Raw genomic sequence first — 115343 nt, forward strand, 5'->3', positions numbered from 1 at the left:
AATGCTGGCCTTTATTCTTACAATTTTGGGGTTGTGGGGGCTGTTATTGCCATTGGGGTTATTTGGATTAAGTAGTTATTTTATAACTGCTTTCCCTTTAAGTGGCAATCAGTTTACCTGGTTGACAATTAACCGATATTGGATAGTGGGCAGCTTGGGGATACTTTATATTGCTCTATTAACCATTGCACTGGTTATGAGACGATTTTTCTATTATTGGTTTCAAAATCTCGACCAACGACTGCTTCAAGTGCTAAAAAGGGCATGGCGGGCTTCATCATTAAAGGATTTATTAATAAGTTACACGCTAATTTTTACTCAAATCGCTTTAATTGCTGGCCTTGTTGGCGGACTAATGTTGATCAACGCCTTGATTAACCAAAGGCTTTTTTTCATTTTAAGTCTTGGCATCATTAATTTATTGATTCCACTAATTGAGCTTGACCTTCTTTTTAAGCTGCTCACATTCCCAGTAGAAGAGTCAATCAAGAGGTTGAAATTCTCTTTAAGACCAGCTTTAGGAGTTGGCTCTTTGCTACTAATTACGTTAATGAGTAACTCTTGGTATCCTGGATCGACAGCACTTTCTCAACAGACGATTATTGTGCATCGGGGTGTGATTAATGGCAATAGTATTCCTAACACAATTGGCTCTCTGAAGAAAAATAGCCGATACCATTTTCCTTATATTGAAATGGATGTACAGGAAACAAAAGATCACCATTTTATCTGTGCTCATGATGATACTATCAAGACGCTTCATCATCGTCGCCAAGAAATTGATCATTTAAAACTGGCAACTATCAAAAAGTTACATCGTACTGAATTATTTGGAAAGTATTTAAAACTTGCTAACCGGTTTAAGCAACCCTTAATTGTTGAACTAAAAGTTACCAACGATTCTGATAAAGAGATGGGGACCAGGTTTGCTAACCAATTTGGGAAACAACTATTAAAGCAACCTAGTATGGTGCATTCCGTTGGTTATAATTTTTTGCGTCAAATCAAAACCCGTTTTCCAAAAATTAGAATTGGTTTGGTCACGATGCTTAACTTTTCAAGGATTGCCAATTATCGGGTTGATTTTTATACATTGCAGCATACGACGCTGACACCATTTTTATTACGATCAATTCAGCCCAAACGGCCTGTTTACGCATGGACTGATGATCATATCTGGTCCATGAAACAACTAAGTCTGATGGGAGTTGGTGGCCAAGTAACTGATCGGGCATTCGCCTTAAAAAAGTTGCAATTTCTACCACAAAGAAATAATTGGTTATTATTGCTAAATTTGTTAACCACATATTTATAATTTTGCGTATATAACTAGTAGAGGTGATGGAAAATGACTACTAGATGCTCATGGGCAACTAAAAGCCCAGAATTAATGGTTTATCATGATACGCAGTGGGGAAAGCCAACTCGCGAAGTTCAGACACTATTTCGAGCATTGTGTTTGGAAATTCTGCAAGCTGGACTGGCATTTCAGGTGATTTTAAAGCATGAAGATGGTATGGACCAGTTGCTTCATCGATTTTCTATTAATTACTTGGCAAAATTAGACTTGGACGAATTGAATTTTCTGTGCCGGGACAAACGAATGATCAGAAATCGGCGAAAAATTCAAGCGATTATTGATAATGCCAAAATTGTTTCCCAAAACCCCGGTTATTTTGTTGATTTAACTTGGGCACCCGTCCATTACGTTCAGTTAGACCACGTTTTGGTGAAATCACTGAGAAGTGAAGACTACCAAGAATTTGTTAAGCCGTTTGTGTCGGCGTTTAAAGAGTTTGGGTTAAAAAGAATCGGGCCGGTGACTGTTTATAGTTATTTACAAGCTGTTGGGGTAATCAATGATCATTTAGTAACGTGTGATTTTCGATAGTCTTTAAAGTCATTGATTGTGACAGAATTTGTTAACTTAAGTGGAGTTAAAATGGATTTCAAAATTTAGAAAGGAGCATCTTTAATGCCAATTAAAATTACTGGTTCGGCCATTCGGCGGATTCGGAAAAAGAAAAAAATGTCTCAAAAACAACTGGCAGAAGGAATTTGTACACAGGCAACCATTAGCATGATTGAAAGAAAAAACGTTTGTCCAAAAGTTGATATTCTTAACCAACTTTGTCAGCGTTTAGCAATTAATTTAACGGATATTTCATATAATCCTCGTTATGGTGAGAAAACTTTTTCTTACATCGAAAGTGATATGCGTCGGCATTGTTATTTGCAAGCGCATGAACGAATGGACAAGGTGAGCTTTGATAAATTGGAATCCAAGCTTTCGGAAGGCAAATATTATTGCTACCAAGGATTCGCAGAGCTTTATATTGATGATCGAATCGAAGAAGCTATCTATCACTTTAATTGGATGTTGACAAAGTATACCAGCAATAAATTAATTTTTTATCGTGCCTGGTCAAATTTGGGATTGGGCCTTGCCTATCATAAGCTCAACAAAACGGATCGGGCAACCAAATTTATTGAGGAGAGTATTCGAATTCTCGAAGAGATTCAGTTACATCAGGGATTGTATCGTGGCGTTGATATTTACGCAATTACTGATTTATATATTGACATCATCGCAACTTATATTGAACTTGAAAAGTATGATCGGGCATTGAATTTATGTACCAAATTTTTAAAACGTTTAACCTCAGATAATTCAATGTATAAAGTTGATGTATTGGAAGAATTAGCTTCTAAGTGCTTATATGCAAACGGCCAGCCACTCGAAGCAACGATGCGTCAATTTGCAGCGATGTTTATTGCTGATTTGCGCGGGAATCAGCCGCTTTATGAAAAGATTATGACTAAAAACCAAAAATATCTGGTTGATTTGGTTAAAAGTGAAGTGAATAAAACCAAAGGTCATCACACGTCTATTATGTAAATTTCAAATCGGACTTAAAGAAGCGTATCAAACAAATTTGTACTTGTTTGATACGCTTCTTTAAAATTAATTAGTCGCAACGTTCACATAAATTGGAATTGATGCAATTCAATGAAATTAGCCTACTCGCTTACTAGGATTTTTAGCAGGTTGATTATTTAAATCAGTTCTAACAACCAACACATCACAGATTGCGGTTCGCGTTACATATTCTGTGACTGAGCCGATTAATAATCGTTCAACGGCATTGAGCCCCGTTGCACCAATCATAATCAAATCAATATTTAAATTTCTTGGAATATCGCGCGCAATAACCGTTTTTGGTGCGCCATACTCAATTGAATAGTCGACATCGTCTAAACCGGCTTTTTTGGCTTCATCAATATATTTATCCAAGGTTTGCTTGGCTGTATCAGTTACTTGCTCAACCATCGAAGTATCAAAACTTGAAATGTTTTGAAATGCTCGGGTATCGACGACATGTAATAAATGGAGAGATGCGTGGTTTCGAATTGCGACAGCAACGCCTTTTTTAAAAGCCAGTTCAGCTTCGTATGAACCGTCAACTGGAACCAAAATTTGATTATATTGTTGTATCATTTTGCCCACCTTCATTTCATCTTTATACCTTAATTGTACGTTATTTTGTTTCAAATACAAAGAAATAAATAAGCGTCTTGCAAGACGAAGGCGGGTTGCAAAGAAAGATGAGTTATAGAGTATGACATAATCAAGCAACAACTCATCAAACTAAATTGTGATAATTAAAGATGAATAAACCGATTTTAGATTGCCGAGTTACTTTTTGCCATCGTCAAATTTTCAATAGCGGCTACCTTTTGGGATGATTGATAATGTTCATCATCACCATTTCAAGAATGGTTCCAGCAAAAGTTGTCACTAACAAAACAATTAAAATAAAGATGTCATTTTGGATAATAATTGATAGGATTCCAAGAATTCCCAAAATAATAGAGGTAATCCCGCCGGATTTTGCGACTCTTGTCAATCTTGGATTTTTTGAAACTTCGATTTCAAACATTGTTTTGTTTAAATGGGAAAGTAGGTAATAACCGATGAAAAAAGTGATGAGAACGGCAAGGCCTACAAGAATATTAATGATCATTTTTTTCTCCAGTTGTTTTATTGATTAAAAGAACGTCGTAACCTCAAATATTGTTCTTTTAGCGCTTTTTCAATTTTACCATTATCTTTGGGATGGTAATATTGAGCGTTTTTTATTTTATCGGGAAGGTATTGTTGCTTGACCCAATCATTTGGAAAATCGTGCGGATACTTGTATTCAACACCGTGCCCAAGTTTTTTGGCACCCTTGTAATGGGCATCTTTTAGCCAAAGTGGGATCTCACCGTAATGGCCGGCTTTAACATCGCTAAGCGCATTGTCAATTGCCGTCATTGCAGAATTAGACTTTGGACTTAAACATAGTTCAATAATTGCATTTGCCAAAGGAATTCGGGCTTCGGGTAAGCCAAGCTGTTTGGCAGCCGAGACGGCACTTACTGCTCTTTCACAAGCAGCCGGGTTGGCCAGCCCAACATCTTCATAAGCAATCACCAACAAGCGTCTGATTAAAGAAATCAAGTCGCCGGCCTCTATTAAACGACTGGCATAGTGAAGGGCAGCGTCTACGTCTGAACCACGGATCGACTTTTGAAATGCAGAAATAACATCATAATGAGCATCACCATTTTTATCAGCGCTTAATGATTGACGCTGCAAACACTCCTCAATGACTGATAAATCAACTTGAATGATGCCGTGACGATCTTTGGGGGTTGACTTGACGGCCAGTTCCAGCCCATTTAAAGCACTTCTTAAATCGCCATTAGTGGCCGTTGACAGGAAGTCCATTGCGTCATCAGTTAGATGAACCTGGAATTGGCCCAGACCCCTTTTTTTATCTTTCAACGCCCTTTGAACTGCTAGTTGGATGTCTTGGGGTGAAAGTGGGTGGACCTGAAAGATTTGAGTTCGACTTCTAACAGCTGGATTAATACTGATGTAAGGATTTTCAGTAGTTGCGCCGATTAAAATAATTGTTCCCTTTTCTAAAAGCGGCAATAAAAAATCCTGTTTTGTTTTATCTAAGCGATGAATCTCATCCAATAATAACACGACGGTACCGCTCATTTTAGCTTCTTCAGCAACAATTTGAAGATCTTTTTTCGTATCGGTTGCGGCATTTAAAACGCGAAATGCGTATTTGGTGGAACCGGCAATGGCACTGGCAATGCTTGTTTTACCAGTTCCTGGTGGTCCATACAAAATCATTGAAGACAACATTTTAGCCTTAACCATCCGGTTAATAATTTTACCAGGGCCTACCAAATCTTGTTGGCCAACGATGTCTTCAATTTTTGTGGGACGCATTCGATAGGCAAGCGGTTGTTGCATGATAACAACCCTCCTTTTGATAATACAAAAAGACGTTCCGCTTTCGCAAAACGTCTTTTAGTTACCGTAACAACGAATTAACCTAATTTGTTGTAGTATTCAACAATTAGTGATTCATCGATGTCAGCATCAAGTTCTTCACGTTGTGGAAGGCGAACCAATGAGCCTTCAAGTTTATCAGCATCGAAGCTAACATATTGTGGACGGCCCACAACTGCTTCAACTGCATCTTTAATGACTTGGAGATCCTTGGATTTCTCGCGTACAGAAACCACTTGACCGGGTTTAACTTCGTAAGAAGGAATGTCAACACGTTTACCATCAACTGTGATGTGACCATGGTTGACTAACTGACGAGCTTGTCGACGAGTAGTTGCCAAGCCTAAACGATAAACGATGTTATCTAATCGTCTTTCAAGTAAGATCATAAAGTTAACACCATGCTTACCTTCACGAATCTTACCGGCACGAACGAATAAATTAGCAAATTGACGTTCAGTTAACCCGTACATATAACGAAGTTTTTGCTTTTCTTTAAGTTGTAAGCCATATTCAGAAAGCTTTTGGCGACGTCCCTGACCATGATCACCTGGGGCGTAAGGGCGACGGGAAAGTTCTTTACCGGTACCTGAAAGAGAGATACCTAAACGACGTGAAATTCTCCAGCTTGGACCTGTATATCTAGACATAAAAAAATCCTCCAATTATTTTTTGGAGTAAAATAAGCCATTGTAGGTTTAGTATTCGTGCATATCGCTTTGCTCTTTCGCTCAAGCAGCCGAATTGAGTTACTTGCAGAACCTATAAAGATAGGCAACGGTATGTTGACGAGCTTACCACCCACTGCTGCATTATTTTACACGAAGTACATTGTATCGAGAATTCGTCAATTAGTCAATGTGTTGGCAAAAGATCTTAACAAATTCGGTTAGCAATGTTTCATCTTTTTTAGAAAAACGGTCTAAAATCGGTGAGTCAATATCCAAAACACCCAATGGCTGACCATTTTTAAAAATTGGGATCACTATCTCTGAATTAGAGTCGCTATCGCAGGCAATGTGTCCGGCAAATTGATGAACGTCGGCCACCCTTAGCGGCTCTCCTTTCGACAGAGCAGTGCCACAGACGCCTTGACCGTTTTTAATATGCATACAAGCTACTTTGCCTTGAAATGGTCCTAATACTAGTTCGTCCTTCTCTGGTACATATCGGTAAAAACCAACCCAGTTAATTTGATCCAAACTTTGGTTTAAAAGGGCGGCAGCGTTAGCCATATTGGCAATGACATCGGATTCTTCATATAACAATGCATCGAGTTGTTGATTGACCAAATCTGTTACGTTTTGCATAAATTTTTTCCTCACTTAAAAATAATCTGTTGAAACCTACCTACTATGATATAATTCAACTTAGGGCACTTTTGCTATTTATTACTACATAATAGATTGTTTTGGCATTTTTTTCTACAATAATGTGTTTTTATATGGGCTTTATTATTTTTATTATCTGAAGGATGGGATCGAATGTTTATTTTGCTGATAGTAATTGTTGTGGTAGTCGGAGCTTGTTATCTAGGCTTTGTATTTTACCAACGGCGAACAATTAAGATGGCGACAAGCGTTTATGAAAGTAAAAAGGATTTGAATAAAATTCCGCTGGACGATGAATTTGCCCTTGCCAAGAAAATGAATTTAACGGGTGAGTCAAAGAAAAAATATGGCCAGTTGCATAATAAATACCAACATTATCGTAATCAGATTTTGCCGGAAATCGATGAACAAATAAAAACCGTTAAGGAAGACGGCAAGGGGATTAATTTTATTAAAACCCGCAGTGACTGGCAAGTAGCCAATCAAACAATTCAAGAGGCCGATGCAGCACTAAAGGAAATTCAAGCAGGTTTGGCACAACTTTATGATCTAAATAAGCAGCATCAGCAAGCAGTGTCGGAGCTTGAGAAAAAGTATCGTCATCTTCGCGAAGATATTTTAAATCAGAATGCCTCGTTTGGTCCAAGTATTGATGGCCTTGAAAAAATGTTGGCCGATATTGAAGGAACTTTTGATGAATTCACTAAATTGACCAAAAGTGGTGATCCAAGTAGTGCCGATGAAGTTTTACGCGATTTAAATACAGCGACTGATAAACTGGAAGATTATATGAAACGGATTCCCAAGTTATTTCTTTCTTTAGATAAAGAATTTAAGGTTCAATTAGATGAAATTCATGACGGTTACTCAGAGCTTCGATCAAAAGGGTATCAATTTCCTAATGATCAGTTTGAAATGGCACTCAATCGGCTTCATGATCAGATCCAAAAGAATTTAACACAATTGGCTAAACTTAAGGTTGAGGATGTTTCGGCATCTAATGAAAAAATTGAGACATCTATTGATCACTTGTATAGTGCAATTGATAAAGAATTTAAGGCTCGACCACATGTTGAAAAGGCAACAAAGATGATTGGGGAGTATATCCAACATGTTCGACGTCAAAATGAAGATTTGACTAATCGTTTGCAGGTTTTAAATCAGAGCTATGTTCTCACCCATCAAGAAATTGAAGATAATCATCAATATGATCGCCAAATTACCGGATTGGAAAGAACTTATCAACGTGAAATTGAAGATATGAATGCTGGGAATGCGATTTATTCAGAAATTGATGAAACCCAAAAAAAGATGTTGGCAAGTTTAAAAGAATTAGAAAATTCGCAAAAGGAACTATTTGAATCGATTGTTGATTTACCTGAAAAAGAGCAAAAAGCCCGAGACGCGTTAGCTCACTTTGATTTAGAAATGCGACATAAGAAGAGACGAATTGATAATCAGAATCTTCCTGGTCTTCCGGATACCTATCAAAATAATTTTGCAGCAGTTATTCGTGAAATTAAGCAATTAAATGAAGACCTTAATAAGGCGCATGTCAATATAGATGATGTCAGTAAACAGGTGATTATTATTCAGTCCGACATGGATACTTTAGAAGATCGGACCACTCGGATGTTGGACGATGCCAATCTGGCAGAACAAACAATTCAGTATGCTAATCGTTACATTAGTTCAAATCCTGAAATTGCCTCTGCAAGCGTTAAAGCTCAAAATTATTTTGATAAACAATTTGACTACGCCAAGAGTCTTAAAACAATTTCTGAAGCGTTGGAAAATCAATCGAGTGGCGTTTTTTCAAAGATTAAAAAAGATTATTTTGATACAAAAGTGGTATTGAAAAAGCGTAACGGTCAAGCAGATCAAGATGAATCCGAAGAACATTAAGCAATTGTGAGTTAATTAAAGCGTCAAGCGAGATTCCTAAAAATTTCGCTTGACGCTTTAAAGTTAAATGGTCTTTTCGTTATTGACTGAAGTGATAACGACGTTGACCAGCGATTTGATAGATTCACAGTGTCTGACTTGTTAGTACGACTGTTTGGGTGTATTATCGTGGAAGTTATATTTGTTGGAGTCGAACCAATAAATAAAGAGAAGAAGGTTTCAAATGATTTATTTTGATAATAGTGCAACGACACAAGCATTGCCGGAAGTTGTTGACACGTACGACAAGGTAAGCAAAAGTGTTTGGGGAAATCCCTCAAGCCTCCATAATTTTGGAGAGCAAGCCTTTAATTTACTGGAACAATCCAGAAAGCAAATTGCCGATTTACTGCACGTTCATCCTGATGAGATTTACTTCACCAGCGGTGGCACAGAAGGCGATAACTGGGTGGTTAAAGGAACGGCACTTCAAAAACGGGAGTATGGTAAACACCTAATCACAACTTCAGTTGAACATCCTGCTATCCATAATTCGATGGAACAGCTTAAACAACTGGGCTATGACGTGACTTATCTACCGGTAGATGATGAAGGCCGAATTTCAATTAAAGATTTGAAAGCTGCAATTCGTCCTGATACGACGTTGGTTTCAATTATGGCTGTCAATAATGAAATTGGCACGATTCAACCCATTAAAGAGGCTGCTGAATTATTAAAGCAGTACCCTAAAATTCATTTTCATATTGATGCCGTCCAAGGAATTGGTAAGGGAATTCAAGACCAGATTTTTAACGATCGTGTTGATTTTGTTACAATTTCAGGGCATAAATTTCATGCGCCAAGGGGAATTGGCTTTATTTATGGTCGCCGTGGTCGCCGCATTGCACAATTAATGAGTGGTGGTGGTCAAGAAAAAAATCAACGTTCTGGAACTGAAAATCTACCAGCAATTGCGGCAATGGCAAAGGCACTTCGGCTGTTGCTCACAAAGGAACCGCAAGCTAATCAAACTGAACGGCAAATTAAACAGCTTATCAGTGATCACATTCGTAAGTTCGATAAGGTAACCATTTTCTCAAAAAGTACGGATCGGTTTGCACCACATATCCTGTGCTTTGCGATTAAGGGTGTTCGGGGAGAAACGGTCGTTCATGCGTTTGAAAAGGAAGGTATTTACATTTCGACTACCAGTGCCTGCTCTTCCAAGAAGCATTTGGCATCGAGTACCCTGACTGCAATGCATGTGCCAGAAGAGATTTCAACAAGTGCTGTTAGAATCTCATTAGGTGATCAGAATACGCTTGATGAGGCTAAAACGTTTATTAAGGTATTTGATCGATTGTATAAAGAGTTTGATAAATTAAGTTAGGAGAAACTATGCATTATACTGAAATTATGGTTCGTTATGGCGAACTTTCTACTAAGGGTAAAAACCGAAAAGATTTTATCCGTCAGTTGGGAAGAAATGTTCGCGCAGTGTTGCACCGTTTTCCGGCCGTTGAAGTCAAGGCTCAACGCGATCGGCTTCACGTTACTTTGAATGGTGAAGATGATCAAAAAGTGATCGCAACTTTACAAGGTGTCTTTGGCATTGAGACCTTGTATCCTTCAATTAAAGTGGCAAAAGACATGGATGCTATCAAGAAGACAGCGCTACAAATGGCTGAAAAACAATATCAGCCAGGCCAAACTTTTAAGATTAATACCCGCCGACAAGACAAACATTTTGAGTATCATACGAACCAAATTAACAACATGTTGGGTGACTATATTTTAGAAAATATCGATGGCATTTCGGTTAACGTCAAACATCCTGACATTGCAATTCGGGTTGAAGTTCGAATGAACGGCGCGTTTTTGTCTTCAGAAACACTTCATGGCGCTGGCGGTCTTCCAGTGGGAACCGGCGGTCGAGCAACGATGATGTTATCAGGTGGGATTGATTCACCGGTTGCGACTTATATGGCCATGAAGCGTGGGGTGAAAATTGATATGATTCATTTTTATAGTCCGCCATACACCAGCGAGCAGGCTCTAAACAAAGCCAAGCAACTGACATCCGTATTAGCTAAATATTCCGGCAATATTCAATTTATTCAGGTACCCTTCACTGAAATTCAGGAAACCATCAAAGAGAAGGTGCCGGAAGGTTATTTGATGACAATTCAAAGACGAATGATGTTGCGAATTGCGGCCGAGATAACGAGGAATCGACATTGTGGTGGTGTCTTTACTGGTGAGGCTTTAGGCCAAGTGGCATCGCAGACACTTGAGAGCATGATGGCGATTAACGACGTTACCAATCTGCCCGTATTGCGGCCATTGGTTTCAATGGATAAAACTGAGATTATTAAAATCTCTAAACAGATCGGAACTTACGATCTTTCCATCTTGCCTTATGAAGACTGTTGTACAATTTTTACGCCGCCGGCACCAAAGACTCGTCCTAACCTCCAACGATCGCGAGAATTTGAAAATTATATTGATGTTGAAGGCTTGATTAAAAAAGCGATTGACCATATCCAAATTACTGATATTAAACCCGGTGACGAGTTTTTAAACCAAAATGCTGATGTTTTTGCGGAATTGCTTTAAATGATCACTATTAACTTACTTGCGTAAACGTCCAGAATGGGCTACATTATTTGTAAACCTAAACTTATTCATAACACACCAAGGGAGTGTTTGTATTGCAAGTCACAATCAACGGTAAAGATGAAAAATTGTTTGGTAATCCACCAGAAGTCGGCGAGCAACTACCCAAATTCAAGTTGGAAAGTGCAGAAGGCCATAAGGTTAAAACAGCTGATATTATTGGTCGAATTACGTTGATTTCTACTGTGCCGGATATTGATACACCGGTTTGTTCAATTGAAACCAGAAAGTTTAATCAGGAAGCTGATAATTATCCGGATGCCCGGTTTTTAACAATTTCCAATAATACACTTGAACAGCAGAAAGATTGGTGTGCTGCCCAAGGCGTTCGCAATTTGCAATTACTATCGGACGAGAGTTTATCGTTTGGATATGCAATGAAATTGTATATGCCAAACTTCGGTGCATTGGCTCGAACAATCTTTATTGTCGATAAAACCGGCAAAATTGTTTATCGACAAATTGTACCGGAAATCACTGATGAGCCTGATTATCAAGACGCATTATCAGCATTGGAAAAATTAGCAAAGCGTGTTGACGATTAGCTGATTGTTGAGTAAGATTAGAATTAATTATTATTAAAGCATTGAGCAAGAGAGTAGCTAAAGGGCATGTTTCAGAAAGAGAATGGGTAATGGAAAATTCTTACATGCGATTAGATGAAAGTAACTTGTGAGCTGTCTGTTCGAAAAGTTTGAGAGCAGATCGGTGTTATCTGACCGTTATCAAGATACTGAGTGGGGTGTCATAACCCAATTTAGGTGGTACCGCGAAAACATTTCGTCCTAATAATTTTATTTTAAGACGAAGTGTTTTTATTTTTGTTTGAATAAGGAGGAGAACCGTTATGTCAGAATCAGACACTAATTCGTCAACTGAAAGTAACGAAATGTCAACCAAATATGATCCGACGGCTGTCGAAAAAGGTCGATATCATGAATGGCTTGAGGAAGGCGTCTTTAAGCCTAGTGGGGATAAAAAAGCAAAACCATTTTCGATTGTTTTGCCGCCACCAAATGTCACAGGCAAGCTTCATTTAGGGCATGCCTGGGATACGACGCTTCAAGATATGATTATCCGAAAGAAACGAATGGAGGGCTATGATACGCTTTGGCTTCCTGGAATGGATCATGCGGGGATTGCAACCCAAGCCAAAGTTGAAGCCAAACTTCGTGAACAGGGAATTTCCCGTTATGATTTGGGCCGTGAAAAGTTTATCCAAAAGGTCTGGGAATGGAAGGACACGTTTGCTGCAACTATTAAAGAACAGTGGGCAAAACTCGGCCTTTCACTTGATTATGAACGCGAACGGTTTACTTTGGATAAGGGCTTATCAAAAGCAGTTCGGCGGGTTTTTGTTGACCTATATAATAAAGGGTTGATTTATCGGGGTGAGTACATTATTAATTGGGATCCTCAAGCTCGAACCGCACTTTCAGATATTGAAGTGATTCATAAAGATGATAAAGGTGCCTTTTATCACGTTAAATATCCGTTTACGGATGGAACCAAATTTAATGGCAAAGATTATATCGAAATTGCAACGACCCGTCCGGAAACAATGATGGGTGATACGGCTGTTGCGGTTAATCCAAGTGATGAGCGATACAAGGATATTGTCGGCAAAAAAGTGCTGGTCCCCCTTGTTAATCGTGAAGTACCAATTATCGCTGACCAGTACGTTGATCCTGAAGAAGGAACTGGAATGGTAAAGATTACGCCTGCTCACGACCCCAACGATTTCAAAGTCGGTAATCGGCATAATTTGGAACGAATTAATACCATGAATCCGGATGCCACTATGAATGAAAAAGCCGGAAAATACCAAGGAATGGATCGCTTTGAAGCTCGAAAAGCAATGGTTAAGGACTTACAAGATCAAAATTTGATTTTAAGTATTGAACCAATTGTGCACTCGGTTGGTCATTCGGAAAGAACCGGGGTCCAAGTAGAAGCTCGATTGTCCACTCAATGGTTTGTCAAAATGAAGCCTTTAGCCGAACAAGCCATTAAAAATCAAGCGACGGATGATAAGGTTAACTTTTTTCCGCCCCGCTTTGAAGAAACGTTTACCCAATGGATGAATAATGTTCATGACTGGGTAATTTCCCGTCAACTGTGGTGGGGACATCAAATTCCAGCATGGTATAACAAGCAAACGGGTGAAACATATGTCGGAATGGAAGCTCCTAAAGATGCTGAGAACTGGGAACAGGATCCCGACGTTTTGGATACTTGGTTCTCATCAGCTTTGTGGCCTTTTTCAACGATGGGTTGGCCGGATGATACCGATGATATGGCACGTTATTTTCCAACTGATACGCTGGTCACCGGTTATGATATTATTTTTTTCTGGGTTTCCAGAATGATTTTTCAGAGTTTGGAATTCACACATCGTCGGCCATTTAAAGACGTTTTGCTTCATGGATTAATTCGCGATTCACAAGGGCGAAAAATGTCCAAGTCTTTGGGAAATGGTATCGATCCAATGGATGTGATTGACAAGTATGGTGCGGATGCCCTTCGCTGGTTCTTGTCGGTTGGTGGTACTCCGGGTCAGGATCTTAAGTTTAGTTATGACAAAATGGATTCTGCTTGGAATTTCATTAATAAGATTTGGAATGCCAGTCGTTATGTCATTATGAATTTGGATGAGACAACAAAGCCGGAATTGCCAGTTGAATCGGAATGGCAATTATCTGATAAATGGATCCTTAGTCGGCTAAATTCGACCATTAGAGAAGTTTCTCAACTGTTTGATAAGTACAACTTTGGTGAAGCTGATCGAAAACTCTATGATTTTATTTGGAATGACTTTTGTGATTGGTATATTGAAATGAGTAAGGAAGCTTTAACGGGTCACGACGAAAAGTTGAAGCAAAACACTCAAAGCATTTTGGCGTACGTTCTGGATAAAACATTGAAATTGTTACATCCGATCATGCCGTTTGTAACGGAATATATTTGGCAAAAAATGCCTCATAATGGTCGATCACTTGTGACGGCGACATACCCTGTTGCTAATGAGTCCTTGGCTAATCCAACTGCTGAACATGAGATGCAGTCTCTGATTGATCTAATCAAAGCGGTTAGAAATATTCGTAATGAAGCTAATGCCCCGTTATCATCACCAATTGATATGTTAGTTCAGACTGAAAACGCCACTCTAAAACAAATTTTTGAAACCAACCGAGACTATATTGATCGATTCTGTCACACTCAGGAGTTAACGATCGACAGCCAAATTGATGCACCTAAGTTGTCAATGTCAGCTGTTATCACGGACGCAACTATCTACGTTCCGTTGGCTGAATTGGTTGATTTGCATGAAGAAAGGGATCGAGTAAAAAAAGATGTAGACAAGTTTACGTCTGAAGTTGCTCGTGCCACTAAGAAGTTGGCTAACACAAGATTTGTTGAAAATGCACCTGAAGCTGTAGTAGATGAAGAACGACAAAAGCAGTCGGATTATCAATCTAAACTTGATGCTGCTAAAGAACGGTTACAGCAGATTAACAGTGAACTATAGTTAAGTTTGAGGGGACCAGAGCGAAGTTATTGCTCACGGTGCCCCTCGTTTTTTTGAGGAGAATCGATCGTGATTGAAACATATGATCAAGCATTATCATTTATTCATGGGCGAACCAAATTTAAGAAGATTCCAACGTTGAAACGGATGCGTCGCTTTTTGGATGAACTTGGTGCACCTGATAAAAAAATTAAAGCAATTCACATTGCCGGCACGAATGGTAAAGGTTCAACGTTAGCCTTTTTGCGAAATATTTTACAGAATGATGGCTTAAAGGTTGGCAGTTTCACGTCACCTTTCCTAATTAAATTTAATGAGCGAATTAGTGTCAACGGTGTCCCAATTTCTGATGAAACGATTGTCCGCTTGACTAAGCAGGTGTATCCGATTGTTAAAGAACTGGATCGAATCCTTCCGGAAGGTGGTCCAACAGAATTCGAGATTATTACAGCGATGATGTTTCAGTATTTTTCAGAAGGTCATGCAGACATTGTTTTAATCGAAGTTGGGCTCGGTGGCTTACTGGATTCAACAAATGTTGTGATGCCTGAACTCTCTGTTATTACAACGATTGGCTGGGATCATATGCACATTTTGGGAGATACATTGCCCAAAATCGCCTATCAAAAAGCCGGAATTATTAAACCAGCTGTTCCGGTGATTGTTGGGAAGATCCCTGAAGCCCCATTGCAGGTTATTGAACATGTTGCTCAAAAGCATGATAGCCCATTGATGGTTTTGGGGAAACAGTTTCTGGTTCGTGATCTTGGCTTTAAGAATTGGCAGCAACGTTTTTCATTTAGCTCAGGTTCCCAGACTTTTGAGCAGTTAACAACCCAATTAATTGGTGATTATCAAACAAATAATGCCGCATTGGCAATTCAAAGTTACCTCGAATATTGCCGGTTAAACAAGCGACCGGTCAATCAAGCCAGCATTATTTCAGGAATTCGGCAAACTAAATGGGCTGGACGATTTGAAAAAATCAGTAATTCCCCTACAATTGTTATTGATGGTGCGCATAATATCTCAGCCGTAAATGAAATTGTGACGTTGTTGGCAACTGATTTTACTAAGGGACACATTTACGTCTTAATGGGTGTGCTGGCTGATAAACAAGCCGATAAAATGGTTGAAAAAATGGCAACTGTTAAGAATGTGTCCGTTGTCTTGACGAAATTTAAAGGACCTGGTAAACGACAGGCAGCTAACCCGGAAGCACTTGAAAAAAAGGTTGAGTCACAAAAGGGCCAAACCGTAACAGATGTTATTGAAAACTGGCAGGAGGCACTTCAGGTTATTCAACAAAAATTGACGGCTGATGATATGTTATTGATTACGGGATCGCTATATTTTATTTCGGATGTGCGGAAGTATTTACTTGCGCCACAAAACTAAATTTCAAATAATATCTTAAATCATTCTTTCATTCCTGTGATTTAGTTCATTTTTACGTCCGTTATGATATACTTATTTCGTTAAACAATAATTAATTTATAAAATAACACCAAAAGCGAAATCAACATGATAAAGCAATGAAGGGATGGATAACGTGTTCGGACTTGGGGAAAAAAACATAGGAATTGACCTTGGAACAGCTAATACGATTGTTTACGTTGAAGGAAAAGGCATTGTCCTTCGTGAACCATCAGTTGTTGCCAAAAGTACCAAGAACGGTGACATTATTGCCGTTGGTGAAGAGGCTCGGGCAATGATTGGACGAACGCCCGCTAGTATTAGTGCGGTAAGACCAATGAAAGATGGTGTTATTGCAGATTATGATACAACCGTTGCGATGATGAAGTACTTTATTCAAAAGGCGTTGGGACATTCTTCCGGGAAACCGTATGTTATGGTTTGCGTTCCAACCGGTATCACAGCAGTCGAAAAACGTGCGGTTATCGATGCAACCCGTGTTGCAGGTGCACGTGACGCTTATGTTATTGAGGAACCATTTGCTGCAGCAATCGGTGCCGGGTTACCAGTTATGGATCCTACTGGTAGTATGGTCGTTGATATTGGTGGTGGAACGACTGACGTTGCCACAATTTCGCTGGGTGGCATTGTTTCAAGCCGTTCGGTTCGCATGGCCGGTGATAAGCTTAATGAATCAATTGCACAATATGTTCGCCAAAAGTATAATTTGCTGATTGGTGAACGAACAGCAGAACAGTTAAAGATTGATATTGGTTCAGCATCGCCTAAGGCAGCCAAAGAAATTGAAGCCGTTCCAGTAAGAGGACGTGATTTGGTTACCGGGTTGCCAACAACTGTTCAAGTAACCGGAAGTGATGTTAACGAAGCAATTAATGAATCAGTAGCGGAGATCATTGCAACCATTAAGGAAACGCTGGAGGAGACATCACCTGAAATTGCAGCCGATGTGATTGATCATGGGATTGTTTTAACCGGCGGCGGGGCTTTACTACGTAATATTACTGATGTGATTGCCGACGCGACTCAAGTGCCGGTTACAATTGCGGCTGATCCACTTGATTGTGTGGCAATCGGCACCGGTGAATCACTTAAAAGTATTAACGTTATGAAGAAAAAACAATAAACAAACAACATTTACCCAAACTTTAAAGCCAGCAATGGCTTCATTTTTGGGTAAATTATGAAACGGATGGAGGCAATTATGCAAAAATTTTTCTCCAGTCGAAAACTTGTCATTGTTATTGTGTGTCTGATCATTAGTTTTGGTTTAATGTCAGTTTCAGTGGCGTTTAGAAATAATCGCAATACACCACCATTAATCCAACAATTTGGTAATGATATCGTTGGATTTGCTGATCGAGTCGTAGCGGTCCCAATGAATGGTGTTCACCATGGCTTTTCTTCGATCAGTAACTTGTTGAACACATATCAAGAGAATCAGAAGTTAAAGTCTAAAGTGGACCAACTTGCTCAGACACAGGTAAAAGATCAAGTTTTAGAACGAGAAAACAAACAGCTTAAACGTCAGCTGAACGTTGGAAATACCCTAACCGGTTATGAAAAAATCAATGCGGCTGTGATTACTCGAACACCTTCTTCGTGGGCGAGTCAAATTATTATTAATAAAGGTCAAGCAGCTGGTGTAAAGAAAAATATGCCGGTCATTGCTGGGCCGGGATTAATTGGAACCGTTGCGGAAGTTAACAAGACAAACAGTAAAGTTGTTTTGATTTCAAACACAGCAGAAAACTCCAACCGTTTTGCCATTCAAATTATTGGTGACAATTCAAAAGTTGTTAACGGCATTATTACGTCATATGATTCTCAAAACAACCGAATTATTATGGGAAATATTACTTCAAAAGCAAAGCTCTCTAAGGGAGATCGGGTAACCACCAGTGGATTGGGTGGCATTATTCCCAAAGGGATTTATGTCGGTCAAGTTTCAAAAATTGCTGAAGATGATTATGGATTGGCTAAAAAGGTTTACATTAAACCAGCAGCTAATTTAAATGATATTGAAGTAGTTTCGGTTGCCGTTCGCAATTGATAGGAGGTTATTCAAATTGAGACGAAGAATTCCTATCACGACTATTTTTGTAGTTGGCCAGTTTATTGCTTTCTTTTTAGATGGTTCAATTAGTCAGGTCTTGTCGGGGACACTTTATAAATACCCTAATTCTTTAGTACCGGCGTTAACATTATTGTGGCTAGTGCTTGCAGTATTTTTTGGTGATCGTCAGAAATTGCATTTAGCCATTTGGGCTGCAATAATTGGATTTATTTTTGACATGTATTATACAGGCTTGTTGGGAGTTTATGTTTTTATCTTTCCGCTAGTTGTTTATCTCTGTCAAACCGTTTATCAAATGCTACCGCCGAATTTTATGAGTGGCTTTTTGGTTTATTTTTTGGGGATCACAGTGTGGATGAGTCTGGGCTTTATGGCAAATGAATTTATTGGGCAAACTTCATCCTCGGTTGCGCAATTCTTGGTAAACACATTGGCACCAACGCTCGCAATTAACCTCGTGTTTATGGCGCTGGCTTATTTTCCGGTGGCATCGTTATACAGGAGTCACAGGCGGTAAAAAGGGGAGTCTTATATGCAGGATGCAGCTGTTTTGAAGGGTACAAATGATGGATATGAAATTATTTTGGATGATGAAGCGGATTTAGGTGACATTTACGCATCGCTTAAAGAACTGCTTGAAAACTTAAGAGATCAAACCACCGCTACTCATCCGCAACCGATTTCTTTTGATATTCAGACTGGTATGCGGCTTTGGTCGGCCGGTAATCGGTCTGAAATTGAAAAGATTTTTTCGAATTTTCAGCTTTTTTCCGTTCATAAAATTATTTCAGATGTGATTACTAAAGAGGAATCAACTCGAATTTTAGAGCAGGAATCAGTTCACATCATTGATCGAATAATTCGAAATGGGCAGGAAGTTCATGTTCAAGGGGATGTTTTATTCCTTGGCAATATTCACGAAGGCGGCAAACTTTTTGTCGGTGGCAATATTTATGTCCTTGGTAATGTTCACGGCGTTATTCAAGCAGGGTATCCTGACTTGGAGGATAAAATGATCATTGGGGATGTACATAACGCACAGCAAGTTCGAATTGGTGAACAATACGAAATTCTTGATGATACTAATCAAAAAATCACTGAAAATTCAGTAATTTATGTCAATGATTTACACGTTTTGGATTACGGAAAAGTTGAAGATCTTAAACAAATTAATCCCAAATTTTTCAATCGGATAGGAGGCGTCATGAATGGGTAATGCATACGTAATCACTTCCGGAAAGGGAGGGGTTGGCAAAACAACCTCTTCAGCTAATATCGGAACAGCACTCGCAATGCTTGGAAAAAAAGTATGTTTAATGGATTTAGATATTGGTTTAAGAAACTTGGATGTTGTTCTTGGGTTGGATAATCGGATTATGTACGATATCGTTGACGTGGCATCAGGCCGTGCCAGCCTGGGACAAGCGTTGGTAAAGGATAAGCGATTTGATGATTTGCTATACTTATTGCCAGCGGCTCAAAATACAGATAAAACAGCCTTAACCCAAGATCAGGTTGTTCAAATTGTTAACGAGATTAAACCCGATTTTGACTATGTTTTAATTGATTGTCCGGCTGGTATCGAGCAGGGCTTTATGAATGCGATTGCCGGTGCCGATAGTGCAATTATTGTTACAACGCCTGAGATATCGGCTGTTCGAGATGCGGATCGAGTAGTTGGACTACTTGAACAACATCCCTTAAAAGAGGAACCTCATCTGATTATTAATCGGATTCGAACGCATATGATGAAGGACGGTTCGGTAATGGATGTCGATGAAATAACCCATCACTTGGGGGTCGAATTATTGGGCATTGTTTTTGATGATGATGCAGTGATCACGACTTCCAATCAAGGTGAACCGGTTGTCCTTCAGGCAGACAATCCGGCAGGCCAAGGGTATCGTGATATTGCTAGGCGTCTTGAAGGTGAATCAGTGCCGCTTATGCAGATGAAGGATGAGATCCACCCGTCATTTTGGAAGAAAATCGGGAACTGGTTTAAGAAGGGGTAATCTATTGCTTGACGAATGGCCAATTTCCGATTATGATTATTAGCATAAATTAAAGAATTTTAAAGACAATGATCAGAACGATAGGCTTTATCAAATTTCAGAAAGCTCACGATGATGGAAAGTGGGTATTTGATTAGTTTATCTCACGTCTGGGAGTCATTTTCCTGAAAAAAGTAGGGAAAAGCGGTGAGCGCGTTATTGCTGAAGTTTAGTTTTCTAAACTCGTTGAGGCTTTTCATTTGAGTGAAAAGTAAAACTGAGGTGGAACCGCGATAATTATCGTCCTCTTAAGCTGTAATAGCTTAAGAGGTTTTTTAGTTAGGTTGGAAACTAAACTTCTTGAGGCAGTAAATGTGAGTTTACTGCGAATTGAGGTGGAACCGCGAACAAACTGTCATCGTCCTCTTGAGTGAATAATGTGATAACTCAAGAGGACTTTTTTAATGGAGGGAAAGCAAAATGATTCAATACATTGAACAGATTTTACCAGCTTTATTGTCGGGAACTAAAATGACTTTATCAATTTTCTTTTGGACGTTAATTTGTTCAATTCCGTTAGGCGCTATTTTGGCCTTGGGACTAGTTAGTAATTTTAAACCATTAGTTTGGCTTTTAAACATCTATGATTGGTTAATGCGGGGAACACCGTTGTTGCTTCAACTAATTTTTGTCTTTTACGGATTACCGATCATGGGCATTATCTTTGAGCGATATGATGCCGCTCTGTTTGCTTTTATTTTGAATTACACAGCCTATTTTGCAGAAATTTTTAGAGGTGGTTTTCAATCGGTGCCAAGAGGCCAATTTGAAAGTGCTCGTGTCTTACGCTTGTCTTACAGTCAGACGATTCGAAAGATTATTATTCCACAGGTTTTTAAAATTGTGTTGCCTTCAATTGGTAATGAGGTAATCAATCTGGTTAAGGATTCATCTTTAGTTTATGTCATTGGGCTAGGTGATCTTCTGAGAGCCGGAAATGTTGCCACTGCACGAGATGTCACGTTATTGCCACTCGTACTGGTTGGTATTATTTACCTGGCGCTGACAGCGATTTGCACGGTTGTTCTAAAAATGATTGAGAAACGTTCAAGCGTGTGGAGATAGAGAGGAGCTTTAGATATGTTGGAAATTAAGGGATTAACCAAAAAATTTGGTAATAAAACGGTTATTAATAATTTATCAATGACGGTTAAGGACGATGAGATTATGGCCATAGTTGGGCCGTCAGGGGCAGGTAAGACAACGTTGTTAAGGTGTATCACCGGATTGGAAAAAGTTAACAGCGGGACGTTTTACTGGGATGGTAAACGGTTTGATCCTGCCAATCCTGGAAAAGAAGATACGATTATTGGTGTTGTCTTTCAAGATTATCAGTTATTTCCAAATTTAACTGTGATGGGTAATATAACGTTGGCACCAACAATGGTAAAGAAAGAGTCCAAGGACCAGGTAACACAGCGGGCAACAGAACTTTTAAAGCGTTTGGGTCTTCAAGACAAAGAAACATTGTATCCTTATCAACTTTCAGGAGGTCAAAAACAACGGGTGGCGATTGTTCGTGCGCTTGCAATGAATCCTAAAATTTTGTGCTATGACGAGCCGACTTCGGCGCTTGATCCCGCATTGCGTGATGAGGTTGCTCAAATTATTTTAGATTTAAAAAAACAAAAAATGACTCAAATTGTTGTAACGCATGATATGGAATTTGCTCAAACCGTTGCCGATGAGATTAAGCGGGTTGAACAAATCCAATAGAGGGGGATAATCATATGGCAAAGAAATTTAAGAAATTCCCGCTTATCATCGTTGGACTGCTAGTGCTGACGTTGTTATCTGGCTGTCGATTTGAATCGCGACAAAAAATGGCTACGAATCCGGATACTTGGTCGGTCGTTTCCAAGCAAAAAAAGATTGTCATTGGGTTGGATGACAGTTTTGTGCCGATGGGGTTTCAGACCAAGAGCGGCCGGATTGTTGGTTATGATGTCGACTTAGCAAAGGCCGTTTTTAAAGAATATGGCATCAAAGTTGACTTTCAGCCAATTGATTGGTCTATGAATGTGACTGAGTTAAGAAACGGGACGATTGACTTGATATGGAACGGCTTTTCAATTAATCCACAACGAGCCAAAAAAGTCACTTTTAGCAAACCATATTTGGTTAATAAACAAGTATTGGTTTCTAAAAAGAAAAATCACATTAACAATTTTGCGGATATGAAAGGACGCGTTGCAGGTGTCCAGGCGGGTTCTGCCGGAGCGATGGATATTGATGACAAACCTAAACTATTAAAGGATCTTATTAAAAATCATAGCCCAATTCTTTACGATTCTTTTACTGAGGCGTTCATTGATTTAAATTCTAATCGAATTCAAGGTCTATTGATCGATAGCATTTATGCAGGGTATTATATTAAACATCAAAAGAATCGGGCTTCTTATCGAAGTGTGCCAAGTCAATTTCCTAAAGAATATTATGGGGTTGGTATGAGAAAACATGACAAAAAGCTTAAACAGAAAATTGATGCTGGTCTGGATCGACTCGCCAAGAATGGCCAGTTGGCTAAGATCAACAAGAAGTGGTTTGGAACAAATCAATACAGTCCTTTAATGAAACATCACTAATTTAGATTTACTCACGATGAAGTTTGAATGAACCGATGGGTTGTTCAAACTTTTTATTATGTATTGAGATTTTTGGGATTTTACTTTAAGATGAAAGTTGTGACAATTAAGGAGGATGAAACATTTGACTATAGAAGTTGCAAGAGGCATCGATTTGAAAATTATTCAAACCGATCAGTTTAAAAATAATATGATCGTCTTTAATTTCACTATTCCATCTAATTACCAGAATTTTGCCAAATTGGCATTATTAGCTGAACTATTAGAGAATGCATCAACCGTTTATCCAAGTGAGATGCTGGTCTCTAGGAAACTTTCAGAGATGTTTGGCGCTGGTTACGGTGTTACGGTTTTACGTTATGGAAATCAGCATACTTTAAGAATTCGGCTAACATTTCCACAAAATCAATATTTACCAAACCACACCGACTTATTGGCCGAGGCGTTTTCTTTTTTAAGAGAAATGATTGAACATCCCTATGCTAATGGTAATCAATTCGAATCCAGTTATTTTAATGTTCATCAAACCAATTTAGTAAATTATTTGCAAGCTCTTCCAGACAATCGTGAATTTTATTCAACCTTACAATTACAAAAATTGTATTATGCAAGCGATTTGGATCAAGGACATTATTTGCTTGGAACTGCTAATGAGGTTCGAAATCAGGATGCTGATCACTTATATACGTTTTATAAAGAATTTCTAAAAAAAGCACAAATTTCAGTGATTGTTGCCGGTCAAATTGATTCTGAAGTGGTGAGAAATCAACTCACTTATTTTGCTACCTTCAGTGAGCGAAATGCGGATGACCTAAGCTTATATATTCGGCCTCAGTTACCAATGAAAACGCGTGAGAAAACAGAAGTGGTCCCTGGATCACAGTCAATATTAAACCTTGGTTATCGATTGCCGGTTTATTTTAACGATCGGTTATATTTAGCCGCAACAATTTTTAATCAAATTTTTGGTGCGTCAACACGTTCATTGTTATTTACAAATGTTCGCGAAAAAGCTAGTTTAGCCTACGACATTCATAGTTCATATAATTCATTTGCGGGGATGTTGAGTGTCCAGGCAGGGATTGACTTTGAAAAAATGCCGCAAGTGATTCAAACGATTAATCTTCAGCTAACTGCTGTTGTCAATGGTGATTATCCAGATGATTTGTTAATTGGTGTTAAAAATTCAATGATTAATCAACACCGTTCACAGTCAGATTATTTGACTACTTTGGTTGAGAGACAGTATTTGCGTCAAATTTCCGGTATTTCTTATGAGGATAAACAGTGGGAGTCGGCGGTTATGGCTGTTACAAAGCGTGACATTGCAGAAGTTGCCAAGCAGGTCCATTATGAAGCCCGATATGTACTTCAGAGTCAGGGAGGTCAGAATGAAACTAATTGATTATCCGACATTTAATGAACAATTATTTACTACAAAATTGGAAAATGGGTTAGCCGTTTTTCTGCAGCCCAAAAAAGGATTTCAAAAAACGTTTGCGACATTGGGGGTTAATTACGGTTCAATTGATACTGATTTTACTGTCAACGGACAACTAATTCATCAACCAGCAGGGATTGCCCACTTTATTGAGCATAAAATGTTTGATAAAAAAGGTTACGATGTCTTTGAACTGTTTAATAAAACGGGAGCAGCTGCTAATGCTTACACAAGCTTCACTAAAACCAATTATTTATTTGCAACAACTGAAGATTTAAAGTCGAATTTGAATATTTTACTCGATTTTGTTCAACAACCATACTTCACAACACCAAAAATTGAGCGCGAAAAGGGTATCATTGATCAAGAAATCAATATGTATCAAAATGATGCTGACAACCGACTGTATTTTCAAACGGTTCATGACCTCTATCCACGGTCACCACTAGCCGAAGACATTGCCGGGACAACGGCTAGCGTTGACAAAATTTCATTGGCAGACGCTCAACAAGCATACAAGACGTTTTATCGGCCAGAAAACATGGCTTTATTTGTGACTGGGAAAGTTAATCCACAAGAAACGCTTTCTTGGATTAAAGAAAATCAACTGAAAAAGCAATGGCCGCCTGCACCCCATGTCAATCGTCAATTAGTATTGCCAAAGGCCGACCAGACTCAACGTCATTATCACCAGATGGCGATTTCACGCCCCAAAGCGGCAATTGGCATTCGAGGTACCAACGTGATTCCCCGTAATCGAAAAGGCGTCACGAATGAACTAGCGATTTCACTTGTAATGGATTTGTTTTTTAGTGAAACTTCCGAAACTTACACACGGTTATATCAAGATGGTATTTTAGATGATTCATTTTCTTGGGAATTTGAAAATGAGCGCGGTTTCCATTTTACATTACTAAACGGTAATACGGATCACCCTGAGCAATTCGTAAATCAGATATCAGCAATTTTCAAAAAAATTCCGGATCAGTTGGTAGGGATGAATCGTGAATTTGATTTGCAAAAGAAAGAATTATTGGGAAATTATATTGAAATGATGGATTCTGAAGAAGCCATCAGTGGTCAATTTGACGGTTTTTTGGATGAACCAGTAACGATTTATGATGAAGTTGAAATTTTGAATTCGCTAACACTTGGACAAGCGATCACTTTTGTCACGCAATATTTGAACTCAGCATCTATTCAGGCTGAAATTATTGAAGCAGATCGTTAACTTATACTTTCCTTAAAATAACTAAGGGGTTTCGTATGATATACTAAAAACGGATGAGTAATTAACTTTAATGGAGAAATGAGTATGAACGACGAAAAAGATAATTTAACAATTGGCAAAAAGCTTCATGATGCCCGAGTTGCCAAGGGTTATACACTCGATGATTTACAAAAAAATACTAAGATTCAGAAGCGTTATTTGATTGCAATTGAGGATAATGATTTTGATTCGCTGCCCGGTGAGTTTTATGTTCGAGCGTTCGTAAAGCAGTATGCAGACTCTGTTGGCTTAAACGGCAGTGAGCTTTTGGCACAGTTTGATACTAAACTTCCAGACACAGAAGCTCCTGAATACGTTAATCGGGTCAACAGCGACAACCCTAAAACTCGCTCAGCACAACGTCAGGTAGATCAGCGAAATGAAAAAATCAGAAAGTATATCCCGGTCATTTCGGTTTCGGTGGTTGTCCTGATTATTCTTATCGCAATTTGGGTTGCAGCTGCCCATAGTACGCGAGACACAGCCAAAACGCAAATTGATACTAGTAAAGTTTCAGTTTCTAGTGGTCAAAAATCGAAAAAGAATTCAACTAGTTCTAGTGCCAAATCTAATCGCTCCGCTGGTAAAAAAACTGCTTCAAAAAAATTAGCTTTTAAAAAAGTAACAGAATCTGGTAGCAATGTTACCTATCGAGTTACTGGTGCATCAAGTAAGCCAAAAATTCGCATTGCAACTACCGGCTCTGGCAGTGCTTGGAGTTCTGTTAGTGCCAATGGATCAACTTTATGGCAAGGCTCACAAGCGGGTGGTAAATCACATACTGTCACGCTCCCAAGCAATGCGTCGTCAGTAACAATCAACACAGGTAATGCACCACAGACGGCGATTTATGTTGCTGGTAAGCGATTGAAGCTCTCTGATCCAAGTGATGGTAGTTCAAATCAGGTACGTGTCATTACACTTCAGTTTGGTAAGTCTGGTACCAGTACAACTGGGGCATCCAGTTCATCAGCAACTGGTACGACGGGCACCGGGTCCACGACCAGTTCAACGACGACGGGTAACACGACAACCGGCACTTCTTCTACAACAAACGGAACAACTGGTACAACTGGAACAACTGGGCAAAGTACGACAACTGGTTCTAATACCGGATCATATTAATCGTTTCTGAGTTGTTGGAGGAAATTTAATGAATTTACCTAATAAATTAACAATGTTTAGAATTATCTTAATTCCGTTTTTTATTGTGGTTTTAGCTATTCCAAACTTTGCCGGCAATGTAGTGGTTACAGGTACATCAATTACTGGTGTTCGTTGGTTAGCCGCGTTAATTTTTATTGTGGCATCAATAACTGACTTTTTGGATGGCCAAATTGCCAGAAGACGCCATTTGGTAACAAATTTTGGAAAGTTTGCTGATCCAATGGCTGATAAGATGTTGGTGATGACAGCCTTTATCTTTTTAGTTGCCCTAAATGAAGCGCCAGCGTGGGTCATCACGATCATTGTTTGTCGGGAGTTGGCAGTAACCGGGTTGAGATTAATTGTTGTCGAAAATGATGGTAAAGTAGTGGCAGCAGCTTGGCCGGGAAAAATTAAAACGACAACGCAGATGCTGGCAATCATCTTCTTGTTGCTCAATAATGTCTTTTTTGCTGCCATTCATTTTCCATTTGCGCAGATTATGTTATACATTTGCTTATTTTTTACGATTTATTCTGGAATTGATTATTTTGTTCAGAATAGATCGGTTTTCTCAGACTCGTTTTAAAACATATTAATGACCATTAACTGACCGGGTGATCTCTTTTCATGTATCCCCGGTTTTTGTGTTAAACATAAAGAATTTAAAAAGTTACAGTTGGTTTTATCGTATCTTATTCTTGAAGGGAGACATTAATGAATGTCATTAGAACAGAAATTGGTTAAACAGTTATTAGCGCAACATTTAACAATTACCGCTGCAGAAAGTTTGACAGCCGGGATGTTTCAAAGCACCTTAGGTAACGTAGCTGGGGTTTCGGAAGTGTTTGAAGGAGGCTTTGTCACATACTCTGATAAAGTTAAGGAACAACTGCTGCATATTCCGCACGACGTCATTGCTCAAAATAGTGTTGTCAGTGAGCCGACCGCCATTTGGATGGCAGATCAAACACGACAGATTATGAAGAAAGATTTGGCTGTTTCATTTACCGGAGTGGCCGGTCCGGATGCACTTGAAGGAAACCCAGTGGGAACAGTTTGGATCGGGATTTCGCATGGCTCACAAATTAATTATGCAAAGAAATTTCAATTTAAGGGCGCCCGTAACGAAATTCGCAAAGCTGCCGTGCAAGCCGGTCTTCAAATGGCGTTAACTGAAGTGACCAATTAAAATTAATTTCGAACCTTCGTTCGTTTTTGTTGCTTTTTCGACCAGATGTTTGTATAGTAAATGAGTGATCTTTTCAGTTAAAAAATGGGAGGAATTTCATGGCTGATCAAAGGAAAGTCGCCTTGGATAAGGCATTAAAAAGTATTGAAAAAGAATTTGGCAAGGGCTCGATTATGAGAATGGGTGATAAAGCCGATACTCAGATTTCAACGGTGCCAACCGGTTCTTTGGCGTTGGATGAAGCGCTGGGAGTTGGTGGCTATCCACGTGGTCGAATTGTTGAAGTATATGGCCCGGAAAGTTCAGGGAAAACAACCGTTGCGCTGCATGCTGTTGCTGAAGTTCAAAAGCGCGGAGGTACAGCAGCCTATATTGATGCAGAAAATGCATTGGATCCAGTCTACGCAACTCATTTAGGCGTTAATATCGACGATCTTTTATTATCTCAACCGGATACTGGTGAGCAGGGACTTCAAATTACCGATGCTCTGGTAACTAGTGGGGCAATTGACATTGTCGTAATTGATTCGGTCGCAGCTTTGGTACCGCGGGCTGAAATTGAGGGTGAAATGGGCGATACTCACGTTGGCCTTCAAGCAAGATTAATGTCTCAAGCATTGAGAAAGCTGTCTGGGACAATTAGTAAAACAAAAACCATCGCGATTTTTATTAATCAAATTCGTGAAAAAGTCGGGGTCATGTTTGGTAGTCCGGAAACAACACCTGGTGGCCGAGCCCTTAAGTTTTATGCAACGATTCGACTTGAAATTCGTCGAGCAGAACAGATTAAAGACGGCACCAATATCATTGGTAACCGAGTTCGAATCAAAGTTGTTAAGAATAAAGTGGCTCCGCCATTTAAACGGGCAGAAGTTGATATTATGTATGGCAAGGGGATCTCACAGTCTGGCGAATTAGTGGATATGGCTGTCGATAAGGACATCATTAATAAGGCAGGCTCGTGGTATTCTTATGGCGAAGAACGAATCGGTCAAGGCCGTGAAAATGCTAAGTCATATTTGGAAGAACATCAAGAAATGTATCAAGAGGTCTTAAAAAAGGTTCGTGATGCATATGGGATTCCTGATGATGCGGATAAGCCATCAACCGATAGTTCAGACAGTGAAAAGACATCAAGTAAGAAATCAACTACCAAAAAGACAGACAAGACTGGTAAAACAGAATCTGATTCTTCAAAAACGGTTGATAATATCGATTTAAACATTGGCAAGTAAGCAAGTTTAATTCTAAGAAAGCTAACATTTTCCATGTAATATTGGATAATGTTAGCTTTTTTGGCATAAATTCCAATAAGATTGGCGTTATTATGTAGCAAACAATTAATTTACTGATTTTTAAATTCCAAGACGGCTTCCTAAAAATTCTTTGTTATATACAATTAATTGTAACGATGCAATAAGATGATTGACACCACGCACAACAAACATTAAAATTAAGGTTGTGTCAATAATCAAATAACATCTTATAATTGGTTTAGAAAATAATCATTTTTTATGATGATTTGGAGGTGAAGCCATGAGTGTGGCTGGAATAATCCTCGCAATCATCGCTATTATTGTTGTTGGTTTTGTTGGAGTTTTAAGTTTTTTAATCGGTAAGTCTGCGCAGAAAAAGGTCCAGGAAACAAAGCTTGAGGGCGCTAAGGGATCGGCAAAGTCTATTTTAGCTGATGCAAAAAAACAGGCTGAAACAGTTGTTAAAGAGGCCACTTTATCTGCCCAAGAGAAGAATCACCGCTATCGTTCAAAGATTGAAAAAGAACTCAAACAACGACGTGCGGAAATTCAAAAACAAGAGGACCGGCTGTTGCAACGAGAGGAAGCACTTGATCGAAAAGACAGTGCTTTTGAACGCCGCGAAAATGGTTTAAATCGCAAAGAGCAAAAAATTAATCACGAACAACAGAATTTGGTGACACAACAAGAAAAAGCAAACTCACTAATTGAAGCACGCCAGGCAGAAGTTCAAAAAGTTGCCGGAATGACTCAGGAAGAAGCTCGTAACGTTATCTTAAAGGAGACCAGTGACCAGTTAGCTGAAGAGAAGGCCAGAATGGTTAAAGAAAGTTACTATCAGGCACAGGCAGAAGCTGATAAAAACGCTAAAAACTTGATTGTTGAAGCGATTCAACAAAGTTCGGCCGATGTTGTTTCTGAAACGACTGTCTCGGTTGTTAATTTGCCGAATGACGATATGAAGGGTCGAATTATTGGTCGTGAAGGGCGAAATATTCGAACCTTTGAGACTTTGACAGGTATCGATCTAATTATTGATGATACGCCAGAGGCTGTCGTATTAAGTGGCTTTGATCCAATTCGTCGCGAAATTGCTAAAATGACGCTTGAGAAGTTGATCAAGGATGGCCGAATTCATCCAGCTCGGATTGAAGAAATGGTTGAAAAAAGTCGAAAAGAACTTGATGAACGAATTCAAGAAATTGGTGAAGAAGCGTTGTTTGATTTGGGCATCCATTCGATGAGTCCTGAAATGATTAAGATGGTCGGACGGATGAACTTTAAGATTTATCAGGGTCAAAATTTACTGGCTCATTCAACAGAAGTTGCTAAGCTGGCTGGTGCCTTTGCTTCTGAATTAGGTGAGGATGTTACTTTAGCTAAACGCGCAGGATTATTACACGATATCGGAAAAGCTGTCAATAACGGCGTTATTCAGGGCTCACATGTACAAGTTGGCGTTGACCTTGCCAAAAAATATCATGAAAGTCCGGTTGTAATTGACACAATTCAAGGCTACGAAGATGGTCATCAGCCTAAATATATTATTTCGGAGTTAGTTGCAGTAGCCGAAAAGATTGCTATCTCTCGTCCAGGTGCACATAGCGAATCACTTGAAAGCTTTGTTCATCGCTTGGATAGCCTTGAAAAAATTACAGACAGTTTTGAAGATGTACAGAAGAGTTATGCAATTCAGGCTGGAAGAGAGATCCGTGTCATTGCAAAACCCGATAACATTACTGACACGCAGGCGATTGTGCTTGCTAGAAGGATTAAACAAAAGATTGAAGCTGAAATGAAATATCCTGGTCATATTAAAGTTACTGTGATTAGAGAAGTTCGTTCAGTTGAATACGCAAAGTAAAAGATCAGGCTATCTGGTCTTTTTTCTTTTATAATAGATAATGTTAGAATTATTTGAATACAATATTAGAAAGTGTAGGATAGTTTGATGCGAATTCTTTTTATTGGAGATGTAGTCGGAGATAAGGGTGTTTCAATGATTAAGACATACTTGCCTAAAATTAAGCAGGATGTAAAACCACAAGTTACAATTGTGAATGGTGAGAATGCGACTTCAATGGGTCGGGGCATTAGTTTAGCCATTTACAAGCAATTAATGGGGGCCGGTGTTGATGTCGTTACTTTGGGGAATCATGCTTGGAGTAACAACGAAATTTTGGAGTTTATTGACAAAACTAACCGGTTAATTCGGCCCTACAATTTTCCCAAGGATGTAACGCCGGGAAGGGGATATACGCTGGTTAACGTTAATGGCAAGCAGTTAGCAGTCTTGAATTTTCAAGGACGAGTATTCATGGATAATCTGGATGATCCCTTTTCATTAGCAGATGAGTTAATTAGTCGTCTTCATTCAACGACTAACTGTATTTTTATGGACTTTCACGCAGAAGCAACCAGTGAAAAGTTGGCAATGGCAAAGTATCTTGATGGTAAAATTTCTGCAGTTGTGGGAACCCATACGCACGTTCAAACAAATGATGCCCGGCTTCTTCCACAAAAAACGGCTTTTCTAACGGATGCCGGCATGACCGGTCCTGCTGATGGGATGCTTGGAATGAAACCGGATAGTGTAATCTCCAGATTTTTAAATCAACGGCCGGCACGCTTTCAAGTTTTAGAAACTGGACGTGGCATTCTCTCCGGCTGCGTGGTTGATATTGATAATCAAAGTGGCCATGCAACAGCTATCAAGACGATTCTTTATACAGATGATCAGTCCTTTGATTAACCCTCATTCAGTAAATTAAAAACAGTAACTTAAAAAACTAAAAAACGACAAAAAAGACGATCTTTAAGGAGCGTTAGAATTGGCAAAAAAAGAAGCAACACCAATGATGGTGCAGTATCAAAAAATTAAAGATCAATATCCGGATGCCTTTTTATTTTATCGATTGGGAGATTTTTACGAATTATTTAATGAAGATGCAATTAAAGGTTCCCAATTACTGGAATTGACACTCACTAACCGATCAAGAAATGCCGCTCACCCGGTTCCGATGTGTGGCGTTCCTCACAAAGCTGCTCAAAACTACATTGACATTTTGGTCGACCAAGGTTATAAAGTGGCAATTTGTGAGCAAATGGAAGATCCAAGATTAACGAAAGGGATGGTTAAACGAGAAGTCATTCAATTAGTCACACCAGGCACTCAAGTTGATGTTGGTAGTCAAAATGCGAAAACAAATAATTATCTGACGGCTGTTGTTTATGAAGCTGATCAACGGGCATTTGGATTTGCTTATGCAGATCTTTCCACTGGTGAACTAAAAGTTGCTAAACTGACTGATCAGGCTGAATTAGTTAATGAGTTAGTGTCATTACAAACAAAGGAAACAGTGGTTGACGGCCAACTGCCAGCTACCTATCAGGAAGTTATTAAAAAGTTGGGGATTTTAATTTCCCACCAGTCAGCATTACCGGTTAATGCGTCCGTTAGCTACCTTAGCCAGGACGTCGACAATGAGCTTCTCAAGCGCGTTGTTAAATTATTGCTGGATTATATTCAGACAACTCAAAAACGCAGCCTGCAGCATCTTAAGCGCGCTGTCGTGTACGAACCGTCCGATTTTCTGGAACTAGATCACAATTCACAGTATAATCTTGAATTAACCCGAAATATTCGGACTGGTAAAAAAAGCGGGACACTTCTATGGCTCTTGGATCAAACTAAAACAGCCATGGGTGGTCGAAAATTAAAACAGTGGATCGAGCGGCCATTGGTTAATCGTTCAAAAATTTTATCTCGTCATGATGCAGTGGAGGTTCTACTTGATCATTATTATGAACGTAGTCAATTGCAGGATGAGTTAATCAAGGTTTATGATTTGGAACGGTTAGCCGGAAGAATTGCATTTGGCAGTGTTAATGGGCGTGACTTAATTCAGTTAAAGACGTCCTTGCAACAAGTGCCAAAAGTTAAATACATTTTGGAACAAATTGCTGATGACAGCTTTGAAAAAATGTTAAAGAATCTGGTCCCACTGGATGATATTGTTGATGAAATTCAGCGTTCAATTGTTGACCAGCCACCGATTTCAGTAACCGATGGGGGCGTAATTAAGGATGGCTTTAACAAACAGCTTGATCAATATCGTGACGCTTCTAATAATGGCCAAAAATGGTTGACAGAATTGGAGGCTAAGGAGCGACGGGTAACCGGTATTAACAATTTAAAGGTTGGCTTTAACCACGTTTTCGGGTATTATATCGAGGTCACCAAGGTTAATTTAGATAAGGTGCCTGACAATCGATATCAACGAAAACAGACATTGGCGAATGCTGAACGTTTTTCAACCCCTGAATTGAAGGAAAAAGAAGCCTTGATTCTTGAAGCCCAAGAGCAAAGTAAAACGCTGGAATATAAATTATTTGTCCAAATTCGTGATCAAATCAAGAAATCAATCAAGCGGATTCAGGCGTTGGCTGACGCCATTGCAACGATTGATGTTCTTCAAAGCTTTGCCAGTGTTAGTGAAGAGTACCGATTTGTTCGACCTAAACTGGCAAAAGATCATCAAGTCGACGTTGTTGAAGGCCGCCATCCGGTCGTCGAAAAAGTACTTGGTCACCAGCAATACGTTCCCAATGACGTTAAAATGGGAAATGACACCAGCATTTTGTTGATTACAGGGCCCAACATGTCAGGTAAGAGTACTTACATGCGACAAATGGCGCTGAGTGTCATTATGAATCAAATGGGGTGTTTTATTCCTGCTAAGAAAGCCCAATTACCGATTTTCGATAAAATTTTTACCCGAATCGGAGCAGCTGATGATTTGATTTCCGGTCAGAGTACATTCATGGTGGAAATGAAGGAAGCAAATGATGCAATTGAAAACGCCACCCCAAACAGCTTAATTTTATTTGATGAAATTGGCAGAGGAACGGCGACTTATGACGGCATGGCTTTAGCACAGGCAATCATTGAATACGTGCATAATAACATTGGGGCAAAAACTTTATTTTCAACCCATTACCATGAGTTAACCAGTTTGGATAACTCATTAAAGCATTTGCAAAATGTTCATGTGGGAGCAACGGAGTCCAATGGCGAATTGGTATTTCTTCACAAGATTCAACCCGGTCCTGCTGATAAATCTTATGGAATTCACGTTGCCAAGCTGGCAGGATTACCAAATGGCGTGTTGAGTCGAGCGGCCCATATACTGTCCGGATTGGAAAAGAAGGCTAACCAAATGGCTGAAAAGCCGACATCAACATCCGAGCAGCCGGTCACCAAACACCATAGACCTAATCAGGAAGAACAAATTTCACTATTCCCACTAGAGCAGGTGGATGACAATCAAGCCGAAGTGGTTTCTCAATTAAGAAATCTGGATTTAATGTCTAAGACCCCGATGCAGATTATGAATCAGGTCTATAAATGGCAGCAGAAGATCAATAGGGAGTAAGGTGATCTAATTGGAGCAAATTCATAAACTACCAACCATTCTTGCAAATCAAATTTCAGCGGGCGAAGTTGTTGAACGACCGGCATCCGTTGTCAAGGAGCTGGTGGAAAATTCATTAGATGCACACAGTACAGAAATTGATGTGACAATTGAAAATTCAGGGTTGAAACTTATTAAGGTTGTTGATGATGGTGATGGTATCGAAAGCTCACAGGTGCAAACCGCTTTTTTGCGGCATGCAACCAGCAAAATTACCGAACAACGTGATCTTTTTCGAGTCCGAACACTAGGTTTTCGTGGTGAAGCATTACCGAGCATTAGTTCAGTTGCTAATGTGCTTTTAAAAACTTCAACCGGCTCAGTTGGCACGCAAGTTGAGTATAAGGGTGGTAAACTGGTTGCCCAAAAGGCGGCTGAGTCAAGAAAAGGGACGACGGTGATAGTCAGTTCACTATTTTACAATACGCCGGCCAGACTCAAGTATTTGAGCTCACCTAATACAGAGCTTTCTAAAATTTCCGATATTGTGAATCGATTGGCGCTTAGCCACCCAGAAGTTTCCTTTTCACTTGTCAGCAATGACCGTGAGTTGCTGAGGACTTCCGGAAGGGGTGACATGCTCCAAGTTTTGGGCGCAATTTACGGCGTTAAAACAGTTTCAAAAATGAAGCCAATCAAAGCCAAAACACCTGATATTTCAGTTAGTGGCTATGTCAGTTTACCGGAGTTAACCCGGTCGAGCCGAAACTATATTTCACTGATTTTAAATGGTCGTTATGTCCGTAACTTCCCATTGACTAAAGCCGTGATTAATGGATATGGGTCTAAATTGATGATTGGGCGGTTTCCGATTGCGGTGGTTAAAATCACGGTTGATCCGGCATTAGTTGATGTCAATGTCCATCCTACCAAACAGGAAGTTCGGATTAGTGAGGAACCCAAAATTGGTGGGATGCTTTCGGAGGCCATTCGGACCATGCTGGCAAATCAGCAATTAATCCCGGACGCCACCAGAGATTTAAAAAAATCGTTTAAGCCGACCACAATTGGATCTCATGATTCTGAGGCTATCGGAAACAGGTCACCAAAAACTAAACCGGTGCTTGCTGCCGATACGATTCCCCCGGTTTTAACCAAGCTTAAGCAACCTGAGGTAACACCAATTGTTGTAAAGACCCGTACCGATTTGGATAGCCCCCAAGTAGCAAAATTTGCTTCACTATTGTCTTCTGAAGCCTCTTCGGTACCAGTCTTTGATGAGCCCGGGTTTAATCTCACATCTAAGCAGCCTTTAATTAAGACTGATCAATCCGGCGACCAAATCGTTAAGCCCCATCAAGAAGAGTTGGTTCAGGAGACCGGCTTTCCGAAGCTTCAATATATTGGTCAAATTCATGGGACTTATTTAGTGGCCGAAACGCCTGATAATATGTATTTGGTTGATCAACACGCTGCTCAGGAAAGAATTAATTATGAATATTATCGACAGGCAATTGGAGAAGTTGGCCGCGATCAGCAGAACTTATTGGTCCCCATTGTGCTTGATTATTCAACTGCCGACTTTTTGTTAATCAGTGACAAATTGCCATTACTCGAAAAGCTTGGCATTCATTTGGAACCCTTTGGTCAGAACAGCTTTATTGTTAGAGAACACCCAATGTGGTTTAAGGCAGGACAGGAAGAATCGACAATTAAAGAAATGATTGACTGGCTTTTGTCAGATCACCGGATTTCAGTAGCTGCATTTAGAGAGAAAACGGCAATTATGATGAGCTGTAAACGTGCTATAAAAGCTAATCACCACTTGGATGAGCGACAAGCAAAGGCTTTACTCGAAAAGCTTCCTCACTGTGAAAATCCCTATAATTGTCCGCATGGTCGGCCAACCTTAGTGAAATTCAGTAATGAAGATATTGAAAAAATGTTCAAGCGGATTCAGGATCCTCACCATACTGATGAAGAACTTTTGTAAATTAATGGTCGAGGTTGTTGCCAACTTATGGTACAATTAATAAGCTCACAAACATACGTTTTAGTAAAGAGGAAAAAGCATGTACGAATTTATGGATGGTCAGATTGTTGAAATCACGCCTGCTTATGTGGTGATGTTGGTAAATGGCATCGGCTACTTGATTTATACAGCTAATCCATACCGGTTTGAAGTTGATCAACAAAAAACGGTTCGGGTATACATTTACCAATCTGTTAGTGATTCAGCGATCTTACTGTATGGATTTTATGAAGCAGACGAAAAAAAACTTTTTCAAAAATTAATTGCTGTTTCTGGCATCGGCCCGAAAAGTGCACTGGCAATTCTAGCCGGTGAGGATCGAAATGGACTGGTTTCAGCGATTAAGCAAAAGAATGTCAAATTTTTAACGAAGTTTCCAGGAGTCGGAAAAAAGACAGCCCAACAAATTATTCTGGATCTCCAAGGAAAAGTTGATGATCTGTCTTCAAATGGGGATCAGGCGAATATTCAAACCGCTTCGAATCAGACAGATCGTAATCTTCAAGACGCGTTAGCCGCTTTAAAAGCACTCGGTTATCCTGCCAAACAGGTGACGGGAATTCAGGCCGATCTTGCCAAGAAAACGGGATTAACAACGGATGAATATCTGAGCCTTGGACTTAAACTGCTAATGCATTAGGAGATGACGTTTTGGATAAGGATGATCGAATCGTGTCTCCGGAAAATGTTTCCGGAGATGAGCAAAACATTGAAAAAACGTTGCGTCCACAGTCATTAACTGATTATATAGGTCAAACGGATGTTAAAAATGAATTGCGGGTTTATATTAAGGCTGCCAAACAACGGGAGGAGTCCCTGGATCACGTCCTGCTTTACGGACCACCAGGACTTGGGAAAACCACGCTTGCAATGGTGATTGCCAATGAAATGGGTGTTAATATTAGAACCACTACCGGGCCGGCCATTGATAAGCCTGGTGATTTATTGTCATTGTTGAATGAACTGAACCCTGGTGATGTTTTATTTATTGATGAAATTCATCGATTGCCGAAAAATGTTGAAGAGATGTTATATTCAGCAATGGAAGATTTCTTTGTGGATATTATCATTGGTCAAGGATCAGGCGCTCATCCCGTTCATTTTCCATTGCCGCCCTTTACGTTAATCGGTGCAACAACTCAAGCTGGAATGCTTTCAGCACCATTAAGGGATCGATTTGGGATTGTTGAGCATATGAATTATTATCAAACTGTTGATTTGGAAGAAATTGTTCAACGGACAGCAGGTATTTTTCAAATTCCAATTTTAAAATCCGGTGCTCATGAAATTGCAATGAGATCTCGGGGCACACCGCGGGTCGCTAACCGGCTATTGAAACGGGTCCGTGATTTTGCTCAGGTTTTTGATAAGGATCAAATTGATCTAAAGATTGTCCAGTATGCTTTAAAAAAACTAAAAGTAGATGACCTGGGATTAGACGCGACTGACATTAAATTACTGCAAACAATGATTAACTATTATGATGGTGGTCCGGTTGGATTAAAAACATTAGCTGCTAACATTGGCGAAGAGACGGATACGATTGCAGAAATGTACGAACCATATCTGCTTCAAATTGGCTTGATCAGGCGAACCGCTCGGGGCAGAAAAGTAACCGCTAAGGGTTATCAGCACTTGCAATACCTATCAGGATCATAATGTTTGGAATGGAAGGAATAAAAAGTTGAAAACAAATTATACTTTAGAGGATTTTGACTATCAGTTACCTCACGAATTAATTGCACAGACACCGATTAAGGATCGGGATGAATCACGCTTACTGGTTTTGAACCGAAAAACTGGTGAAATGCAGGATCGCCGATTTTATAACATTATTGATTATCTAAATCCCGGGGATGCACTTGTTATGAATGATTCAAAAGTGATGCCCGCACGAATTTATGGGGTTAAAAAAGAGACTGGTGCTCATATTGAAGTTTTATTACTTCATAACATTGAAGGCGATCGGTGGGAAACACTGATGAAACCAGCTAAACGTGCCAAGGTAGGAACGGTAATTGACTTTGGCGAGGGACAATTACAGGCGGTTGTGACTAAAGAACTGGATCATGGTGGCCGGGAGATCGAATTTAAGTATAATGGCATTTTCATTGAAATCTTGGAACGGCTGGGTGAGACCCCACTGCCACCTTACATTAAGGCAAAGTTGGATGATCCTGATCGCTACCAAACAGTTTACGCAAAGGAAATGGGATCGGCTGCCGCACCGACTGCTGGTCTTCACTGGACTAAGGATCTACTTCAAAAAGTAGCTGATAAAGGTGTCCATCTGGTTTATCTTACGTTACACGTTGGTTTAGGTACTTTTCGCCCGGTTGAAGAAGACAATATCGAAGATCATAAAATGCATAGTGAATTCTACCGATTATCAGATGAAGCGGCCCAGACTTTAAATCAAGTTCGGCAAGCAGGTGGAAAAATTGTGGCAACTGGAACCACTTCTATTCGAACGCTGGAAACCGTGGGAACAAAATTTAACGGCGAGATTCATCCTGATTCCGGATGGACAGACATTTTCATTAAACCCGGTTATCATTGGAAAGTAGTGGATTCGTTTATTACCAACTTTCATTTGCCCAAATCAACGCTTGTAATGCTGGTGGCTTCTTTTACAGGCCGTGAAAATATTTTGAACGCTTATCAGCATGCGATTGCAGAAAAATACCGATTTTTTAGTTTCGGTGATGCAATGTATATCCATTAGGACTTTAGGAGGATTTTTATGCAACCAGCGATCAGCTATCGCTTGATTAAAAAGGAAAAACACACTGGAGCTCGATTGGGAGAAATTACGACTCCCCATGGCACGTTTAGGACACCAGTTTTTATGCCGGTTGGGACTCAAGCTACTGTAAAAACGTTAGCGCCTGAAGAGTTGGATAAGATGGGCGCCACTATTATTCTTGCTAATACTTATCATCTTTGGCTACGGCCGGGTGAGGACATTGTTAAGCAAGCGGGTGGACTCCACAAATTCATGAATTGGCATCATAGTATTTTAACGGATTCCGGTGGCTTTCAGGTCTTTTCATTGGCAAAGAATCGAGATATTTCTGAAAAGGGTGTGACTTTTAAAAACGAAATTAATGGTGATCGTATGTTTTTATCACCTGAGAAAGCGATTCAGATCGAGAATGATTTGGGACCGGATATCATGATGAGCTTGGATGAATGTCCACCGTTTTTTGAGACGTATGACTACGTGAAAAAATCCGTTGAAAGAACCACTCGTTGGGCAGAGAGAGGCCTAAAAGCGCATCAAAATCCTGATACCCAAGGACTCTTTGGGATTGTTCAAGGCGCCGGCTTTGAAGATCTGAGAAAGCAATCAGCTCAAGATTTGGTTAGCCTGGACTTTCCTGGTTATTCCATTGGTGGTTTATCAGTTGGGGAGTCAAAAGCTGAAATGAATCGAATTTTAGAAACGACCACGCCACTTTTACCGGAAAATAAACCGCGCTATTTAATGGGTGTAGGTGTAACTGATTCCTTGATCGATGGTGTTATTCGCGGCGTTGATATGTTTGATTGCGTTTTACCAACCAGAATTGCAAGAAATGGGACGGTAATGACTTCCCATGGCCGCTTAGTGGTTAAGAATGCTGAGTATGCCCGTGATTTTCGGCCTTTGGATGATCAATGCAATTGCTATACTTGTCGAAATTACTCACGAGCCTACATTCGCCATTTGATTAAAGCTGGTGAAACATTTGGGCTGCGTTTAGCCAGTTACCATAATTTATATTACTTGATTCATTTGATGAAACGGGTTCAACAGGCGATTCTCGATGACAGTTTATTGGACTTAAGGGCTGAAGTTTTTGAACAGTATGGTTATAATAAACCAAATGCTAAAAACTTTTAGCTATGGACGGTTGACAAGTTATTTGGTAAAGTATTGTTATAGAAGGTGTGGGTGAAAAATTTTGAACAACGGTTCTATTTATTCAATTTTAATGATTGTTGTTTTATTTGGGTTAATGTATTTTTTAATGATTCGACCACAAAGAAAACAACAGCAAAAGCGTCAGGAACAACTATCAAAGGTTAAACCAGGCGATCAGGTTGTGACAATTGGCCGGCTTCATGGTGTCATTGATGAGATTAATGAAGCTGACAAGACAGTGACGCTTGATTGTGATGGCATTTACCTGGTTTTTGATTTAAGCGCAATTGCACAAGTTAAGCAACCAGCTGTAGCAGCTTCTACGGCAACAAACGCGCCGACTACAGATACTTCTCAAAACCAGTCTGATACTAAGACTGATACCGAAGCACCTTCGGATCAGGCAAATCAAAAATCCGCTGAAAAGCCGGCAGATGATTCCAAAGCTGAAGATAAGTAAACTAGAAAAGGTTGGAAGCAGAACAGTGTTTTGTACCAACCGTTTTTTTCGGAAGCTTAAGAACATACGTTTAATGAGTGGCGGAGATGATAACGATGGCAGTAACTTCTCGAAAAATAATTCATGTCGATATGGATGCTTTTTATGCGTCAATTGAAGAACGGAAAGATCCAACATTAAAAACGCGCCCGTTGATTGTTGCTCGTGACCCCAAACAAACCGGTGGTAGAGGCGTTGTCACAACAGCAAACTATGTTGCCAGAAAATACGGAGTTCATTCGGCAATGAGCGTTCAAAAAGCACTTGAGTTATGTCCTCAAGCTACTTTTCGCTTTTCAGGTTTTAAGCTTTACCGAGCGGTTTCAGAGCAGATTCATCAAATCTTTCACGAATATACGGAGATGGTTGAGTACGTGGCACTGGATGAAGCCTACCTTGATGTGACACATAATAAACGTCATTTAGATGATGCCATTCAGGTTGGTCGGATGATTCAATCTGAGATTTTAAGAAAAACCAGTTTGACTTGTTCCGTAGGCGTTTCTTATAATAAATTTTTAGCTAAAGAAGCCTCTGATTATGCGAAGCCGTTTGGGATAACTGTCATTTCACCCAAGGATGCTTTAGAATTTTTAAAAAGGCTCCCCATCGAAAAATTTAGAGGGGTTGGTAAAAAAACGGTTCCTAAGATGCATTTGCTTGGGATTAAGAATGGTGCTGATTTGTTAACCTGGTCCCAGATGGATTTAATCAAACAGTTTGGTAAATTTGGCTACGTGCTTTATCAGCGGGCCCGTGGGGTTGATCATCGGCCGGTTGAGTACCAACGGATTCGAAAATCTATTGGTAAAGAGCGGACATTTGGACCTGAAATTGAGACGCAGGATCAGGTTGATGATCACTTGATGCGCATTGCGGAGTTGGTTACTTCAGAAATGGCTAAAAAGAAGAAACATGGAAAAACATTGGTGTTGAAAATTCGCTACAAAGATTTTTCAACATTTACCAAACGGGTCACCTTTGACAATTACATTAAAAACGATGCCAACGAGTATTTTTCATTAGCAAGTGATTTATTGACTGAAATGCCGGATATCACATCTGGGGTTCGACTATTAGGAATTACGTTAACCAATTTGGCGGATCTGAACTATGAAAATATTGTGTTAGATTTATTTAACAGGTGAAACTATTTTAAGCAGAATGTTTATCTAATTAGTTATTTAGTGTATACTAAAGTGTTCCAAAGATGATATTATAAATAGTTTAGTCACCGTTAGCGTTGGGATGGACAGTCAAGTCTTCGCTAAATAATTTGAGAGTGGTGACACATTCGAATATCAAATAAGTTTATAAGAGGTAATTTAGAATGTCCGTTCAAGAACAAATTTTAGATCAAATTAAGCAACATAAAAGAATCATTATTCACCGACACAAGCGGCCGGATCCTGATGCAATTGGATCACAACTTGGCTTGGCAGAAATGATTAAAGCTTCTTTCCCAGATAAGCAAGTCTTGTGTGCCGGAAAAAATTTTCCAGGTTTTAAATGGCTGGGAATGGCGGATGAAATTAAGGATGATCAATATCAAGGAGCACTCGTGATTGTCGTTGATACGGCTAATCAACCCCGAGTTGACGATGATCGTTACACAAAGGGCGCTGCTTTGGTCAAAATTGATCATCACCCAAATGATGATCAATTTGGTGATTTGATGTGGGTTGTCCCGGAAGCTTCCAGTACATCCGAGTTGGTTTTTGATTTCTTTAAAAAATTCCAATCAGAGTTGACGCTTTCTGATGAAGGTGCTCGATTATTATACGCGGGAATTGTTGGTGATACTGGTCGATTTATGTATCCATCAACTTCCTCACACACATTTGAAGTAGCAGCTCAACTAACCCAGTATCATTTTTCCGCTAGTGACGTTAACCAGGCTGAGGATGAAATCGATTTACCGCTGGCCCGCTTATCAGCCTATACTTATGAAAATCTTAAGATACTAGCTAGTGGCGCTGCTTATCTGATCTTGTCCAACGAGGTTTTACAGCCCTTTGGTTTAGGGGATGAAAGCACCTCTTCCATTGTGCCGCTACCGGGTCGACTTAAGGAAGTTCTGTCTTGGGCTATTTTTGTCCAACAAAAAGAGGGCAATTACCGAATTAGGTTACGGTCAAAGGGGCCGGAAATTAACGAACTTGCCAAAAGATACGGCGGAGGTGGCCATCCCCTGGCAAGTGGAGCGGTTGTTGAAAATGATGACCAGATTAAAACCTTCATCCATGACTTAGATGAGTTGGTTCGAAAAAGTAAATAGGAGAATTTATGACACAGTTTTCAGAATTTAATTTAAAGCCGTATATTCTAAATGCACTGGCTGACTTGAAATTTAGCCAGCCAACACCCGTTCAGGAAAAATTGATTCCAATTATTTTGCAGCATCGAGACGTTGTGGGCCAATCCGCAACGGGGAGTGGGAAAACCCACGCCTTTTTGCTGCCGATCTTTAATGAATTGGATCCAGACCTTAATGAAGTTCAAGCAGTTATTACAACACCCAGTCGGGAGCTGGCCTATCAAATTATTGATGCGGCTAAACAGATTGCCAAATTTAGTCCTAAACCAATTTCAATTGGGGGCTATGTGGGGGGCACAGACAAGAAACGTCAAGAGGCACATCTGAAAAGAGAACAACCTCAACTGATCGTTGGGACACCTGGTCGGGTTTGGGATCTTATCTCTAATGGCGGCCTTGATGTGCATACAGCTTCTAAATTGGTGATCGACGAAGCTGATATGACATTGGACATGGGCTTCTTGGATGTTGTTGACCATATTGCGGCCAGTTTTGGTCAACATGTCCAGATGTTGGTCTTTTCAGCTACAATTCCGCAAAAATTAACTGTCTTTTTAAAAAAATATATGGATCAACCCGTTATAGAAGAAATCCCGGTTTCTTCAATTATCAGTCCAACAATTGATAATTGGTTGATTTCAACCAAGGGTCAAGATAAAAATCAGCTTATTTATAAGTTATTAACTATCGGTGAGCCCTATTTAGTTTTGATTTTTGCTAACACTCGAAAACGCGTTGAAGAATTGACAGACTATTTGCGGGGTCAGGGATTAAAGGTTGCGATGATTCATGGTGGTGTCAAGCCTCGTGAGCGAAAACAAGTCATGAAACGGGTTAAGAATTTAGAGTTTCAATTTGTGGTTGCCACAGACTTGGCTGCAAGAGGAATTGACATTGAGGGTGTTTCACACGTCATCAATGATGATATTCCAACTGAAGATCTTGAATTTTTTATTCATCGGGTTGGTCGGACAGGCCGAAACGGAATGCCCGGAACCTCCATTACGTTGTATTCGCCGGATGAAGAAAAAGAAGTTGAAGAGCTTGAGGAAATGGGAATTCATTTCAAGCCTAAAGCATTAAAAGACCATTCAATTATTGATACTTACGATCGAAGGCGACGCCAAACTCACCATAAGAAACGAGAAAAGCTTGATCCAACAATGATTGGTTTAATTAAGAAAAAGAAGAAAAAAGTTAAACCAGGATATAAACGCCAAATCAAAATGTCAATTGCCCGCAAAGAGGAGATGGATCGGCGAGTATCAAAACGTGAACAGGCCAAAACAAAGCGTAAACATCGTAAACAAAGTTCTAAGCGTTATAAGTAAAGGTTGTCGCAGTAATTTACGGTATCTGAGTAACTGAAACAGCAATTTAAAATTAATCATCTGTGTTTAGCCGAATAAGATGATCGTCATTCACTCAGAATTTTGCTTAATTTTGAATAAAGGTAATTGACATCAATTTCTCAAAAAAGTATACTTTGAATGTCTTAAGAATATGTTAGGTCGAATTATTTTTCAGAAACGTTTTGGGTGATGTGAAAAGCGATTTAATCGATCTGATGCTCTCTTAACGAAATGATAACTAAACACAAGCTCTATTTAGAGATAAAAAGTGGTTACGATTAAACATCGTTGCAATCAGAGTGGTACCGCGTCAACCGGCGTCTCTGTTAGCAACGGTGTTTTATTTTGGTTAAAGAGGAGATATTGGTAATGAAGAATTTAAGCAGTGGTCAAGTTAGACAAATGTTTTTAGATTTTTTCCAAGAAAAGGGACACACGATTGAACCAAGTGCTTCTTTAATTCCGGTGGATGATCCTACTTTACTCTGGATTAATTCCGGAGTTGCTACCATGAAAAAATATTTTGATGGCTCGGTTGTTCCAAAGAACCCACGAATGACAAGTTCACAAAAAAGTATTCGGACAAATGATATTGAAAATGTCGGGAAAACCCCTCGTCATCATACCTTGTTTGAGATGCTTGGGAATTTTTCAGTAGGTGACTACTTTAAAAAAGAGGCCATTACATGGGCATTCGAGTTATTAACGTCACCCAAGTGGTTTGGTTGGGATAAGGATAAACTGTATATGACCGTTTATCCAAAAGATACTGATGCTAAGAAATATTGGGAAGCAGTTGGTGTTTCGCCGGACCACATTATTGAAATAGAAGATAATTTCTGGGATATTGGTCAGGGGCCTTCTGGACCTGACTCGGAGATTTTTTATGATCGTGGTGCCGACTTTGATGAACTGGCACCCGACGATCCAGAAAACTATCCTGGCGGGGAAAATGATCGATGGCTAGAAGTTTGGAATATTGTGTTCTCACAGTTTAATCATACCCCGCAGGATACTTACGAACCGCTTCCACGTAAAAACATTGATACTGGGATGGGATTAGAACGCGTTGTTTCAATCTTTCAACATGCACGGACTAATTTTGAGACCGATTTGTTTTTGCCGATGATTAGGAAGACGGAAACTTTTAGTGACCATAAAAAATACGGTGTTAATAAGCAGGATGACGTTGCTTTTAGAATTATTGCCGACCATGCGCGGGCTATTACGGTTGCCATTGGTGATGGTGCATTACCGTCCAATGTTGGTCGAGGATATGTCATTCGACGATTAATTCGGCGGGCAATTGTTAATGGTCGTCGATTAGGCATTCAATCATCATTTCTGTATAAATTAGCCCCGGTTGTAGGCGAAACGTTGAAGTCTTATTACCCAGAGGTTCTTGAGCAGCATGACTATATTGAAAAAGTAATTCATTCTGAAGAGGATCGGTTTAACGAAACCTTAGCAGATGGCTTAAAATTACTGCATGAGGTAATTGATGACGCTAAAACACAACAGAAAGCCCAAATTGACGGCCCAACTGCGTTTAAATTGTATGATACCTATGGGTTCCCATATGAGTTAACCAAAGAAGAAGCAGCTGATGCAGGACTTGGTGTTGACAGACATGGTTTTGAAGTAGAAATGCAGAAACAAAAACAGCGGGCTCGTGATGCTAGAAGTGGCGCGAAATCAATGGGCATTCAGCGTGATCTACTGGTAAAGGTTAAAGATGATAGCCAATATGTCGGTTATGACACATTAGATGTTCAGGATGCGAAATTACTTGAAATTGTTGAAAACGAAAAATTGGTTGATCATTCTAGGGAAGATAGTGTTGAACTGATTTTTGATAAGACACCGTTTTATGCAGAAATGGGTGGCCAAGTTGCAGATCGCGGCGTGATCCTCGATGAAAATGGGGATAAAGTCGCTGATGTCATTGATGTGCAGCATGCACCAAATGGCCAGAACCTTCATACTGTCAAAACGCAGGAATCACTTATCAAGGGTCAGACTTATCATTTAGTTGTGGATCGGCTCTTCCATAGTCGGGTTGAAAAAAATCATACAGCGACTCATTTGCTTGACCAATCATTAAGAAACGTTTTGGGTGGCCATACGCAGCAAGCGGGATCACTGGTTGAACCTGATTATCTAAGATTTGATTTTAATCACTTTGGTCAGGTTACAGATGAAGATTTGCAGAAAGTGGAACGACTGGTTAATAAGCAGATCTTTAAAGAAATTGATGTTAAGACGGTTGTTACCGATCCTAAAACGGGTAAAAAAATGGGTGCGATTGCCTTATTTAGTGAAAAATACGGCGATAAGGTCCGAGTTGTCAGCATTGGTGATTTTTCCGTTGAATTCTGTGGTGGGACCCACGTTGCTAATACACGCGATATCGGGTTATTTAAAATTGTTTCCGAATCCGGTGTTGGTGCCGGTGTCCGTCGAATTGAAGCGGTAACATCACGTGATGCATTCAAACTGCTAAATAATGAGGCCGAGGAATTAAAACATATTTCTCATGATTTGAAAGTGACACAATTGAAGGATGTGCCAACTAGAATTGATCAGCTTCAAGAAGAAATTAAGAATTTAAAAACCAAACAGGCTTCTCTAGAGGCAAAATTAGCTGGCCAACAGGCTGAATCTGTCTTCAATCATAAGCAACAGGTTGGTCACACCACTATCATTACTGGCATTATTAAAGATGCAGGGATGGAGCAACTCAGGCAGTTAGCAGACACGTGGCGTGATAAGGGATTGTCTGATGTATTGGTTTTGGGAACCGGAAGTGGCCAAAAAGCTAATCTGGTTGTTGCGGTTACCAATGACAAGATTAAAGCAGGCGTTAAAGCAGGTGATTTAATTAAATCAATTGCTTCGAATATCAAAGGTGGCGGCGGTGGTCGTCCAAATATGGCTCAAGCGGGTGGAAAAGATCCTTCTGGATTGGATAAAGCAATGAAGGCGGCTGTGGAATGGTTGGCTAATCGATAATTATTACACCAGCATTACATGTCGGTTACATTCGTTCACTTGATTGTAGTTTCAACGATAATCAGTTAAAATTAATACAAATGACCTTACGTCATAGAGGTGAATTGTATGAGTTCGTTAGATAAAACCATGTTTTTTAACTTCAATGAAGATCAGCCAAAGGACGTTCGAGATACGTTATTAACAGTTTATAAAGCACTGGAAGAGAAGGGTTATAATCCATACAATCAAATTGTCGGTTATCTAATTTCCGGTGACCCTGCTTATATTCCACGCAATCTGGATGCTCGAAATTTGATTAGAAGACATGAACGCGATGAAATTATTGAAGAGTTGGTTCGTTTTTATCTTGATAATCATCCAAACGATTCAAAAAAAGGTGAAAAATGAGATTAATGGGATTAGATGTCGGCTCCAAGACGGTTGGAGTTGCAGTGAGTGATGCGCTAGGGTGGACTTCTCAGGGAGTTGAAATTATCTCTATCGATGAGGATAATGGTGAATTTGGGTTACAACGGGTAGCTCAATTAGTTAAAAAGTATCAAGTTGACGGCTTTGTAATCGGTCTTCCGAAGAATATGAATAACTCTTTGGGCCCTAGAGCAGAAGCCTCGCAACAGTATGGTGATCGATTAGAAAAGAAATTTAATCTTCCGGTAGACTTTGAGGACGAACGCTTGACAACAGTTGAAGCACAGCGGATGCTAACTGAAGAGGCGGACATTTCACGAAGAAAACGTAAGAAGGTCATTGACAAGTTGGCTGCAGGTTTAATTCTGCAAAACTACTTGGACCGAAAAGGAAAATTAACTAGAATATGAGGTATGCAAAATATGGCAGAAGATCCAACACAACAACAAATTACGTTAGTCGATGATAATGGCGAGGAAACACTCTACGACGTATTATTCACTTTTAAGTCAGAAGATTTCGATCGTTCCTACATTTTGATTTATCCTGCAGGTAAAAAAGATAATGAAGAGGTTGAAATTCAAGCTTATGCACTTCCTGCCGGTGATGACCCTAGCGATCCTCAAGGAGGAGAACTTCAGCCGATTCAGACTGATAAGGAATGGGATATGATTGAATCTGTTTTAAATACCTTTTTAGGTAGAGATGGTGACGATCAGAACGGCTCAGACAGCAATAGTGACAATCAGTAATTGATTATTATTTGAAATATCAGTGTAACAATGACAAAGGGATTGAGTACAAAGTTTGGGCTCAGTCCTTTTTAGTTGAATATTTTTAGGATGTGATTTAATGTCAGAAAACGAGAAGCGGCGTTTCAAAACGACAATCGGCGGGAAAAAGTATATTCTGGTTGGCAAAGGTTCAGATGAACATTTACAGGCTGTCTCAGACCTTCTTAATGAACAGTTAACGCAACTACGTCGGGCGATGCCTAATGCTTCTGATGAACAGCGAGCCATTCTATCAGCCTTTAACGCAATTTCTAAACAATTTGAATTAGAAGAGCGATTGACTAAAATTAAGGGTAAATCCCAGTCTCAAGAATTGGAGTGACCAATCCATGGTACTGAATTTAATCATCATGGCTATTTTGGCGATTGGTTTTTGGACTGGATGGAGACGGGGATTTGTTAATGAACTTTTGAGTCTGGTTGGACTTGTCATTTCAGTTTCAGCGGGCTTTCTCCTGACAGATCCAGTCATGACATTTATCAGTTATTGGTTTAGTCATTCAGATAAAAATCACCCTCTTTTTAAAGTTATCATTTTCATCATTGTGTTTTCACTTGCTTGGCAAGTCATCCGAGTACTACGTCAGTTGTTTAATCCAATAACTAAATTACCAGTCATAAGTCAGATCAATTCATTACTTGGCAGTGGGATTAGTTTAGTGATCAGGTATCTGCTGGTTTTTATATTGCTAAATTTTTTAATCCTGGTCCCCAGCCAAGAAATCCAACAGCAGTACAATCAATCAGTCATTTCGCAATGGATTATCAAGCAGACACCGATTTTATCTGAAAAATTGGCAAACTTTTGGACTACAAATTCAAATGGGGAAAATTTATGAACGAAAAAGTTTTAGAAACACTCGAATATAATAAAATCAAAGGGCAACTTGCGGACTTTTTGACGACCGATCGTGGTCATGAAATTGTTCAAAAGCTGCGACCAAGTTCCGATCACCGGGAAGTTGCCAAACGACTTCAGGAAACTGAAGACGGGGCAAACATTGTTCGGTTAAAGGGTGAGATACCGATCCCAAAGTTAACAGAAATTTCACCATATATGAAGCGGTTGAGAATTGAAAACGCTGCTTTAAGCGGGACGGAACTTTCTCATATAACTAAATTATTAAGAGCCGTTAAAACCGTTAGTGACTTTTTTGATGATTTTCAGGATGAAGCAGTCGACTTATCCGTGGTTTCTCAAACAGTTCAGCGTTTGACGCTAATGCCTGAAATTACGAGTCGAATGATTCGTTCGATTGATGATGACGGCAGCATTTTAGATGATGCTTCACCGCAGCTGCGTCGGATTCGTCAAACGATTTCTCGAGCACAAAGTGATATCCGGACGCGGATGGGTAAATATCTAAAGGGATCGGATGCTAAATATTTAACAGAACCGATTATCACAATGCGTGAAGATCGGTTTGTATTGCCAATCCGGGCAGACTATAAGCAACACTTTGGTGGCATTGTCCATGATCAAAGTGCTTCTGGGCAAACACTGTATGTTGAACCAAGCAATGTCGTTGAAATGAATAATCAATTGCGGCGCGATCAGCTGGCTCAACGAACGGAAGAAAGACGAGTTTTAGCAGAGTTAACTGATTTGCTTAGACCATATCGACAGGAACTATTAATGAATATGAATTTGATGGGTCAGCTTGATTTTGTTAACGCAAAGGCAAAATATGCCCATCAAATTGGTGCTGTATTACCGGAAATCTCCAGTAAAAATAGTGTTAACCTGCGTCAGGCACGCCATCCATTGATTGATCGAAATAAGGTCGTTGCCAATGATATTCAATTTGGCGATCAATATACCACTATTATTATTACCGGACCTAATACTGGTGGTAAAACGATTACAATCAAGACGGTTGGGCTTCTCCAATTAATGGGTCAATCAGGATTGTTTATTACGGCCAATGAGGAAAGTCGAATCGGAGTTTTCGATGATATTTTTGCGGATATTGGTGATGATCAATCTATTGAAGCGAATTTAAGTACTTTTTCGTCTCATATGGATAACATTGTCTCGATTTTAAAATCAATGACGCCAAAAAGTCTTATCTTGTTGGACGAGTTGGGTGCTGGAACTGATCCTAAAGAGGGAGCGGCTCTAGCAATGGCAATTATTGATGCGATTCACCAAACAGGTTGTGACTTGATTGCAACAACTCATTATCCGGAACTGAAAGCTTATGCTTATAACCGACCGGGGATTATTAATGCATCGATGGAATTTGATGTTGACACATTACGACCAACTTATCGATTTTTACTGGGAATTCCAGGTCAAAGTAATGCGCTTAACATTGCGAGTCGGCTGGGACTATCTCCAAAAATTATTAATCAAGCCAGATCTTTTACTGATACAGATAATCAGGATATTAATCATATGATTGATGAATTAACGGCTCAAACCAAACGAGCCCATGATGAGGCAGATAAATTAAATCAACAATTGGCAGAATCGACCAAATTGCACGCAGATCTTCAAAGTAAATTTGATCAGTATCAAGTTCAAAAAGACCGGCTATTGGAACAAGCCCGCGAACAGGCAAATCAGGTTGTTGAAAAGGCCAAAAAACGTGCTGATCAAATTATTGAGGATCTTCATCGTAAACAGCAATTAGTTGGTCAAACTCCCGTGAAAGAAAATGAATTAATTGATGCCAAAGGGGCTTTAAATCAGCTTGAAGTAGCGCCGGCGCTCAAAAAAAATAAGGTACTTCGAAAGGAAAAGGCCAAGCATAATTTTCATCCAGGTGATGAAGTTTTGGTCAAATCTTACGGTCAACAAGGAACTTTGATTCGTCGTAGTAAGAATGGGACTTGGGAAGTTCAACTGGGAATTCTGAAAATGCAGATCGATGAGAGTGATCTTGAAAAGGCAGCTCCTGAAAAGCAACCTAAACAACAGTTTCAGACACATGTTTCAAGAACTCGTTCCAGTGGTATGTCTCCCACTTTAGATTTACGGGGGCATCGTTATGAAGAGGCGATGTATGAGCTTGACAGGTACATTGATGCCGCTTTACTGGCAGGCTATCCCTCTGTTACAATTATTCATGGAAAGGGCACAGGCGCGCTTAGAAAGGGCGTAACAGAATACCTGAAGCGAAATAGTCGAGTGAAGAGTTTTGGCTACTCAGCTCCTAATGCAGGCGGCGATGGTTCCACAGTAGTCAAATTTTAGAATGACTTTATAGCGTAGTGAATAGGCGATGTAACAGGTCTAAATAAATTCATTCAGATTAATATAAAGAATTGCGTGCAATTGGTTGCTTTTTACTATAAAATTGTTAGTATAAAACTATTGAAAGATTGGAGTGTTTGATATGGTAAAAGAAACAACAGATCAAACTTTTGAAAATGATACTGCCAAGGGTGTTACCTTGACCGATTTCTGGGCAACTTGGTGTGGTCCTTGCCGCATGCAGTCACCCGTTGTCGAAGAGTTGTCGGATGAAATGGATAACGTCACCTTTAATAAAATGGACGTTGACAAAAATCCGGAAACACCTTCCAAATTTGGGATTATGAGTATTCCAACACTTTTAATTAAGAAAGATGGTCAAGTGGTCGATACGGTGGTTGGCTATCATCCCAAGGAACAGTTAAAGAAAGTCTTAGCTCAGTATACTGACTAATTTTTAAAATAAAAGCGACCCGCAATCTTCTTAAAGAAAATTGTGGGTCGTTTTTATTTAGTCATCGTCAGCTGAATTAACTCCTGATTGATTTAATTTAAAAATGCTGGTAGATTCCTGATCGTCAGTTGGTTTATCCTTTCCTAGAAAGGCATCAATTAGGACGATTCCCTTATTAGGACTGGTTTTTTCGATCTCAGCTTCAGCAGTTTGATCTGTGATGTACTGGCAACTTTGGGCAATAAACCCGGTTTCCAAATAGAAATCCGGATCATCAAACAAATCTAATCGACTCTTGACAATTTCACCGCTTAATTGCCAGCTGATCTGACGACTAGTTTGTTTGAGCAACTTTAAAGAGCCCAGTTTAAATTGCTCAAAGAAGGCAATTAGGTCATCGAAATTTGCCAAGCGGTGATTTCTAGCCAAATGCTTTCCTGCCCAATATGAAATTTCATGATTATCTGATCCGAGAATGCTTGGCATCAGGTCATCTCTGATAAGAGCTTGACCTAACAAATCTGCCAGTTGCGGATTGCGTATGATTGTGTTATATGTTTCATTATCCATTTTTTAATCTCCATCAATGCAAATTGTCATAAATTTATTATACAATATATTCATGAAATCTGTTTTGTTTGTCAAATATCGCAAAGAATAATTAAAGTGATTGTTGGCAAAAAGGAAGAAGGAATTGACGTGGATAATCGGCCAATTGGCGTAATGGATTCTGGAGTTGGCGGTCTGACCGTCTTAAGAGAAATTGTTAAAATTCTTCCCAACGAATCTTATATTTTTGTTGGGGATCAGGCTAACTTGCCATATGGTCAGAAAAGTTCAGCAACTGTTAGGAAATTAACTAAACGGATTGCAGATTACATGTTGAAACAGGACGTTAAGATGTTCGTGATTGCTTGTAACACCTCAACGGCTGCTTCACTGGATTACTTAACAAAATATTTACCAATTCCGGTAATTGGTGTCATTATGCCTGGTGCAAAATCAGCAGTTGCGTCAACAAAGAATAATCAAATTGGTGTGATTGCGACTAATGGAACGGTTAATTCCGGAGATTACGAAAGAATTATTACGAGATTAGACGCTGGTTCAAAGGTTTACTCATTGGGTTGCCCAGATTTTGTTACAATGGTTGAACATGGAGATGCTGGTACAAAAGACGCTCAAAAAAAGGTTAGTCGGCAACTAGCTTTTTTTGATGATAAACAAATTGATACTTTGGTAATGGGATGTACTCATTTTCCGGCTCTTGAATCTGAAATTCGAAGTTCAATTGCTAAAAATATAACATTGATCAATCCAGGAATCTCTACAGCCAAGGATGTGGCTGGGTATCTTAAGTCACATCATCAATTAAGGCAGGCGGGTTCTGAACAACAGATTAAGGCTTTCTTTACCACTGGTGATCAAAAAGAGTTTACACGAATTGCTGATCAACTATTAGGAAAGCAGATTCATGCCGACCATCTAAACTTAGGGAAAGAAGATGCTATTAGTTGAAAAAGCCAAGGGTCATTGTGATTGCTTCTAAAAATGTCAATAAGGTTAAAGAATTTAACGAGGCTTTCAAGGGAACCGATATTCAAATTGAATCCTTGAAATCATTTGATCACGTTCCCGATGTTGATGAAACCGGCCAGACCTTTGAAGAGAATGCTTTATTAAAGGCTTCAGCCATCATGTCATTTACGAAACTACCGGTTATTGCTGATGATTCAGGGTTGGTTGTCAAAGCTCTGGATGGTCGACCGGGGGTCCATTCGGCTCGTTATGCTGGGGATCATGATGATGATGCTAATAATGCTAAACTTCTTAAAGAAATGGAAAATAAAACAGATCGGGATGCCTATTTTGAATCAGTTCTGATATATTTAACACCAGAGGGGGAAAAGGTTGTTGCTAAGGGACGCGTTAATGGTCAAATTTTACGCGACAAGCGTGGTGCCAATAATTTCGGTTATGACCCGTTGTTTTATGTACCAGAACGGCAGCTAACTTTAGCAGAAATGTCGACACACGACAAAAATGCTATTAGTCATCGTGGCCGGGCTATTCGACAACTGATCTCGCAGCTTCAGGAACGGTGGGAAAATTGAAAATACTGGTTGTTAGTGACAGTCATGGCAATCATCAAATTATTTCAGATTTGATTGATCGGTATGATCACCAAGTTGACGGTATTTTTCATTGCGGTGATTCCGAACTCGATTTAACCGATCCTTTAATACCCCATTTACACATTGTCAAGGGAAATATGGATCATGCAGCGTTCGCCAATCAAGAACTTGTGACACTTGATCAGCAAACTATTTTACTGACACATGGTCATTTATAAAATGTAAATGCTGGTTTACTGAATTTGGAATTATTGGCCAAAAGTGAAGCTGCCAAGATTGTCTTGTATGGACATACTCATCAGTTGGGGGTTGTGAAGGATCAAGGGATCTTGTTTATTAATCCGGGCAGTATTTCTTTTCCACGCGGTCAATATGCTTATCTTGGTGGAACGTATGCAATTGTCAGTTTGGAAAATTTCCACTTGATTGTTCAATTTTATGATCGAAAATTTAACGCGCTCAATAATTTACGGTTTTGCTTCTGATCAATTGAAAGGAAGGTCATTTTTAGATGATTGACAAACCAATTGAAACGGTGATGCGCCAAAGCAAGCGGGATATTCTAATCCCTGCAGATTTGGTGGCCACTGTCAATGAGGACAACAATTTACAACACGCATTTCTGGTGTTGACGAAGGTAAAATATGCTAAAATCCCGGTACTTGATAAGGATAATCATTTCAAGGGTTTGGTTTCATTATCAATGATTACGGAACAGATGCTGTTGGATACCGGCATTACAACGCGTCCCTTGGATAGTATGAAAATTAAAGAGGTCATGCAAAAAGATGTTCCGACAATTTATGAGCGTGAAAATTTAGAGGTTATCTTGCGTCATTTGGTTAACGAAAATTTTCTTCCCTACGTTGATCACAATAATAGTTTTTTGGGAATCATTACACGCCGGGAACTATTTAAAGAAATTAATTTTCTTGCCCATAACTTTTCTAAACGTTACATTGCATTACCAGCTTATCAAGAAGCGAATTTGAAGCAATCGGCTGCTCAATAACAATTGGTTTCTAAATTTGGTGAATATTTACAAAATTGAATTAGATTAAACTTAAAAGCCCCGGCAATAAACAAAGTCGGGGCTTTTAGTGACGAAAATTGGTAGATTGCCAGCTACTTTTCAGGCGGACGATTAAAAACGACCGGGCTGGACGGCAAGTGGATGTGGCGCTTGTTAAGTTCAGCTAAATACAGAGCTAAAAAGTCATGAGAAATTTTGGCTTGGGCACCGTTTTTAGTAGTGATATTGACCTGAACCACTAATTTACCATCTGGCAGACTAACTGCTCCAATCACTTTTGGATCACCGATAATATCTGGATAATGTTTGATTTCGCGTTGATTTACCTGATTAATAATCGTAATAACCTGATCAATCGGTGTTTCTGGTAGAATGCCAACTTGAATCATGGCAGTCATGTTGTTTCGAGACATATTTGCAATCATCGTAATTGACCGATTTGGAATAAAGTTTAGCGTTCCGTCATCGGCAACAATCTGAGTGGTTCGAAGACCAACAGCGGTAATGGTGCCACGGATATTGTTTATTTGAACGTATTCGCCGACCTCAATCTGTTTTTCCAAAAGAATAAAAAAGCCACTCACAATATCTGTAACAAATCCTTGGGCACCAAGCCCAATAGCTAAACTAAAAACACCAGCACTGGCAATTAATGTGCCAACTGGTACACCGAGAGTGGAGAGAACCGAATATATCCAGAAAAACCACAGTACGTAACTTAACACATTAATTGAAAGGGTATGGAAAGTTCGAATGCGCTTTTCCGTAACAGTATCTTGGTATTTTTGACGATATCGCTTAAAGAAATGGTTAATTAGTGCCTTGCCAATTTTTCGGAACACCAGCATTAAAATTGTAAAAAAAATCAAAATAATTAGTTTTTCGCTAATTGTTGTGAGCAGTTGTTGCCAGTTAACAAAGTGAATGTATTGCTGCCAATTAACGGTATTGGATATTAAATGAGTTACTTGCATGCGAGTTGATCCGTCCTTGTGTAAAATCTTGATTCACTTTATCCTATCAAAAATTGATGGTTGAGCACAAGTGAATCAAGAAAGTGATGTTAGCTAATTTTGCATGAATGACAGAGCGATCAATCTAAAAATCGCCTTAAACGATTCTGAAAAGCCAAAAATCAGATAGTAAATGACAGCGATTACGGTGATTAAAATAGACAATTTCATTGTCAAAAGCTTATTAGAATGCTATTCTTAAGTAAATTGTTGCACAAGGAGGAAGAACATGACGGCTGGACAAATTGCGGGATTGATTGCTGCAATTGCATTTTTGTTGTTGGTAATTTTTATTGGGATGTTCTTACTAAAACTTAGTCGGACAATCTCTGAAGTAAATACGTCAATTCGGTCAATGACGAGCAACGTCGATGTAATTGCCAAGCAGACGGATAAAATTATGGCGACTTCCAATACATTGGTTAAAGATGTTGATGATAAGCTGAATATTGTGACACCGGTATTTCAAGCAGCTGCCGATTTAGGTGAGAGTGTTTCAGATTTAAATAAAGCGACGCAGCATTTAACATCGAAAGTTAAAAACACAGGTAAAAAAGGTGCAGCGGCTGGTATTGCCGGTACAGTCGGTAAAACTGCTTGGAATATGTTTAGTAAGCATCGACATTCTAAGAAAAATTAAAATTAGCTCAACTTTAAAGGGAAAGGATGTTTTTAATGGGTAAAAAATTAGTTGGTGGCTTGTTTGCAGGATTATTAGGTGCAGGTTTGTATGCAGCTTACCAAAAAATGGATGAGAATCGTAAGCATCAGTTAAAACGCGGACTTCGGGAAAAAACAGATGAATTAAAAGATCGGGCGGTTGATTACGCTTTTTACGCTAACGATGCTGTAAGTGATTTTAGGGACGCATTTAAAGACGAATTCCATCATACTAAAGATCATGTTAGGGAGGCTTCCGATGATTTAGCAGGGAAAGCCAAGTCCTTTAAATCCGGTAAGAATGAGGATAAGGATGTTCGAACACCGGCACAGGATGATATTATTGTCGATGCGCGAGACGCTTTTGGCGATGCAGATTATTCAAAAGCTACCTCAACTGAAAAATCAGAACAGAAAAACAATACTTCTTCTACCAAGGCTGATCAATCAGCTGAAACAAGTCAACCAAACTCAACTGATTCGAAATCAACGGAGTCTGATTCAGACGATCACACATCTAATTAAATTATCGTCAATCACACCTATTGATTACAAGGGCTGGACGTCATTAAACGTTCAGCCCTTTGATGTATTAAGAATTATTTTTAACCAAAATACCGTAATTCTTTTGTCGTGTGAGTAAATGCTTCATTACCATCTTCAGTAATGTGTACGCAATCTTCAATTCTAACCCCGGCTACGTTTGGAATGTAGATGCCGGGTTCAATCGAAAAACACATGCCGGGTTGGAGTACCAAATCATTTCCAGACATGATTGATGGAAATTCATGTTCACTCATGCCCATACCATGCCCTAATCGGTGATTAAAGTAGTCGCCGTAACCAGCTTTTGAAATAATATCCCGGGCCACTTTATCAAGTTCTGCCGCCGTAATCCCAGGCTTAGCAGCTTCTTGAGCGGCTAACTGAGCCTCTAGGCAAACTTTATAAATATCTAGGGATTTTTCATTGGGCTTTCCAACGGCGATTGTTCTGGTTGCATCGCTAATGTAGCCATCCCAGACAGTGCCCAAATCGAAAAGAACCAACGCGTTATTTTCGATTCTTTTATCACTGGTTGCACCATGTGGTTCTGCCGCGTGGGCTGCCGATTGAATTAGTGCTGGGAAACTAAGCTCCATTATGCCACTTTTCATTAAAGCATAGGACATTTCAGCGGCCACTCTTGATTCTGGGCGACCGACCCGAACGGCTTCAAAACAGGTTTTAAAGGCAAAGTCGGCCCATTTTCCAGCAACTTTTAGTTTTTCAATTTCACCTTGATCTTTGATGAGTCGCATTTGATTTATCATTGGCGTGAGATCAGTTGAAAAATCAGCGCTTGGGAATTCTTGTTGCGCTGATTCAAGCCAGGCAACTGACAAATTACTTTTTTCAATTGCAAAATAAGTGTCATCCGTTTCACGGGCACGAATTTGATCTCCAATCAGTTTCCATGGTGCTTCATGATCCAGATATCCATAAACTGGGTCGGACCAGCCAGATTCTTTAATGGCTTCGGTTTCAAGTGCCGGACCAAACAGAAATGGCGCTTTATTTTTGAAAATAACCAGCAGTAACACCCGTTCATTGGGATCACTATAAAAGCCGCTCAGATATTGAATCGTTTTGGGATCACTAATAAAAGCGATATCACGGTTTTTCTCAGCAAGCCAACGTTGTATTTTCTCAATCTTGTCCATATCACACACTCCTAAATAGAATATCAACAGTATATCACGAAGGGCCAGTCAATTTACTATAATTTAGCGTTTTCACTTGAATTTTCACAGTTCTTAGTTTATGATTTACTTGAAAACGTTTTCAGTTTGCTGTCAGCGTGTTTATTTGGTATATTGAATGATGTTTTGAAAAGACATGAAAACTGATGATATCTGGATAGAAAGGGCTATTAAAATGGATAAACAGACGATTACAATTTATGATGTTGCCAGAGAAGCTGATGTTTCAATGGCAACGGTCTCAAGAGTTGTGAATGGAAATGCCAATGTGAAGCCGGCAACTCGCAAGAAAGTTCTGGACGTAATTGAAAAATTAGATTACCGGCCAAATGCAGTTGCCAGAGGATTAGCAAGTAAGAAGACCACTACGGTCGGTGTTATTGTTCCGGATGTAACCAATATGTACTTTGCATCATTAGCCAGAGGGATTGATGATGTTGCTTCTATGTACAAATACAATATTATTTTGACTAATTCTGATTCAAACAGTGAAAAGGAAATCAAGGTTCTAAATACGTTGTTGTCAAAACAGGTTGATGGAATTGTTTTCATGGGTAATGAAATTACAGACCAGTTGCGAGAAGAATTCAAACGAACCAAGACGTCAATTGTACTGGCAGGTTCCGTTGACGAGCAGAATTTAAAGCCAAGCGTTAATATTGATTACGTTGCCGCAGTTCAGGAAGAAGTTAAAAACCTGATTGATCGGGGTAACAAGCGGGTTGCTTTTGTATGTGGACCTTTGGAGCAAGCCATTAACAGAGAGTTCCGTCTGGAAGGATATAAAAAAGCACTTAAAAGTGCAGGAATTCCTTACGACGACAAGCTGGTCTTTGAAACGGATGATACATACAAGACTGGCACGTTGTTACAACCTGCGTTAATGTCAGTTAACGCAACAGCTGCAATGGTAACGGATGATGAGTTGGCTGCAGGTATTATGAATGGGATGTCTGATGCCGGCGTTAAGGTGCCAGATCAGTTTGAAGTGATCACCAGTAATGATACCAAGTTAACTGAAATGGTACGACCGAAGATGTCTTCAATTACACAACCTCTTTATGACATTGGTGCTGTGGCAATGCGGCTATTAACCAAGTTAATGAACAATGAAGAAGTGGATGAAAAAAATGTTTTACTGCCGTATGGACTGATGAAGCGGGAATCGACTAAGTAAGTTGTTTTGGATTATATGCCGTGACTTGAAACAGCTTCTGGTATCTGGTAAGATATTGTCGTATGTTTGAAACTAGTAATAAATTTAGAAAAGAGGAGTCATTATGTCAGGACATTCAAAATGGCATAACATCCAAGGGCGTAAGAATGCCCAAGATGCTAAACGTGGAAAGATTTTCCAAAAAATATCACGTGACTTGTATCAAGCTGCTAAAGCAGGTGATCCTGATCCAGAAAATAATCCTCAATTACGGTTAGTAATGGAAAAAGCTCGAGCTGCCAATATGCCAAAAGATAATGTTCAACGTGCAATTGATAAGGCATCAGGTGTTGGCGGTGCTAAATTTGAAGAAATCACTTACGAAGGTTACGGACCTGGTGGCACAGCGATCATGGTTTTAGCTTTGACTGATAATAAAAATCGGACTGCGGCCGCTATTCGATCGGCATTTACACATCACGGTGGTTCCCTAGGTGCCAGTGGTTCTGTATCATACATGTTTGATCGTAAAGGTTTTATCGAAATCTTGCGTGAGGGTCTAAACAAAAGTGAAGATGATGTTTTAATGGATGCATTGGATGCCGGCGCAGATGATATGAAGACAACGGACGAAGCCTTTCAGATCTTTACAGATCCATCTTCGATGACAACCGTTCGTGATGAATTACAAAAAAAGGGTTATGATTTGGATACAGCTGAGGTTCGTCTTTTCCCTGAAACGACAACTGAGGTTCCTGGAGACAAAATTTCTCAATATACAGGTTTAATTGATGAACTTGAAAATAATGATGATGTCCAGGATGTTTATGAAGCAGCTGTTTTACCCGAAAATAGTTAAGCTTAATTTAATAACCAAACAACCAGTAAGACTGACTAAGAACAGAAATGTTTTAGTCAGTCTTATTTTTTGAGAAAATTCGGCCTTACTTCACGTATTTAATTATTGTGAGGTGAAAAAATGGAAATTAGTGAACAAGTGGCTCAATTGTATAATGCGGCCATTAAACATCAAGCAAGTGACATTTACTTTTTGCCAGTCAATGATTATTACTTAATTAAGATTCGCAATGCTGAATTATTGATGATTTGGGATAAGGTCAAGAATGAGCAAGCCCGTCGAATGATTAATTATTGTAAATATATGGCAAATATGGCGCTTAGTGAGAGCCGGCGACCACAAATTGGTTCAATGACTTGGCAAGCGGATCATAAACAGTATTCATTACGGCTTTCTTCTGTTGGTGATTTTTTAGGTGCTGAATCCATGGTTATTCGAATCATCTATGAGCTTCAAGATGTTAAGACAGCTTTTTTTAATCAACAAGCCTTATTTGAACTTCAGGAATTGACAGGTCATCGAGGGCTTATTGTTTTTTCCGGGCCAACCGGATCCGGAAAAACAACGACGATTTATAATTTGGTGAATCAGATTGCGGCGGATCAAGTTGTGATGACAATTGAAGATCCAGTTGAAATCAAACAGCTTAATTATCTGCAGCTCCAAGTTAATCGTGAGGCTGGGATGGATTATTCAGATTTGATAAAGGTCGGTTTAAGGCATCGACCAGATATTTTTATAATTGGGGAAATTCGCGATTCCCTTACAGCACAGGCGGCAATTAAAGCGGCACTTAGTGGCCATTTAGTTTATTCAACGATTCACGCCCAAGACCCTTGTGGGGTAATCAGTCGATTGAAACAATTGGGAATTGAAGAACAATTTATCTTTCAATCTTTAACCGCAATCGGTTATCAGCGATTGATTCCGACAATTAATGGCGGTAAACGAGCCTTATTAAAGGCACATTCTTTACACGAACTGACAAGAATAAAATCATATGATTGGAGTGATTGGCAAGGTGAACTCGAACGCGCAATCTCTAAACGCCAAATTACACGAGAAACTGCCAAAAAATATTGGTACGGTTAAAAAATGGCGTATGGCAACCCAGGCTGAATTTTTTAGCTCATTGGCGAATCTTTTGAAGATTGGTTTTTCATTAACAGCAGCTTTGAAATTTATTCGGGAAACCGATCAAACTTTGAAACCTGGAACGGAAAAAATTATTCTTAATTTGCAAACCGGTTTGGGCTTTTCAGAATGTGCTAAGCCCCTAATTTCTCCGTCTGCTTATTATCAACTGATGATTGCAGAAAAACATGGTCAACTTCAGTCTGTCTTACAAGAGTTGGCAACATTTGATCGGTTAAAAATTAAACAAATTCAGAAAATAAAGGCCATGATGGTCTACCCGTTATTTCTCTGTTTTATTCTTTTGTTGCTGGTCGTGCTCATTCATACCGTTGTTTTTCCACAAATTGCAACATTACTGCCAGAAGTTTCAGCTGCTAATTCATCACGAATTAACCCAATTTTTTTAGGAATTATCGGATTATTTGTTGCACTTGTTTTTCTCATGAGTGGCATTTATCTATTCCGACAATCGCCTTTAAAGAAAGCCGAAATTTTGGCCAAAACGCCATTGCTTGGACCAATTTTTAAATGCTATTTGAATTACTATTTGGCTAGTAATCTTGCAATTCTATTGAAAAACGGTCTTAGCGTCAAAGAAATTTATGAAACATTCATGGCACAAAATAAAAATTCAATTATTTATGAATTGGGCGAGAAACTTCACATTGCACTTACCAATGGAAGCTCGTTAAAAAAGCTGTTAAGAACCCATCAGATTATCCCGAGAGAAATTATTAAATTTCTAAATTCGGGCGATACAGTTTCTGGTATGGCAAATTCAATGACTGCTTATTCAAAGTTAATGTTTGAAGAGATGATCGCTAAAACAAATAAGGCGATTGGCTTTATTCAACCGACAATGTTTTTGATTATTGGTGTCACCATTGTATTGACTTATTTTCAACTCTTAATGCCAATCTATAATTCAGTAAAGGGGCTTTATTAAAATGAAAAATCAAATGACAGCTAATCATCGTAAATCTCGTGACGGTTTTACTTTGATTGAGATGACAATTGTTCTGTTTATTATTTCTTTACTAATCATGATCGTCATCCCTAATCTATCGAACCAGCGAAAGCACGCACAAACTGTTCATACGTCAGCAATGAAATCGATGGTTCAAGCTCAAATTGATGCTTATCAAAGTCAGCATCCAACTGACTCGCAGGTTTCTTATGAAGATCTGTCAAACGGTGGATATCTAACCAAAAAGCAGATTTCGCAAGCTAAACGTGAAGGAATTAAAATTTTAGAAAATAATGCCAAATAGAAAAGGATTCACCGTTTTAGAGTTAATCATTTACTTAGGAATTATTGTCAGTGTGCTTTTAATTAATTTGATGTTGATAACGGTAATAAAGAGTAGTCATCCAGACAATGCCCTGTTCTGGCAATTATTCAAAAAATGTTGGGCAGAGTCTCAACAATCTGCTCGGCTAAATAATTGTAAATACGAAGTCCTGATTGAACGTGCGGAAAATCAGGTGGAGTTTATCCCATTTAGTCCTAATGCTCGAGAACAGATTTTGAAATGTCCGGCTCAGTTAGTACCTTATCGTGCTCGACGACTTTTTATTAATGCTGACGGTTATTCAGCTCCAACGACGGTTTACTGGCATTCCAAGAATAACGAAACGGTTTATTTACAAAAATTTCAACTAGGATGGAGTGGTTTTAAAGTTGATCAAAAAAAGTAGAGAAGGGTTTACATTGATTGATTCCTTGATTGGGTTAACAATCATTTCACTTTTTAGTGTTTTCTATATTGGCATGACGCGCCAAATGAACCAGCAAATTGATCGCAGCCAGCAAACCCTAATTACCGAGAGGCATCGATATGAAAATCAACTTCGATCAAAATAGACGATTTAACCGTCCGGGATATTTGTTGATTGAAAGTATGATTAGTTTAATTATCTGTACATTTGCAATTTGGACGATTATGACAATGATTAATTTTGTAACACGTGCTTTTGAAGATCAAACAACCAATTTTTATGCTTTCATCGACTTGTTAGAATCAGATCACTTTCGGTTTCAAATTGTAAAAGCTACCAATGATGATGTCTTACTTTACAGTCCAGTAACTAAAAAGCGGTATCATATGGAACAATATCAAACGATGATTCGGTTTACTGGTAATCATTTGGGGCACGTGCCGATCTTAATTAATGTTCAAAAGGTTTGCTGGAAAAAGTCAGCGAAAGGGGTGACGACAAGTGTTACGTTTAAAAACGGTGAAAAAAACATCGCATATTCAAAGTTGCCGACTACTTCGAAAAAATAGCCGAAGCGGCTCCCTGACGGTTGTTTCAATTATTTTTACAGGACTCCTATTATCATGTTTAATTTTTCAATGTCTTTCATATCGACGAGAAATCGAAACAATCCAAACAATGACTCGCACTTATCGCTGGAAGCAGAAACACTTTCAGAATCAGCCGACAGCGGTTAAATCACACTTTAATCATTCTAGGGACACTCATCGTTAATTAATATTATGATAAAGCTACTTGAATTACTAAAGCTATTTCTGGTAGTATTTAGTAGTATTATAGTAATTTACGAAAAGGAGTTGAGTGTTCTGACAGAAGGACAAATCGAACGCTTCTTTAGTTTACTTAACGAAACGACTGAACTCGTTCAAAAGCAACGAGACCAATCATATCTGGATTCGTTAATTGAAGTGTTGGATACTGTTCAAAGCGGTGACGATGATTCTTTGGGATTAACCGGTACTGGTGCTGAACAAGTTCGACAACGGTATGCCGAATTTGATCGGGAGGATTATGACGCTGAAACCTTACGTAAAGCAATCCAAATGGCAGTTTTAAAGGCAATTCGAGTTGATAAGATACAGGCTAATTACCAAATAACCCCGGATACGATTGCCAACGTTATTGGCTACATCATTGCAGGCATCTTCAATGGGCGATCACAACTTAGTCTACTTGACCCTGCTATGGGGACAGGTAATTTACTAACGGCTATTTATAACCAGTTGGTGGAGAGCATTCACGTCCAGCCTTCAATTTCAGGTATTGAAAATGATGACGCAATGTTTGAATTGGCGGCCAATTCATTTGATATTCAACATATACATGCGGAACTGTTTCATGAAGATACAATCCAGAATGTGTTGGCACCAATCGTTGATGTAGTTGTCAGTGATTTACCAATTGGCTATTACCCAATTGATGAAAACACTAAAGGGTTCAGTACGCGAGCTTCGACTGGTCATTCATATGTGCATCACTTGATGATTGAATTTGCGATGGACCATGTTAAAAAAGGTGGTTATGGTTTTTTCCTTGTTCCAAGTCAACTCTTTAAAACGGCTGAAGCTAAGCAATTGCTTAAATGGATGCAAGGAAATGTGTATTTACAAGGTCTTTTAAATTTGCCAAATGAACTTTTTCAAAATAAGTCGGCTCAAAAAGCGATTATGATCTTGCAAAAAGTTGGTGGAAATGCCAAGCAGGCCAGTCCAATTATGTTGGGAGAATTTCCGTCATTTAAAGATCGGTCAGCTTTTCAGAAATTTTTAACTGAAATTGACGATTGGCAGAAAAAGGATCTTTTACAATAAAAACAGAGGAGTAATATTACGATGGGAAAATCGATTGCAATTAATGCTGGTAGTTCTACTTTGAAATATAAGTTGTTCCAAATGCCTGAAGAAACGGTTTTATCAAGTGGGGCGATTGATCGAATCGGGCTTGGCTCTTCATCAGTGTCAATTAAATATGGTGATGGTCAAAAGTACAAGGATACACTTGACATTGACAATCATGAGCAGGCAATCCAATTAGTTTTAGATAAGCTGTTGAGTCTAAATATTATTAAAGATTATAGCGAAATTACCGGTGTTGGACATCGAATTGTGGCTGGTGGTGAAGATTTTAAAGATTCCGTCGTAATCGATGATAACGTCATTAAGAAAATTGAAGGATTGACTGAATTTGCACCTCTTCATGAACCAGCTGCAATTCTCGGCATTAAGGCATTTAAAAAGATTTTGCCGAATACAATTAGCATCGCTGTTTTTGATACCTCTTTCCATACGACGTTACCTGAAGTTAATTACATGTACAGCCTACCTTATGAATACTATCAAAACTTTAAGGTGCGTAAGTATGGCGCTCACGGTACGAGTTACCGGTACGTTTCACAACGTGCGGCTAAGATGCTTAACAAACCGCTAGAAGATCTTAAATTAGTTATCTTGCATTTGGGAGCTGGTGCTTCAATTGATGCCATTAAAGATGGTAAGTCATTTGACACTTCAATGGGCTTCTCACCAGTAGCTGGAATTACAATGGCCACTCGTTCTGGTGATGTAGATCCATCAGCACTTCAGTATGTGATGGAAAAGGCCAACATTAAGAACATGGATGATATGGTTGATATTTTAAATCACAAATCAGGCTTAGTTGGTCTTTCAGGTGTTTCAGCTGATATGCGCGAAATCGAAGGTGTTATGCACGAAAATCATCGAGCAATGTTGGCTCGTGAAATTTTTAAGAACCGAATTATCCGTTATATCGGAAGCTATGTTGCTGAAATGGGTGGTATCGATGCGCTGGTATTTACTGCTGGAATTGGTGAAAATGATATCATGATTCGTCAAGAAGTAACTGATAAATTAGGCTATTTTGGGATTAAAGTTGACCCTAAGAAGAATGATATTCGAGGTGTGGAACGTGATCTTTCGGCTGAGGATGCTAAGGTTAAGACTTTATTGATTCCAACTAATGAAGAATTGATGATTGTTCGAGATATTGAAAGATTGCGTCAACAGGGTTAGTTAAATAATTAGTTTTAGAAAGGGTAAACGTCGTTAGCAACGCTTAGCCTGTTACGATCAAATAATTTTCAAAATAAAAGATCGTATTCTATGTTTTGTTAAATCTAATTACTCTAGAGAGGCTGAGTGCAAAACGTTAGTTTTGTTTCGGCCTTTTTGTTTAATTTAGCTGTTAATTTTAATTTAAGAATTAGGAGGCGTTTTTTTGGAGAATCAAAATGACGATCATCAGTTTTCACGTGGCTTAAAAAATCGTCACGTTCAATTAATTGCTTTAGGAGGAACGATTGGAACCGGTTTGTTCTTGGGAGCTGGTCAATCAATTCATCTCGCTGGACCGTCAATTATTCTCGCTTATTTACTTGCGGGTTTTGCCTGTTTTCTATTAATGCGAGCCTTGGGTGAACTACTATTATCAGATTTAAGCGGTAATTCGTTTGTCTTTTTTATTAAAAAATATTTGGGCGATAAAGCCGGTTTTGTCATTGGCTGGACCTATTGGACCTGTTGGATTTCGATTGCGATGGCTGATTTAACCGCTACGGGACTCTATGTTCAATTCTGGTTTCCAAAAATTCCCGTGTGGCTAACCGGTTTAGTTATTTTAACAGTTTTATTTCTGGTTAATATCATTGCTGTCTCTGCCTTTGGTGAAACAGAATTTTGGTTGTCAATCATTAAAATCGCGGCAATTGTGGCGTTGATTGTCATTGGCATCGTTTTAGTGTTGGTTCATTACAAAACACCCTATGGTCACGCTCAGGTAAGCAATATTTTAAGTGGTGGCTTTTTTGCGAATGGTGCTTCCGGTTTTTTTCTTTCCTTCCAAATGGTTTTATTCGGATTTGCTGGAATTGAAATGATTGGGATGACGGCTTCTGAAACTCAAGATCCGGAGGTCACAATTCCAAAAAGTATTAATGAAGTGCCCACGCGTGTCCTACTTTTTTACGTTGGATCACTATTAGCATTGATGAGCATTTTCCCGTGGCAAAATGTTTCGCCAACATCCAGTCCGTTTGTACAAGTTTTCTCCGGGATTGGTATTCGCTCGGCGGCGACAATTATCAACTTTGTTGTATTGACGGCGTCAATTTCGGCTTGTAATAGTTCAATTTTTACAACGGGACGAATGATGTTTTCATTGACTTATAATGGGCAATCTAAATTTCATCGAACAGTTGGTAAACTATCGCGACGGCAAATCCCGTTTAATGCCATTTTATTTTCGACCTTTGTCATCGCATTAATCGTTGTGCTGAGTATTTTAATGCCTGGCGATGTGTTTAGCTTTATTTCGAGTGTCACCACCACGTGTTTCTTATTTGTTTGGGGAATGATTGTGTTAGCACATATTAAGTACAGAAAGCTTGCTAAAAAAAGGATTTCTGCTAAAAAGCTGGAATTTAAAATGCCATTTTACCCGTTTTCTGATTATTTTGTATTGGCATTTCTCGTATTTGTGGGAATTGTTCTGCTTTTTAAGACCGACACGTTGGTTGCGTTGCTTGGTTCAATAATTTGGTTAACTATTTTATTTCTTGGTAAAACCTTTAAAAATAAAGTTGACTCAAAAAGTTAGTCGTTTTTGATAGAGGTTGGAACAAGATCGCTTTTGTTTCGGACCTCTATTATTTTCGTTATAATAACGGAAAATATAATGAGGCAGTGTTATGATAGTTAAGGTAATGGCTGTACTTGAAAGAAGAATGTTATATGCAATTTTTTACGGCTGATACTCATTTTTTTCATGAAAGATTACTTGGAATAAGTGAATTTGCGCCCAGACCATTTTTGACAGTTGAAGATATGAATGACACAATTATCGAGAATTGGAATCGACGGGTTGGCAAAGATGACGTTGTTTATCATTTGGGAGATATTGCAATTTTGCATACCAAGCCGGAAAAAGAAGCCTATAAACGGATTTTTGAAATTTTAAAGCAATTAAACGGTAGGTTGGTTTTAATTAAGGGGAATCATGATTCCAGAAATTTGTTTAAATATCTGGCTAAACATAACTACTTGGTTGATAATCACCCTAAGTTTGAATTTCATGATGTGGGTGTTTTGATTAAAATGAATCATTGTCAGTATTATTTAACACATTATCCTATGATGATGGGGATTGTTAAACAGATTATTAACCTTCATGGTCATATTCATCATTACTCAGTACCAATTAAAGAAGATATTAATGTCGGCGTTGATACACCGGAAGTTGACTATTTAAAGCATAAACCACCATTTGGAACACCCTTTTCTCAACAAGAAATTGAAGAAATGGTGGCTCAAAAACAAATAGATTTTGCAAAACGACATTGATAGGTGGAACTCATGACGGAAAAAATAACAATTTTGCACACTAATGATCTGCATTCGCATTTTGAAAATTGGCCACGAATTCGTAGATATATATTAGAAACTCGAAAAAAATTATTAAACGAAAAGAATTCATCTGTCATTACCGTGGATTTAGGCGATGCTGTTGACCGGGTCCACCCCCTAACAGAAGTAACTAACGGTCAAGCTAATGTTGAATTACTTAACCAGATCCACTATGATGCAGTGACAATTGGCAATAATGAAGGGTTAACTAATACGCATGAGCAACTGAATCGACTATATAACGATGCTAATTTTGATATAGTTCTTGGAAACTTATTGGATATGAAAACAAAGTTAATGCCCAAATGGTCTCAGCCAGCAAAACTCATGACAACCTCTAATGGCACTAAAATTTTAATTTTGGGGCTAACTGCACCATATTCATTGACTTATCCAATCCTGGGCTGGCGACCAATTGAACCTGAAAAGGTCTTACCGAGATTATTGAAACGATATGCTGGCCAATATGATTTAGTAGTGTTACTTTCCCATTTAGGGCTACCAGAGGATCAATTGTTGGCTCGTAAATTTCCACAGCTGAATGTTATTATTGGTTCTCATACACACCATTTATTGATTCACGGACAGCGGGTTAATCAATCTTTACTGGCAGCGGCTGAAAAGTGGGGACACTATATCGGCCAAATCACGTTAACAGTGGATTCAAATCATAAATTGGTTGATAGTCAAGCCATGGTTATTCAGACAAATACTTTACCCGAAAAATCAACTGACAAAGCTGAAATCAAAAATTATGAAGAAACTGGCGAAAAATTATTAGCCAGAAATAAATTGGCCAGAATTAAAACGCCAATGACTACGAATTTAATTGGTCATTCTCGTTTGGTAAATGAAGGCCTGCACGCAATTATGGAGAAAGCTGGAACACGAGCCGGCATTTTAAGCTCAGGGTTGTTTCTTCGTAACTTACCTGAAGGGTTGGTTGATCGAAATGAATTGCATCAAATGCTGCCGCATGCAATGCATGTGATGCGAGTAACGCTGGGTGGGTATGATCTATGGCGATTAATTAAGGAAATGGAAAAAAATCGAAACTTTTTAGTTAAATTTCCCCAAAAAGGAATGGGCTTTCGAGGGAAGGTTTTTGGTGAGTTGCATTATAGTGGGTTACGCTATGATTCAGATGCCGGCCAACTTTTTTACCATGAAGAATTAGTTTCGCCTGTTAAAAAGTATCAAGTTGCAATGCCGGATCACTATTTATTTATTCCTTTTTTTCCAACTCTGGAAATTGTGGGTCATAATGAAATTTTATATGATCAAAACTTGAGAGATGTCTTCGGTGATTACATGGCAAAACATTATCCGATCAATGGTTGAAGGGAGGCTTTAAGATGGATCGAAAACAATTTGATGCATTAATTTCTGAGCAGGATTCCAAAAGGCGACCACTCGCCCAAATTAAACGTGAAACCGAAGATAAGTTTACTATTAATAATCATCAGTATACGGTTTCACTTGACTCACAAAATGGTTTTCAGTTTGATGAATTCGCTCGACGCTATAACCCTGCACTAAGCCAATATGATTATATTGTTGGCGATTGGGGATATGGCCAGTTACGGCTTAAGGGATTTTATAATGATGATCGAGACATTGCGGGCGGCCCATTTATTGGTGAATTAAATGATTATTTACTTGAAGATATCAACTTTGGTGCGGCATATTTTGTCGTACATAATTTAGAAGCAAGGCCAATCATTCGTAAATCAAGAAATAATAAAAATTCCCGATCTCGTAATAACAATCGTCGGCGAGGTTCTAAAAACCACTCTCGGAACAGTCATCGTCGAAACAACCAACATGCATTTGTTGAACAAAAGGTTGCCCCGGTTAAGCCGCCGCTTCAAAAACGGAAAAATTTAGTTGTGAAGACTGAAGAAAGCGCCAATAAACACCATTTTATTATCCGAGAAAGTAAAAAATAAAAATATGGAGGCAATAAGAGGTGGCAAAATCTTATAAGGGCTATTTGATTGATCTTGATGGAACGGTGTATGCGGGCAAAAAAAGAATTCCCGCTGCTAAAAGATTTATTGAGAGACTGCAAGCTCAAAAAATACCGTTCTTGTTTGTTACGAATAATTCAACACAGCTGCCGCGAGATGTTGTTAAAAATTTGAGTGAAAATCATGATATTCATGTTGAACCGGACAATGTTTATACATCAGGGATGGCAACTGTGGATTTCATGAATGCTGATAAAAAAAGTCCAAACCCTTCAGTTTACATTGTTGGAGAAATTGGGCTTAAGCAAGTTATTCTGGCAAGTGGGTTTCGGCTTGAAGCTGATCATCCGGATTATGTTGTCGTTGGATTAGATTCGGATTTAACTTATGAGAAGCTCTCAGAGGCTGTCTTAGCAGTTCGAGCGGGGTCCCGGTTTATTGGGACTAACCCAGATACTAACATTCCTAAAGAACGCGGCATGATGCCTGGTGCGGGGTCAGTGGTTAAGTTTGTTGAATATGCTACCCAACAAGCACCCATTATGATTGGTAAACCACGGGCTCGGATTATCGAAAGTGCTTTAACCAAAATTGGCCTTAACAAAAAAGATGTTTTGATGGTCGGCGATAATTATAATACTGATATTAAAGCCGGAATAAATGCTAATATTGATACATTAATCGTTTACACAGGGTTATCAACTAGAAAGCAAGTTCAAGCACAAGCAATTATGCCAACGTATCAGATTGATAGTTTAGATGAATGGCGGCTTTAAATTGAAATTAACAGCTCAACAAATCGGTATCGCATTAATCATTGTTCTTGGAAGCCTTTCATTTTCGATTTTTCTGACAATTAATTCAATTTGGCTATTTGATCTAAATAGTCATTTGTTTCATTTGTCAGCGGCAACCGGAATCTCCGCAGATAAGCTTCACGTCGTTTATCTGCGGATGATTAACTATATTCAAAATCCATTTGTTAAATCACTTAATCTAAAGTATTTTATTAGCTCTGATAATGGATTAAAACATTTTCGTGATGTTCGCCATCTGGTGATTTTTAATAATATTGTGATGCTTATTCTAGGCCCATGTTCAATATGGATAATTCATCGCTTAAACAAAAAATCACTAACGTGGATCTTATTAACACCCGTTAAAGTGGTAACAGTCCTATCGTTAGTAATTATTTCAGTAATGGCGATTAATTTTGAGCAGGTCTTTGTTTATTTTCACGAAATTTTATTTCGAAATCGCGACTGGATTTTTGATCCAAATACGGATCCGGTCATTAATATGTTACCGGATACTTTTTTCTTGGAATGCTTTAGCCTATTCTTTATACTTTTCTTGTTGATTCAAGGTGTCATTTATCTGTTAGGCAAGCGATCGCTTAATCGATCGGATCCTTCATGAGAAGCCAAAGAACTAAATAAGCGATAACTCCAGGAAAAATTGGGGTAACTGCAAGCAACACAAAGATCACTCTGGCAAGTGTGACATCCCAACCATATTTTTCGCTTAGCCCACCGATTACACCGGCAAAAATTCGGTGTTCATTTGAGCGATGAATGTTAATTTTCATTTGTTTGACCCTCCTCGTTACTTAACAAATCCTTAACTTAACAGTAACGGAATAGCAAACAAATTTCAATTATGATAAACTATTAAGTTAGATAATCGAATAAGTAGGAGAATTCAATTCTATGTTAACTTTAAATATTAATGGTCAATTAGGAAATCAAGAAGTGGTTCTTTCCGATAATTCATATGGTCAGTTATCGGGGATCCGTATTTTCGGGACACCAGCAGGCGGTGCCCAAGTGATTCAGTGGACATTTACAGCTACTGGGCATAAGCATGAAGGATTCGTTTATGCAGGAAATTTAACTGAGGGTCTGGTAATTAATTCCATTACTGGCAAAGACCAATATAAAATTCATTTTATTAAGCAATAAACCTGGTGGCTGCGCGATACATAATGGGGCATGGATATCAATTAGCAAATTGGTGTTTATGTCTCATTCTTTTGTAAAGGAGTTTTTGTATGGTCAAAGTGGGAATTGATAAAATCGGTTTTTTTACTTCGCCTTATTTCATAGATATGACTGAACTGGCTAACCGACGTCATGAGGAACCAGGTAAGTTTTTGATTGGACTTGGTCAAAAACAGCAGGCAGTGATACCACCAACTCAGGATGTTGTCACTTTAGCGGCAAATGCAGCGAACAAAATCTTAACTAAAGCTGATAAAGACAAAATCGATACAGTCATTTTTGGTACTGAGACTGGAATCGATAATTCAAAGTCGGCAGCTATTTATGTTCAAGCGTTATTGGGAATCTCAAAACACGCGCGATCATTTGAAATTAAGCAGGCTTGTTATGGCGGGACGGCTGGACTTCAAATGGCGGTTGAACATATCAGACTGCATCCGGATAGCCAGGTACTGGTGTTGGCAGCCGATATTGCCCGATACGGGCTTCAAACTCCTGGTGAAGCGACTCAGGGAGGTGGCGCAGTGGCAATGCTGGTCGCAGCAGAACCACGAATTCTTGAAATTGAAGATAAGCGTAGTTTTTATTCTGACAATATAATGGATTTTTGGCGACCACTTTATCGTCGTGATGCGGTGGTGGATGGGCATTATTCCAATAACGTTTATATTGACTTTTTTAAGCAGACTTGGCAAACTTATCAACGGGATTATCATTGTAATATTGACGATTTTCAGGCAATGGCATTTCATTTGCCATACACTAAAATGGGACTGAAGGCACTGCGGTCGATTGTTAATCAAAGTCATCATCCGGAGCGCCTTTTGGCACAGTTTGAGTCCTCAAGGGTTTATAATGCTTGTGTGGGCAATCTTTATACAGGCTCACTATATTTAAGCCTAATTTCGTTGTTGGCCAATTCTGAAACACTTCAGCATGGTGACTTAGTCGGGCTTTTCAGTTATGGTTCCGGCGCACAAGGAGAGTTCTATAGTGGCCGAATTAGTGAACAATTTGATCGGCGGCCATTAAAAACGGATATGGAAGCAATGCTGTCAAAGCGCCAAAAATTAACGATTTCACAGTATGAAGAGATGTATCAAGCAGGGTTACCGTTAAGTGGCGGTGATAAACAGTTTGATACAGCTTCAGATCATAGTCCTTTTATTCTTGAAGGACGTCATGAAGATCAAAGAATTTATCGTCAAAATTAACTTACTAAAATTTAATAAAAACGAGGCCATTCAGGATCCCTCTGGACAGCCTCGTTTTAAATTCAATTAAGTGTTAATAAATTTCATCACGGAATAAACTAATGACTTTTCCTAAAATGCTGACTTTGGTCAAAATAATGGGTGCCATAGTATCGTTTTCTGGTTGCAACCTAAAGTGGTCGCTTTCTTTAAAGAAACGTTTACAAGTTGCTTCATTCTCATCCGTCATCGCAATCACGATATCCCCATTCTCGGCGGTTGATTGTTTACGAACAACAACAAAATCACCGCTTAAAATGCCGGCATTGATCATACTTTTGCCACGAATTTTTAACATGAACAAAGTTTGATCATCCCTTGCCAACTGGGGTGGTAAAGGGAAATAATCAGTTGCTTCTTCGACGGCCAGAATGGGTTCGCCTGCAGTAACTGTTCCAAGAATTGGGATTTGTTTTTGCTTTGGTGCAATCCCCAATAGATTCATTCCTGCATTTGTGACTTCCAACGCCCGTGGTTTCGAAGGATCTTTGACGATGTAACCTTTTTTCTGTAATCTGTTAATATGGCCATGGATAGTTGAAGTAGACGACAGGTGAACGGCTTCACCAATTTCACGAACGGTTGGTGGATAGCCTTTATCATTAACTTTTTCCCAAATATAGTGTAGAATTTGATATTGTTTACTCTTTGGATCTTTTAACATTGTGTAACACCTCATCAATTACTTTTGTTATTAAATCTATAATATCATACCTTTATGAAAATTTCAAACACATGTTCGTGCTTTCTTTAAATTTTCTGTTATAATATTTTTATTGGAGGAATTTATCAATGAATGAAAAAGAAAAAAAGAAATTGCAATCTAAAATTGGTGACGATGTTCTTAAAGAAATTGTCCCTCGAATTAATGAGTTAGCCCACAAAGCAAAAACTGAGGGATTAACTGAGGTTGAAAAGGTTGAACGGGCTGAACTGCGAAAAAAGTACGTTGCCCGTTTTCGAGATAATTTTAAAAAGCAAATTGAATTAATGAAAGTTTACGATAAAGATGGCAAAGAGATTACGCCAAAGAAAGTAAGAAAGATTCAACGACACAAGGGCCTTCGAGACGATTAATAGATTTTTGCGGTCATTTTAGAATAAGGCTTTTATTTCTTTTGGGAATTGTGTAGAATTAATCAGTGAGACTATGTAAGGAGGCCTTGTTTTGGCAACTTGGATTTGGGTTCTAATTGTTATTTTGGCCTTGGTCGTTGGGTTGATTGGTGGTTTTTATGGTGCTCGTAAGTATATGGAAAAGTACCTTAAAGAGAATCCACCATTTAACGAAGATCAATTGCGCCAGTTAATGTTACAAATGGGACAAAAACCTTCTCAGAAGAAACTGAATCAGATGATGCACACCATGCAAAATAACGTGGGAAAAAAGTAGCATTATTTTGATCTAAATAAAGAGGTCAGTCAAAAATGAATGATTTTTGAACTGACCTCTTTATTGCCAAACTGATTAAAATGATGAATCAGCTTTTTTTCTTAGAGATATCGACATATTTAAATTCTGGGTTTACAGCAAAGTCCAAAGCATCAAAAGCGGTTTGCATTTGTTTTTCGATTACTTTTTGATACTCATCATTTAATTTGCGTTTTCGATCAATGTAGATTGGTTCGCCAAAAGCAACTGTTATTTTCTTTCGACTGAACAACCGTTTAAAGCTTAAGGGACCTTGATAAACTGTTGGCACCAAGGGGACACCTGCCAGTTGTGAAATTAAAGCTGCACCACTTTTTAATTCTTCTGAGTGTCTGGTTCCTGAGGGAAATAAGATTAATGATAATTCGGACTTTCTCAGAATTTTGACCGGATGCTTAATTGCTGAAGGGCCAGGATGATCTCGATCGACTGGAAAAGCATTGGCATGATCCAAAATCCATTTTAAGATTGGATTTTTAAATAGTTCTTTTTTTGCCATAAAACTAAATTTTTTTGGACTTGCACCCAACGCAAATAAAATTGGATCAAACCAGGTTCGGTGAGGCCCAATCAAAATGTAATTCCCCTTGGGAAGACGTTCCTGATGCAGGTAATGGGTATTTCCATTAATGATCAGAACTAAAATACGGATAACTACCCGGAGAAATGAATAAAGCAATCCCATTTCCTTCTTTCTTGTCTAATAGAATTATATTAACTTAAAACAGAAGTATTTGGCAAACTAAATTATTGAATTTAAGATTTCCAGAGGATCAAAAATTGGTTAAAAGTAAAGGAAATTAGAAATGCAAATTAACTTAAAATCCGATGAACGGATTGACCAGCTGTACAGCAATCAAATAAAAATTATCCAAAGCAATGACGTCTTTTCGTTTTCTTTAGATGCCGTCTTGTTGGCTAATTTCGCTCAGGTCGGCAATAAGCGAATTAAAAAAATTGTCGATCTGTGTGCGGGCAATGGGGCCGTTGGCCTATTTTTAAGTAGTGAAACGGCTGCCGAAATTGCAATGGTTGAAATTCAGAATCGGCTAGCAGATATGGCAAGAAGAAGTGTTGAATTAAATAATTTATCAACTCGGATTCGAGTGATTAATGACGATTTGAAGAACACGACAGCTCACTTACCGAAGGATTCAGTAGATGTGGTCGTCTGTAATCCACCATACTTCGTTAACTATGAAAGTAGTGAAAAAAATCCTAACCGTTATTTGGCAATTGCCCGCCATGAAATTAAAACAACAATTAGTGAAGTTGCTCAAGTTGCCAGTGATCTACTAAAAACAAATGCTAAATTGTTTATGGTGTATCGGCCAGATAGATTAACGGATTTGTTACTCAGTTTGCGCAGTCACCGGTTAGAACCCAAAAAGTTGCAGTTTGTTCGTTCAAAGCCGGCGCAACCTGCTAATATGGTCTTGATTGAGGCAATTAAAGATGGTAAACCTAATGGCCTGCGGATTCTTGCCGATCTGGTGACACATGAAGGAACTGAGTATTCAACTGAGGTGAAGCAAATTCTTTATGGAAAATCCTAAAAGAAATTATTTTATGTACGTTTTGTTATGTGAAGACCATACTTTATATACAGGGTATACGACGGACGTTCAGAAACGATTTCAAGTCCATCAAGCAGGAAAAGGTGCAAAATACACACGTACGCATTATCCGATTAAAGTTCTGTTTCAAAAACAGTTTGCGACCAAGCATGATGCATTAAGTGCCGAATACTTTTTTAAAAAACTAAGCCGAAAACAAAAATTGTATTTAATTCATTATCCCGAGTTATTTTCGATTCCAGGCAGTGAATGGCTGCACAAACTTTCTGATTTTCAGCCTAAATAATACCTAAACGTGTTACAATATAAGTAACATGTTTAGGAGGTAATATTCGTGAAAATTATTGCTTATGGCATTCGGGACGATGAAAAGCCCTATTTAGATAAATGGAGTGAAGAAAATCCCGATGTTGAAGTTGCATCAACTGGTGAGTTGCTGGATGAATCAACTGTTGAACAGGCTAAAGGTGCTGATGGTGTTGTCACCTATCAACAGAAGCCTTATACAGCCGCCGTACTCGACAAGTTAGGTGAGTATGGAATTAAGTATTTGTCCTTACGTAATGTGGGGGTTGACAATATTGATGCCGATGCTGCAAAACGTAACGGAATTCAAGTTACCAACGTGCCTGCATATTCACCTGAGGCAATTGCTGAATTTACGGTTACCCAGTTGATGAGACTGTTACGCCGAACCAATACATTCGATCGTAAAGAAGCAAACGGCGATCTTCGTTGGGCACCAGATATTGCCGAAGAATTAAACCAATTAACGGTTGGGGTTTACGCAACGGGTAGAATTGGCCGTGCTGCTATGCGAATTTACAAGGGCTTTGGTGCCAAAGTAATTGCCTATGATATTTTCCATAATCCAGAATTGGAAAAAGAAGGCGTTTATGTTGATACGCCTGAAGAACTTTATGCTCAATCTGATGTATTATCAATTCATGCTCCTGCAACAAAAGAAAATGAACATATGCTGAATGATGATGCCTTTAGCAAGATGAAGGATGGCGTCTACATTTTAAATCCAGCACGAGGAACTTTGGTTGATACGGATGCACTGATTCGGGCGCTTGATTCTGGTAAAGTGGCTGGTGCTGCTCTAGATGTATATGAAAATGAAGTTGGCATCTTTAATACTGACTTTGGCAGCTTTGATAAGATTCCAGACGAACGATTGAAGGGACTTATGAAGCGTGAAAACGTTCTGGTTAGTCCACATATTGCCTTCTATACAAAGCGTGCTGTTCGGAACATGGTTTACTTTGCGATGGATGCAAATAAATCACTGATTTCGACCGGTAAATCTGACAAATTGGTGAAGCTTTAAACTGAACTTGTTATAAAAAATAAAAAAAGGAATCCTTTTCGATTACGGAAGGGATTTCTTTTTTTAATAGGTCGGATTAGACTTCTGCAGCTAATTCCAGTAGTAATTCTTGAAGTTGGGAACTGTTATTAACCGTTTGATCCGGAATAATCTCAGGATCTGCAATTGCCGCATTGTGATTATTGTACCAAACGGTTTGCCAACCAGCTTTTTTCGCTGGAATAACGTCATTAAAATAAGAGCTGCCAACGTAAATCATTTCACTACCACGAAGATTTAATTTTCGATTCATCAAAGTAAAAATTTTAGGATCTGGTTTTTGAACGTTTGCATCTTCAGACGTAATGATATTTTCTCTGGAAAACCAATGATGCAATTTTAATCGCATAATTTTAGAAAGTTGATTTTTGGTTGTGCCATTCGTGATAATTCCCAATTTAAATTTTTCACTCAGGTGATTAAAAACGGTTGCTAAGCCATTGAATAATTGGATATTTTGACTAAGCTGATGATAAGATTGCCAGAAATCAGCTGCTTTTTGTTGTGTTAAGCCGTCAAGTGAAAACAGTTTGAATGAATGATGTAAACAGTGAAAATTAATCTCAGATTTTGAAAGTTGAAGTTGTTGGTCGAGATTGCTTTTGGCAATTACCAACTGTTCTTGGTGAATGTAGTTAGTAAAAATCTTGGCCATTAAATGACCATCAATATCGTTCGAAAAAGTTTGCTTAAAAGCAACTTTGAATGACGGTTCTTGATCATATAATGTATCGTCAACATCGAAAACAATGGCTTTAATCATGTAGACTCCTCCTTGCTACGATTTATTATTCTAACACGTTTTAAAAAAATTTAACAATTCTGTTGCAAGGGAGGGAGGGCTGAACTTAGATTTAATTGTTTAAAAATCAGCTTGGTTGAATTGTTTTTTGAATGATTATCATAAAATCCTTGCTTTCAGGGCTGTTTTTAGCTATACTCTTATAGGTGTTTTAATTACACACTCGATGCAATGCGATGGGTGTTGCTACAGTTTGTAGTTCCTGATTGCAAGTGACCATCGGGGAGGAAAAAAACTTTATGGAGGCTAAATCATGGCTGTAATTTCTATGAAACAATTATTGGAAGCTGGTGTCCATTTTGGTCACCAAACACGTCGCTGGAATCCTAAGATGAAGCAGTATATCTTTACTGAACGAAATGGGATCTACATCATTGATTTACAAAAAACAGTCAAATTAATTGATGTTGCTTATAATTTCATGAAGGAAGAAGCTTCAAAAGGTGCTGTTGTTCTGTTTGTTGGTACTAAAAAACAAGCTCAGGATTCAATTGCTGAAGAAGCAACTCGTGCTGGTCAGTATTATGTTAACAACCGCTGGCTTGGTGGGACGTTAACTAACTGGGATACTATTCAATCACGTGTTAAGCGATTGAAAGATCTTAAGAAGATGGAAACTGACGGAACATTTGATGTTTTGCCAAAGAAGGAAGTCTCACTATTAATTAAGCAGCGAGATAAACTTGAGAGATTCTTAGGTGGAATTGAAGATATGCCTAAGTTACCAGATGTTTTGTTCATTGTGGATCCGCGAAAGGAACAAATTGCGGTTCATGAAGCTCAAAAGTTAAACATCCCGATCGTGGCAATGGTTGATACCAATACTGACCCAGATCAGATTGACGTGGTCATTCCATCAAATGATGATGCTATTCGTGCCGTTCGCTTGATTACATCAACAATGGCGGATGCCATTATTGAGGGTCGTCAGGGTGAAGATGAAGTTAGCGAAGAAACATTTGAAAATGGTTCAAAAGACGACAAAAAAGATTCAAAAGAAGATTCAATTGAAGATATTGCCCACGCTGTAGAAGGCAAAGACGCTTCAAATAACCAGTAATAGCACTTAGGCTGACTCTATTGCTATAGACCTAATTTGGCCTTAGTGTAGAGTCAGTTTTGTGTTAAGAATTAAGGAGGCCGTTAAAATGGCAAAAATTTCCGCATCACAGGTAATGCAATTACGTAAAAAAACCGGTGTTGGTATGATGGACGCAAAGAAAGCGCTGGTAGCCACAGAGGGTGACTTTGACAAAGCAATTGAAGTTTTACGTGAAAAAGGTGTTGCCAAAGCTGAAAAGAAAAGTGATCGAGTAGCTGCTAATGGATTAGCTACGATTGTGATTAAAGGAAATACTGCAGCAATTATTGAAGTTAACTCAGAAACTGATTTTGTTGCCTCAAGTGATCCTTTTAAAGCTGCTGTTGCTCGAATTAGTGACGCAATTGTGACTAACAAACCAGCAGATGTTGAGGCTGCAATGGCACTTAAAACAGACAAGGGAACGATCAAAGATGATTTGGTTGAAACGACTCAAGTTACTGGTGAAAAAGTAAGTTTACGTCGTTTTAAAATCGTTGAAAAAGGTGACGATGAAGTCTTTGGCTCGTATTTGCATAACGGCGGTTTAATTGCATCATTGGTTCAATTGAAGGGTGCTGACGAAACCACTGCTAAAGATGTTGCGATGCACGTCGCTGCAACTAATCCTGAGTATCTTAATCAGGCAGAAGTTCCTGCAGATCGTTTAGCTCATGAAAAGGAAATTCTAAAACAAGAAGCCTTGAATGAAGGCAAACCTGAAAAAATTGTTGAAAAGATGGTTGAAGGACGTCTTCATAAATTTTTAGCAGAGATTTGCTTGGAAGATCAGGAATTTGTTAAGGATCCGGATCAGACAGTGGCTCAATACGTTGCTTCTAAGAATGGCTCAATTGTTAAGTTTGTTCGCTATGAAGTTGGCGAAGGCATCGAAAAAAAGCAGGAAAGCTTCGAGGATGAAGTTCGTGATCAATTAGGAAATTAGCTTTTTATTAAAAGGACTGGAACGACGGCTATTTTTGTTCCAGTCCTTTTTTGCGACTTTCAAAAATGATTAAGGTAAAGCTGTTAAGAATTTTTGAATTTATGAGTTTTATTGTTGCAGTTAACTTGAGTATGCTAAAATTGGTGTTAATGATTAATTATGGGAGGCACTTTGATGTCCAAAGTAAAATACAACCGAATTATTTTAAAATTGAGCGGCGAAGCGTTAGCCGGTGAGCGTGGATTTGGTATTAATCCGCCGGTGATTAAGGACGTCGCAAAAGAAATCAAGGATATTTTTGAAATGGGTGTCCAAATTGGCATTGTCGTCGGTGGTGGTAACATGTGGCGTGGTGAAGCTGGTGCCGAAATGGGAATGGAACGTGCTCAAGCGGATTACATCGGAATGTTAGGAACTACGATGAACGGATTGGCACTTCAGGATAATTTAGAGTCTCTTGATGTGCCAACACGCGTTCAGACGTCAATTGAGATGCGTCAAATTGCTGAGCCGTATATTCGTCGAAAAGCAGTCCGTCATCTGGAAAAAGGGCGGGTCGTCATTTTTGCAGGAGGTACCGGGAATCCATATTTCTCAACCGACACAACGGCTGCATTACGAGCCGCAGAAATTGGTGCTGATGCCATTTTAATGGCCAAAAATGGCGTTGATGGAATTTACACAGCTGACCCACGGACTCATAAAGATGCTAAGAAGTACGAAACATTAACTTATATGGATATTTTGGAAAAGGGCCTTAAAGTGATGGATTCTACAGCCAGCTCATTATCCATGGATAATCATATTCCACTCGTCGTTTTTAATTTAAACAAACCGGGAAATATTCGCAAAGTTGTCTCTGGTGACAGCATTGGTACAACTGTAGAGGAGAGATAAAATGGCAAATTCACAAGAAATTCTGAACGAAGCAAAAACTAAAATGAAAAAAGCACAAGCCGTTTTGGAGCATGAACTTGGTAGTATTCGTGCTGGTCGTGCAAATGCTAGTCTTTTGAACGGCGTCACGGTCGACTACTATGGTGCACCAACGCCATTAAATCAAATTGCTTCTATCTCCATTCCAGAAGCGAGAGTTATTTTAATTACACCGTATGATAAATCTTCACTTGAAAACATTGAAAAGGGCATCTATGAAGCAGACCTTGGCCTAAGCCCAGCTAATGATGGCTCAGCAATTCGTTTGGCAATTCCCGCGCTTACTGAAGATCGTCGAAAAGAAATTGCCAAACAAGTGAAAGCAACCGGTGAAAAAAGTAAAGTTGCAATTCGAAATGTCCGTCGTGAAGCGATGGATACCTTCAAAAAAGATAATAAAAACGATGACATAACTGATGATGAATTACACCGATTAGAAGACCAGGTTCAAAAATTAACCGATAATTCAATTAAAGGCGTCGACAAGATTGTTGCTGATAAGGAAAACGAAGTCATGAATGGCTAGAAAGTAGGGATTATAATGGCAGATAATAATAACGGTAATAATAACAATAATGATGATGAAGTTTCAGTTGTACCGGGAACAAAAGAATTTGAAAAGATGTTGTTCAAATTAAATAAACCGGTTACTGAAGATAATCTAGGAGATTTAGATTATAATGGTAATCGCCTCGAACCGGTTCAAGACGATTTGTATGCAATGCCTGCATACGTTGCTAATGATTTCAATCTCTTCTTTATCGTTTCTCAGTTAGTTGAAGATGATTGGGTGATGGCCTTTTCTCATGCGACGATTGAGGGAGAAAGCAATGTCACTGATTTGTCTGAGCCGATGACGACAGGGAAAGGATTGAATGAACTCGGTAGTAAAAGCCCGGCGGATGCAAATCAGCTGTTGAAATACTTTAATACCTTGGCAGAAGCAAATCGTGGTGAATGGCGAATGGTTGAACGTCCGGATGGTGCAGAAGACTAACAATTAAGTGCATTTTTAGGATGAGTTTAACATCTCATCCTTTCTTTTTTCCCGATTCGTTTAGAGGAGAGTCCAATGTTTAACAATAACAAAAAGCATCCAGAAGCAACTATTTCACTAGATCCAAATCGCATTCCTGAACACATTGCAATTATTATGGATGGTAATGGTCGTTGGGCAAAGAAACGTCATTTACCAAGAATTGCTGGCCATCGGCAGGGAATGGAGACTGTGAAAACAGTTACCAAAGCTGCTAGTAAACTTGGGGTAAAGGTCTTAACGCTTTATGCATTTTCAACAGAAAATTGGAAACGGCCGAAAGACGAAGTAAATTTCCTAATGGGACTACCAGTTAAGTTTTTTAATAACTTTGTCCCAGAACTTATAGAAAATAATGTCAAGGTTTCTGTTATGGGCATAGTGGATGAGTTGCCTCAACCAACGCAGAAAGCCGTTTATGATGCAATTGCTCAAACTAGCGATTGTACTGGTATGATTTTAAATTTTGCATTAAACTATGGCAGTAGGTTGGATATCCGAATGGCTGTCCGCCAGATTGCGAATGAAGTTAAGGAGAATGCCATTTCTGTATCTGATATCAATGATGACTTAATTTCTCGTCATCTGATGACTGGTTTCTTGAATCAATATGCGGATCCTGATTTACTCATTCGAACAAGTGGTGAAGAAAGGATTTCTAATTTTTTGCTTTGGCAAATTGCATATAGTGAATTGGTATTTACAAAAACGCTTTGGCCTGACTTTGATGGCGAAACGCTCAAAGAAATGATTAGAGATTATCAAAAGCGGGATCGAAGATTTGGTGGATTAAATCAAGAAGAGTAGGAGCGAAGTTAAGTGAAACAACGTGTCATAACTGCAGTCATAGCATTGATCATCTTTATTCCAATTATTATTTTGGGGCATATCTGGCTTGATATTGCTGCTCTGGCGCTGGGAATTGTGGCAGTTTCGGAGATATTAGTCATGAAGAAACGGATTTTAGTGGCTGGTGAGTCAATCATTGCCTATCTTGGTGTCAGTGCGTTGATTTTACCTGGGCACTGGACTAATTTTTTACCCGGCGACTATAACCAAACGTTTATTTTCTTTTTATTTGTTTTAATGTTGCTGTTAGTTACAGTCCTTAGCAGAAACTTATTTACCTTCGATGATGCTGGCGTGATCATTCTTGGCATGTTATATATCGGAATGGGGTTTCACTACTTTATTGCAGCCAGAGCAGTTTCGTTAGCCGTCTTACTATACGCACTCTTTATCGTATGGGTAACCGACAGTGGTGCCTACATTTTTGGAAGACTGTTGGGGAAGCATAAATTAGCACCGCGAATTAGCCCCAATAAAACTTGGGAAGGCTCGATTTGTGGGTTACTTTCAGCCACCATTTTATGTTCAATTTTTGTTTTTTTCTATCCAATTCCGGGCTACTCATTATTTGAAATGATTTTAATCACTATTTTTCTGTCTGTTGCCGGCCAGTTTGGTGATTTGATTGAATCGGCACTTAAAAGGTATTACGGCGTTAAGGATTCTGGGAAAATTTTACCAGGACATGGTGGAATCTTGGATCGATTTGACAGCTTGCTGTTTGTATTACCAATGCTGCATCTAGTTGGTATTATTTAGTCTTTGTTTAGGAGGAGAGGGCCGCTTGATAACTACAATTATAGTTTTCATCATTGTCTTTGGAATTTTGGTTATTTTTCACGAATTTGGTCATTATATTATGGCTAAACGGTCTGGAATATTAGTCCGTGAATTTTCTGTTGGGATGGGACCAAAACTATTCTTTCACCGAAGTGGCAGCACAACATTTACTTTGCGTCTATTACCACTTGGCGGTTATGTTCGTATGGCTGGTGAAGTTGATGATGGCGAAGAGGAATTAAAACCAGGGACGCCCGTCACCCTGCAATTAAATGATCATGATATCGTAACTCGGATTAACACAAGTAACAAACACTCGTTGTTTCAGGGAATCCCTTTAACGGTTACGGACGTTGATTTATCCCACAACCTTTTTATCAAAGGTTATGAAAATGGTGATGAATCGACTATTAAATCCTATTCCGTCGATCATGATGCTGTCATTATTGAAAATGATGGGACAGAGTTACAAATTGCACCAGAGGATGTTCAATTTCAGGCTGCCCCTCTTGGAAAAAGAATGTTGACAAACTTTGCCGGTGTCTTCAATAACTTTATTTTGGCAATTTTGGTTTACACAATCTTAGGCTTTGTTCAAGGCGGCGTTCAATCTAACACAAATCAGATTGATGTCATGCCGTCTAATTCGGTTGCCCGACAAGCAGGAATTAAATCCGGTGATCGGATTGTCTCTATTAATGGTCACAAAACTGCCAACTGGGATCAATTAGCAGTTCAAATCCAAGCGAATCCGGGCAAGCGAGTTAAAGCTGAGATTAATCGAAATGGGCAAAATAGGACCATTCAAATGACCCCTAGGGCCAATCAACAAGGGGGTAAAAAGATTGGTGTCATTGGGATTACACAATCACTTGATAAGAGTTTTAAGGCTAAAGCATTATCAGGGTTTACCCAAACCTGGACGATGACCAAGACTTTGCTTGGTGCTTTGTGGTCAATGATCAGTGGTCACTTTAGCTTAAATGATTTAGGCGGTCCAGTTGCCATTTTTGCCACGACCTCTCAAGCAGCTTCAATGGGCGTCTCAGGCGTGTTAACCTTCTTGGCATGGTTATCATTGAACTTGGCAATCATTAACTTAATTCCGATTCCTGGGCTTGACGGTGGCAAACTGGTGCTTAATATCATTGAAGCAATTCGTAGAAAACCAGTTTCTCAGAGAACTGAGACCATTGTGACGCTAATCGGATTTGCATTCCTAATGATTTTGATGATTTTGGTAACATGGAATGATATTGAACGTTACTTTTTGCACTAATCCGTTATTAAAAAATAAATTAATGTTGATAGAAGGAGAAGCCGTTAACTTATGAAGCAGTCTAAAATTTTAGTACCAACGTTAAAAGAAACGCCTAAGGGAGCTGAGGCGCTAAGCCATAAAATGCTAGTTCGGGCGGGGTATATTAAACAAATTTCCGCTGGAATGTATGCCTATTTACCGCTGGCATATCGTGTTTTAACAAAGATTGAAAACATCGTTCGTCAAGAAATGGCCAAAACATCTGCGCATGAGATGCTCATGCCTGACATTTTACCAGCTGACTTGTGGAAGGAATCTGGCCGCTATGAAACGTATGGGCCAGAATTATTTAAATTTAAAAATCGCCACGATACGGACTTCATTTTAGGCCCCACTCACGAAGAAACGTTTACAGAATTAATTCGAGATTCAATTAAGTCTTACAAGCAATTACCATTAATTCTGTATCAAATTCAAAATAAATATCGGGATGAAGATCGGCCTCGATATGGGTTGTTGAGAAGTCGCGAATTCATTATGAAAGATGCGTATTCTTTTGCTGCTAAAGAGGCTGATCTTGATCAGGCTTATCGAGCCATGGAAAATGCCTATCGCAAGATTTTTGATCGAATGGGATTAAAATATCGAGTTATCATTGGTAATGGTGGCGCAATGGGTGGTTCCGATTCAAAAGAATTTTCTGCTATGGCGGCAGTCGGAGAAGACACCATTGTCTACTCAGATGAGAGCGATTATTTTGCCAACTTGGAAATGGCGACTTCCAAAGTAACGGATGAGCCATCAACAGAAGCAGATGAGGCTCTTAAAAAAGTGGCAACGCCAAATGCCAAGTCAATTGATGAAGTCGCTAAATTACTAGGTGTGTCACCTAAAAAGACTATTAAATCTATGTTGTATATGGCTGATGATCAACCAATTTTGGTGTTGGTTCGTGGCGACTATGACGTTAACGATGTTAAACTAAAAAATTATTTAAAAGCCGATTTTCTTAATTCGGCAACCGATGATCAAGCACGTGACTACTTAAAAGCTGATTTTGGGTCATTGGGGCCAATCGGAGTTGACAAAGAGGTACGAATTTTAGCTGATACTCGGGTTGCTAATATGAAAAATGCCGTGGTTGGTGCTGATGAAAATGGTTATCATTACATTAACGCCAATGCTGATCGTGACTTTAAAATTGACGATGTAGCTGATCTTGTTGTCGTTAAAGAAGGCGAATTGTCCCCTGATGGTAAAGGAAAATTGAAGTTTACTCGGGGAATTGAAATTGGTCATATTTTTAAATTAGGAACGCGTTATTCTAAGAGCTTGAATGCAACTATTTTGGATGAAAATGGCCGTGCAATTCCAGTTATCATGGGATCATATGGTATTGGAATCAGCCGATTATTATCTGCAATTTCTGAGCAAAATGCAGATGAGAACGGCTTGGTTTGGCCAGTTTCAGTAGCACCGTTCACCGTTCATGTGATTCCGGTGAATGTTAAAAAGGAAGTTCAAATGACTCTTGCTGATCAAATTGAGCAACAATTGACGGCCAATGGACTGGAAGTTTTGGTTGATGATCGAAAAGAACGACCTGGCGTAAAATTTGCTGATTCTGATTTAATGGGGATTCCTTTGAGAATTACGATTGGTAAGAAGGCTGATGAGGGAATTGTCGAAATTAAAATCAGAAAAAATGGTGAAACGGTTGAAAGCAAAGTTGAAGAATTAAGTGAAACTGTCAAAATTCTGTTAAAGAATCTGAATTAGTTTTATACTTAAAAACGTTATTTTAAGTGACTTCGAATTTACTATTTTGAATTTTTTAAGTATGCTTAATAGTAAAGCAACGTTTAGTTATCTTTAACTGATGATGGATTTACTGAGAAGGTGGGGACGGATTACTTGTTTCTCAGCTTCTTTTTGCACTAGTAAGGAGGCTCTTTAAGTTTGGATCAACATGCTTTATTTGAAAAGTTGTTAGAGCAGCTTCAGTGGGAAGACGCCAAAACGTCTCCTTTCTTCCAAGATGCTAAAATTGACCGTTTGGAAGTTCATGAACAAAGTCTCCGGTGGCAATTTGATATTTCTTTACCGAAAATATTGCCATTTGAAACTTTTAATGAATTTAATTCGCGACTTCAGGCGTCTTTTCAGGAAATTGCCAAAGTGTCACTCAATATCATGCCTGTCAGCGACCATTTCAATGAGCAATTACTACGACAATATTGGCAATGGGTGGTTGTTCATAGTGGGGTAACGTCTCCTTTGATTCAAGAACTTTGTGAAAACCGAGCACCCTCGATCGTTGATTCACGAATCGAATTTATCGCTGAAAACGAAATTGTTAAGAATTTTATGACAAATACAGCGCTTGGACCAATTGAAGAAATGTATCGGAGAGTGGGTTTCCCTGACTTTAAGATTCACACAATTGTAGATGAAACATCATCTCAAAAAAATATTGAGGCCTTACAGAAAAAAAACGAGGCTCAAAATGCTGAACTAGTTAAAAAAGCCAATGCCGCAATTAAAGAAAATGCCAAGAAAAAAGCTGCTCACCCGAGTAGCGGTAATGGCCCAGCAGTGATTGGAAAAAAAATTAATGCAGACATTCCCGTTATGAAAATGGAAGACATTGTTGAAGAAGAACGGTCCGTTGTTGTTTCGGGGTACGTTTTTAATAAAGAAATCCGCTCCCTGAGATCCGGTCGTCAATTGCTGATGTTGAAAATTACGGATTATACTTCTTCAATTCAAGTTAAGAAATTTTCTAACCGCGGGGATGAAGCATTGTTTGACGAAATTAGTGAGGGCGACTGGGTAAAAGTTCGTGGAAATGTTCAGGAAGACAACTATTCTCATGAGTTAACCCTTAATGCGTATGATATTAATTCCGTTAAAAAGGTAATGCGAAAAGATACTGCACCGGAAAATGAAAAGCGGGTAGAGTTACATCTTCATACCTCAATGAGCCAAATGGATGCAACAAATAACATTGCTGACTTTGCTAAACAAGCTAAGGCTTGGGGGCATCCAGCATTGGCGATTACTGATCATGCGGGTGTTCAAGGATTCCCAGATGCTTTTCATGCCGGCCAAAAAAACGATCTTAAAATGTTGTACGGTGTTGAAATCAATTTAGTGGATGATGGCGTTCCAATTGGTTACAACGATAAGCATATTCCACTAAAAGATGCGACGTATGTTGTTTTTGATACTGAAACGACTGGACTTTCTGCCATTTATGATCGAGTGATTGAACTTTCTGCAGTGAAAATGAAGAATAATAATGTGGTTGACCAGTTTGAGGAGTTTATTGATCCAGGCTTTCACTTGTCAGAACAAACAACTAATTTAACTTCCATCACTGACGAAATGGTTCAAGGATCAAAATCTGAGGAAGAAGTCTTTAAACTCTTCCGCGAATTTTGCGGTGACGCCATTGTGGTTGGGCACAACGTTACTTTTGATATTGGCTTTATGAATACGGGCTATGCGCGCCATGGGATGTCGGAAATTTCAAATCCAATTATTGATACGCTAACATTGGCAAGGTTTCTTTACCCCAACTTGCGTGGTTATCGATTAAATACATTAGCTAAGAAGTTTGACGTCAGCTTGGAACACCATCACCGGGCGATTTATGATGCCGAAACGACTGGGCACCTGAATTACTTATTCTTGAAGGACGCCGAAGATCGTTACGGAATTGCCTACCATGATGAATTAAACGATCATATGACGGAAAACGATGCTTATAAACACGCGCGACCGTCACACGCGATTCTTTTGGCTAAAAATCAAGTTGGATTGAAAAATATGTTTAAAATTGTGTCACTATCAAATGTGGATTACTTTTTCAGGGTGCCACGGGTGCCACGAACCCAACTCGAGAAATATCGTGATGGTATTTTAGTCGGTTCAGCCTGTTCGTCTGGTGAAGTTTTTACTGCTATGATGCAAAAGGGGATGGACGAGGCACGCCAAAAAGCGGCTTTCTACGACTATCTTGAGGTTCAGCCCCAACGCGCCTATGCACCATTAATTGAAAGCCATTTAATTTCTGACGAAGAAAACTTAAAAGAGATTTTAACAAATATTGTTAAATTGGGTGACGAACTGCAAAAGCCGGTGGTAGCTACCGGAGATGTTCATTATCTTAATCCTGAAGACTATATTTATCGTAAAATTTTAATTAATTCACAGGGTGGAGCTAATCCACTTAATCGGCAAGTATTGCCAGATTTACATTTCTTAACAACCAATGAAATGCTTGACGACTTTTCTTTTTTGGGTGAACAAAAAGCCAAGGAAATTGTTGTCACAAATACGAATCGAATTGCTAATGAAATTGATGAAGTTCATCCACTAAAAGATCGACTTTACACGCCGAAAATGGAAGGTGCCGAAGATGAGGTTAAGCAACGAACCATGACAACGGCTCATCAGTGGTATGGCAATCCACTTCCCAAAATTGTTGATGACCGGCTCAAACGGGAACTGAAAAGTATTATCGGCAATGGTTTCTCAGTTATTTATCTGATTGCCCAACGATTGGTAGCTAAAAGTAATAAAGATGGGTATTTGGTTGGTTCCCGGGGTTCAGTTGGCTCAAGTCTAGTTGCCACCCTAACTGGAATTACCGAAGTTAACCCATTGCCTCCTCATTATCGATGCCCCCATTGTCAGCATACGGAATTCTTCACGAACGGTGAATATAGTTCAGGATATGATTTACCAAGGAAGAAATGCCCTGAATGTGGCACTCAAATGATTGGTGATGGACACAACATTCCGTTTGAAACTTTCTTGGGCTTTACTGGAAATAAAGTTCCGGATATTGATTTAAACTTTTCCGGAGATTATCAGCCAATTGCTCATAACTACACCAAAGTTTTGTTTGGTGAGAAAAATGTTTTTCGAGCGGGTACAATTGGGACAGTTGCTGATAAAACGGCTTACGGTTATGTTAAAGCTTATGAACGGGATAAGGGTAAGACGTACCGTCAGGCTGAAGAGGATCGTTTGGCAAAGGGTGCAACTGGCGTTAAGCGAACAACTGGCCAACATCCTGCTGGGATTATTGTTGTTCCTGCCGATATGGATATTTATGATTTTACGCCGATTCAGTATCCAGCTGATGATCAAACTGCAGCTTGGAAAACAACCCACTTTGATTTTCATTCGATTCACGATAATATTTTAAAAATTGATATCCTGGGGCATGATGATCCGACGATGATTCGAATGTTGCAAGATTTGTCAGGTATCGATCCAAAATCAATTCCCATGGACGACCCAGGTGTGATGTCAATCTTTTCCAGTCCCAAAATTCTAGGTGTTACTGAAGATCAAATTCAATCTAAAACTGGGACGTTGGGTGTTCCTGAATTTGGAACTCGATTTGTTCGGGGAATGCTTGAGCAAACTCACCCAAGTAATTATTCGGAGCTTTTACAAATTTCCGGCCTTTCACATGGGACAGATGTTTGGCTTGGCAATGCCGATGAGCTGATTAAAAATGGCACGGCTACTATTGCCAATGTTATTGGATGTCGTGACAACATTATGACTGATTTAATTCAATGGGGCTTGGATTCCGAGCTATCATTTCAAATTATGGAAAGTGTTCGTCATGGGCGTGGTATTCCTGATGATTGGCAAGCAGAAATGCGGAAAGCTAAGATCCCGGAATGGTACATTGACTCTTGCCTGAAGATTAAGTATATGTTTCCAAGAGCCCATGCGGCAGCATATATTCTCATGGCGCTGAGGATTGCTTATTTTAAAGTCTATTTCCCATTGGTTTATTACGCGGCTTATTTCTCTGTTCGGGCTGATGATTTTGATATTGTTTCAATGTGTCGTGGAAAAGAAGCTGTTAAAAATGCAATGAGACAAATCAATGATAAGGGAATGGAAGCTTCTGCAAAGGAGAAAAACTTGTTAACAGTGCTGGAATTGGCTAACGAAATGTTGGAACGGGGCTACAATTTTAAGATGGTTGATCTTAAGCGGTCAGCAGCCAATGAATGGCTGATTGATGGCACTGATTTGATTGCGCCTTTCAATTCCGTTCCGGGACTGGGCTTAAATGTGGCTAAACAAATTGTTGCTGCGCGCGAAGATAAGCCATTTATTTCGAAAGAAGATTTATCTAAGCGTGGTAAGGTTTCAAAAACTTTAATCGATTTTATGACTGAAAATCATGTTTTGGATGGCTTGCCGGATGAGAATCAGTTAAGCTTATTTGATATGATGTAAGTTGATAGACTAACTTTGACTGTCACTTAAGAAACACCCTCTAACGCAAACGGTTGTATAAATAGAGTGGATATGATATACTTTATTTATTAAATAGCTTGTAAGGAGTGAGCAGAAATGCTCGCTCTTTTTAATGGATAATTTTAGGAGGCTTATTTTTGAGCAATGTCGTTGAAACGGTCAAGCAGATTGTGCAGCCGATTTTGGATAAACATGCGTTTTACTTATTTGACGTTGAATTTGTTAAGGAAAGTAAAAATTGGTATTTGCGAGTTTACATTGATAAGAAGGGCGGCATCACGATTGACGATTGTGTGTTGGTTAGTGACGAATTGAGTGAGAAATTGGATGAAATGGATCCTGACCCGATTCCTCAACAATACTTTTTGGAAGTTTCTTCTCCGGGCGCTGAAAGACCGTTGAGAAATGATCGTGAACTTCAACAGGCAGTTGGTGAATATGTCCATATTTCGTTGTATCAGAACTTAAACGGTCAGAAGGTTTTCGAAGGTTTCCTCCGATCTGCCGATTCGGATGACGTCATTATCCAAAATGATCAGTGGGGTAAGAACGACACCATTAAAATTCCAAAGAAAATGATTGCTAAATCGCGACTGGCAATTAAATTTTAAAAAAGGAGACTTAACCAATGAGTAAGGAACTTTTGGGAGCATTATCTGCTCTTGAAGAAGAAAAAGGAATTAAAAAAGAGGTCGTTATCGAGGCCTTACAAGCTGCCCTGGTTTCTGCGTATAAAAGAAACTATGGTCAAGCACAAAATGTTCAGGTATCATTTGACGAAGCAAAAGGTGAAATGCATGTCTACTCAGTTAAGACAGTCGTAGAAACTGTAACTGACGATCAAATGCAAGTGTCACTTGATGATGCCTTGCAAATCAATAAAGGCTATGAAATTGGTGATGAAATCAAATTTGAAGTGACGCCAAAAAACTTTGGTCGAATTGCCGCTCAAACAGCAAAGCAAGTCATTATGCAACGGGTTCGTGAAGCTGAACGGGAAAACATTTTCGATGAATATTCAAAATATGAAGATGATTTGGTAACTGGAACTGTAGAACGTCAGGATACCCGCTTTGTTTACATCAATTTAGACAAGGTTGAAGCAGTCATGGGCCCACGTGATCAAATGCCAAATGAAGTTTATCGCCCTCAGGAACGACTTAAAGTTTATGTCACTCGAGTTGAAAATGCGACCAAGGGACCACAAGTCTTTGTGAGTCGAACTGACCCAGGGATGCTTAAGCGGTTATTTGAGCAGGAAGTTCCTGAGATCTATGACGGAACGGTTGAAATTGTTTCAATTGCACGGGAAGCAGGCGATCGGGCAAAAGTGGCTGTTCGGTCTAATAATTCGGACATTGATCCAGTTGGAACTGCTGTTGGTCCAAAGGGGCAACGAGTTCAGACGATTGTTAACGAACTCCACGGTGAAAATATGGATATCGTTGAATGGGATGAAGACGATGCACGATACATTGCCAATGCTTTAAATCCGGCTGAAGTCATCGACGTTATTTTTGATGATGATAATGATCGCGCATGTACCGTTATCGTTCCAGATTATCAATTATCACTGGCAATCGGCAAACGTGGTCAAAATGCACGTTTGGCTGCTAAGTTAACCGGCTTTAAGATTGATATTAAATCAGAGACCGAAGCCAAAGAATTTTTGGCAGAAAGAGAGAAGCGTGCGCAACAAGTAACTGATGGTGAAGACGAAGCAACTGATAATGACGTTGAGTCTGATGAAGCTGATTTGAATCGTCAAGATGTTGACAGCACAACTCAAGAAGAGCAAACTAAATCCGACGAGAAAGTTAATCCGGATGAATCCGATGACTCTGAGACATCACCAGAAGTTGATCAGAATGAAGATTTTAACGAGCAATCGACGGATGACCACCCATCTTCAAACGAAGCTTAATTCTTAGGAGGCGATCATTATGAAAAAACGAAAGATCCCAATGCGAAAGGATATTGTAACCGGCGAAATGGCTCCTAAAAAGGAACTGGTGCGGATAGTTCGTGATACCGATGGCAACGTTTCAATTGATGAAACCGGCAAGAAATCGGGCCGAGGCGCCTATATCTCGATTGATGTTGAGGTTGCGAAAAAAGCAAAGGCTGAACATGTCTTTGAAAAGGCTTTTTCAACTCAATTGAATGACAGTTTTTACGATGACTTAATTGCTTACGTTGATCATAAACAGGCTCGAAAAGAGTTGTTTGAAAATGGACAATAGTCAGGCAATCTTAAATTTTTTGGGAATCGCCCGGCGTGCGAATCAATTAGTATCAGGTGAAAATACTTTGTTGTCAGGAATCAGAAACCGCAAAATTTATTTTTTGTTTATCGCTTCAGATACTGGTAAGTCAACTAGTAAAAAGTTTCTAGATAAGTCAAATTACTATCATGTTCCTGTCAATACAATGTACACTAAAGAAGTATTAAGCAACGCCATTGGGATGAAAAGGACAATGATTGGCATTAAAGATCGCGGGATTTCAGAAAAAATGATTGAATTAACAAACAGGAAATAAAGGGAGAGTGATGATATGGGGAAAAAGCGAATTTATGAATTGGCAAAAGAACTCAACATCTCCAGTAAAAAAATTATTGACGAGGCCGGAAAACGCGGCATCTCTTTAAAAAATCACATGGCAACAGTGGATGCGACTCAAGAAAAGCAGATTCGTCAATTATTTAGAAAAGGTGGTAGTACGACTACGACAACTCGATCTCAAAACAATCACCAGAATCATCATGCTGAAGGCAAAAATCAGCGTCCTTCGACACAATCAAATCACCGTCATGACCGTCAGACTCAACAGGACCGTCAGAGCCAAAGCTCAAATCATGTAACGCGAACGACTAATAATTCTCGTAATGATCGTCGAAATCAGCAATCAAATAACCATTCGGGAAATCAAACGACTTCTTCTCAAGGAAGACGCCCTCAAAATCAGAATCGTTCAAACGATCGTAACCATTCCAATGATCGAAATCATCAAAATCATCAAAATCATCAAAATCAAACTCGTAATGGACAAAAAAGCCAACGAAACCATGATGAAAACCGAACGCGCACGAATGGGTCGCAAAGCAGGAGTACAACGAATCGGTCAAATTCAACTCATAGTAGCAATAACGGGAATTCAAATAGCCGTCAAACACATTCTACGGCTAACAATGAGCATCATAATAATCGGAATACCGGTAGTGGCAGATTTGGCGGCAGCTTAAATCGTCGCAACAGTGGTGGCTCGCGAAAGGCTAACAAGAAACGCAATAAGAGACAACGCAAGCAGCAAAATCAGCGATTGCGTCAGGTGGAACATCATGGCGCACCTGAACGAAAAGCCCGACCGTTACCATCTGTTTTGGAATATGAAGACGGTATGAATGCACAAGATCTCGGTAAGATTTTGCATCGTGAACCAGCTGAAATTGTTAAAAAGCTCTTTATGTTGGGTGTAATGGTTAATCAAAATCAGTCTTTGGATAAGGATACAATTGAAATCTTGGCGGCTGATTATGGCATCGAGGCTAAAGAGAAGGTTCATGAAGATTTATCCAATTTGGATGAAATCTTTGATAAAGAAATGAAAAATGCCAAGCATTTGGTTCCACGACCACCAGTCGTTACAATTATGGGTCACGTTGACCATGGTAAAACAACGTTGCTGGATCATCTGCGACATTCTCATATTACGGCTGGCGAAGCCGGGGGCATCACGCAGGCGATTGGTGCCTATCAAGTTCGACATGGCGATAACATCATTACCTTTTTGGATACACCAGGACACGCTGCCTTTACCGAGATGCGTGCTCGTGGTGCCAATATCACCGATATTACCGTGTTGGTGGTTGCTGCTGATGATGGTGTGATGCCGCAAACAATTGAAGCGATTAACCATGCCCGAGCAGCTAATACGCCAATTATTGTGGCCATTAATAAAATTGATAAACCAGATGCCAACCCTGAACACGTAACTGAGCAATTAAGCAAGTATAATCTAATTCCTGAAGATTGGGGCGGCGACACCATCTTTGTTAATATTTCTGCCAAGTTTGGTAAAAACATTGATGAATTGCTTGATATGATCATTCTGGAATCAGAGATGCTTGAATTAAAGGCTGATCCAGATCAACCTGCCGTGGGATCCGTTATTGAAGCCCGTCTTGATCAAGGGCAAGGCCCTGTTGCCACGTTACTGGTTCAACAAGGAACTTTAAGAGTCGGTGACCCGATTGTTGTCGGCAATACTTTTGGTCGAGTGAGAACCATGACGAATGAGCGGGGACGTGACTTGAAGAAAGTCACACCATCCATGCCGGTTTCGATTACCGGATTGAATGATGTTCCTGAAGCCGGCGACCGCTTTGTTGTCTTTGCAGATGAAAAGACTGCTCGATCGGTTGGTGAAGAGCGGGCCGAAGAGGCTCAGGTTCAGGAACGTCGAAAGACAAACCGGGTAACTTTGGACAATTTGTTTGACTCTCTTGAAGAGGGTGAAATGAAGGAAGTTGATCTTGTTATTAAAGCTGATGTTCAAGGTTCCGTGGAAGCTTTAGCCAATAGTCTGAAAAAGATCGAAGTAAAGGGCGTCAAGGTTAATATTATTCATTCGGGCGTTGGTGCCATCAATGAAAGTGATGTTGCGTTAGCTGAAGCAAGTAACGCCATTATCATTGGGTTTAACGTTCGGCCAACACCTCAGGCTAAGTCACAAGCTGATAGTGATCACGTTGATATCCGACTCCATCAGGTTATTTACAATGCCATCGATGAAGTTGAATCTGCGATGAAAGGGATGCTTGCGCCGACTTATAAAGAAGAGGTCACAGGCGAGGTTGAAGTTCGTCAAATTTACAAGGCTTCTAAGGTTGGAACAATTGCCGGTGGAATGGTTGTTAATGGTGTTGTTAACCGTGATAGTAAAGTTCGTTTGATTCGTGATGGCGTTGTTGTTTACACTGGCGAATTAAACAGCTTGAAACGATTCAAGGACGACGTTAACCAAGTTAAGCAAGGCTTTGAACTTGGTTTGACAATCAAGGATTATAATGACATTAAAGTTGGTGATGTGATCGAAGCTTATGTCATGAAAGAAGTGCCGGTTAAGTAATTACTTTTACTGGTAAATGCTTGGAGGTGTTTATATGGCTCACTATCGCGTTGGCCGATTAGAGCAGGAAATCCAACGAGAAGTAAATGATATTTTGCTGAAACGGGTTCGAGATCCGCGAGTCCAGGGCGTCACTTTAACTGGTGTCGAAGTAACCGGTGATTTGCAGCAAGCAACGATTTATTACAGCATTCTTTCCGATGATAAAAAAGACGAAGAAACGACTGCTAAGGGGCTTGCAAAAGCAACCGGTTTAATTCGAGGGGAACTTGGCTCACGTTTAAGCATTTACAAAACACCTGAAATAAAATTTGAATTAGACACGTCTGTTCAATATGGTGATAAAATTGATCGGTTGATTAATAAATTAAAACGTGAAGAACAGTGATCATGTTAAAAAGACTGCTTTGGCTCCTGTGGCTGAGCAGTCTTTTTGTGATATAATTTTAATAATTGAATTTTTTAGGAGAATTTAATGGACGGAGTAATTGCGTTATACAAAGAACGCGGGATGACAAGTCACGATTGTATTAGTCAACTGCGAAAAATTTTACACACTAAAAAAATTGGTCACACCGGAACGCTTGATCCAAACGTTGATGGTGTTTTACCAATTTGCGTCGGCCAAGCCACTAAAATTAGTGAATTATTAATGACATCCGGAAAAATTTATCGAGGTTCAATTACACTGGGGATGGCCTTTGATACAGAGGATTTGGATGGCCAATTAATTGCTAGAAAACCTGTGACGCAACCATTGTCTACCAAAAAGATTGATGCGCTGTTAACTAAACTAACTGGTGATATCATGCAGGTACCGCCTATGTATTCAGCCGTTAAGGTAAATGGCCATAAATTGTATGAGTACGCTAGAAGAGGCGAAGTGATTCATCGTGATCCCCGGCCCATCCACGTTTCATCATTCAAACAATTAAAACCAGCGACTTTCGATGAAAAAGCCCAGACTCAGACGATTTATTTTGAAGTGGCCTGTTCGAAGGGGACCTATGTGCGAACATTGGCAGTCGATTTTGGCAAGCTAATCAATATACCTGCTGTAATGTCGTCACTAACTAGAATTAAAAGTGGCGGCTTTACGATTACCCAATGTGTCTCGTTGGCAGACGTGCAACAAGCCGTTAATGATGATCGGCTAGCAACCATTATGGAGCCCCTTAAGGTTGCGCTCGCTGGGTATCCGGCTGTTGAATTGGATGATTCTCGTTGGCACATCATTTCGAACGGTGGGTTCTTGGATCGAGGGCTAAATTCAAGTACCGTGCCGATCATCAGGTTGGATTACCAGGGGAAAACCAAGGCATTGTACAAGTTTGATAGTCAAAAGCAACTATATCGGCCATTTAAAATGTTTTTAGCAAATAATTGATGAGGAGAATTGCGTTATGGATGTTTTAAAACTTCATTATCCTTTAGATAATCAAGATCGTTTGACAAACAAAACCGTTATCGCGATGGGTTTTTTTGATGGCTTTCATAAGGGCCATCAAGCGGTTCTGCAACGGGCGAAAGAAGAAGCTAAGCACCAGCAGGCAAAGCTGGCGGTACTAACTTACGATCATCACCCAGCTTTGGTTTATCAAAAAATGTCAGCTCATGAGAAGCGATATCTTACCCTGATGGATTATAAGCTGGAATTATTTAGGAAATTCGGAGTTGATGTTGTTTTACTCGTTAATTATTCATACCATTTTCAAAGTCAATCACCAAAAATGTTTGTTCAAAATTTTTTAAGTCGATTTAATCCGGTAGCGGTTGTGGCCGGTTTTGATCATACGTATGGTGGCCAACCTGAAGACAATATGGCTAATCTACCTGATTATGCCAATGGTGATTTTAAAGTGATAACAGTTCCTGCACAAAAACTTGATGAAGAAAAAATTAGTTCGACTCGAATTCGTCATGAGTTGGATAAAGGTCGTGTTGAGCAAGTAAACGAGTTGCTGGGACGCCCCTTTCAAACTCGGGGAGTCATCGTTCACGGAGAAGAACGCGGTCGGTTATTAGGGTACCCAACGGCCAATGTTGAACATTCGGAATATCAGTGGTTACCGACTATCGGCGTTTATGTCGTAACAGTTGAAATCGGCCATCAAAAGTATCTTGGCATGGCCTCAATCGGTAAAAATGTAACTTTTACCGACAATGGCCCAATGACGGTTGAAATTAATTTAATCGACTTTCATGATAATATTTATGGTGAAGTTGTCCGGGTAAATTGGTTGGCGCATAGTCGTGACGAAATTAAATTTCAAACAGCCGATGACTTAATTAATCAAATGAATCTGGATAATCAATTGACACGTCACTATTTAAAGACCCATCCAACTATTTTAAATTAGCACTTTTAGCACTCAACTGAATTAATTGCTAAAAAACGTTCATAATCCCTTGACTTATAACAGCCGGTTTGTTAAATTATAAATGTGCCTTAGCACTCGGGTACTATGAGTGCTAAAAAGAGGTGATGTTAGTGCTGACGGATAGGCAAAAAGATATTCTTAAAATAATCATTCGCGATTATACGAGGACAGGAATGCCAGTTGGTTCCAAGGCATTAGCTTCTGAATTTCCAACCCACGTGAGTTCTGCAACGGTTAGAAATGACATGGCTGCACTTGAATCAAAGGGCTTAATTACCAAGACACATTTTTCGTCCGGACGGGTTCCTTCAATGCAGGGGTATCGATATTATGTGGATAACCTTGTTCAACCAGATCCATTGGACGATAGTGCAGAGGATTTAATTAAAAGTTCTTTCAATAGTGAATTTAATCGGATTGACGAGATCATTCAAGAATCCGCGAAGGTTCTGTCGGATTTAACGAGTTATATGGCAGTAACATTTAACCCTGAACCAGGTGATGATTTAAAACTTGGCGGTTTTAGGTTAGTGAAATTAGATAATCGTCAGGTAATGGCGATTATTGTCACTAATACGGGCCATGTGGTTGATAAGATTTTTCGGTTGAGTAATGTTTCATCCGAACAGTTAGAAACCATTGTGAATATTATCAATTCTGAATTAGTTGGCAAACCGATTTCCGATGTTGCTGAAAAACTGAGGATTGAAATTCCAGTTTTAATGACGAAATATATTCAAACACCCGAGGGCTTCTTGAAAATATTTGGCGAAATGCTGAATGAAGCCGGTCGCGATCGGGTTCATGTGGATGGCAAACTGAATTTGTTAAAGTTTGCTGAGCGTCAAAACATTGATCGACTTAAGCCGTTGTATAATCTTTTAGATACTGAAGACACCGTTCAAAAGATTATTAATCCCAGTTCTCACGATGTTCAAGTACGAATCGGTAGTGAACTGAGAAATGACCTATTGAAAGATTACAGTATTATTACTGGAACTTATGATTTGAATGAGTATGGACATGGGATTATTGCCGTGATTGGGCCGACCAGAATGCCTTACTCGAAAATCATTGGCATTGTGGGTGCTCTTCGAGAAGAGTTAACCAAGAAACTTTTGGGGTACTACGATGACGACAATTGATTTTAAGGAGGCGATTGTTTGGCAGATAAGAAGGAAGATTCATTGAATGAAAAGCATCATGAGTCAGAGAATCCTCAAGCTACCAAGAGCGAAAAGAATTCTCGAGACAAAACGACAGATGCTAAGAAATCAGCAAAAAAGACCACTTCACGAACTAAGAAACAATCTGGTGATGAAGTTGAGGTGGCCAAATTAAAGCAAACGGTTGTCGATCTGCAAAAGAAGTTGGACGAAATGGAGAATCGTTACCTGCGGGCTGAAGCGGATATTAAAAATATTCAAATGCATGCCAAAAAAGAGCAGGCTGATTTGATTAAATATGATGGTCAACAGTTGGCACATGATGTTCTACCAATTGTTGATAATCTCCAACGAGCTTTATCAGTTGAGGCAACTGATGAAAATGGGAAACAATTAAAAAAAGGGGTTTCAATGGTGTTTGAACACCTAACAAAAGCACTGGCTGATAATGGTGTTGAGGAAATTGATGCTTTAAACAAACCATTTGACCCTAAGTTTGAACAAGCAATTCAAACGACAGCAGCTGATGACTCACATCCAGCTGATACTGTTACTCAGGTTTTACAAAATGGGTATCGGTTGAAAGATCGGGTGTTGCGGCCAGCTATGGTCGTTGTTGCAAAATAAATCTTTAAAGAAAAAGAGGATTATCTATGGCAAGTAATAAAATTATCGGTATTGATTTAGGAACAACCAACTCTGCCGTTGCCGTTTTGGAAGGTAACGAGCCTAAAATTATTCCAAATCCGGAAGGTTCCAGGACAACGCCATCTGTTGTTGCATTTAAAGATGGCAAGCCATCCGTTGGTGAAGTCGCAAAGCGTCAGGAAATCACAAACCCTAACACCGTTCATTCAATTAAAAGTCATATGGGTGAACAGGGTTATACGGTCGATATTGATGGCAAAAAGTACACGCCACAACAAATTTCAGCCATGATTCTTCAATATATCAAGGATTTTGCTGAAGATTATATTGGTGATACAGTTGAAAATGCCGTTATCACGGTGCCGGCATACTTTAACGATGCTCAGCGTCAAGCAACTAAGGATGCAGGTAAGATTGCCGGCTTAAACGTTAAGCGAATTATTAATGAACCAACTGCTGCTGCTTTAGCTTATGGTCTTGATAAACAAGATAAAGATGAAAAAATTCTGGTTTATGATTTAGGTGGTGGAACATTTGATGTTTCCATCCTTGAATTAGGCGATGGTGTCTTCCAAGTTCTTTCAACCAATGGTGATACACACCTTGGTGGTGATGACTTTGATAGGCGCATCATGAACTGGTTGATTGACGGATTTAAGAAGGATAATGGTGTTGATCTTTCAAAAGACAAGATGGCACTTCAACGATTAAAGGACGCTGCTGAAAAGGCCAAGAAAGACCTTTCGGGTGTGACTGAGTCGGAAATCAGCTTACCATTTATCTCGGCTGGTGAGAATGGGCCATTGCATTTACAAACAACTTTGACCCGTGCTAAATTTAATGAACTGACATCAGATTTAGTTGCCAAAACTAAAACACCATTTGATAATGCGTTGAAAGATGCTAATTTGCAAGTATCTGATATTGATCAAGTCATTTTGAATGGTGGCTCAACTCGAATTCCTGCCGTTCAGGAAGCAGTTAAGTCTTGGACTGGTAAGGATTCTAATCACTCAATCAACCCTGATGAAGCTGTTGCTCTGGGAGCTGCTGTTCAAGGTGGTGTGATCACTGGTGATGTTAAAGATGTTGTTTTGCTTGATGTCACACCATTGTCACTTGGAATTGAAACCATGGGTGGTGTCTTTACCAAACTAATTGATCGAAATACCACTATTCCAACTTCCAAATCACAGGTCTTCTCAACGGCGGCAGATAATCAACCAGCTGTTGACATTCATGTTTTGCAAGGTGAACGACCAATGGCAGCCGATGATAAAACACTTGGCCAATTCCAATTAACGGATATTCCGCCTGCACCAAGAGGGGTTCCACAAATCGAAGTAACATTTGATATCGATAAGAACGGTATTGTTAATGTTTCTGCTAAAGATAAGGGAACCGGTAAGCAACAAAAGATTACCATTAAGGATTCTTCCGGTCTTTCTGATGAAGAAATTCAAAAGATGATGAAAGAAGCCAAGGAAAACGAAGAAGCTGACAAACAGCGTAAAGAGACAGCTGATTTGAATAACGAAGTTGATCAGCTGCTCTTCCAAACTGATAAGACGCTCAAAGAAGTAAAGGGCAAGGTTTCCGATGATGAAATCAAGAAAGCTGAAGACGCCCGGGATGCTTTGAAGAAAGCCAAAGAGGATAACAATGTCGATGACATGAAATCCAAGAAGGACGATCTTAACAAGATTGTTCAGGACTTGGCTGTTAAACTTTATCAACAGCAGGCTCCTAAGAACGGTCAGGCTCAGAGTGGTCAACAAACTCAAGGAAACACCGGCTCTTCGAATAACGGTAATAATGATGGCGGAACGGTTAACGGTGACTTCCATGAAGTCCACAACGACGATGATAAAAAGTAATCTTTAAAATCGTACCAGAACAAAAGTCAAGGCCGGCTGGCTTTGGCTTTTTGTTAAAATATGGTATTCTATCATGGTATAGAGTTGAATGAAGATGGGAGTTTCTAATGGCAAATAAAGATTATTATGATATCCTCGGGGTTTCTAAGGATGCCAGCGAAGATGAAATCAAACATGCCTACCGTAGATTATCAAAAAAGTGGCATCCAGATATTAATAAGGCCCCCAATGCTGAACAAAAGTTTAAGGAAATTAATGAAGCGTATGAAACTTTAAGTGACCCGCAAAAGCGTGCCAATTATGATCAATACGGTTCTGCTGAAGGTGCTGCCGGTGGCTTTGGTGGCGGTGCCGGCACAGGCGGCTTTAGCGATTTTGGTAGTGGTGGTTTTGGCTTTGATGACATTTTCAGTCAATTTTTTGGCAACCGTCAGCAAAGTGCTAATCCATCTGCACCTAGACAGGGGCGTGATCTTCAATACCAAATGACTTTGGAATTTGAAGAAGCAATTTTTGGTAAGACGACCCGAATCAAATATAATCGCGAGGCTGAATGCCAAACCTGTGGTGGAACTGGTGCTAAGCCTGGCACCTCACCGGTTACCTGTTCGCGATGTGGTGGTCGTGGTTTTATTGTTACTGAAACCAATACACCACTGGGTCGTATGCAATCCCGACAGACTTGTCCAGTTTGTCACGGTACCGGTAAGGAAATCAAAGAAAAGTGCCCAACCTGTGGCGGTAGTGGCCACGTTGACGAACGGCATGAAATTGAAGTTAAAGTACCGGCTGGCATTGACGATGGTCAGCAAATGAGATTACAGGGACAAGGTGAAGCCGGCACTAATGGTGGCCCATACGGTGATTTGTACATTGTCTTTCGAGTTAAACCAAGTAAAATTTATACTCGAGATGGATCGACAATTTACGTTAACCAAGACATTAGTTTTGCCAGAGCTGCCTTAGGCGGTAAAATCAAGGTCAAAACCGTACACGGCGATGTTGAACTTAAAATCCCGGCTGGTACCCAAACCGGCACTTCTTTCCGATTAAAAGGTAAGGGTGCACCAAGGTTGCGTGGTAATGGCAATGGAGATGAACGGGTAACAGTTACGGTAACGACACCTAAGTCTTTAAATAAAGAACAAAAGATTGCCATGGAAGCTTTTGCCAAAGCGAGTGGTGAAAACATTGGTGGTAAAGGTGCGGGTAATTTTTTTGACAAGGTAAAGGATGCTTTCGATAAGAAATAAACCGTACTTAAAAGAAGTTGGATCAGTTAAATATAGCATGGAAGGGACTGTCGGTGAGGAGAACCATTTTACCGGAGTCCCTTCTTTTAAGCAGTTAGCCAATATTTTGGGTTTGGGATAAATAGTTGATCAGTTGTACAGCTGTTGCTTTTTGATGATAAACTAGAGAAGATCAGATAAAAATTATTGATAATGAAAGTGAGAGAACAACATGGATTTACAGAAAATGAGAGAACATCAAAAATATATTCGGAATTTTTCCATCGTTGCTCACATCGATCACGGTAAGTCGACACTCGCTGATCGAATCCTTGAAATGACTGATACAGTTGCTAAAAGGGATATGAAAAATCAGCTGTTGGACAACATGGATCTTGAGCGTGAACGAGGGATCACGATTAAATTAAATGCGGTTGAACTAACCTATCACGCAAAGGATGGGCACGATTATGAATTTCATTTAATTGATACACCGGGTCACGTTGACTTTTCCTATGAAGTATCACGAAGTTTAGCAGCGTGTGAAGGGGCTGTTTTGGTGGTTGATGCGGCCCAAGGCGTGGAAGCACAGACATTAGCCAATGTTTATTTGGCAATTGATGATAATTTGGAAATCGTGCCGGTGATTAATAAAATTGATTTACCTTCAGCTGAACCGGAAAAAGTTCGAACTGAAATTGAAAATGTTATTGGAATTGACGCCTCAGATGCGGTGTTGGCGAGTGCTAAAAAGGGAATTGGCATTGAGGATCTTCTGGAACAGATTGTCCATAAGATCCCGGCACCAACCGGTGATGTTCAAGGGCCGTTAAAAGCCTTAGTTTTTGATTCTGTTTATGATGATTATCGCGGCGTCGTTTTGAGTGTTCGCTTATTTGAAGGAACCGTCCGGCCGGGAGATAAAATCCGAATGATGAACAGCGGAAGTGAGTATGAGGTTACTGAAGTGGGCGTTAATTCTCCTAAGCCGGTTAAACGAGATTATCTCATGTCTGGCGATGTGGGGTACTTAACAGCAAGCATTAAGGATATTACAACTACCCGAGTTGGTGACACGGTTACGAATGCGGATGATCCAGCTGAAAAGGAATTGCCGGGCTACCGTGAAATGCACCCCATGGTTTATGCAGGACTTTATCCGACAGATAATGCAAAATTCGATGATTTAAGAGAAGCTTTGGAAAAGTTAAAGTTAAATGATGCTGCTTTGGAATTTGAACCGGAAGCTTCTCAAGCACTTGGTTTTGGCTTTCGATGTGGCTTCTTAGGATTATTGCACATGGATGTTGTTCAGGAACGCCTGGAACGTGAATTTAATCTTGAATTGATCACCACGGCACCATCCGTTACCTATCGGGCGAAATTGACAGATGGAACAGTTAAGATGGTTGAAAACCCGTCTGAGATGCCTGAGAGTTCATCTATTAAAGAGATCAGTGAGCCATACGTCAAAGCAACTATTATGGCTCCCAATGACTACGTAGGGGCTGTGATGGAACTCTGTCAACATCGACGGGGAATCTTTGATACAATGGAATACCTTGATGATTATCGGGTTAATATTGTTTACCACATGCCGCTTTCAGAAATTATTTTTGACTTTTTTGATAAACTTAAATCAGGAACGCATGGGTATGCATCACTAGATTACGAATTAGAAGATTATCGGCCAAGTGATTTGGTTAAAATTGATATTTTATTAAACGGAGACAAAGTCGACGCACTAAGCTTCATTTCTCACCGCCAGTTTGCGGCCACTCGTGCTCGAGATATTGTGGACCGACTGAAAAATATTATTCCAAGACAAAACTTTGAAATTCCGGTTCAAGCTGCAATTGGTGCAAAAATTATTGCTAGAACCAATATCAAAGCTTATCGTAAAGATGTGACCGCCAAATTATACGGTGGTGATCGGACTAGACGAATGAAGTTATTGGAAAAACAAAAAGCAGGTAAAAAACGAATGAAGGCCGTTGGAAAAGTGGATATTCCACAAGAGGCTTTCATGGCAGTTTTGAAAACTGATGAGGAAGAAAAAGGTGACAAATAGGCACTCTCAAAACTAATGTCTTGCTAAAAGTTAGCAGATTCCCACCATTCTTCCGCCGTAAATCTAAAATGGCGGAAGTTTTCTGGCTATTTGGTATTTTTTGGCGGAAAAATTAACGGTCGCTTTGCTGCTTAAAGAGCTACCAGTGATTATGGATGGTTCATTAAGAAACTAAAAATAGATCACCGCTATTAAAAGCGATGATCTATTTTGTTTCGCCAAGTCTATCCGAGTCTCACTTAAAAGGATAATTTTGGATCTTGTTTAGCAAGACGGTCATATATTTTCTGAAGTTTTTTAATCTCTTCGGCATCATCAAGAATATCATCGAAGAGTTGTTCAATTACCGCAGTCATTGCCTCGCTATCATCAACCAGATGGTCCTGTTGGTCACGGGTTTGTTGGGCTTCGTACAACTCCTGCAGCAAGTTTGTTAGTCGATGTCGAAAATAAGAAAGTGTTGGATCGCGTTCACCTTTTTTCAAAAGATGTGCCAAATGGTAATCGTAATATCGTGCTAACTTTTCGGCGGTTGCCACTGTTAAATGGTCGATTGAGCGACTGTGATTTCTCAGCCGAAGAATAATTGACGAATTGACACCGGTTAGCTGCTCCAGTTTATAAGCACTAATGTCACTGTCTAAAACAGTTTTCACCTTTTCTGATAAATCCATAGTTTGACCCCCAGAATTTATTAAAATCTTCAGTACTCGATTAAGTTTACCCCTCTAATTGAAAAAGATGAGATGTTTTTTAGAAATTTAATCATTCTTTAATTTTAGTATAGAATGAATCTCAAGTTTTTGTCAAAAAATTAGCTTTCTTTTTTCTAAAGCTGGTCAACTGATTATATTCACACGAAAAAAGTCCAGTTAGTAATAATTAAATGGACTTTCCTGAAACAATTTATTTGCTTTTAAATAGCAGAATGACTGGCATTTGAGAAAATTGGGATTGTTTTTTCTGTCTTACAAGAAATTACTTGAAAAAGGCAGTTCGAACCATTAAACTATATTCACTAAAAGTAGCACGTCACTATTTAACCAATGCGTAGTTCAGTAATCATTTTTGTCTCAATAACGGGTTGGCCATCTTTATTTTGGTGACTTTGAACCCGGTTGAGTTGGTGTTGATCGAGAATAAATTGATCGAAGTGCGATTTAGATGGCACTTCTAAAATTGACCGATCGTGTGACTGTTCAAAGCTTAGCTGATCCAAAACAAGATCATCCGGAATTGCTGAAAAAATGTTACCAACGGCACGTAAGGCAACTTCACCGGTTTTAAGAGGTTTAGGTTTGAGAAAGTCTCGATGAAATAGCTGAGAGCCTTCAAAAATTGTTTCACTGGCATGATTTTCCAAAACGGCACGATAACGAATTTCAATTGTTTCGGGTCGAATTTTGTTGATAAAGCGCACTTTAAAAAGCTCCATTTCCCTTCAGCTCCTTTATAGTTCATAATAAGTAAAAGAATTACGTAAATCAAGCTCAAAATTAATGATCACTTATGGTTGCGTTTTTAATTGGATTCCATTATGATATAAATTAATTCGTTCTCTTTTCGATTTGTTATTTTAACCACTTGTTAATGAAAATTTACCGGGTGAAATAACTTTCAAGGTAGAATTCTTAATTATAAATAAGTGTCGTTTAAGACGCGTCATCATTTAGGAGGTGTTAATTATTCTTAGTCGAACAAAGCAGTATTTACGAAAAAATGGTTATTTTTATAAAAAGGAATATATGCGGCCGTTATTGACGCCGGATAATATCTATATTTTTCGATTTGGCCGCGACCGACTGGATAATCGGCTGATTATTCGTTACAGTCATAAATGGACTGGCAGACAACGAATAAACGAGATTGATTTGCGTCTCCATAAGCAAAAACATCCCCGAATATTTTACAGTGAGTCAGAGTTGCTTCACTACTTGGAAGAACATTTGTTAAAACATGAGGCAAAGTTACAAGCTCGTGAAGCCAAAAAGTCAAACGAAGTGACGGATGGAGCATCCAAATAAGGGTGCTTTTTTCGTATCGGAAATTTTAAAATGGACGGGAGAAGAAGTATGCAGTGGACTGAAGTTTCAGTGAAGACAACCAGTGAAGCAGTAGAGGCTGTTTCCAATATTCTTATGAATTATGGTGCATCCGGCGTTTCAATTGAAGATGCCAAAGATTTCCAGAATTTAAAACCGGGGTTATATGGGCCATACGGTGAGATTATCGATCCAAAGGAGGTGCCACACCTTTCAAAGGGCGCAGTGGTATCAGCTTACTATCCGGAAAGTCGCCATATTGACCGACAAGCAGCTAAAATTTCAACTGAGGTCCAAGGATTGACGCAATTTGGATTGCAATCAGCACCTGGAGAAGTTAAGCTAACACCGGTTGCTGATGAAAATTGGAAAACCGCTTGGGAAAAGTATTATCATCCCTTTGCGGTCACCCGATACCTGACTGTCGTACCAAGCTGGGATGATTATCAACCCAAGTCGGCATTGGAGCAGATTATCCGGTTAGATCCCGGAATGGCTTTTGGCACTGGTACTCATCCAACGACTCAGTTATCACTTCAAGCTTTGGAAATTATTTTACGAGGTGGTGAGTCGATGATTGATGTTGGCACCGGTTCTGGTGTTTTGAGTATTGCTGCTAAACTAATGGGTGCTGGTAAAATTACAGCTTACGATGTTGATGATGTGGCAGTCGCCTCCGCAAAGAAAAATATGACGTTAAATCCACAAGCTGCTGAAATTCCTGTGGCAGTGAATGACTTGTTAACTGGCATTCACGAGCAGGTTGATTTGGTAGTTGCCAATATTTTGGCGGAAATTATTGTCCCACTGGTACCACAAGCTTTTGAAAATTTAAAACCAGGTGGACTCTTTTTGATGTCGGGCATTATTAAAGACAAGTATGAGTTAGTTATCCAGACGCTTCAACGAGCCCATTTTAAAATCACGCAAACGATGAAAATGGCTGATTGGTACGCAATAATCGCTGAAAAACCAATTGAGGGAGTAAAATAATGCAACATTATTTTATTAACCAAGTCTTATCTGTTAAACAAAAAGTTGATCTACCAAAAGATATCAGTCATCATTTAATCAAAGTGTTGCGAGCAGGCATTGGTGATCAATTTCAAATGGTGTCGGCTGACCAACAAGTTTATCTAGCTGAAGTGATTAAAATAACCAGCCAACACGCATCTGCCACAATTTTGCGACCGTTAAACATGAATGTTGAATTGCCCTTAAAAGTAACTATTGTAAGTGGCCTTTCTAAAAAGAATAAGCCGGATTTGATTGTCCAAAAGGCCACTGAACTTGGTGCCAGCCAAATTATTTTTTTGCCAATGACCCGCTCCATTGTCAAGTGGGATCAAAAGAGTGGTAAGAAGTTGAGACGGCTTAATGAAATTGCTAAAAGCGCTGCTGAACAATCACACCGGAATATGGTCCCAAAAGTCCGATATTTAAATCGACTTTCGGAACTGACGAAAAGCGCATACGATGTTAAACTTGTAGCATATGAAGAAGCCGCCAAGAAAGGCGAACAAACGCAATTATATCGATCTCTAACGGCTGCCGGACGTGGTGATGACTTGGTTGCGGTTTTTGGCCCGGAAGGTGGGATTTCACCTGATGAAATGGCTTATTTAGCAGATTATGATTTTCAAGCTGCCGGGTTGGGTCCCAGAATATTACGTACTGAAACCGCACCGCTATATTTCTTATCCGCTGTCTCAGTTTTAACAGAGCTGTCTTAATAAGATTGCATGATCGGTGAAAACACCGGCCAGCTACTGAAATTCCTTAAAAAGAATGATAAACTATGGATGTTGGAATCGATTAATCTAAATGACCTTAAACACTTGTTACTGGTTGACTGCCAGCAAACTGGTTTCAGACACATTTCCAATAATAGAGAAGAGTTGATAAAATGGCGACTAAAATTTGGACTGCTGATGATGTGATTAAAAAAGTTTCTGAGTATATGAATGATGATCATGTTGAAATGGTCAAAAAGGCTTACCGATTCGCTAAGATTGCTCATCAAGATCAAATGCGTCAATCAGGTGAACCCTACATCACCCATCCAATTCAAGTAGCCGGCATTCTGGCAGACCTGCATATGGACCCAGAGACCGTCTCAGCGGGTTTTTTACACGATGTAGTAGAAGATACCGGAGTTGAGCTTAGCGACGTCCAAGAGCTTTTTGGTAACGATGTTGCACTAATTGTTGATGGGGTCACAAAGCTTTCGAAAATTAAGTACAAATCAAGTGAAGAACGACTAGCCGAAAATCATCGAAAATTGTTGTTAGCGATGTGTAAAGATATCCGGGTAATGATCGTTAAATTAGCCGATCGCTTACACAATATGCGGACTTTAAAATCATTACGTCCTGACAAGCAGCGACGAATCGCTAAGGAAACTTTGGAAATTTACGCACCAATTGCGGATCGCTTGGGAATTGGAACGATTAAGTGGGAACTCGAAGATATTTCACTTCGTTACTTAAACCCACAACAATATTACCGAATTGTTCATCTAATGAATTCACGTCGAGACCAGCGGGTGGATTATATTCAAAAAGCAATTAAAGAAGTTAAAGCGGCAATTGCTGATTTGGATATTAAGAGTGAAATTTATGGCCGGCCAAAGCACATTTATTCTGTTTATAAAAAAATGGTTGATAAACATAAACAGTTCAGCCAGATTTATGATTTACTGGCTATCCGGGTAATTGTTCAATCAATTAAGGATTGCTATGCGGTTTTAGGCGCCATTCACACTGAATGGAAACCGATGCCGGGTCGGTTCAAAGATTACATTGCCATGCCAAAAGCCAACATGTATCAATCGTTGCATACAACTGTGATTGGTCCCGAAGGTAAACCACTAGAGGTCCAGATCAGAACCGAAGAAATGCACCGGGTCGCTGAATTTGGTATTGCCGCACATTGGGCTTACAAAGAAGGCATTACCGGTGGCGTGAAGGGGTCACAAGACAATAACAAGTTAAACTGGTTTAAACAAATCATTGAATTACAAGAAGACACTGATGATGCTGCCGACTTTATGGACAGTGTAAAAGGCGAATTGTTTGGCGATCATGTATATGTCTTTACCCCTAAAGGCGATGTCTTTGAATTGCCAAAAGGTGCCGGACCCTTAGATATGGCTTACATGATTCATACAGAAGTCGGTAATCACACAACAGGGGCCAAAGTAAATGGCAAAATTGTGCCATTGGATCATCAAGTTAAAAACGGTGACATTGTTGACATTATAACGTCAACTAGTTCATCCGGCCCGAGTCGGGATTGGATTAAAATGGTGCATACTCGGCGGGCTCGTAATAAGATTAAACAATATTTCCGCCTGGAGGACCGAGAAAAGAACATTGAAAATGGTCGAAACATCATGACCAGACGGTTGCGTGAGGAAGGCTTTGATGTGCATAAACTGCTCACCGCTGAACGATTGAACCAAGCAGCTGCCAGCATGCATTACCAACGAGCTGAAGATTTGTTGGCTGCGATCGGGTTTGGTGACGTTCAACCGACTGGGGTCGTTAATCGACTCACCAAAGATGTCCGGGCACGTCTAAAACGGGAGCGACAGGATCAGGCTGAAAAAGAGGTCTTGGAAGAACATCAGACCATTTCTGAAAGTGCCGAAGCGACTAAGCAACATAAAAAGGCCCGTAAATCCTCAAATGGCATTGTCATTGAAGGCGTTGATAATTTACTGGTTCGGTTAAGTCATTGCTGTACACCGGTTCCTGGTGATAAAATTGTGGGTTACATCACAAAAGGCCGTGGGGTTTCAGTCCATCGAGTGGATTGCCCTAACATTGCCAAAGCGGAAAAGGATGGCCAAAGACTGATTCAGGTTTCATGGGCTAATGAGCCTGGTGATCGAACCGTTTATCCAGCAATATTGTCTGTTCAAGGATATAATCGAACCGGCTTATTAACTAATATTTTAAATGCGGTTAACAATGTCACCAAAACGGTTTCTTCAGTCAATGGCAAGGTTGATCATAATAAAATGGCAACCATCTCTTTGTCAGTTGGAATTCGTAATTTGGAACAGTTAAATCGCCTGATTACCACACTTAAGAATATTCCGGATGTCTATTTAGTTGAGCGAAAATTTAGATAGGCATTGATTTTAAACTTACTTGGCGATCTCGGCTCAAGTTAGAAAGGAGTTCCAACTTTGAAAGTCGTGCTGCAACGTGTTAAAAAGGCGTCAGTCTCAATTGACAATCAGATTCATGGTGTTATTGACAAAGGGTATCTGTTGTTAGTTGGGGTTAGTGATGCTGATGGTGACGAGCAAATTGATTATTTAGTTCATAAAATCAGTAAATTAAGAATTTTTGAAGATGACGTTGGTAAGTTAAATTTGGATATCCATGCAGTTAACGGGGCAATCTTGTCAGTTTCTCAATTTACCTTGTATGCTAATACTAAAAAAGGAAACCGACCAAGCTTTACTGATGCCGGTCAGCCGACGCATGCCAAACAAATTTATGAACGGTTTAACGATCGATTGCGTCAAGCTGGTTTAATTGTTCAAACCGGTATTTTTGGAGCAGATATGCAAGTAAGACTTCAAAATGATGGGCCGGTAACCATCATTTTTGATACGGATCACAAATGAAATTTGCAATGACAATTTGAAAAGGTTTCAGCTTCTAGCCCAATGAATGATTTATTGACTGGAAGCTGCTTTTGTTTAATATAATAAAAACCAGGACCGACATAGATTCAGGATCTTGCCGGTCTTGGTTTTGAGGAGTGAGTAACTTGATTAATCAACTTTTTTGGGACTTTGATGGCACACTGTTTAATACCTATCCCATGATGGTTCAAGCTTTTAAACAAGCACTACTTGAAATGGATATTGATAAAATTGAAATCGATGAGCACGAAATCTACCTCACTATGAGACAACATGATGTTGGCACAGCGATTCGCAGATTTGCTGCTTTTTATGGAATTGACGAGGCAACCCTTAGAAAACTGAACAAGCGATATCAGGTCAAATTAGTTGAAGATGCCCAACCTTTTAAAGGCGTTTTTGAGGTTCTGGATTTTGTAAAAGGGATGCCTGGTAACCACTATTTGCTGACTCACCGTGACAACCAAGCTAAGTCGCTTTTGAAGAAATTCAATCTTTTGACATACTTCACGGATTTTGTGACTTCAAATCAAAAATTTCCGCGTAAGCCGCAGCCGGATTCAATTAATTGGCTCATCGATAAGCATCATATTAATCGGCAAAATGCCATTATGATTGGTGATCGGAAATTGGATGTTCAGGCAGGAAATAATGCCAACATCGCGTCATGCTTGTTTGATCCGGATGGCACGATTGTTGAAGAAGGCAACCCGGATATCAAAATTACTGAAATTGATGAATTGATCCCATGGCTGCAAAAGCGGGTCTAAAAGCGCAGATTCAATACTTTTCCAGAATTTGATCAACCATCGGCCCATAAGTTTCACCAAATAAATTCAAATGGGCCAATAAGTAATTGAGCTGGTACCAGGGCAGCCGTTTTTCCAAACCTGATTCAAGTGGATAAACACTATTATAGCCACTGTAAAAGTCTTTATAAAAACCGCCGAAAACAGTTGTCATGGCAATATCTAATTCCCGATCGCCA

114 protein-coding genes, 1 pseudogene and 2 other annotated features (2 of these 117 only partly in view) are annotated in these 115343 nt (G+C 39.4%); of the genes and pseudogenes, 100 read left to right on the top strand and 15 right to left on the bottom strand.

All coding sequences use genetic code 11. The features are described 5' to 3' along the window. From ED605_RS02270 to ED605_RS02280, 3 genes are all read left to right on the top strand, one after another. On the top strand, positions 1 to 1315 hold the 3' portion of the coding sequence (locus ED605_RS02270) for a glycerophosphodiester phosphodiesterase family protein (protein WP_121977300.1). 206 nt of this gene lie to the left of the window's left edge; only the last 1315 of its 1521 coding nucleotides appear in the window; the start codon falls outside the window, past its left edge; its stop codon occupies positions 1313 to 1315. 33 nt (positions 1316 to 1348) lie between these two features. Then, the gene (locus tag ED605_RS02275) at positions 1349 to 1891 is read left to right on the top strand and encodes a DNA-3-methyladenine glycosylase I (RefSeq protein ID WP_121977301.1); all 543 of its coding nucleotides are present in this window, start codon (positions 1349 to 1351) and stop codon (positions 1889 to 1891) included. Between the two features lie 84 nt (positions 1892 to 1975). Continuing rightward, entirely contained in the window at positions 1976 to 2899 is a 924-nt protein-coding gene (locus ED605_RS02280) for a helix-turn-helix domain-containing protein (protein WP_121977302.1), read from the top strand. 117 nt (positions 2900 to 3016) lie between these two features. Here the strand turns inward: ED605_RS02280 and ED605_RS02285 are convergent, their stop codons facing one another. The 5 genes from ED605_RS02285 to msrC all read right to left on the bottom strand — a co-directional run bounded on the left by ED605_RS02285 (position 3017) and on the right by msrC (position 6666). Beyond that, positions 3017 to 3499, bottom strand: a complete 483-nt coding sequence (locus ED605_RS02285) for a universal stress protein (RefSeq protein ID WP_121977303.1) — start codon at positions 3497 to 3499, stop codon at positions 3017 to 3019. 232 nt (positions 3500 to 3731) lie between these two features. After that, positions 3732 to 4025: a hypothetical protein gene (locus ED605_RS02290; RefSeq protein WP_121977304.1), complete on the bottom strand. Its 294-nt coding sequence runs from the start codon at positions 4023 to 4025 to the stop codon at positions 3732 to 3734. Positions 4026 to 4042: 17 nt separating this feature from the next. Continuing rightward, a complete protein-coding gene (locus ED605_RS02295) occupies positions 4043 to 5317 on the bottom strand; it encodes a replication-associated recombination protein A (RefSeq protein WP_121977305.1) in 1275 nt (424 codons plus the stop codon). A 77-nt stretch (positions 5318 to 5394) separates the two neighbouring features. Beyond that, positions 5395 to 6006, bottom strand: a complete 612-nt coding sequence (rpsD, locus tag ED605_RS02300) for a 30S ribosomal protein S4 (protein ID WP_121977306.1) — start codon at positions 6004 to 6006, stop codon at positions 5395 to 5397. A gap of 201 nt (positions 6007 to 6207) precedes the next feature. Next, positions 6208 to 6666, bottom strand: coding sequence for a free L-methionine (R)-S-oxide reductase MsrC (msrC, locus tag ED605_RS02305; protein ID WP_121977307.1), 459 nt, complete (start codon positions 6664 to 6666; stop codon positions 6208 to 6210). 174 nt (positions 6667 to 6840) lie between these two features. Between msrC and ezrA the strand changes: the two genes are divergently transcribed. From ezrA to trxA, 40 genes are all read left to right on the top strand, one after another. Next, entirely contained in the window at positions 6841 to 8592 is a 1752-nt protein-coding gene (gene ezrA, locus ED605_RS02310) for a septation ring formation regulator EzrA (RefSeq protein ID WP_121977308.1), read from the top strand. 223 nt (positions 8593 to 8815) lie between these two features. Continuing rightward, complete coding sequence (locus ED605_RS02315) at positions 8816 to 9961, top strand: cysteine desulfurase family protein (protein ID WP_121977309.1); 1146 nt, start codon at positions 8816 to 8818, stop codon at positions 9959 to 9961. Positions 9962 to 9969: 8 nt separating this feature from the next. Beyond that, the gene (gene thiI, locus ED605_RS02320) at positions 9970 to 11187 is read left to right on the top strand and encodes a tRNA uracil 4-sulfurtransferase ThiI (protein WP_121977310.1); all 1218 of its coding nucleotides are present in this window, start codon (positions 9970 to 9972) and stop codon (positions 11185 to 11187) included. A 95-nt stretch (positions 11188 to 11282) separates the two neighbouring features. Beyond that, positions 11283 to 11792, top strand: coding sequence for a thiol peroxidase (tpx, locus tag ED605_RS02325; protein WP_121977311.1), 510 nt, complete (start codon positions 11283 to 11285; stop codon positions 11790 to 11792). Positions 11793 to 11824: 32 nt separating this feature from the next. Beyond that, positions 11825 to 12038 (top strand) — a binding site (T-box leader). 56 nt (positions 12039 to 12094) lie between these two features. Further along, the gene (locus tag ED605_RS02330; RefSeq protein WP_121977312.1) at positions 12095 to 14776 is read left to right on the top strand and encodes a valine--tRNA ligase; all 2682 of its coding nucleotides are present in this window, start codon (positions 12095 to 12097) and stop codon (positions 14774 to 14776) included. Positions 14777 to 14845: 69 nt separating this feature from the next. Beyond that, positions 14846 to 16174, top strand: a complete 1329-nt coding sequence (locus ED605_RS02335; RefSeq protein ID WP_191981330.1) for a bifunctional folylpolyglutamate synthase/dihydrofolate synthase — start codon at positions 14846 to 14848, stop codon at positions 16172 to 16174. Between the two features lie 154 nt (positions 16175 to 16328). After that, positions 16329 to 17336: a rod shape-determining protein gene (locus tag ED605_RS02340; RefSeq protein ID WP_306419363.1), complete on the top strand. Its 1008-nt coding sequence runs from the start codon at positions 16329 to 16331 to the stop codon at positions 17334 to 17336. Between the two features lie 57 nt (positions 17337 to 17393). Then, the gene (mreC, locus tag ED605_RS02345; RefSeq protein ID WP_121977314.1) at positions 17394 to 18263 is read left to right on the top strand and encodes a rod shape-determining protein MreC; all 870 of its coding nucleotides are present in this window, start codon (positions 17394 to 17396) and stop codon (positions 18261 to 18263) included. Between the two features lie 16 nt (positions 18264 to 18279). Beyond that, on the top strand, positions 18280 to 18804 hold the full coding sequence (mreD, locus tag ED605_RS02350; protein WP_121977315.1) for a rod shape-determining protein MreD: 525 nt from the start codon (positions 18280 to 18282) through the stop codon (positions 18802 to 18804). Between the two features lie 15 nt (positions 18805 to 18819). Further along, positions 18820 to 19503: a septum site-determining protein MinC gene (locus ED605_RS02355; RefSeq protein WP_121977316.1), complete on the top strand. Its 684-nt coding sequence runs from the start codon at positions 18820 to 18822 to the stop codon at positions 19501 to 19503. Then, a complete protein-coding gene (minD, locus tag ED605_RS02360) occupies positions 19496 to 20302 on the top strand; it encodes a septum site-determining protein MinD (protein ID WP_121977317.1) in 807 nt (268 codons plus the stop codon). Before ED605_RS02355 ends, minD begins: the two co-directional genes overlap by 8 nt. Positions 20303 to 20361: 59 nt before the next feature. Continuing rightward, positions 20362 to 20592, top strand: a binding site (T-box leader). A gap of 169 nt (positions 20593 to 20761) precedes the next feature. Beyond that, entirely contained in the window at positions 20762 to 21406 is a 645-nt protein-coding gene (locus ED605_RS02365) for an amino acid ABC transporter permease (protein WP_121977318.1), read from the top strand. 15 nt (positions 21407 to 21421) lie between these two features. Next, positions 21422 to 22057 (top strand): amino acid ABC transporter ATP-binding protein, encoded by a 636-nt coding sequence (locus ED605_RS02370; RefSeq protein WP_121977319.1) that lies wholly within the window; start codon positions 21422 to 21424, stop codon positions 22055 to 22057. Between the two features lie 14 nt (positions 22058 to 22071). Beyond that, positions 22072 to 22926 carry an amino acid ABC transporter substrate-binding protein gene (locus ED605_RS02375; protein WP_121977320.1) on the top strand — a complete coding sequence of 285 codons (855 nt, stop codon included), beginning with the start codon at positions 22072 to 22074 and terminating at the stop codon, positions 22924 to 22926. A 115-nt stretch (positions 22927 to 23041) separates the two neighbouring features. Continuing rightward, the gene (gene yfmF, locus ED605_RS02380) at positions 23042 to 24331 is read left to right on the top strand and encodes an EF-P 5-aminopentanol modification-associated protein YfmF (protein ID WP_225419024.1); all 1290 of its coding nucleotides are present in this window, start codon (positions 23042 to 23044) and stop codon (positions 24329 to 24331) included. Beyond that, positions 24318 to 25598 carry an EF-P 5-aminopentanol modification-associated protein YfmH gene (yfmH, locus tag ED605_RS02385; RefSeq protein ID WP_121977322.1) on the top strand — a complete coding sequence of 427 codons (1281 nt, stop codon included), beginning with the start codon at positions 24318 to 24320 and terminating at the stop codon, positions 25596 to 25598. The genes yfmF and yfmH overlap by 14 nt, the downstream gene beginning before the upstream one ends. 84 nt (positions 25599 to 25682) lie before the next feature. After that, positions 25683 to 26762: a helix-turn-helix domain-containing protein gene (locus ED605_RS02390; protein ID WP_121977323.1), complete on the top strand. Its 1080-nt coding sequence runs from the start codon at positions 25683 to 25685 to the stop codon at positions 26760 to 26762. A 28-nt stretch (positions 26763 to 26790) separates the two neighbouring features. Further along, a complete protein-coding gene (gene pgsA / locus ED605_RS02395) occupies positions 26791 to 27372 on the top strand; it encodes a CDP-diacylglycerol--glycerol-3-phosphate 3-phosphatidyltransferase (RefSeq protein WP_121977324.1) in 582 nt (193 codons plus the stop codon). 132 nt (positions 27373 to 27504) lie between these two features. Further along, positions 27505 to 27975, top strand: coding sequence for a CinA family protein (locus tag ED605_RS02400; RefSeq protein ID WP_121977325.1), 471 nt, complete (start codon positions 27505 to 27507; stop codon positions 27973 to 27975). Positions 27976 to 28073: 98 nt separating this feature from the next. Then, positions 28074 to 29210 carry a recombinase RecA gene (recA, locus tag ED605_RS02405; protein ID WP_121977326.1) on the top strand — a complete coding sequence of 379 codons (1137 nt, stop codon included), beginning with the start codon at positions 28074 to 28076 and terminating at the stop codon, positions 29208 to 29210. 301 nt (positions 29211 to 29511) lie between these two features. After that, positions 29512 to 31095 carry a ribonuclease Y gene (gene rny / locus ED605_RS02410; protein WP_121977327.1) on the top strand — a complete coding sequence of 528 codons (1584 nt, stop codon included), beginning with the start codon at positions 29512 to 29514 and terminating at the stop codon, positions 31093 to 31095. Between the two features lie 87 nt (positions 31096 to 31182). Then, complete coding sequence (locus tag ED605_RS02415; protein WP_121977328.1) at positions 31183 to 31983, top strand: TIGR00282 family metallophosphoesterase; 801 nt, start codon at positions 31183 to 31185, stop codon at positions 31981 to 31983. Positions 31984 to 32062: 79 nt separating this feature from the next. Next, a complete protein-coding gene (gene mutS, locus ED605_RS02420; RefSeq protein ID WP_370824332.1) occupies positions 32063 to 34666 on the top strand; it encodes a DNA mismatch repair protein MutS in 2604 nt (867 codons plus the stop codon). Positions 34667 to 34676: 10 nt separating this feature from the next. Then, entirely contained in the window at positions 34677 to 36638 is a 1962-nt protein-coding gene (gene mutL / locus ED605_RS02425) for a DNA mismatch repair endonuclease MutL (protein WP_121977329.1), read from the top strand. A gap of 79 nt (positions 36639 to 36717) precedes the next feature. After that, positions 36718 to 37317 (top strand): Holliday junction branch migration protein RuvA, encoded by a 600-nt coding sequence (gene ruvA, locus ED605_RS02430; protein WP_121977330.1) that lies wholly within the window; start codon positions 36718 to 36720, stop codon positions 37315 to 37317. Between the two features lie 11 nt (positions 37318 to 37328). Next, positions 37329 to 38336 (top strand): Holliday junction branch migration DNA helicase RuvB, encoded by a 1008-nt coding sequence (gene ruvB / locus ED605_RS02435; RefSeq protein WP_121977331.1) that lies wholly within the window; start codon positions 37329 to 37331, stop codon positions 38334 to 38336. Between the two features lie 25 nt (positions 38337 to 38361). After that, the gene (queA, locus tag ED605_RS02440; protein WP_121977332.1) at positions 38362 to 39402 is read left to right on the top strand and encodes a tRNA preQ1(34) S-adenosylmethionine ribosyltransferase-isomerase QueA; all 1041 of its coding nucleotides are present in this window, start codon (positions 38362 to 38364) and stop codon (positions 39400 to 39402) included. 18 nt (positions 39403 to 39420) lie between these two features. Beyond that, positions 39421 to 40563, top strand: coding sequence for a tRNA guanosine(34) transglycosylase Tgt (gene tgt / locus ED605_RS02445; protein WP_121977333.1), 1143 nt, complete (start codon positions 39421 to 39423; stop codon positions 40561 to 40563). A gap of 91 nt (positions 40564 to 40654) precedes the next feature. Next, entirely contained in the window at positions 40655 to 41044 is a 390-nt protein-coding gene (yajC, locus tag ED605_RS02450; RefSeq protein WP_121977842.1) for a preprotein translocase subunit YajC, read from the top strand. A 95-nt stretch (positions 41045 to 41139) separates the two neighbouring features. Then, positions 41140 to 42231: a DNA polymerase IV gene (dinB, locus tag ED605_RS02455; protein ID WP_121977334.1), complete on the top strand. Its 1092-nt coding sequence runs from the start codon at positions 41140 to 41142 to the stop codon at positions 42229 to 42231. Between the two features lie 182 nt (positions 42232 to 42413). Next, positions 42414 to 43361, top strand: a complete 948-nt coding sequence (locus ED605_RS02460) for a DHH family phosphoesterase (protein ID WP_121977335.1) — start codon at positions 42414 to 42416, stop codon at positions 43359 to 43361. Positions 43362 to 43369: 8 nt separating this feature from the next. Next, the gene (locus ED605_RS02465) at positions 43370 to 44731 is read left to right on the top strand and encodes a DEAD/DEAH box helicase (protein WP_121977336.1); all 1362 of its coding nucleotides are present in this window, start codon (positions 43370 to 43372) and stop codon (positions 44729 to 44731) included. 390 nt (positions 44732 to 45121) lie between these two features. Next, complete coding sequence (gene alaS, locus ED605_RS02470) at positions 45122 to 47764, top strand: alanine--tRNA ligase (protein ID WP_121977337.1); 2643 nt, start codon at positions 45122 to 45124, stop codon at positions 47762 to 47764. Positions 47765 to 47872: 108 nt separating this feature from the next. Further along, on the top strand, positions 47873 to 48154 hold the full coding sequence (locus ED605_RS02475) for an IreB family regulatory phosphoprotein (RefSeq protein ID WP_008214881.1): 282 nt from the start codon (positions 47873 to 47875) through the stop codon (positions 48152 to 48154). Continuing rightward, entirely contained in the window at positions 48151 to 48585 is a 435-nt protein-coding gene (ruvX, locus tag ED605_RS02480; RefSeq protein ID WP_121977338.1) for a Holliday junction resolvase RuvX, read from the top strand. The genes ED605_RS02475 and ruvX overlap by 4 nt, the downstream gene beginning before the upstream one ends. A gap of 3 nt (positions 48586 to 48588) precedes the next feature. Then, complete coding sequence (locus ED605_RS02485) at positions 48589 to 48927, top strand: DUF1292 domain-containing protein (RefSeq protein ID WP_121977339.1); 339 nt, start codon at positions 48589 to 48591, stop codon at positions 48925 to 48927. 100 nt (positions 48928 to 49027) lie between these two features. Beyond that, positions 49028 to 49291 carry a cell division protein ZapA gene (locus tag ED605_RS02490; RefSeq protein WP_121977340.1) on the top strand — a complete coding sequence of 88 codons (264 nt, stop codon included), beginning with the start codon at positions 49028 to 49030 and terminating at the stop codon, positions 49289 to 49291. 7 nt (positions 49292 to 49298) lie between these two features. After that, positions 49299 to 49808, top strand: coding sequence for a CvpA family protein (locus ED605_RS02495; protein ID WP_121977341.1), 510 nt, complete (start codon positions 49299 to 49301; stop codon positions 49806 to 49808). Further along, entirely contained in the window at positions 49805 to 52168 is a 2364-nt protein-coding gene (locus tag ED605_RS02500; protein WP_121977342.1) for an endonuclease MutS2, read from the top strand. Before ED605_RS02495 ends, ED605_RS02500 begins: the two co-directional genes overlap by 4 nt. 142 nt (positions 52169 to 52310) lie before the next feature. Further along, positions 52311 to 52622 carry a thioredoxin gene (gene trxA / locus ED605_RS02505; protein ID WP_121977343.1) on the top strand — a complete coding sequence of 104 codons (312 nt, stop codon included), beginning with the start codon at positions 52311 to 52313 and terminating at the stop codon, positions 52620 to 52622. Positions 52623 to 52679: 57 nt separating this feature from the next. Here the strand turns inward: trxA and ED605_RS02510 are convergent, their stop codons facing one another. Next, positions 52680 to 53192 carry a DUF2507 domain-containing protein gene (locus ED605_RS02510; RefSeq protein WP_121977344.1) on the bottom strand — a complete coding sequence of 171 codons (513 nt, stop codon included), beginning with the start codon at positions 53190 to 53192 and terminating at the stop codon, positions 52680 to 52682. A 153-nt stretch (positions 53193 to 53345) separates the two neighbouring features. Here ED605_RS02510 and murI point away from each other — a divergent pair, with 153 nt between their 5' ends. From murI to cbpB, 4 genes and pseudogenes are all read left to right on the top strand, one after another. Continuing rightward, a complete protein-coding gene (gene murI / locus ED605_RS02515) occupies positions 53346 to 54140 on the top strand; it encodes a glutamate racemase (RefSeq protein ID WP_225419048.1) in 795 nt (264 codons plus the stop codon). Beyond that, positions 54137 to 54736: an XTP/dITP diphosphatase gene (locus tag ED605_RS02520; RefSeq protein ID WP_121977345.1), complete on the top strand. Its 600-nt coding sequence runs from the start codon at positions 54137 to 54139 to the stop codon at positions 54734 to 54736. The genes murI and ED605_RS02520 overlap by 4 nt, the downstream gene beginning before the upstream one ends. A gap of 50 nt (positions 54737 to 54786) precedes the next feature. Further along, positions 54787 to 55242 (top strand): annotated as a pseudogene (locus ED605_RS02525) (YfcE family phosphodiesterase). Positions 55243 to 55268: 26 nt separating this feature from the next. Next, complete coding sequence (gene cbpB / locus ED605_RS02530) at positions 55269 to 55769, top strand: cyclic-di-AMP-binding protein CbpB (protein WP_121977346.1); 501 nt, start codon at positions 55269 to 55271, stop codon at positions 55767 to 55769. A gap of 113 nt (positions 55770 to 55882) precedes the next feature. Here the strand turns inward: cbpB and ED605_RS02535 are convergent, their stop codons facing one another. Then, positions 55883 to 56764 carry a mechanosensitive ion channel family protein gene (locus ED605_RS02535; protein WP_121977347.1) on the bottom strand — a complete coding sequence of 294 codons (882 nt, stop codon included), beginning with the start codon at positions 56762 to 56764 and terminating at the stop codon, positions 55883 to 55885. Between the two features lie 268 nt (positions 56765 to 57032). On the opposite strand from ED605_RS02535, the gene ED605_RS02540 reads away from it, so the two are divergent. After that, positions 57033 to 57443 carry a DUF948 domain-containing protein gene (locus tag ED605_RS02540; protein WP_121977348.1) on the top strand — a complete coding sequence of 137 codons (411 nt, stop codon included), beginning with the start codon at positions 57033 to 57035 and terminating at the stop codon, positions 57441 to 57443. 35 nt (positions 57444 to 57478) lie between these two features. After that, a complete protein-coding gene (locus ED605_RS02545) occupies positions 57479 to 57988 on the top strand; it encodes a YtxH domain-containing protein (protein ID WP_191981331.1) in 510 nt (169 codons plus the stop codon). A gap of 80 nt (positions 57989 to 58068) precedes the next feature. On the opposite strand, the gene ED605_RS02550 is transcribed toward ED605_RS02545, so the two are convergent. Continuing rightward, entirely contained in the window at positions 58069 to 59166 is a 1098-nt protein-coding gene (locus ED605_RS02550; protein WP_121977349.1) for a M24 family metallopeptidase, read from the bottom strand. Between the two features lie 214 nt (positions 59167 to 59380). Here ED605_RS02550 and ccpA point away from each other — a divergent pair, with 214 nt between their 5' ends. From ccpA to ED605_RS02635, 15 genes are all read left to right on the top strand, one after another. Next, positions 59381 to 60382, top strand: coding sequence for a catabolite control protein A (ccpA, locus tag ED605_RS02555; RefSeq protein WP_121977350.1), 1002 nt, complete (start codon positions 59381 to 59383; stop codon positions 60380 to 60382). 103 nt (positions 60383 to 60485) lie between these two features. Continuing rightward, the gene (locus ED605_RS02560) at positions 60486 to 61220 is read left to right on the top strand and encodes a YebC/PmpR family DNA-binding transcriptional regulator (protein ID WP_121977351.1); all 735 of its coding nucleotides are present in this window, start codon (positions 60486 to 60488) and stop codon (positions 61218 to 61220) included. Positions 61221 to 61340: 120 nt separating this feature from the next. Then, positions 61341 to 62312 carry a competence type IV pilus ATPase ComGA gene (gene comGA / locus ED605_RS02565; RefSeq protein WP_121977352.1) on the top strand — a complete coding sequence of 324 codons (972 nt, stop codon included), beginning with the start codon at positions 61341 to 61343 and terminating at the stop codon, positions 62310 to 62312. Then, positions 62242 to 63303, top strand: a complete 1062-nt coding sequence (locus ED605_RS02570; protein WP_306419360.1) for a type II secretion system F family protein — start codon at positions 62242 to 62244, stop codon at positions 63301 to 63303. The genes comGA and ED605_RS02570 overlap by 71 nt, the downstream gene beginning before the upstream one ends. A 1-nt stretch (position 63304) precedes the next feature. After that, the gene (comGC, locus tag ED605_RS02575) at positions 63305 to 63628 is read left to right on the top strand and encodes a competence type IV pilus major pilin ComGC (protein WP_225419025.1); all 324 of its coding nucleotides are present in this window, start codon (positions 63305 to 63307) and stop codon (positions 63626 to 63628) included. Continuing rightward, positions 63618 to 64055: a prepilin-type N-terminal cleavage/methylation domain-containing protein gene (locus tag ED605_RS02580; protein ID WP_225419026.1), complete on the top strand. Its 438-nt coding sequence runs from the start codon at positions 63618 to 63620 to the stop codon at positions 64053 to 64055. The genes comGC and ED605_RS02580 overlap by 11 nt, the downstream gene beginning before the upstream one ends. 140 nt (positions 64056 to 64195) lie before the next feature. Next, positions 64196 to 64645: a ComGF family competence protein gene (locus ED605_RS02590; protein WP_121977356.1), complete on the top strand. Its 450-nt coding sequence runs from the start codon at positions 64196 to 64198 to the stop codon at positions 64643 to 64645. 288 nt (positions 64646 to 64933) lie between these two features. After that, positions 64934 to 65947 carry a class I SAM-dependent methyltransferase gene (locus ED605_RS02600; RefSeq protein ID WP_225419027.1) on the top strand — a complete coding sequence of 338 codons (1014 nt, stop codon included), beginning with the start codon at positions 64934 to 64936 and terminating at the stop codon, positions 65945 to 65947. 21 nt (positions 65948 to 65968) lie between these two features. Continuing rightward, on the top strand, positions 65969 to 67165 hold the full coding sequence (locus tag ED605_RS02605; RefSeq protein ID WP_121977359.1) for an acetate/propionate family kinase: 1197 nt from the start codon (positions 65969 to 65971) through the stop codon (positions 67163 to 67165). A gap of 205 nt (positions 67166 to 67370) precedes the next feature. Further along, the gene (locus ED605_RS02610) at positions 67371 to 68747 is read left to right on the top strand and encodes an amino acid permease (RefSeq protein WP_121977360.1); all 1377 of its coding nucleotides are present in this window, start codon (positions 67371 to 67373) and stop codon (positions 68745 to 68747) included. 134 nt (positions 68748 to 68881) lie between these two features. Further along, a complete protein-coding gene (locus tag ED605_RS02615) occupies positions 68882 to 69490 on the top strand; it encodes a metallophosphoesterase (protein WP_121977361.1) in 609 nt (202 codons plus the stop codon). A 12-nt stretch (positions 69491 to 69502) separates the two neighbouring features. Next, entirely contained in the window at positions 69503 to 70894 is a 1392-nt protein-coding gene (locus tag ED605_RS02620; RefSeq protein WP_121977362.1) for a bifunctional metallophosphatase/5'-nucleotidase, read from the top strand. 14 nt (positions 70895 to 70908) lie between these two features. Next, a complete protein-coding gene (locus tag ED605_RS02625) occupies positions 70909 to 71502 on the top strand; it encodes a YutD family protein (RefSeq protein ID WP_121977363.1) in 594 nt (197 codons plus the stop codon). A 20-nt stretch (positions 71503 to 71522) separates the two neighbouring features. Further along, complete coding sequence (locus ED605_RS02630; RefSeq protein WP_121977364.1) at positions 71523 to 72299, top strand: TIGR01457 family HAD-type hydrolase; 777 nt, start codon at positions 71523 to 71525, stop codon at positions 72297 to 72299. 1 nt (position 72300) lies between these two features. Next, complete coding sequence (locus tag ED605_RS02635; RefSeq protein WP_306419361.1) at positions 72301 to 72942, top strand: TIGR01906 family membrane protein; 642 nt, start codon at positions 72301 to 72303, stop codon at positions 72940 to 72942. Here ED605_RS02635 and ED605_RS02640 read toward each other — a convergent pair. Beyond that, entirely contained in the window at positions 72920 to 73111 is a 192-nt protein-coding gene (locus ED605_RS02640; protein ID WP_121977366.1) for a PspC domain-containing protein, read from the bottom strand. The two genes, ED605_RS02635 and ED605_RS02640, sit on opposite strands and share 23 nt — an antisense overlap. A gap of 121 nt (positions 73112 to 73232) precedes the next feature. Between ED605_RS02640 and ED605_RS02645 the strand changes: the two genes are divergently transcribed. Both ED605_RS02645 and ED605_RS02650 read left to right on the top strand, forming a co-directional pair. Further along, the gene (locus ED605_RS02645) at positions 73233 to 73484 is read left to right on the top strand and encodes a hypothetical protein (RefSeq protein ID WP_121977367.1); all 252 of its coding nucleotides are present in this window, start codon (positions 73233 to 73235) and stop codon (positions 73482 to 73484) included. A gap of 89 nt (positions 73485 to 73573) precedes the next feature. After that, the gene (locus ED605_RS02650; protein ID WP_121977368.1) at positions 73574 to 74737 is read left to right on the top strand and encodes a hydroxymethylglutaryl-CoA synthase; all 1164 of its coding nucleotides are present in this window, start codon (positions 73574 to 73576) and stop codon (positions 74735 to 74737) included. Positions 74738 to 74810: 73 nt separating this feature from the next. Here the strand turns inward: ED605_RS02650 and lexA are convergent, their stop codons facing one another. Beyond that, positions 74811 to 75440, bottom strand: a complete 630-nt coding sequence (gene lexA / locus ED605_RS02655; RefSeq protein ID WP_121977369.1) for a transcriptional repressor LexA — start codon at positions 75438 to 75440, stop codon at positions 74811 to 74813. Between the two features lie 128 nt (positions 75441 to 75568). Between lexA and ED605_RS02660 the strand changes: the two genes are divergently transcribed. Beyond that, complete coding sequence (locus ED605_RS02660) at positions 75569 to 75853, top strand: DUF896 domain-containing protein (protein ID WP_121977370.1); 285 nt, start codon at positions 75569 to 75571, stop codon at positions 75851 to 75853. A 91-nt stretch (positions 75854 to 75944) separates the two neighbouring features. After that, the gene (locus ED605_RS02665; RefSeq protein ID WP_121977371.1) at positions 75945 to 76169 is read left to right on the top strand and encodes a YneF family protein; all 225 of its coding nucleotides are present in this window, start codon (positions 75945 to 75947) and stop codon (positions 76167 to 76169) included. An 88-nt stretch (positions 76170 to 76257) separates the two neighbouring features. Here the strand turns inward: ED605_RS02665 and ED605_RS02670 are convergent, their stop codons facing one another. Then, the gene (locus ED605_RS02670; protein WP_162919733.1) at positions 76258 to 76887 is read right to left on the bottom strand and encodes a lysophospholipid acyltransferase family protein; all 630 of its coding nucleotides are present in this window, start codon (positions 76885 to 76887) and stop codon (positions 76258 to 76260) included. A 127-nt stretch (positions 76888 to 77014) separates the two neighbouring features. On the opposite strand from ED605_RS02670, the gene ED605_RS02675 reads away from it, so the two are divergent. The 3 genes from ED605_RS02675 to ED605_RS02685 are packed head-to-tail and all read left to right on the top strand — an operon-like array spanning position 77015 to position 79118. Next, a complete protein-coding gene (locus ED605_RS02675) occupies positions 77015 to 77764 on the top strand; it encodes a tRNA1(Val) (adenine(37)-N6)-methyltransferase (protein WP_121977373.1) in 750 nt (249 codons plus the stop codon). Beyond that, positions 77751 to 78071 carry a GIY-YIG nuclease family protein gene (locus ED605_RS02680; protein WP_121977374.1) on the top strand — a complete coding sequence of 107 codons (321 nt, stop codon included), beginning with the start codon at positions 77751 to 77753 and terminating at the stop codon, positions 78069 to 78071. The genes ED605_RS02675 and ED605_RS02680 overlap by 14 nt, the downstream gene beginning before the upstream one ends. Before the next feature lie 48 nt (positions 78072 to 78119). Continuing rightward, positions 78120 to 79118, top strand: coding sequence for a D-2-hydroxyacid dehydrogenase (locus tag ED605_RS02685; protein WP_121977375.1), 999 nt, complete (start codon positions 78120 to 78122; stop codon positions 79116 to 79118). 76 nt (positions 79119 to 79194) lie between these two features. On the opposite strand, the gene ED605_RS02690 is transcribed toward ED605_RS02685, so the two are convergent. Continuing rightward, positions 79195 to 79920: an HAD family hydrolase gene (locus ED605_RS02690; RefSeq protein ID WP_121977376.1), complete on the bottom strand. Its 726-nt coding sequence runs from the start codon at positions 79918 to 79920 to the stop codon at positions 79195 to 79197. A 292-nt stretch (positions 79921 to 80212) separates the two neighbouring features. Here ED605_RS02690 and rpsB point away from each other — a divergent pair, with 292 nt between their 5' ends. The 23 genes from rpsB to lepA all read left to right on the top strand — a co-directional run bounded on the left by rpsB (position 80213) and on the right by lepA (position 107650). Next, positions 80213 to 81019, top strand: coding sequence for a 30S ribosomal protein S2 (gene rpsB / locus ED605_RS02695; protein WP_121977377.1), 807 nt, complete (start codon positions 80213 to 80215; stop codon positions 81017 to 81019). 88 nt (positions 81020 to 81107) lie between these two features. Beyond that, complete coding sequence (gene tsf / locus ED605_RS02700; protein ID WP_121977378.1) at positions 81108 to 81986, top strand: translation elongation factor Ts; 879 nt, start codon at positions 81108 to 81110, stop codon at positions 81984 to 81986. A gap of 174 nt (positions 81987 to 82160) precedes the next feature. Continuing rightward, positions 82161 to 82883 carry a UMP kinase gene (gene pyrH, locus ED605_RS02705; RefSeq protein ID WP_121977379.1) on the top strand — a complete coding sequence of 241 codons (723 nt, stop codon included), beginning with the start codon at positions 82161 to 82163 and terminating at the stop codon, positions 82881 to 82883. Position 82884: 1 nt separating this feature from the next. Next, positions 82885 to 83448, top strand: a complete 564-nt coding sequence (gene frr / locus ED605_RS02710) for a ribosome recycling factor (RefSeq protein WP_121977380.1) — start codon at positions 82885 to 82887, stop codon at positions 83446 to 83448. A 15-nt stretch (positions 83449 to 83463) separates the two neighbouring features. Next, the gene (locus tag ED605_RS02715; protein ID WP_121977381.1) at positions 83464 to 83919 is read left to right on the top strand and encodes a hypothetical protein; all 456 of its coding nucleotides are present in this window, start codon (positions 83464 to 83466) and stop codon (positions 83917 to 83919) included. 75 nt (positions 83920 to 83994) lie between these two features. Then, a complete protein-coding gene (gene uppS / locus ED605_RS02720; protein WP_121977382.1) occupies positions 83995 to 84765 on the top strand; it encodes an undecaprenyl pyrophosphate synthase in 771 nt (256 codons plus the stop codon). 12 nt (positions 84766 to 84777) lie between these two features. Beyond that, positions 84778 to 85566, top strand: a complete 789-nt coding sequence (locus ED605_RS02725) for a phosphatidate cytidylyltransferase (RefSeq protein WP_121977383.1) — start codon at positions 84778 to 84780, stop codon at positions 85564 to 85566. Between the two features lie 25 nt (positions 85567 to 85591). Further along, complete coding sequence (rseP, locus tag ED605_RS02730; protein ID WP_121977384.1) at positions 85592 to 86866, top strand: RIP metalloprotease RseP; 1275 nt, start codon at positions 85592 to 85594, stop codon at positions 86864 to 86866. A 51-nt stretch (positions 86867 to 86917) separates the two neighbouring features. Next, positions 86918 to 88627: a proline--tRNA ligase gene (locus tag ED605_RS02735; protein ID WP_121977385.1), complete on the top strand. Its 1710-nt coding sequence runs from the start codon at positions 86918 to 86920 to the stop codon at positions 88625 to 88627. A 180-nt stretch (positions 88628 to 88807) separates the two neighbouring features. Next, entirely contained in the window at positions 88808 to 93124 is a 4317-nt protein-coding gene (locus tag ED605_RS02740) for a PolC-type DNA polymerase III (RefSeq protein ID WP_121977386.1), read from the top strand. Between the two features lie 158 nt (positions 93125 to 93282). Next, positions 93283 to 93756, top strand: a complete 474-nt coding sequence (gene rimP / locus ED605_RS02745; protein ID WP_121977387.1) for a ribosome maturation factor RimP — start codon at positions 93283 to 93285, stop codon at positions 93754 to 93756. 17 nt (positions 93757 to 93773) lie between these two features. Beyond that, positions 93774 to 95069: a transcription termination factor NusA gene (nusA, locus tag ED605_RS02750; RefSeq protein WP_225419028.1), complete on the top strand. Its 1296-nt coding sequence runs from the start codon at positions 93774 to 93776 to the stop codon at positions 95067 to 95069. 19 nt (positions 95070 to 95088) lie between these two features. Further along, positions 95089 to 95388, top strand: coding sequence for an RNase P modulator RnpM (gene rnpM, locus ED605_RS02755; RefSeq protein ID WP_121977388.1), 300 nt, complete (start codon positions 95089 to 95091; stop codon positions 95386 to 95388). After that, a complete protein-coding gene (locus tag ED605_RS02760) occupies positions 95378 to 95686 on the top strand; it encodes a L7Ae/L30e/S12e/Gadd45 family ribosomal protein (protein ID WP_121977389.1) in 309 nt (102 codons plus the stop codon). The genes rnpM and ED605_RS02760 overlap by 11 nt, the downstream gene beginning before the upstream one ends. A gap of 15 nt (positions 95687 to 95701) precedes the next feature. Continuing rightward, positions 95702 to 98275 carry a translation initiation factor IF-2 gene (gene infB / locus ED605_RS02765; RefSeq protein ID WP_121977390.1) on the top strand — a complete coding sequence of 858 codons (2574 nt, stop codon included), beginning with the start codon at positions 95702 to 95704 and terminating at the stop codon, positions 98273 to 98275. A 34-nt stretch (positions 98276 to 98309) separates the two neighbouring features. Further along, positions 98310 to 98663, top strand: coding sequence for a 30S ribosome-binding factor RbfA (gene rbfA / locus ED605_RS02770; RefSeq protein ID WP_121977391.1), 354 nt, complete (start codon positions 98310 to 98312; stop codon positions 98661 to 98663). A gap of 87 nt (positions 98664 to 98750) precedes the next feature. Then, the gene (truB, locus tag ED605_RS02775) at positions 98751 to 99662 is read left to right on the top strand and encodes a tRNA pseudouridine(55) synthase TruB (RefSeq protein WP_121977392.1); all 912 of its coding nucleotides are present in this window, start codon (positions 98751 to 98753) and stop codon (positions 99660 to 99662) included. A gap of 16 nt (positions 99663 to 99678) precedes the next feature. Then, positions 99679 to 100635, top strand: a complete 957-nt coding sequence (gene ribF / locus ED605_RS02780; protein WP_121977393.1) for a riboflavin biosynthesis protein RibF — start codon at positions 99679 to 99681, stop codon at positions 100633 to 100635. 125 nt (positions 100636 to 100760) lie between these two features. Next, complete coding sequence (gene hrcA, locus ED605_RS02785; protein ID WP_121977394.1) at positions 100761 to 101801, top strand: heat-inducible transcriptional repressor HrcA; 1041 nt, start codon at positions 100761 to 100763, stop codon at positions 101799 to 101801. 18 nt (positions 101802 to 101819) lie between these two features. Further along, positions 101820 to 102449 carry a nucleotide exchange factor GrpE gene (grpE, locus tag ED605_RS02790; RefSeq protein ID WP_121977395.1) on the top strand — a complete coding sequence of 210 codons (630 nt, stop codon included), beginning with the start codon at positions 101820 to 101822 and terminating at the stop codon, positions 102447 to 102449. Between the two features lie 26 nt (positions 102450 to 102475). After that, complete coding sequence (dnaK, locus tag ED605_RS02795; RefSeq protein WP_121977396.1) at positions 102476 to 104347, top strand: molecular chaperone DnaK; 1872 nt, start codon at positions 102476 to 102478, stop codon at positions 104345 to 104347. Positions 104348 to 104454: 107 nt separating this feature from the next. Then, a complete protein-coding gene (dnaJ, locus tag ED605_RS02800; protein WP_121977397.1) occupies positions 104455 to 105600 on the top strand; it encodes a molecular chaperone DnaJ in 1146 nt (381 codons plus the stop codon). Positions 105601 to 105811: 211 nt separating this feature from the next. Continuing rightward, positions 105812 to 107650 carry a translation elongation factor 4 gene (gene lepA / locus ED605_RS02805; protein WP_121977398.1) on the top strand — a complete coding sequence of 613 codons (1839 nt, stop codon included), beginning with the start codon at positions 105812 to 105814 and terminating at the stop codon, positions 107648 to 107650. A gap of 239 nt (positions 107651 to 107889) precedes the next feature. On the opposite strand, the gene ED605_RS02810 is transcribed toward lepA, so the two are convergent. Both ED605_RS02810 and ED605_RS02815 read right to left on the bottom strand, forming a co-directional pair. Then, entirely contained in the window at positions 107890 to 108324 is a 435-nt protein-coding gene (locus tag ED605_RS02810; RefSeq protein WP_121977399.1) for a hypothetical protein, read from the bottom strand. A gap of 365 nt (positions 108325 to 108689) precedes the next feature. Next, positions 108690 to 109085 (bottom strand): hypothetical protein, encoded by a 396-nt coding sequence (locus ED605_RS02815; RefSeq protein ID WP_121977400.1) that lies wholly within the window; start codon positions 109083 to 109085, stop codon positions 108690 to 108692. 241 nt (positions 109086 to 109326) lie between these two features. On the opposite strand from ED605_RS02815, the gene ED605_RS02820 reads away from it, so the two are divergent. From ED605_RS02820 to ED605_RS02845, 6 genes are all read left to right on the top strand, one after another. Continuing rightward, positions 109327 to 109674, top strand: coding sequence for a hypothetical protein (locus tag ED605_RS02820; RefSeq protein ID WP_121977401.1), 348 nt, complete (start codon positions 109327 to 109329; stop codon positions 109672 to 109674). A gap of 48 nt (positions 109675 to 109722) precedes the next feature. After that, the gene (gene prmA, locus ED605_RS02825; RefSeq protein WP_121977402.1) at positions 109723 to 110685 is read left to right on the top strand and encodes a 50S ribosomal protein L11 methyltransferase; all 963 of its coding nucleotides are present in this window, start codon (positions 109723 to 109725) and stop codon (positions 110683 to 110685) included. Next, positions 110685 to 111425 (top strand): 16S rRNA (uracil(1498)-N(3))-methyltransferase, encoded by a 741-nt coding sequence (locus ED605_RS02830; RefSeq protein WP_121977403.1) that lies wholly within the window; start codon positions 110685 to 110687, stop codon positions 111423 to 111425. The genes prmA and ED605_RS02830 overlap by 1 nt, the downstream gene beginning before the upstream one ends. Positions 111426 to 111598: 173 nt before the next feature. Continuing rightward, positions 111599 to 113830 carry a RelA/SpoT family protein gene (locus ED605_RS02835; protein WP_121977404.1) on the top strand — a complete coding sequence of 744 codons (2232 nt, stop codon included), beginning with the start codon at positions 111599 to 111601 and terminating at the stop codon, positions 113828 to 113830. A 57-nt stretch (positions 113831 to 113887) separates the two neighbouring features. After that, positions 113888 to 114334: a D-aminoacyl-tRNA deacylase gene (gene dtd, locus ED605_RS02840; RefSeq protein ID WP_121977405.1), complete on the top strand. Its 447-nt coding sequence runs from the start codon at positions 113888 to 113890 to the stop codon at positions 114332 to 114334. Positions 114335 to 114471: 137 nt separating this feature from the next. Then, positions 114472 to 115125: an HAD-IA family hydrolase gene (locus ED605_RS02845; RefSeq protein WP_225419029.1), complete on the top strand. Its 654-nt coding sequence runs from the start codon at positions 114472 to 114474 to the stop codon at positions 115123 to 115125. Between the two features lie 10 nt (positions 115126 to 115135). Here ED605_RS02845 and ED605_RS02850 read toward each other — a convergent pair whose 3' ends face one another. After that, positions 115136 to 115343, bottom strand: partial view of a fructosamine kinase family protein gene (locus ED605_RS02850; RefSeq protein ID WP_121977407.1) — the 3' portion only. It continues 635 nt past the right edge of the window; 208 of the gene's 843 nt are visible here — the last part of the coding sequence; the start codon falls outside the window, past its right edge — the gene reads right to left on this strand; its stop codon occupies positions 115136 to 115138.

This window comes from Lentilactobacillus raoultii (genome assembly GCF_900411375.1).
Lineage (GTDB): Bacteria > Bacillota > Bacilli > Lactobacillales > Lactobacillaceae > Lentilactobacillus > Lentilactobacillus raoultii.

Bases quoted from the DNA above. Each gene is read 5' to 3' on its own strand.
- infB (WP_121977390.1), top strand. From the start codon at position 95,702: ATGGGGAAAAAGCGAATTTATGAATTGGCAAAAGAACTCAACATCTCC.
- ED605_RS02285 (WP_121977303.1), bottom strand. From the start codon at position 3,499: ATGATACAACAATATAATCAAATTTTGGTTCCAGTTGACGGTTCATAC.
- mreC (WP_121977314.1), top strand. From the start codon at position 17,394: ATGAAACGGATGGAGGCAATTATGCAAAAATTTTTCTCCAGTCGAAAA.
- ED605_RS02590 (WP_121977356.1), top strand. From the start codon at position 64,196: ATGAAAATCAACTTCGATCAAAATAGACGATTTAACCGTCCGGGATAT.
- ED605_RS02465 (WP_121977336.1), top strand. From the start codon at position 43,370: ATGACACAGTTTTCAGAATTTAATTTAAAGCCGTATATTCTAAATGCA.
- ED605_RS02540 (WP_121977348.1), top strand. From the start codon at position 57,033: ATGACGGCTGGACAAATTGCGGGATTGATTGCTGCAATTGCATTTTTG.
- ED605_RS02640 (WP_121977366.1), bottom strand. From the start codon at position 73,111: ATGAAAATTAACATTCATCGCTCAAATGAACACCGAATTTTTGCCGGT.
- pyrH (WP_121977379.1), top strand. From the start codon at position 82,161: ATGTCCAAAGTAAAATACAACCGAATTATTTTAAAATTGAGCGGCGAA.
- trxA (WP_121977343.1), top strand. From the start codon at position 52,311: ATGGTAAAAGAAACAACAGATCAAACTTTTGAAAATGATACTGCCAAG.
- lepA (WP_121977398.1), top strand. From the start codon at position 105,812: ATGGATTTACAGAAAATGAGAGAACATCAAAAATATATTCGGAATTTT.
- murI (WP_225419048.1), top strand. From the start codon at position 53,346: ATGGATTCTGGAGTTGGCGGTCTGACCGTCTTAAGAGAAATTGTTAAA.
- ED605_RS02500 (WP_121977342.1), top strand. From the start codon at position 49,805: ATGAACGAAAAAGTTTTAGAAACACTCGAATATAATAAAATCAAAGGG.
- ED605_RS02375 (WP_121977320.1), top strand. From the start codon at position 22,072: ATGGCAAAGAAATTTAAGAAATTCCCGCTTATCATCGTTGGACTGCTA.
- ED605_RS02280 (WP_121977302.1), top strand. From the start codon at position 1,976: ATGCCAATTAAAATTACTGGTTCGGCCATTCGGCGGATTCGGAAAAAG.
- ED605_RS02550 (WP_121977349.1), bottom strand. From the start codon at position 59,166: ATGGACAAGATTGAGAAAATACAACGTTGGCTTGCTGAGAAAAACCGT.
- ED605_RS02495 (WP_121977341.1), top strand. From the start codon at position 49,299: ATGGTACTGAATTTAATCATCATGGCTATTTTGGCGATTGGTTTTTGG.
- ED605_RS02295 (WP_121977305.1), bottom strand. From the start codon at position 5,317: ATGCAACAACCGCTTGCCTATCGAATGCGTCCCACAAAAATTGAAGAC.
- frr (WP_121977380.1), top strand. From the start codon at position 82,885: ATGGCAAATTCACAAGAAATTCTGAACGAAGCAAAAACTAAAATGAAA.
- ED605_RS02690 (WP_121977376.1), bottom strand. From the start codon at position 79,920: ATGATTAAAGCCATTGTTTTCGATGTTGACGATACATTATATGATCAA.
- rpsB (WP_121977377.1), top strand. From the start codon at position 80,213: ATGGCTGTAATTTCTATGAAACAATTATTGGAAGCTGGTGTCCATTTT.
- ccpA (WP_121977350.1), top strand. From the start codon at position 59,381: ATGGATAAACAGACGATTACAATTTATGATGTTGCCAGAGAAGCTGAT.
- ED605_RS02330 (WP_121977312.1), top strand. From the start codon at position 12,095: ATGTCAGAATCAGACACTAATTCGTCAACTGAAAGTAACGAAATGTCA.
- rnpM (WP_121977388.1), top strand. From the start codon at position 95,089: ATGAAAAAACGAAAGATCCCAATGCGAAAGGATATTGTAACCGGCGAA.
- ribF (WP_121977393.1), top strand. From the start codon at position 99,679: ATGGATGTTTTAAAACTTCATTATCCTTTAGATAATCAAGATCGTTTG.
- ED605_RS02605 (WP_121977359.1), top strand. From the start codon at position 65,969: ATGGGAAAATCGATTGCAATTAATGCTGGTAGTTCTACTTTGAAATAT.
- ED605_RS02680 (WP_121977374.1), top strand. From the start codon at position 77,751: ATGGAAAATCCTAAAAGAAATTATTTTATGTACGTTTTGTTATGTGAA.
- ED605_RS02545 (WP_191981331.1), top strand. From the start codon at position 57,479: ATGGGTAAAAAATTAGTTGGTGGCTTGTTTGCAGGATTATTAGGTGCA.
- ED605_RS02390 (WP_121977323.1), top strand. From the start codon at position 25,683: ATGAACGACGAAAAAGATAATTTAACAATTGGCAAAAAGCTTCATGAT.
- hrcA (WP_121977394.1), top strand. From the start codon at position 100,761: ATGTTAGTGCTGACGGATAGGCAAAAAGATATTCTTAAAATAATCATT.
- yajC (WP_121977842.1), top strand. From the start codon at position 40,655: ATGATTGTTGTTTTATTTGGGTTAATGTATTTTTTAATGATTCGACCA.
- yfmF (WP_225419024.1), top strand. From the start codon at position 23,042: ATGAAACATTTGACTATAGAAGTTGCAAGAGGCATCGATTTGAAAATT.
- tgt (WP_121977333.1), top strand. From the start codon at position 39,421: ATGCAACCAGCGATCAGCTATCGCTTGATTAAAAAGGAAAAACACACT.
- dnaJ (WP_121977397.1), top strand. From the start codon at position 104,455: ATGGCAAATAAAGATTATTATGATATCCTCGGGGTTTCTAAGGATGCC.
- alaS (WP_121977337.1), top strand. From the start codon at position 45,122: ATGAAGAATTTAAGCAGTGGTCAAGTTAGACAAATGTTTTTAGATTTT.
- ruvX (WP_121977338.1), top strand. From the start codon at position 48,151: ATGAGATTAATGGGATTAGATGTCGGCTCCAAGACGGTTGGAGTTGCA.
- thiI (WP_121977310.1), top strand. From the start codon at position 9,970: ATGCATTATACTGAAATTATGGTTCGTTATGGCGAACTTTCTACTAAG.
- ED605_RS02760 (WP_121977389.1), top strand. From the start codon at position 95,378: ATGGACAATAGTCAGGCAATCTTAAATTTTTTGGGAATCGCCCGGCGT.
- ED605_RS02485 (WP_121977339.1), top strand. From the start codon at position 48,589: ATGCAAAATATGGCAGAAGATCCAACACAACAACAAATTACGTTAGTC.
- ED605_RS02535 (WP_121977347.1), bottom strand. From the start codon at position 56,764: ATGCAAGTAACTCATTTAATATCCAATACCGTTAATTGGCAGCAATAC.
- nusA (WP_225419028.1), top strand. From the start codon at position 93,774: ATGAGTAAGGAACTTTTGGGAGCATTATCTGCTCTTGAAGAAGAAAAA.
- ED605_RS02355 (WP_121977316.1), top strand. From the start codon at position 18,820: ATGCAGGATGCAGCTGTTTTGAAGGGTACAAATGATGGATATGAAATT.
- prmA (WP_121977402.1), top strand. From the start codon at position 109,723: ATGCAGTGGACTGAAGTTTCAGTGAAGACAACCAGTGAAGCAGTAGAG.
- rbfA (WP_121977391.1), top strand. From the start codon at position 98,310: ATGGCTCACTATCGCGTTGGCCGATTAGAGCAGGAAATCCAACGAGAA.
- ED605_RS02645 (WP_121977367.1), top strand. From the start codon at position 73,233: ATGTTAACTTTAAATATTAATGGTCAATTAGGAAATCAAGAAGTGGTT.
- ED605_RS02275 (WP_121977301.1), top strand. From the start codon at position 1,349: ATGACTACTAGATGCTCATGGGCAACTAAAAGCCCAGAATTAATGGTT.
- ED605_RS02830 (WP_121977403.1), top strand. From the start codon at position 110,685: ATGCAACATTATTTTATTAACCAAGTCTTATCTGTTAAACAAAAAGTT.
- pgsA (WP_121977324.1), top strand. From the start codon at position 26,791: ATGAATTTACCTAATAAATTAACAATGTTTAGAATTATCTTAATTCCG.
- lexA (WP_121977369.1), bottom strand. From the start codon at position 75,440: ATGTTAAAAGATCCAAAGAGTAAACAATATCAAATTCTACACTATATT.
- ED605_RS02290 (WP_121977304.1), bottom strand. From the start codon at position 4,025: ATGATCATTAATATTCTTGTAGGCCTTGCCGTTCTCATCACTTTTTTC.
- tsf (WP_121977378.1), top strand. From the start codon at position 81,108: ATGGCAAAAATTTCCGCATCACAGGTAATGCAATTACGTAAAAAAACC.
- ED605_RS02510 (WP_121977344.1), bottom strand. From the start codon at position 53,192: ATGGATAATGAAACATATAACACAATCATACGCAATCCGCAACTGGCA.
- ED605_RS02460 (WP_121977335.1), top strand. From the start codon at position 42,414: ATGTCCGTTCAAGAACAAATTTTAGATCAAATTAAGCAACATAAAAGA.
- ED605_RS02415 (WP_121977328.1), top strand. From the start codon at position 31,183: ATGCGAATTCTTTTTATTGGAGATGTAGTCGGAGATAAGGGTGTTTCA.
- ED605_RS02400 (WP_121977325.1), top strand. From the start codon at position 27,505: ATGTCATTAGAACAGAAATTGGTTAAACAGTTATTAGCGCAACATTTA.
- ED605_RS02620 (WP_121977362.1), top strand. From the start codon at position 69,503: ATGACGGAAAAAATAACAATTTTGCACACTAATGATCTGCATTCGCAT.
- minD (WP_121977317.1), top strand. From the start codon at position 19,496: ATGGGTAATGCATACGTAATCACTTCCGGAAAGGGAGGGGTTGGCAAA.
- recA (WP_121977326.1), top strand. From the start codon at position 28,074: ATGGCTGATCAAAGGAAAGTCGCCTTGGATAAGGCATTAAAAAGTATT.
- ED605_RS02675 (WP_121977373.1), top strand. From the start codon at position 77,015: ATGCAAATTAACTTAAAATCCGATGAACGGATTGACCAGCTGTACAGC.
- ED605_RS02650 (WP_121977368.1), top strand. From the start codon at position 73,574: ATGGTCAAAGTGGGAATTGATAAAATCGGTTTTTTTACTTCGCCTTAT.
- ED605_RS02580 (WP_225419026.1), top strand. From the start codon at position 63,618: ATGCCAAATAGAAAAGGATTCACCGTTTTAGAGTTAATCATTTACTTA.
- dnaK (WP_121977396.1), top strand. From the start codon at position 102,476: ATGGCAAGTAATAAAATTATCGGTATTGATTTAGGAACAACCAACTCT.
- ED605_RS02625 (WP_121977363.1), top strand. From the start codon at position 70,909: ATGGATCGAAAACAATTTGATGCATTAATTTCTGAGCAGGATTCCAAA.
- ED605_RS02475 (WP_008214881.1), top strand. From the start codon at position 47,873: ATGAGTTCGTTAGATAAAACCATGTTTTTTAACTTCAATGAAGATCAG.
- ED605_RS02835 (WP_121977404.1), top strand. From the start codon at position 111,599: ATGGCGACTAAAATTTGGACTGCTGATGATGTGATTAAAAAAGTTTCT.
- ED605_RS02815 (WP_121977400.1), bottom strand. From the start codon at position 109,085: ATGGAGCTTTTTAAAGTGCGCTTTATCAACAAAATTCGACCCGAAACA.
- ED605_RS02560 (WP_121977351.1), top strand. From the start codon at position 60,486: ATGTCAGGACATTCAAAATGGCATAACATCCAAGGGCGTAAGAATGCC.
- ED605_RS02490 (WP_121977340.1), top strand. From the start codon at position 49,028: ATGTCAGAAAACGAGAAGCGGCGTTTCAAAACGACAATCGGCGGGAAA.
- ED605_RS02370 (WP_121977319.1), top strand. From the start codon at position 21,422: ATGTTGGAAATTAAGGGATTAACCAAAAAATTTGGTAATAAAACGGTT.
- yfmH (WP_121977322.1), top strand. From the start codon at position 24,318: ATGAAACTAATTGATTATCCGACATTTAATGAACAATTATTTACTACA.
- ED605_RS02315 (WP_121977309.1), top strand. From the start codon at position 8,816: ATGATTTATTTTGATAATAGTGCAACGACACAAGCATTGCCGGAAGTT.
- dinB (WP_121977334.1), top strand. From the start codon at position 41,140: ATGGCAGTAACTTCTCGAAAAATAATTCATGTCGATATGGATGCTTTT.
- ruvA (WP_121977330.1), top strand. From the start codon at position 36,718: ATGTACGAATTTATGGATGGTCAGATTGTTGAAATCACGCCTGCTTAT.
- cbpB (WP_121977346.1), top strand. From the start codon at position 55,269: ATGATTGACAAACCAATTGAAACGGTGATGCGCCAAAGCAAGCGGGAT.
- comGC (WP_225419025.1), top strand. From the start codon at position 63,305: ATGAAAAATCAAATGACAGCTAATCATCGTAAATCTCGTGACGGTTTT.
- rny (WP_121977327.1), top strand. From the start codon at position 29,512: ATGAGTGTGGCTGGAATAATCCTCGCAATCATCGCTATTATTGTTGTT.
- msrC (WP_121977307.1), bottom strand. From the start codon at position 6,666: ATGCAAAACGTAACAGATTTGGTCAATCAACAACTCGATGCATTGTTA.
- ED605_RS02365 (WP_121977318.1), top strand. From the start codon at position 20,762: ATGATTCAATACATTGAACAGATTTTACCAGCTTTATTGTCGGGAACT.
- comGA (WP_121977352.1), top strand. From the start codon at position 61,341: ATGGAAATTAGTGAACAAGTGGCTCAATTGTATAATGCGGCCATTAAA.
- ED605_RS02660 (WP_121977370.1), top strand. From the start codon at position 75,569: ATGAATGAAAAAGAAAAAAAGAAATTGCAATCTAAAATTGGTGACGAT.
- ED605_RS02715 (WP_121977381.1), top strand. From the start codon at position 83,464: ATGGCAGATAATAATAACGGTAATAATAACAATAATGATGATGAAGTT.
- ED605_RS02735 (WP_121977385.1), top strand. From the start codon at position 86,918: ATGAAGCAGTCTAAAATTTTAGTACCAACGTTAAAAGAAACGCCTAAG.
- truB (WP_121977392.1), top strand. From the start codon at position 98,751: ATGGACGGAGTAATTGCGTTATACAAAGAACGCGGGATGACAAGTCAC.
- ED605_RS02615 (WP_121977361.1), top strand. From the start codon at position 68,882: ATGCAATTTTTTACGGCTGATACTCATTTTTTTCATGAAAGATTACTT.
- ezrA (WP_121977308.1), top strand. From the start codon at position 6,841: ATGTTTATTTTGCTGATAGTAATTGTTGTGGTAGTCGGAGCTTGTTAT.
- ED605_RS02810 (WP_121977399.1), bottom strand. From the start codon at position 108,324: ATGGATTTATCAGAAAAGGTGAAAACTGTTTTAGACAGTGACATTAGT.
- uppS (WP_121977382.1), top strand. From the start codon at position 83,995: ATGTTTAACAATAACAAAAAGCATCCAGAAGCAACTATTTCACTAGAT.
- rpsD (WP_121977306.1), bottom strand. From the start codon at position 6,006: ATGTCTAGATATACAGGTCCAAGCTGGAGAATTTCACGTCGTTTAGGT.